Raw genomic sequence first — 115,104 nt, 5'->3', positions numbered from 1 at the left:
TACCAGTCAGCCGTCCATTGCCAGACATTGCCGGCCATATCGTAGATGCCATAGCCGTTCGGCGCGAAATTGCCAACCGGCAATGTGCCGACCTGGATCTTTTCGTTGCGGCTGACGACCGGAAATTGACGCGCCCGGTCGTCCCACGTATTGGCCATCTTCTTGCCGTTGGGAGTGAGTTCGTCTCCCCAGGCGTAGTCCGCTTGTTCGAGGCCGCCGCGCGCGGCGAATTCCCACTGCACTTCGGTCGGCAGGCGCTTTCCAGCCCAACGGGCGTAGTTCAGCGCGTCAACGTACGACACCTGCACCACAGGATGATTCTCCCTATCGGCCAGATTGCTATGGGGGCCGAGCGGATGCTGCCAATTCGCCCCAGGCACATACCTCCACCAGCGCGACCAATCGCCCAGGTCGACGGGTTCGCTCGTGCCGACAAATACCATGCTGCCGGGGACAAGCGTCCCGGGATCGGGCTCTGGCGTGCCGGGCGGCAGTTGCGGGCGTATGTCTTCCCACTTTGGTTTCTGCTCAGCTGTCGTGACGTACCGAGTGGCTTCGGTGAAGCGTCTGAAATCGGCGTTTGTCACATCGAAACTGTCCATCCAGAACCCRCTGACTTGCACGCGGTGGGCCGGTCCTTCGCTGGGAAGGGCCCGCTTGGATGAACTGCCCATCAAGAATGTCCCCCCAGGGACCCAGACCATGCCTTTGGGACCTGTCACCCCATCGCCGATCACGGGCTCCTTGAACTGGCCTGTCTTGGAAGAACCCCTGAGGTATTTCGCGCTCAGCAGTCCAGCCGCGCCGGCAACTCCGGTTGCCAGTAATCCCGAGATAAGCGCTCGGCGTTTCATGGTATTTCCTAATCCTTTTTTGTCGCAGCGTCCCGCGGTCTGTCTGGGCGTGCGATGAATTTACTGGGTTGATTCCTGGCCTGGCTCATCGATGTCGTCCACGTTGGGGCGATAGAGGAGGAGCCGCCGATTATCCGATGATCGCGATGATACAACTGCCTGGCATCGTCTTCCCGGACTACCGAAGCATTTATGTGTGCCATCTCCGGGCCCGCTTTGATCGGCTACGCCCACCGCGTGCGTCTTTCGCTGTCTAGTCTGAAGAGACGATGAGGCACGGCCCTGGGCTATGTACTGTGGAACGTGCTAAATCAAAAGGAGGGGACATGCCTGCAACTGGCTACAAAATTGAATCCCGGCCGCTGGAATCGCGGTATGCGCGCGGCTGGCATTGCCTCGGGCCGGCCGCGGATTACCGCGACGGGAAGCCGCACACACTGAACATCTTCGGCCGCCGCCTTGCCGCCTTTGCCGATTCCGCCGGCACCATTCGCATCATTGATAGCTATTGTCCGCATATGGGCGCGGACCTTAGTACCGGTACCGTGCAAGGCGACCAGTTGGTGTGCCCCTTCCATGGTTGGCAGTGGGGTGGCGATGGCGCTTGCAAGTCGATCCCTTACTGCAAGCGAGTGCCGCCGAAGGCGCGCATCGGCAGCTGGGATACATGCGAGCAGAACAATCTGCTCTTCATCTGGCACGATCCCCAGGGCAACGCACCTCCACCCGAGGTGGCGATCCCGCGCATCGAGGCATGCTACTCGGAGCAATGGTCCGCGTGGGCAATCGACAAGATGGTGATTCAAACGAATTGCCGGGAATTGGTCGACAACATCTCCGATATGGCTCACTTCGATACCGTGCACGGTGCGCCGATCGACTACTTCGCCAATCTGTTCGAGGGCCACAAGGCCACGCAAGTGCTGGTCGGCCGCAGCGCCCGACTCTCCGCCGGAGATTGCCTGACCGCGCTATCCACCTATTTCGGCCCGGCGTACCACATTACGGAAATGCGTGGCCAGATGGACGGTCAGCCGATCCATTCGATTCTGCTCAACTGCCATGTGCCCATCGACATGAACAGTTTCGAACTGCGCTATGGCGTATTGGTAAAGAAGGTTCCCGGCCTTTCCGACGAGCAGAATGAGGCGATTGCGCAAGCCTATGTGGAACAGGCGCGCAATGCCTTTTACGAGGATGTGGTGATCTGGGATTCCAAGATCCGCACCGACAATCCGCTTTTATGCGAGGGAGATGGGCCCATCTACCAGATGCGGGACTGGTATAGCCAGTTCTATGTAGACGCGGAGGAGGTACGGCCAGCCAGTGTCGGGCGCAAGGTGATCGAGATGAACATAGCGGGAATTGATGCGCCAAAGCTGCATCATGTATTTGAGGGGTAGGAAGAAGGGAGTGCTGCCGCCTCCGGTCCGGAGGCGGCAGCAGAGTTCTTGACGCCGGGCGTCGCACAGAGGCATGTTGCGTACGCCGATGACTTAAGATGCCGTTTCTAACCTTTCAGAAGGTACTGTCACGCTGCGGCGCATCGGCCGCAGGCGACATCCGAGCGCAGGCAGGTCAGCACTACAGTCGCTGCGAGCCTATGAAGGCCTCTCTCGGGATTCTCCTTTGCAGCGACTGGTGTGGAGCGGCGCACGACTCTATGCAGAGTCTTTGGCGCCGCGCTCACGTTGCCGCTACTTCCCGTCTCCGACGTTCACCCGCTTCGTGGAGAAGATGCCGCCGATCAGCAGATCCCCATCCTCGAGCAATGCGGTAATGCCGCCCCAGGCGTTCCATTTGCGGCTGTCGTCCGGGAACGGCCAGCGGGCCTTGATGGCGCCGGTATCCCAGTCAAGGCCTACATACTCGTAGTTGCCGTTTTCCTTGTTGGCGAGGTAGATCATGTTGCTCTTGGCGGAAATGACAGGGACCATCACATCCGTATTGTCGATTTCCTTGTTGACCCAGGCCTTCTCGAATGACTTCGTCCGAGTGTTCCAGTTGAACTTGGCTACCCCACGCGGGGCGGGCCGGGTCAGGCCGGGCGTTATCGCGTTGCCCCATATATCTGGCGCGGGCTTCGGGTAGGAGTTATTCAGCAGGGCGACGCCATAGCCCAGCACCTCCGGCGACGGCTCGACCGTGGCCTTGGATATTTCCAGTGGAATCTGATCAGCGATGCGTGCGGACTTGGTGCCCGGCTTCTGCTTGAATCCGGGCGGAATCCGGTCGCGCCAGAAGGCCACGAGGTTGGCTCCCTTTTCATCACCGTCGGCAATCACAACCAGCTTGTCGGGGTCGTTGCCGAAGCCCATCAGCGTCGGCGTGGTGCCGGATCCGCCAGAAGTCGTCAGAGCGCCGGCAGCGACGGCCTGCGCCCTGCTCATGGTGTTGTAGTCGGACTGCCAGCCACCATCGGCTTCATCATAGGACAGCTTGTTGCCAGTCCAGACGATCTTCAGCATGCGCTTGGAGGTGACCACATAGATGCCGCTATTCTCGTCGATGCAGATGCTGTTTTCGATCGCCTCGCCCGGCAGCAGCATCGTGCTCTTGAGATTGAGGTCGCGGTCCAGCAGGAGCACTGCGCCATGCGCCGCGGCAACGACATCGCCAGCATAGGTCATGCCCATGCCGATGATGGCAGATTTGCGCATGTCCTCAGGCAATGCCTCCGAGAAGTCCCGGAATTTGACGACGCGCAGTGGCTTCTTCGGATCATTGTCGTCGGTGGACTTGAGGATCTTCAGGCCACCAAAGGCCGCATAGTGAACGCCATCCTTGTCAATCATGTTGTAGGCGCCGTTGGCCAGCGACTGGCGCTTGAAGCCCAGTTCCTCCATCTTCCCCGACAGTGCCAGCAGCTTGGCGTCATCATTCGCGCGCCGAGCGGCATCGACTTCCTCCAGTGCCGCCCGGATCTTCTCGCGATTGGCATTCGTGGCCAGTTTCTCCATTCCAGGGTAGGGCAGGAGTGAGACCAGGTCATAGGCCTCACCGGTCGCGTCGATCTTGCTGATGCCCTCGACGCCGGCAGCGAAGATGATCGTCTTGTCGCCGATCTTCTTCACTGTGGGATTCGAGGTAAAGACGGTTGGAACGGACTTCACATCATCTGTCGACAGCCTGCGGCCCTTGGTTGGGCCGGCATGCGGGACGGAATCGGTCGCGGCCGGATTGTCGTGCGAAATGGGATAGACGCTGTCGGTCAGCCAGGGGTTGCGGCCCGGGAAGGTGGCGTTCTCTTGCTGGGCGGCTTGCGCGCACGTAAGGCTTGCTGTCGCAAGCGCGACCGCGGTCGACGCGAAGAGCAATGCTCTCATTGGGTAACTCCGTGGATAAGTATGGCTGTGATTGTGAGGTGAGGCTGACGAATTGAGGTTGTTCGGCGGAGCCATTCAATCGGCGGAATGCACGATGCGCTCACGCGGGCGTGCCGCCCGGCGGCTTGCTGTGGCCAACAACGCTAATGTGAAGGTGGCGGGGACATCTGGGCGCAGCATCTTGCCGGCATTGCGGCACGGATCTGACCAGGCCCGTCGGCATGGAACGTACACTATGGGACGCTGCGGCGATTCAGGAGGGCAACCGCGGCAACCCCAATGCTCTGCCGGCAGGTGTCGTCGCAAGACGCCTGCATGATAGCCGCGCCATTGGTTTCTGTGCCGGCCAGGTGTCCGTCGTGTCTGATCGCGCTCTCCGGATCAAAGCCAGGCCGGGCAGACGGCAGGCCCTCAGCAAACGCAAGACCCAGGGCCACGGCCGCACCGGCCCCAAACAGACTACCCGCCCGCAACCATGCTCTCATCGCTGTCTCCTCTTGCTACTGCCCACCACGGGCAGATGCCGATTCCTGTTGTACCGTTAGGGCCGGTCTCTTGATCGAAGCATATTTGTGGAATCTGGCGTCAGCATCGTCCAATCGGACTACACACATATGTGCGTCATAGGTGGCTTTGAGGAGGCTCTGCAAAGCCGTTCAGCCAACCGCGGCTCGGAAGTGTTTTTTTGTGGCAGCAAGAGGAGGGTTAGCCCGGATTGCGTATAGATCCCGCGGGGGTAAACGTTCCAGCTTCCCTCTGGTCGTTAAGCTCTGGGCAACGTCGGACTTCACGGTTTCCAGCCCGTCTCAATCTGCTTATGGGCGGGGATTGCCTCCGCCGATTTTCTCTGCCGCGATCTGATTCGCGGCGATGTAGCCAAAGGTCATCGCCGGCCCGATAGTCGAACCTGGTCCGGGATAGGTTTTTCCCATGACCGCGGCCGAGGTATTCCCGATCGCATAGCATCCCTCGATTACGCTGCCATCGGGACGGAGGACGCGGGCGCAGGCGTCAGTGCTCAATCCGCCCTTGGTGCCGATCTCGCCGGGATCGATCCGCAGCGCGTAGAAAGGGGCGCGGTCGATTGGGCCCAGGCACGGGTTCGGCTTGGAGGAGATGTCGCCATAGTAGCGGTCGAAGATATTGCTTCCCTTGCCGAATTCGAGGTCGGTACCATCTGACGCATAGGCGTTCATTTGCGCGACAGTCGTGGCAAGGCCGCGTGGATCGACGCCGATTTTTGTGGCCAGTTCGGCCAGCGTTCCGGCGCGATAGATGACATGGTCCAGCCAGCCATGCGGAATCCGGGAGTCAGGCTGTATGCTGCCGGGAAGCAGCACGCCGCACGGATAGCGTTTTCTATACTCTGCATCGAACACGAGCCATGCCGGCACATTCGCATTTGTTTGCGCGTGGTCGGCATACATGGCGTGGATGATGTCCGGGTACGGCGCTGCTTCGTTGACGAAGCGTCGACCGAGCCGATTGACCAGCACGCATCGCGGCAATGAGCGCTCCACGAAAAGCCCGCGTTGTTTTTCCTCCCCGGGAACCCGTACCGTCGGCACACCCCATGTGTATCCCATCAGCGAAACGTTCGCGCCGAGCTTGAGACCAGCCCGAATTCCATCTCCGGTATTGATGGGCGGGGCGGCTGTCCATTCGGCTTGCGTGGGCTTCGGCAGGTATTGGTCGCGCATTTCCTGGCTGGATTCGAAGCCTCCGCAGGCGAGCACCACCGCGCATCGCGCGCGTACGTTGTACTCGCGTCCCCGTCGCTCCACCGCCACGCCGGTCACGCGGGCATCGTGCGCGTGGAGCGTGCGCATCGGGGTGTCGAGCCACAGCGGTATGGACCGATGCGCGAGTGCCGCGCGCAGGCTCGCGACCAGGGCGTTGCCAAGCGTGAGCCGGCGGTCCCGGTGCGTTCGACAGCGCCAGCGCAAATCCGTTGCGTACCGGAACGCGAGGCGTGCCAACAGGCCGAGCCAGCCGGACTCCTTCGCTACGATGGTGTGGGCTTCGATCTGCGTCAGCGAAATGCGCCCGCCGACCAGGGTGGCGGGCGATGGGGCGCGGAGTTCGTCAAATGCATCGCCGAGCCGGCGCGCGTCGAATGCCGCTGGCTCCATGGTGCGGTAACCCGGTTTTCCTCCCGTGCGGTCCGGATAGTAGTCGGGATAGCGGGGCACCGCGTGGAAATGCGTCTGCGCCTGCGTGGCGAGATATTGGACCATCTCCGGCCCGTTTTTGAGATAGGCATTGATTCTGTTCAGATCGAAATCTTCCCCTATGACATCCCGGAGATACGCCACCGCTTCCTCATAGGAGTCGTTGCCGCCTAGAGATTGGATCTGACCATTGCAAGGGATCCAGATTCCGCCGCCGGAAATAGCCGTCGTGCCCCCATAGTGCGGGCTTTTCTCGACGAGGAGCACGGTCAAGCCGAGATCGTATGCGCGCAGCGCGGCCGTCATCGCGCCTGCCCCGGAACCGACGACGACCACGTCGTACGATGTATTCCAATTCACGGCCGGATTGCTGTTGTTCATTGGCTTGCCTCCAACGTTAAGTGTTTTCCAGGCGACCTGTACCAGTCAGTGGTTAGGCGGGCCGAAGTACGCCGGTTCAGAGGTCAACAAGTTGCCCGTTTCCGAGCRCGGCAAAGCGCATCGGGTGCGGCCACTATGGCACATAAATACATAAATGAGTCAAAACAATGGCACAAAAAATATTCTTTGTGCAATACTGGGTGAAGGCGCCACGGCAATGCCGGGATCACACTGCGATCAAGAGCGCATCACTCCGCAAGAGGCAAGGTTCCGAATGAATAGACAACTTCGCTGGGGAGACGCCAGCCGAATAGACAGTCCCGAGCAAGGGCGCGTCCTGATTCTGAGGTCCACGCTCGACTGCATGGCCGAGATGGGTATCGAGGGTTTCACCGTGGATGATGTGGCCAAGCGCGCCAACATTTCACGCAGAACCCTTTACCGCTACTACAGCACCCGGAATGATCTGATCCAAGCCGCGATTGACGCGGAAAACGGCGTCTTTTTCGAGGAGATGCAGCGTAGCTTGTCGGGCTACGAGGGGGATTTCGAGGGGTATCTCGAAGAGTGCGTGTGTTTCGCCGTGAAGTACCGGCAACGCCTCGCCGGGCTTCGTCAGGACTACCTGGCCAGAAGCGTTACGGCGGAGGTGTTTCCCTACATCCTCGAGAACATCAAGCCCATGTGGCACAAGGTGCTGGCTGACCGCTACCGCGATTACGTAGAGAAGTCAGGCGCGACGCCCGCTTCGCTGGACGACATCATTGCGCTGGCTAGCCGCATCGGGCTTGCCTATAGCCTGGTTCCTGCGGACGAGGGTGCGATTCGCCGGCAGATGCGGATTCTCCGTGGCGTCCGGCATGGCACGTCTGCGTGATCTTGCGTGGCATTCCGCCGCGCATGACAGATCCGCATATGAACGAATGACACTCCCCAAAATCGGATGATCGATGCGGAGAGACAAATGACACGCCTTGCGCCGCCGTGCCGCCGGCATTTCTATCAAGACGCAATCACAGGAGCCAGTCAATGAGCCGCACATCGTATCGCCACCTGCTTGCACCCGGCCGAATCGGCACGATGACACTACGCAACCGCATCGTCGTCACCGCGATGGGTGCGAGCCTTGCGGAGCCAGATGGCCAATGCGGTGAGCGCATCGTCCGCTATCACGAATCGCAGGCCAAAGGGGGGGCGGGCCTGATCATCACCGGCGTTGCCGGCGTGGCTTGGCCGACCGGTGCCAATCAGGTGAACCAGATCGCCATTTCGGACGATCGCTTTCTTCCCGGCCTGACCGCGCTGACCGAAGCCGTCCACGCGCACGGCGCAAAGATCGCCGCGCAACTTCACCATGGAGGATTGGTCGGCGTGGAGGATATGCTTGCGGGGCGGCCGGTGTGGGCGCCCTCCCTGCCTGAACCTCCCACTGGCGATTTCACCGAGGCGTTCTTGCTCGAAGAGTTGGCCGAGGCGCCGTTCGGCCGCATCACCGGCGTGACGATTCAGGTCATGACGAAGGCCGACATCGACACGCTGATCGCGCAATTTGCCGCGGCTGCGAGCCGGGCGCGGCGGGCCGGCTTTGACGGCGTCGAGATCCATGGCGGGCACGGCTATCTCCTGTCGTCGTTCGTCTCGCCCACGACGAACCGGCGTACCGATGAATATGGAGGCCCGCTGGAAAATCGCGTCCGTCTCCTGGTCGAGGTGATTCGGGCCGTGCGTACGGCGGTTGGTCCCGATTTTCCTGTGTGGTGCAAACTCGACTCGCGCGAGGAAGGCATTCCGGGCGGCATCACGATTGACGAGGCGGTGCGCACCGCGCAGATCGTCGAGGAGGAGGGGGCCAACGCGATCACCGTGAGCGCCTATCATGACGCGGGCAAGCCAAAGTTGCATTCGGCATCGCATACCCCGCATGAGCCCGGGCTCAATCTTCCGTTTGCGGCGCGGATCAAGGCCGCGGTCAGCATTCCGATCATCGCATCGGGCCGGATCGAGCCCGCGCTCGGCGACGAAAGGATTGCCGATGGCTCGATCGATTTCGTCTCAATGGGGAGGAAGTTGCTAGCCGACCCGTATCTGCCGCGAAAGCTCACCGAAGGGCGGCCCAATGACGTGCTGCCCTGCATCTATTGCTACACATGCATTAGCGCAATCTACGTTGGCAAGCCGCTGCGCTGCGCGGTCAACCCCGAAATCGGTTTCGAGTATTTGCATCGTCAATTACCGAAGAGTGGCAAGCGAGTCGTGGTTATCGGCGGAGGCCCCGGTGGCATGGAGTCGGCGCGCCGGCTACGGGCGGACGGGCATCAAGTAACGTTGCTGGAGCAGGCCAACCAACTGGGCGGCACGCTGCGCATTGCCGCGCTCGCCTATGAGGCCAACGAGCCACTGCTCGACTGGCTCAGGCACCAGGTTGAATCGTCACAAATCGACGTGCGCCTGCGCACACGAGCGACGCCCGAGCTGCTGCGCACGCTATCCCCGGACGTCGTTGTCGTTGCAACCGGCGCGGTGCGCGGATTGCCGCCGATACCAGGAAACGACCTGCCGCACGTCATGAGCGGGGACGACATGCGCCGCCTGATGCTCGGTGAAGGCTCACAGGAACTGGCGCGCAAGGTCGGGTGGGCGACACGCATGGCATCAAAAATCGGTGCGGCGAGCGGCCTGACCTCGAATCTCGATTTCGTTCGCCAGGCGACCCGGCAATGGATGCCGTTGGGCAAGCACGTCGTGATCATCGGTGGCGAACTGGTCGGTCTCGAACTGGCCGAGTTCCTGTCCGAGCGCGGACGATTGGTGACAGTCGTCGATGAGGCGCCGCGGTTCGGCGCGGGACTGACGATAGTCCGCCGGATGCGGCTGCTTGCGGAGCTTAAGGAGCACGGCCTTGGTCTCTTTCCGGGGGCCTCGGACATCCGGATCGAACCTGACAGGGTTTGCTTCACCGACCAGGCAGGCAATGCGCAGGCGGTCGATGCGAATAGCGTCATCGTGGCCAAAGGTGCGGCAGGTGACTTGACGCTTGCCAGGCAGTTGGAGACCGAAGGCTTTAAGGTCCATGAAGTTGGCGATTGCACCGGCATCGGCTATATCGAAGGTGCTATGCGCGGTGCGGCGAGAGCGGCGAAGGAAATCTCGCAAATATGACTCCCCGCCTCAGGGAGGTGCCCCGGCCGGGCGCGGTTTCCCGGCGACCAGCCAGTGGATCGGCCGGTCGCCGGCGTTGCCGCCCTTGAATGCTGGATGCTGATTTACCGAGACGGACCCGACGCACCCACCGGTCGGCGACGCTGAGGGGCTTACCACCCTCCCGCACGGAGGTCCATCATGAATATCGCCATTCGCGGGATTCCCCTTAGTCCGCTCAGACGAAGCGGCTTGCCGGACCGGTGACTAACATCCAGTCAGAAGCCAAAAAAACGGTCGGGAGACAGCGATGAAGCGGACTCGGTGGTTGTGGGCGACGGGACTGGTCGCCGCGGGTGTGGTGGCCGGAGTGTTGCTGACCCTGGCAACGGGCGCCGCCACCGCGCTTGCCGGCCACGGTGGCGACGACGATGCCGGCACCGGCATCGTCGTTTCCGCCAACGCGGCGCGAGAGTGGCCTGTCTGCGACGATGATTGCCTGCGTAGCCGCGGCGCGGCGGTGCTGATGGAGCTCAGCCAGCGGCCGTTACGCTGACGCCGTCTGGTTTGTCTCGATTCTCTCCTTTCCGCCTTCGCCTTTTTCTTTGGTTCATCCGACTTTCGTGTGGGTCGATTCATTGCTGGGCTAATTCCAGCACTGCCGTAGCTCCCCCTCACCCGCGCATGGCGGGTGAGGTTGGGGGAGTGGGCAGGCCTGCGCAAGAGTGAGGCGCATCGCGTTGAGCGAGCGCTCGCCATCTCCCCGGGCTTGCTCTCCCATTTCATGGGAGAGGGGAGCAACCCAGCGTTTTACTTCTGGCCACTCGCACCCACATGCAGTACCCACGCGAACGTCCGAAGCCCTTCTTCTTTTTCCTCTTTTCACACACAGAACGAACACCATGACTACTACTATCATCACCGGCTCGGCCTCCGGCATGGGCGCGGCCGTACGCCGGCGCCTGCTGGCCGACGGCGAAAGGGTCATCGGCATCGACCTGCGCGATGCCGAGATCCACGCCGACCTCTCCACCCGGCACGGCCGGGAGGCCGCTATCGATGGCGCGCTGTCGCAGTCCGGCGGCAGGATCGACAAGCTGATCTGTTGCGCTGGTTTGGGCCCGCATGTCGATCCTGCGACGCTGGTTGCTTCGGTCAACTACTTCGGCGTGGTAACCCTGCTGGACGGCTTGTTCGAGGCATTGCGGCAAGGCAAGGCGCCGTGCGCCGTGGTGGTGTCGTCCAATTCGGCCACGCTGCAGTCCTGGGCAGGCAGCCCGCTGCGCGACGCCTACCTGGCGGGCGATGAGGACGGCGTGCACGCCCTGGTGCGCGCGGCGCAGGAGGCGGGTGGTGAGCAGGCCGCCCAGGCGGGCTATCTGGCGTATGCAAGCGCGAAGAACGCCGTCGCGGCAGCGGCACGGCAACGTGCCGCCAGCTGGGGGCGGGCCGGGGTGCGCCTGAATGTGGTGGCGCCCGGCGCGGTGGAAACGCCTATGCTGCAGGCTGGCCTGCGGGATCCGCGCTATGGCGATGCCATCCGCGACTTTCTGCCTCCCCTTGGGCGGCGCGCGCAGCCCGATGAGGTAGCCGCGCTGATCGCGTTCCTGTGCCGCCCCGAGGCAGCATATCTGCACGGCAATGTCGTTTTCATCGACGGTGGCGTCGACGCTGCGCAAAGGCCGCTGGCGTTCTGATCCGCACGGTCGCGCCGGGCCGGCATCCAAATTGTGGGGGGCGGCCCGGCCGGATTTCGGAAAAGTCAGTCGAGTTGGCGGGTGGCACAGCTTATCCGCGGCGTGATGACGGCGCACTCGGCAAGCCGAAGTCAATCATCGCACTGCAGACAACAAAAATTCCACCGCCTTGTCATGGGCCTCCGGCGCGCCGGCACAATTTATCTTGTCATCCCCGCCTTGCTTTTCACTGTAGCGCTGAATGGTAGCGTGCAGGTAGGGCCCGCTGCGCCCGCATTCGCAAGGGGCATCCCAGCCGCTCAAGGTAACTTCGTCGCCGGTGATCAAGCCTCCCCAGTAGGAATCGGGCAGCAGATCCACAAAGGCGAATCGGCCCGTGTGAGTACCTTCTCGCGGAAACGGATGGCCGTTCTCGGGGTCGAGGACAAAAGGTACCAACACCGGTGGCACATGAAAGTGCCCTTGGCTGCAGCGAGGAAGGCTTACCATCAGCTCGCTCATGCCGTAGAACTCGAATACCCGGTCGAAGCCCAGAAATTCGAATATTCTCTCGCGATAGTTGTCCGCCAGCGCGCGCCCTTTGTTGCCGCCGCCACTCATCAGCACGCTGCCGGCGCCAAAGGCGTTGCGCGTACCATTGGCCAGAGCTTCCTCGGCCCATTCGTACAGGATTGGCCATACCGCGAACAGGCAAATATCCTGCTTCCCGAATCGCTGGACTGCCGTTTCCAGGAACCGCTTCATCTGTTCCGGGCGCTGCCGTTCCCGTGCGGCGAACTCCTCACGGCGGGACAGCAGCGCTGGCGATATCTCCAGCGTACCCTGTTCGCCCCGCGCTTCGGCGGCACGCAAGCGACCTGCCAGGGAGGCGATATCAGCACTGAAATAATCATCCGGATAGAGAAACAGCGCATTCTCATCGCCTCCAGCCCACCGCCTGACCATCTCTTCCACGCCCCGGTACGTTGCGCCGGCGCCGAAGCGGTAGCCCGGTTGCACCATTGGCATTCGTGCGCGCAGCAGGTCTGGCCCGCTGCCGGCGCCGTGCCAGTCACGCACGCAGTGCGCGGTGAGCGTATTCGATATTGCCCACTCTCTCGCAGTGCGCGGCATGAACGATAGCTTGCCGCTCGTGCCAAACGTATGCAGTATCCGCAATTCGCTGGCGTCATCAAGCCGTTTCACCCATGCATCAATGGTATTGATGTCTTGGGTATCCAGTTTGCTGAGATCCTGTCTTGTCAATCCGTTCAGCCAACGCGTCAGGCGATCGAACTGACCCCGCTCCAGTAGCGACAGCGGGTAGGATTTGTAGGTTGTGTGGGGAAAGAGCAGGGGCACTACATCATTCAACCGTTCGATCTTCTCTATGCCCTGTTCGTCCGCCAGCCTTCTGAGCACTGGTATCTCATCGCGCATGGTGTCAAACCTCCGCTGCACGCCACGCAGGTGAACCTGTTCGAGTTGTTCTCGCGACAGGCGAAATCCTTCGTCGTAGCGAGCGTTGACATAGCTCGATGCGTCATCGAGTAACTGTTCATGGATACGGGACATCGAACTGCTCCTTGAAGATCACGATCAATGCGACGCGCCTGCGGCCAGCGCTTCCAGGGCGTTGCCATCCGAGGTTTGCTCCACAATCCACTTGCACATCCGCCGTACCGGCTCGATGCCGTCCTGTGGAATTGCCGCATCCTCGAAAAGCGCCGCGGCGCCGAGCGAAACGAGACGTTGTCCACCTTGGTACGCGAGCCGGTCGCGCAGGCTATCCTTAAGCGATTCCGGGTAGAGGCCGATCGTCTGGGTATAGGCGCTGACGGACATCACTGCGGTATCCATGGAATCGATCGGCACGATATTGGCGACCCGGCAGGCGAGCTGCCGGGCGAAATCCACAGGGGTGTCGTTTTGCGAAACAAGGATTGCGCCCTCATTGGATCTACCCCCGTACACCCGGTATTCGTCACCGGCAAGCCGCAGCCCGTCGATTTCATCCTTGAGCTCGCGACTGAAGGATTTGTGAGGTGTACTCAATGTGGTCGGCAGCTTCTGCAAGGCATCGAAGGTCAGCTTGCCCAATTGATTGGCATGTTCAAGACCGGCCTCGTCAGTGCCGCACGCCACATAGACAACCCTCGCGTTTACGCAGCCTTCCTGGTTCATCACGCCGATGTCGAGTGCGAGCCTGCGTGCGACCGAGCGCATGGTATCTGCATCTGCAAAGGCTTCCGGGCCAATGATGGTGGCGCTGTGTTTCGGGTCAAGGGTGATCAGATCCAAGCCTGGCTGCAAGTATTGGGTGATGTGCCGGATGCTGGCGAAGCCACCCCAGGCGACGACCTTTTCCACCAGGCGCGGGTCATAGATATGTCTTTCGATGGACTCGTCGCCACCTTTCCAATACACCACGCTCAGGTGCCTTGTCAGAGGGTGGTCAGGGTCCAGTTCGAGCATGGTGCGGGCGATGGCTGTAGCGGTAAGCGGGTCGTTCGAGGGCGTCTTGATGATGGCATCCGAGCGTGTAAAGGCGTTGCGGATAACCGTACCAACGCCCACCATCGGCACATTTCCTGCAATGACATGGACGCAGCGAGCACCGAAGGCGCGAATGCGGCTGGGTTTTCCCGTATGCACACGGGAGGGCTGCTCGACCCATTTTTCAAGATAGTCAATGCCTACCAGGCGTTCCGCCGTTTCGCGCACAACGGCGGGCGAGAACATCTCCGGTATTGCCTCATAGAGATGCCGCAGAATGGAATCGGAAATTCCCGATGTCTGGCAGGAGAGATCGTAGGCGGCCTGCAGGTGAGGGTTTTCCGAAAGGACCAGTTTCTTTCCCACTTGCGCCAGGAAGTCCACGATATCGTCGAAGGTCAACGCATAGAGGTCCGCCATCTTCGATGGCGCGTTTAGTGTGAGCCTGTCCAGATAATTCTTTAGATTCGGCGTGGAGAATGCGATATTTCCGCCGCGCCCGCCAAATTCCAGTGTGCAGTTGTCAATCAGTTCACCGCGGATAATGAATGGTATCTGTAGTGGGGATCGCATGGGCAACTCTCCTGCCGTCGAGGCATTAGGAAGAAAGGAGAATAACTACTGGTATAGCGGGTGGGGCAATGCGGACGCTCGTGGGGCGCAAGACGCTGCCTCGACAATGGCTTGCGCGTCGTTGCGTGGTTCGCCTCCGCCATTGCCCGTCCAGGAGGGCAGGCGTCTTCGCATGCGTCCACGGAACGGTGGCGGGCCTCGCCTTACCCATGACGGGGTCGGCGAGACCGGGGTGGCGGGGATGCTCAGCGCAGACGGATATCCACTCGCTCGATGACGCCGCTAAACGGATAACCCGCGGTGTAATGTCCGGCCGGTGAGCCGGTATCCATGCCAACGTCAAAGGTCTCGTCAGCGGAGAAGAAGCCTGGCGTGGTGACCGGCAGATGGCCACTGCCTATCGCCTTGCCGTTCACCTGAAGCGTGCCGGTGCCGCCCTTGGCATAACCTGTTCCCTCGTAGGCGAAGTCAAACTGCAACACGTTCCTGCCCGGTTGTAGCGGCTTGCTGCCCGTAATCTCCATGCGCGCCGCATTGAACACTTTCTGCACGTAGACCGGCTTGCCCTCATCGTCAAGGTAAAGGGACCAGCCCGCGGTAGTGCCACCCATGGTGGCAATGACACCATGGGCGCCGCCCTTGGGAATATCCACCGTAGCCACGATGCTGTACGAGCGGTTCTTGATCGCTGGCGCTTCAGCCTCGGGGATGGCCACCGCTCCCGCGAAGTAGCTGAACTCTGTGCGCTTGCCAGTCAGGTTGGGGAGAGGCGTGCGGGAGCAGGCCGTGTCCTGCATTGGCAATACTTGATTCTTTGCCGCCTCCGCCAGGAACAGCGCCTGCATCTCCTTGAGTTTCTCCGGCAATTTGGCTGCCAGATCGGTGGACTGGCTGAAGTCCTCATTCAGGTTGAAGAGGGCCCAGGTGTCGTCGGCGAGCCGTTTTCCCTGGCATATGCTTGCCCAGGGGTCTCGGTCCTTGTGCCGGGCCGAGGCCAACCAGCCTTCGTGATAGATCGAACGGTTGCCGAAAACTTCGAAGTACTGCGTGGTGTGCTTCTCCGGTGCGTCCTTGTCAGCGAAGCTATAGATCAGGCTTGTCCCGTCCATCGGACGTTGCTTTACGCCGTTGACATCTGCGGGGGCTTTCAGTCCCGCCGCCTCTAGGATGGTTGGCGCCAGATCGTTCACATGAGAGAACTGCCTGCGCAGACCACCATGATCCCGGATTCGTGCAGGCCAGGAAACCACCATGCCGTTGCGAATTCCGCCCAGGTGCGAAGCAACCGTCTTGGCCCATGGCAGGGGAGAACTCATGGCCCAGGCCCAGCCGGCTGGATACTGCACATAGCTGTTCGGGCCGCCCAGGCTGTCCAGGCGTTTCACCAGATCGGCAGCCGGTTTCTCAGGCATGCCTTGCAAATTGCCCATGTAGCTATCCGCGCCGTGGATGCCGCCTTCAAGGCTGCCCCCGTTGTCGCCCATCACGTAGATAAACAGTGTGTTGTCAAATTGGCCGCTCTCCTTCAATGATTGCACCAGGCGGCCAATTTGCGCGTCGGTATGCGCGAGGAACCCCGCGTAGATTTCCATTAACCGTGCGGCAACCCGTTTCTGGTCTGTACTAAGGCTGTCCCAGGCGGGGAGTTCATCCGGCCGCGGTGTCAGCTTTGTATCCTGAGGCACGACGCCAAGGGATTTTTGTCGGGCCAGGATTTCTAGCCGCATATCGTCCCAGCCCTTGTCAAACCTGCCACGGTACTTCTCGATCCATGCCTTGGGTGCCTGGAGCGGAGCGTGGGTGCCGCCCGGGGCGAAGTACACGAAGAACGGCTTGTCAGGTGCGATCGAGTGTTGCGCGCGCATCCAGTTGACGGCGCGTGTCGACAGATCTTCGTTCAGGGTGTAGTCCTTCGAGGCCGTCTTTAGCACTGGCGTGGTGCCATCGTATAGCGAAGGATTGAACTGATCGGTTTCGGCGCCGATAAACCCATAGAATTTTTCAAAGCCCTGGCCGGTCGGCCAGCGGTCAAAAGGACCGATCTGCGACGCTTCCCAATCCGGTGTCAGATGCCACTTGCCAAAGGCCGCAGTGCTATAGCCCTGTTGACGCAACAGTTCGGCAATTGTGGCGGAGTCCTTTTGCAGCATCCCCCGGTAACCCGGATAACTGCTTGGCGAGTTCAGCACTGCGCCGACACCTGCTGCGTGTGGATTGCGGCCTGTGAGTAGCGAGGCGCGTGTCGGCGAACACACTGCAGTGGTATGAAACCGGTTATACCGCAAGCCCGCACTGGCCAGGCCATCCATCGCAGGTGTCGTGACCGGTCCGCCGAAGGTGCCGGCCGCACCGAAACCTACATCGTCCAGCAAGACCACTACCACATTTGGCGCACCGACCGGCGCGCGCAGCAGCTGCACTACCGGCGGTGTATCGCCAGGCTGCACCTCGTTGCTGGCGGCCCAGCCGAAGCCGGTCGCGGCGCAACTCAGGGCCAGGCACAACGCCGTGGCCAAACGCTTGCGTAGTCTGTTCATGATGGTCTCTCGCGTCTCCTGTTGTTTTCGTTCTGACCGATGCTTATTGCGCTTTCGCGTGGGCGTGTGCCAGAATGTCTAAGCATTCGATTGAATCAAATGTTCGAATGGAATGTAGCAAGCGCCATGGATCGTCGTCAAGACAATATTTCACCGGCGACCGCTATCGGTTGCACGCTGCCCGGAGCCTGTCGTAGCCTTGCGCACAGGCGTCCTCGTTGCCAGGTTCATTCGATCACTCAAACCATCTTGACAGGAGACCTCAAATGAAATCGTTACTCGCGTCGCCCAATACAGCCGTGATCGTCACTGGTGGGGCTTCAGGGCTCGGGCTTGCCTCGGCGCGCGCACTAGCCGCCGTAGGTCGCGATGTCGCGCTGTGGGACATCCAGGCTGAGAAGGCGCAAAGCCGGGCAGCGGAGATTGCCAAGGAATTTGGCGTTGCGGCACTCGGCGTTGGCGTCGACCTGTGCGATCCCGGCGCGCTGCGGACTGCGCTGAGCGCAACCCGCGCGGCATTGCCCAGAATTGGTGGCTTGCTCCATGCTGCGGGTACGGTCGATACCGAGTCGCTCGAGGGCATCACTCCGGAAAAATGGGATGCTGGCATCAATGTCCACCTCCGCTCATTCGCACTCCTGGTGCAGGCGCTGTTGCCGGATCTCCGCGCCAATCCGGGCTCTGCGGTGGTCGGCATTGCGTCAATCAACGCTACCCTGGGCAATCATATCAACCCCATCTACAGCGCAGCGAAAGGCGGCATGTTGTCACTGATCCGGTCGCTGGCGGACGGCCTTGGGCGCGATAACATCCGTATCAACGCGATTTCCCCGGGCCAGATCCTGACGCCAATGCTCCAGCCCGCCGTGGACAGTTTGCCGGCAGGCACCTTCGAGCGCCGTATTCTCCTCGGCCGACTGGGTCAACCGGAGGAAATTGGCCGTGTTGCGCGCTTCCTTTTGTCGGACGAGGCGAGTTACATTACTGCCGCGGAGATTGTTGTTGATGGCGGCAACATCTCATCGCAGCGTATGTGAGTCGGCAGTAGTGCCGAACGCATAGCCGGGCGCGACAGGGCATTGAGCCGCATTGCTGCCCAATGCCCTGTCGCACTGTCTCAACGACCGCACGGAATATGGGGTTATTGGCGTCATTGGCCAATTGCCTCAGAGGGGGAGGCGGCACCCGTCCTATCTGTATTCGATGACATTACCCACTGTAAAAGGCGAGGCCCGGGAACGCATTCTGCTGGCGGCCGAAGAACTGATGGCCAAGTACGGCGTGGACGGCGTATCTGCGCGCAGCATCAACGCGGCGGCCGGCGTTAGCGCCGGTATTCTCCACTATCACTTCGGCGGCCTGGATAAGGTAGTGGACGCGCTGCTGGAGCGCCATATGATGCCGTTGATGGCGCAACGCCGTGCCATGTACGATTCCCTTCAGGCGCAGCCACAGGTCACGCTCCGCGCCGTCGTGGAAATACTTGTCATCCCGCTTGCCAGGAAGATCATTGAAGAAGGCAGCGCGGGTGCGCGCTATGTTCAATTCCTGGCGCGCCTCCATACGGACCGCAACCCGAAGATCGCCCGGATATTCGAGCAGTCGTTTGGGGAGAATTCCTCCGCCTTGATTGCAATGCTTCAGCGCATCCTGCCCGAAATTCCTATGCGAGTGCTCGGGCTGCGGCTGATCGTCTGTTCCCATGCGATGCTCCAGAGTCTCGCCGACATATCCGCTCGTCCCCAATTGCCGATAGCTCCGGGGAACGCTTCGCGGGAACAGGTACTGTGGGACCACGTGGAGATTCTGATCGAGTTTCTTTGTGGCGGGATGGCGGCTCCAACCAACTTGCACAGTCGATTCGGCGACTGCGAGACATAGAACGGGCGAACTGTTCGATAGCCTGTCGGCGGCGCAAGGATTGTGGGTTCGGCGACTAGGGAAATGGCGTAGCCAACGCAGGGCATCCTGCCTTACGAGTTAAGGCGGCACGCAGGGTTCCGTCCGACATGGCAGGCAACGGCGGCGGCGGCCAAATACGGTAGTACCGTATGCGAGCGTGCCGCCGGCAAGGGCGTGCGTTTCAGACTGGTCAGCCTAATGGCAGGCCGCGCGAGCGTGCCAAGGTCATTGCGGTGTCTTCAATCATGTCTTCCTGACCTCCGACCAGCCGTTGACGCCCCAGCTCGACCAGGATCTCGCGCGCCGGAATGCCGTACTTGGCCTGGGCGCGCTTGGCGAACAGCAGGAAGGACGAGTACACGCCGGCGTAGCCCAGCGTAAGCGCATCGCGGTCGATGCGGATCGGCTGGTCCATGATGGGTACCACCAGGTCTTCGGCGACGTCGGCGATGCGGAACACGTCCACGCCGGTCTCGATGCCCATGCGCTCGCAGACCGCCACGAAGACTTCCATCGGCGTATTGCCGGCGCCGGCGCCCAGCCCGGCGGCTGCCGCGTCGATGCGCGTGGCGCCGCAGGCCACGGCCGCCAGCGAGTTGGCAATCCCCATGGCCAGGTTGTGGTGGCCGTGGAAGCCCAGTTCGGTTTCCGGCTTGAGCGCCTGGCGCACGGCCGTCAGCTTGGCGGTGACGTCGTGCGGCAGCATATGCCCCGCCGAATCGGTAATGTAGAGGCAGTTTGCGCCATAGGACTCCATCAGCAGCGCCTGTTCCACCAGCGTCGCTTCCGGCGCCATGTGCGCCATCATCAGGAAGCCCACAGTGTCCATGCCGAGCTTGCGCGCCATGCCGATATGCTGCTCGGAGACATCGGCCTCGGTGCAGTGAGTGGCTACGCGGATGGTGTGCACGCCCAGTTCATGCGCCATGCGCAGGTGGTCGATGGTGCCGATGCCGGGCAGCAGCAGGGCGGAGACCTTGGCTTGCTTCAGTTCGCCCAGCACGGCTTGCAGGTATTCCTCGTCGCTATGCGCGGGAAAGCCGTAGTTGACCGAGGCGCCCCCCAGGCCGTCGCCATGGGTCACTTCGATCAGCGGCACGCCGGCGTCGTCCAGCCCGCGGGCGATCGTCTTCATCTGGTCGAGCGAGATCTGGTGGCGCTTCGGGTGCATGCCGTCGCGCAGGGTCATGTCGTGCACGGTAATGCGTTGGTTCATATCGGGCTCCTTATGCGGTAGTGGCCACGGCGGGCAGCGCGCCGCGCAGCATGGCGGCGCCGATGCGCTCGGCGGTGCGCGCGGCGGCGGCGGTCATGATGTCGAGATTGCCGGCGTACTTGGGCAGGTAGTCGCCCAGGCCCTCGACTTCCATGAAGATGGAGACGCGCTTGCCGTCGAAGACAGGGCCGTTCTTGAGCGTGTAGCCGGGCACGTATTGCCGCACCTCGGCAATCATGTCGTGGACCGACGCCGTGATGGCTTCCACGTCCGGCTCGTCCTCGGTCAGGCAGTGGATGGTGTCGCGCATGATGAGCGGAGGCTCGGCCGGGTTGATGACGATGATGGCCTTGCCCTGCCGCGCGCCGCCCACCTGTTCGATGGCGCCTGCGGTGGTGCGGGTGAACTCGTCGATGTTCCGACGCGTGCCGGGCCCGACCGAGCGCGAGGAAACGGTGGCGACGATCTCACCATAGGCCACCGCCTGCACGCGCGACACGGCGTACACCATGGGAATGGTGGCCTGCCCGCCGCAGGTGACCATATTGACGTTCATCGCATTGCTGCCGAGATGTTCGTCCAGGTTGACCGGCGGCACGCAGAAGGGCCCGATGGCCGCCGGCGTGAGGTCGATCACGCGCACGCCGCGCGCGGTGAGCTGGTCGGAGTGCTGGCGGTGCACGTAGGCCGAGGTCGCATCGAAAGCGATGCGGATGTCGTCTGCGGCCAGGTGCGGCAGCAGGCCGTCGAGGCCCTGGTCGGTTGTCTTCAGGCCCAGTTCGCGGGCCCGGGCGAGGCCATCCGAATTCGGGTCGACGCCAACCATCCAGACGGGTTCCAGGACGGTGCTGCGGCGCAGCTTGTAAAGCAGGTCAGTGCCAATATTGCCGGGGCCGATCAGGGCGCACTTGATTTTTGCCATGGGGCTTCTTGCCTGGTTTGGAGTTGTGGGTGAGTTCAGACGAATTCGGTGCTGCACGTGCCGATCCCGTCGATGCGCAGTCGCAGGCGGTCTCCGGCAGCGACCGGAATCAGCGCCGCAAGGGAGCCGGAAAGAATGGTCTCGCCGGCAAGCAGTGGAATGCCGAGTTCGCCGAGCGTGTTGGCCAACCAGGCCACCGCCTCGGCGGGATGACCGAGGGCGGCGCTGCCCTGGCCTGTAGCGACAACGGCGCCGTTTTTTTCAAGCGCCATGGTGCAGGCGGCAAGGTCGAGGCCGGCCGGGCTCACGCGCTCCTCGCCAAGCACGTAGACCCCACAAGAGGCGTTGTCGGCCACCGTGTCCTGAATACGGATGCGCCAGTCGGTGATGCGTGAGTCTACGATCTCGAAGCAGGCCGAGACCGCCTCGGTGGCGGCCAGCACATCCGCGCGGGTCACACCGGGGCCGCGCAGGTCTCGTTTGAGGAAGAAGGCAATCTCGCCTTCGGCGCGTGGCTGGATCAGCGTGTTTGCGGCAATGGCCTTGCCGTCCGGGTATTCCATGCTGGCCAGCAGCATGCCGAAGTCGGGCTGGTGCACGTCCAGCATCTGCTGCACGGGCAAACTGGTAACGCCGATTTTCTTGCCGGTGACGCGGTCGCCTTGCGCCAGCCGCCGTGCAACGAAATGCTGCTGGATGTGATAGGCGTCGCGCACCGTGAGCGGGTGGCCACGTCCGCTCAATGGGGCGACTGGTACGCGGGCGGTCAGGGCTCGATGAAGGTCATCGCCGAATGCGGCGATCAGTTCGGGATCCATGGTCAGACTCGATGTCAGGCGGGGCAATGCGATGAAATTCGCCCCCTTGGCCTTTGCGGGAAGGGGGCGATTGAAGGCGTGCGGTCAGTGACCGGCACCTCGCGCCGCGTCGGGCGAGAAGTAGGTCTCGTTGAACTCGGGGCTGTTGTTGAGCACCGGCATCGGCCCCTCGTTGGTCAGGCGGTCGGCGAGATAGGCACCCGAAATCAAGTCATGATATGTGGTTGTGGTCGGGTAGAGGTTTCGTGCGTCATAGGCATAGACGGTTGCCGCCAGGTTGGTTCGCCACAGCTGGCCGCGCGCATCATAGTTGTCGGCGGCGAGAGCGGTCCAGCTGTCCTCGTCCAGGTAAAGCACCCGCTTGGCGTACTGATGCCGGAAGCCCTCCTTGAGGGTGGCTTCCAGGACCCATACGCGATGCATTTCATAGCGCATATAGTCCGGGTTGAGGTGGCCTTTGCCCAGGATGTCCTGGTACTTGGCCGGGCTCATCAGCTTGTAGTTGTTGTACGGCACATAGATTTGCTTCTTGCCGACAATCTTCCAGTTGTAGCGTTCACCCGAGCCGTTGAACAGGCGGTCGTCGTCGAGGGTGCGGATTCCGCCTGSGCCGGAGGGCTGATCGAAGCCAAATTCCGGGGCCTGCCGTACGCGCCGCGTACCGGGGTTGTACTGCCACGCGCGGCGGGTATCGGAGCCTTCCTTGTCATAAAATTCGTGGCCGACAGACAGCATGCCCCGGTCGCGCAGGGGCAGATCGGTCGCGGTGCGGAAAAAGCCCCTGGTGTCGCTCTTGAGGTCGAAGTTGGCGCCATTCCGCGGCGATAGGATCGAATAACGCACACGGCCCCAGGCAATGTTGCCGTCGCCGTATACGGCTGCCTGGTCGTAGGTGGCGGATTCGGTATTCATCGACGGGGAGTAGCGCAGGTTCCACATCAGTTCGAGGCCGCTCTTCGGGATCGGGAAGGGGACGATAGGGGGGGCGTCCTTCAATCCGTTACCGTCGGCCGTCATTCTGGTGCCGGGCGYGTAGGTGCGGATGTTCTTGTAGGTCGCATCGTTGTAGCGGAAGTCGCGATGGGTCGGATATACCGGCATCTTGAAGGTATCCGGATACTTCTTGAACAGTGCCTTCTCGCCGTCGGTCAAGTGATCGGCGTACTTATCCATGTTCTGCGCGGTGATCACCACGACCGGCTTTTCGCTGGCGTAAGGGTCGGGGTAGCGGTCTCCCCGCTTCCACTGCACTCCGGGGGGGGCGCCCAGCCATTTCCCGCCCCAGGCGGGGATCTGCCCGTCCTTGCTGGCGGCGCGCTCGGCGCCCATCGGGGTCAGGTCGCCATCGAGTTGCTTGAGTTCGTCCGGCGTCACCGAGGCGTACGAGGCTGCCGCCAGCAGCATGCTGCTGGCCAGCAACGTGCTACGGATCAAAAGATTTTTATGCTGTCGCATCACAGTCTCACTCCTTTAGATAAATCTGGCAATTGCGCGTGATATCGCTGCCAGGTCAAAACGAATACTTCGCATTGAATGCCACATAGTCGCGGTCGGCCAACGGTCGATTAACAATGTTCGCCTTGCCCAGGAACATCGCGTAAGTCAGGTTCAGTTCGAGGTTGTTCAAATATCTGAAAGTCACGCCGACGCTCGCGCGGCGGTCACCATATCCGGTCAGTGAACCGAAGCCGCCGGCCACTGCCGACTTTCCGCTGAATTCGTGCGCATACGTCAGCGGCACCGTCATGTCCCAGCCGTTAAAGATGTTGAGATAGGAGAGCGACCAGCCAAGCTGCAGGGCCGCCGAGTTCCTGGTGTTGGTGAGTGTGCTGAAGCCATTGACCGGCGTGACGCTGAGCACATGCAGGTAGGCGATTTCGCCCACCAGGCTCTGGGAGCTGGCGAGGAATGTCGGTCCGATGGAGTAAATGGCCGACATCTGGCCCTGGACGGCCTTGCCCGGTGTTGCGGTGGCGGCACCGTTGACATTCACCAGGATTGGCACGCCGTCTTTGTAGCTGACTTCGCCCGCCACGTTGGCGCCGAGAAATTGCGTTGAGAAGCTCGCGCCGGTCAGATTGATGCCGCTGAAGAACTTCTGCTGGTACTGCAGCGTCGGGAACAGGGTTGTCACGACATTCGGATTTTTGTCGTGGTAGCGCAATTGGTACAAGCCAAACTCGGCGTCGAACGCGCGAAAGCGAGTACCTACGCCCCACTGGCCGGAGTTTGGTGGGTTGATATCCGAACCGCGCGGGATGTGTCTGCCACCGGGGCCGATGATGAATTCGGCACCCGGCCCAACGACGTCGGAGGTACTGAAGTAGGCGCCAGCGGGGTTGAGTTGGTTGGACTTGTAGGTGAACTGGTAATAGCCAAGCAGGCTGAAATTGGGATTCGCTTCCCACTGCAACGAAGCCTGTGGCACCGGCAGCAGGATGTCCTTGACTTCGGCCCCCGGCACAAACGACTTGGTGGCGTCCGCCGGCCCCTGCGCTCCGGCGATGTTGGGGAAGAACAGACTCTCGCCCCATGCCACTACCTGATTGCCGAGCTTGACGCTCAAACGCGTGCTGTCGATGTTGAAGGTGCCATAAGCGTAGGCATCCAGCAACTGGGCCCGCTGGCCGTTGTAGTAGCGCGCGGAATCCGTAAACTCATTGAAGGGGCCGGAGTGGTTGACGGTGGCGGGCGCATCGTTGGAATTGGAAGTGCGATAGGCCCGGTCGTAGAACGCACTGCCGCGCAGGAAGGCACCAAACTCGCCGCGCTGGAGGTTGGCCTCGCCCAGCACGGTGGCACGGTTGGCGGTCATGTCGCCGCGCTTGAAGTTGCGGTCGCCGTCGTCGCCGTTGATATTGGCGGGTGCCAGCAGCGCACCGCTTTGTCCCTGCACCCGCACGGCCGCGGCATAGGTGGTGTTGAAGGAATAGCTAAGCGACGTATCGTTGCCGAGATCGATGGTGTTGCCGGCCCAGGCGGACGGCGTGATCGCCGCGGCGATGGCCGAAACGATGGCGGCTGGCCGTAGCCTGCGTGTGCGATGTGGTGAACCCCTTTGTGACACTTGCACTTGTCTCCCCCTATGGTGTTGGTGATGCATTGACCGAGCACGTCTTGTGGCTTCTTCTTTGATGAGAAGCGTAATGAGCGACGGTGGGCGCGGAATCGTCAGAACGGACTAGACGGTTTCCCCTATGCGATGGCGAACGGCCGCACTCGCAGGCACGCCGCTAGTCCGAACGGAGGATGAAGCGCGGCGGCATGCGCGATAGCGTCGGGCATCGCCCCGCGCGGTGAGGTCGCGGCGCGGGAATCACTGAGGAGGAATGCGATGCGCAGTGCAAAGGAATCCATCGTTGCGGTAGTCACGGGCGGCTCGCGTGGCGCGGGCAAGGGCATCGCGCTGGCGCTGGCGCAAGCTGGCGCGACGGTGTACGTCACCGGGCGCACCGAGCGCGACGGCGAGGCGCCGTTGCCCGGCACCATCCACGAGACCGCGCGCGAGATCGATGCGCGCGGCGGCAAGGGCATCGCGGTGGCCTGCGACCATCGCGACGATGCGCAGGTGCGCAGGCTGTTCGAGCAGGTGGGCGACGAATCGGGGCGGCTGGATATCCTGGTGAACAACGCCACCTTCCTGCATGACGAACTGATCGAGCCGGGCGGCTTCTGGGAGAAGCCGCTGGCCCTGGTGGACATCCTCGACGTGGGCCTGCGCTCGGCCTATGTGGCGAGCTGGCATGCGGCGCCCATGATGGTGGCTGGCGGGCGCGGCTTGATGGCGTTCACGTCGTCTTTCGGCGCGAGCTGCTATATGCACGGTCCGGCCTATGGCGCGCAGAAGACCGGCGTGGACAAGTTCGCCAAGGACATGGCGGTTGACCTGCGCCCGTACGGCGTGGCGGCGGTATCGGTCTGGATGGGCCCGCTGCGCACCGAGCGCACCATGCGGGTCTGGGAGCGCGAGCCCGACAAATACGCCGCCTTTGCGCCAAGCGCGGAAAGCCCGGAATTCACCGGCAAGGTCATACTCGCCTTGCATGGCGACGCCGCCGTCATGGAGAAATCCGGCCAGGTGCTGATCAGCGCCGAGATTGCGCAGGAGTACGGCATATGCGATATCGACGGCAAGCAGCCCGTTTCCTATCGCTCGGTGCTGGGCGGGCCGGTGCAGGCGCATCCGGCCAAGGTCGAGTAGGCGCGCACCGGGCGGCTCAGCTGGCCTGGTGGACTGCCGCGTCGAGGAAGGCCGGACGCTCGCCGCCACCGTCGATGACCAGGTTGGCGCCCGATACGTAGGCGGCATGCGGCGAGGCCAGGAAGAGGCAGGCGTCGGCAATGTCGCGCGGAGCGGCAAGGCGTCCGAGCGGCACGGTATCGGCCACCCGCTGGAGCGTGGCCGGATCGCCGTAGTGTTGCTGCTGCGCGGCCTCGGTCAGCACCAGGCCCGGACTGACGGCCGTGACCCGCACGCGTGGGGCCCATTCCACCGCCAGCGAGCGGACTGCGTTCAGGATGCCCGCCTTGGCCGCGCCGTAGGCGGCGGTGCCGGGGGAGGGCCGCAGCGCGCTGACGCTGCCGATGAAGATCTGCGCGCCGCCGCTGGCCTGGGCCTGCATGCGCGCGTTGGCGCGCTGCGCCAGTTGCAGCGGCGCCACCAGGTTCAGGCGGATGATCGATTCCATCAGGCGCGGCGAGGCGTCCGCGGCGAGCGCGAAGGGTGCGCCGCCGGCATTGTGGATCACGACATCGAGCGAGCCGGCGCTGTCGACGATCCGGGTCAGCAGGGCCTCTACCTGCTCGGTGTCGCGGATGTCGGCTGCCATGAATTCCGCCTGGCGGTGCTGCGTCCCGCCATGCGCCGGCGGCGTGCGCCCGCAGGTGAACACGCGGGCACCTGCCGCGAGGAAACCTTCGGCAATGGCGCGGCCAATGCCGCGCGCGCCACCTGTCACCAACACCGTCTTCCCGCTGAAGTCGATTCCCGTCATCTCTGTTTTCCCTTGATCTCGTTGCCTTGCTGGTCAGTGCGATCTTAGGGAAATCCACGGGACGCTTCGTAGTCTGAAAGGACGATGCCTGCCCCGTGGCGCATGCGCATGATTGGCCGGGTTCGTCATGACAACAGCGGAGACACCGACATGTCCAGTACGTCGCCTGCACCATTTCCGGCCGGCCAAACCATCACCACGCCAGACGGCCTGCGCCTGCACTGCCTCGATGCAGGCGCCGGCGAACCCGTGGTGTTCATCCACGGCAGCGGCCCGGGCGCCAGCGGCCACAGCAACTTCAAGCACAACGTGCCAGCTTTTACCGCGGCCGGCTTCCGCGCCGTGGTGGTCGACCTGCCGGGCTACGGGCAGTCGTCGAAGCCGGCGGATGTGGAATACACGCTGGACTTCTTCGTCGCCGCGCTGCGCGCGCAATTGCTGGCGCTGGCACTGCCGCGCTGCGTACTGGTGGGCAACTCGCTGGGCGGCGCCATCGCGCTGAAGTACGCGCTGGACTACCCGGAACATGTCAGCCGCCTGGTGATGATGGCGCCGGGTGGCGTCGAAGACCGCGAGACCTATTTCCGCATGGAAGGCATCGAGAAGATGGTGTCGCTGTTCACCGGCGGGCAAATGAACCATGACACCATGCGCCAGCTGCTGAAGTTGCTGGTGCATGACGCCACGCTGGTCACCGATGCGCTGGTGGACGAGCGCATGGCCGTCTGCAAGGAGCAGCCGCGCGAGGTGCTGGCCACCATGAAGGTGCCCAACCTGACTGAACGCCTGGGTGAGATCGCGTGCCCCGTGCTCGGTTTCTGGGGCACGGAAGACCGCTTCAACCCGGCAGGCGGCGCTCTCAAGTTCCTGCAGGGTTGCCGCGATGCGCGCTTCGTGCTGATCAATCGCTGCGGCCACTGGGTGATGGTCGAGCACAGCGATTACTTCAACCGCGAATGCCTGGGCTTCCTCGCGGACACGGGCGAAGCCGCCGTTTAGCGTGGCTGTCCGGCCGGCGCGCCGGCAGCGCAAGGTAAATAAACGCATGAGACAACATGGAATACCCGTTCAACCTGTTYCAGCGAGGAATGGAATGACCATCGACATGACCATGGCCGYGAACAAGAGCGCCGGCATGAAGGCCACCTTGCTCGATTACGTGGCCGCTTTCAATGCGGCGGACGCCGGGCGCGTGGCGGCGCTGTTTGCCGACGACGCGACCGTCGAGGACCCCGTTGGCGGCCCGGTGATAGCCGGGCGGGACAGCATCCTCGCCTTCTACCGGTACGCGACGTCGCTCGATGCGCGCCTGGAAGTGGTGGCGGCGCCCCGGGGTTCGCACGGCAATGCGGCGGCCTTGTGTTTCGCGGTGTACGTGCAGATGCAGGGGCAGCCGGTACGCATCGACGTGACCGATGTGATGACCTTTGGTGCAGACGGGCGCATTACAGGCATGCGCGCCTTCTGGGGGCCGGATGACGTGCATCCGCAGTAAGGCGTGTGCCGCGCGGCCATGGTGAGACGTCGGGCGTGTGATGCGGCCGTCACGAGAGAGCGCATCCTCGCCAGCGCTGAGCGGCTGTTCGAACGCCAGGGCGTGCAATGCGTCACGCTGGAACAGGTGGCCGGTGCAATCGCCATGACACGCGGTGCGGTCTACGGGCACTTCCGTAGCCGCGCCGACCTGCTGGCAGCCATCATGGGGCGGGCGGAGGCGCATCTGGCCGGCTGGCTCGCAGCCTTCGCCGGTAACGGCGGGGGCCTGGCCCGTCCGGATCTGGAGCGCGTGCTTGCGACGATGTTGCAGGACGAGGCAGTGCCGCGCTATGCGGGCATCGTCCTCGGCTTGCTGCACCACGCTTGCACGCCTGCGTGCGAGCTATGCCACCTGACAGTCCGCATCCGTGCCCGTGCCAAGGTGCTGTGCGACGACCTTGGCAGGCTGCTGGGCGAGCAAGACAAGGCCATGCTGCTGGCGGCGCATCTCTGGGGCCTGCTATGCGCCCGTTCGCTGCGACTGGCGCCGGTAGACCTGGCGGAATGCGTCGGGCCGCTGCTGCGGCTCTATGGGGACTAGCTGGCGCTTCGCCTGCTTCCCGGCGCACGCACGGGCGTACGGGATTGCCCCTAGTCTGCCTGGACGAGGAAGTTATTCGTTCCAGTGGCTACCTTTGGGGCATCAGACCGTGCCAGCCCCGGCGATGCAGGAGCAGGGCAGAAGGGAAAGAAGATACAAGCAGGGAGGAGACTGTCGTGAAAGCTGGAAATCGCATCGGATGTTTGTTGGGCGCCGCCGCAGTGCTGGTGCTTGGCTTCGCTGCCGGCCTGATCACGGCAGCGGCTCCCGCCAGGGAGGACGGCACGAACGAACGCGCATCCGCCGCCGCGACGGATATCCGGGTGGCGGTGGATGCCGTGCCGACTGACTGTGACTATGCCTGCTGGCAGAACCGGGGCGTCTCGGCCGTGACGCTACTGGGTAATTGGCCGCCTCGGTAGCCACCTGGTCCTGTCAGGGAACATGGCGGGATCTTCTCCGGGTGCCGGCATCGGCCGGTCATGCCGGTCCAGCCTCTGTTCCATCATCATCGGCATCAGGCCCATGTTGTCCTCGATGAGGTTCATGCGCTGGTCCTGACTCATGCGGGGACCGCCGGCCCCGCACCCCTTGCCGCCGAACATCCCCCCTGCCGTCCATCCTATCCATCATCATGGACCGTCCATGCCGTGCATGCCCTGCATGCGCTCCGCCATCGGGCGTCGCCGCCCGGGCGCGGTACCTCGACCTGGCACAACGAATCGTTCCTTCTTGATTGGCATCAATCTCTTGGCGCCGGCTACGCACACACTAGATAGAGGCGTAGTGATGCCTGGCGCGGCTGCGAGTGCTTGAATCGGTACGTCGGGGTGGCGGAGTGCCAGGCAATTCGGGTGCCCATCCTGTTGGCGGCCCGGTTCTTGCGGCACGGTCACTCTTTTGCATGGCTGCACAGCACACTGTCGGACGAGGCTGGTCAGAGAATGAGGAAACCGTGAACCGATGCCAACTCACGAGGTGATGAATGCCCATGGAACCGCGACAACAGCAATTCTCCCTGTGGTACGTCCTCCTGGCGATGATGATGATGCTTGTCATCCAGAGTTATGTTGCCTCCGCGCATGTCGACAATCTCTCCTATAGCGATTTCAAGGTCCTGCTCAAGGCTGGCAAGCTCAGCGATGTCGTGATCGCGGATGACGTGGTCACCGGCACCCTCAATACGCAGGGACTGGAAGGCCTGTTGCCCAAAACGGAGGTGGATGCGCTGCTGGGCCAGGGGAAGGGCGATCATCAGTTCGCCACTGTCCGGGTCAATGACCCCAATCTGGTCCAGGACCTCGAAGCCGCCAAGGTGCGCTTCCTGGGGAAGGTCGACAACAAGTGGATTGCCACACTGCTGTCCTGGGTCGTGCCCGCGCTGCTGTTCTTTGCGTTCTGGAGCTTTATGATCAAGCGCATGGGTGGCGCGGCTGGCGGGATGATGGAGATCGGCAAGAGCAAGGCCAAGGTCTATATGCAGAAGGAGACCGGTGTCACCTTTGCCGACGTTGCCGGCATCGACGAGGCCAAGGCGGAACTGATGGAAATCGTGGAGTTCCTCAGGAGTCCCGAGCGCTACCGGCGCCTTGGTGGAAAGATCCCCAAAGGGGTGTTGTTGCTTGGCGCGCCGGGGACTGGCAAGACGCTTCTCGCCAAGGCAGTCGCAGGGGAAGCAGCGGTGCCTTTTTTCAGCATGAGTGGCTCCGGCTTCGTCGAGATGTTTGTCGGCGTGGGCGCTGCACGGGTGCGCGACCTCTTTATGCAGGCTGAGCAGAAGGCGCCCTGCATTATCTTCATCGACGAGCTGGATGCCCTTGGCAAGACGCGCGGCTTCAACGCCGTCGGCGGTCAGGACGAGCGGGAGCAGACCCTGAATCAACTGCTGGTGGAGATGGACGGGTTCGATACCAATAAGGGGGTCATCATCATGGCTGCCACCAATCGTCCCGAGATTCTCGATCCCGCGCTGCTGCGACCCGGGCGATTCGACCGTCATGTTGCGCTGGACCGTCCGGACCTGAAAGGGCGAGAGCAGATTCTCAGGGTGCATGCCAGGAACGTGACCCTGGCCCCCACCGTGGATCTCGCCAGGCTGGCCGGGCGTACGCCGGGATTTGCCGGCGCGGATCTGGCTAACCTGGTCAATGAAGCGGCGCTGCTGGCGGCCCGCAAAGGCAAGGATGCCGTCGAGGTGGGAGATTTTGACGAGGCATTAGACCGGATCGTCGGTGGACTGGAGAAGAAGAACCGCGTCATGAATCCCCGGGAGAAGGAAACCATCGCGTTTCACGAAGCGGGTCACGCGCTGGTTGCGGAACATCGCCCCAATGCCGACCGGGTCTCGAAGATCTCCATTATTCCGCGTGGCGTCGCGGCGCTGGGTTATACGCAGCAGACACCGACCGAGGATAGATATCTTCTCAAGAAAAGCGAGTTGCTCGACCGGCTCGACGTATTGCTGGGCGGGCGCGTTGCCGAACAGATCATTTTTTCCGATGTTTCCACCGGCGCGCAGAATGACTTGCAGCGCGCCACCGACATCGCCCGGCAGATGATTACCCAATACGGCATGAGCGAGCAACTCGGGCTGGCTACCTACGAGGCCATGCCCAATCCCATGTTCGCGGGCGCCGCCATGCTCCCGCACGATCGAAAAGAGTACAGCGAGCGCACGGCGCAAATGATCGACGACGAGGTCAGGCAATTGCTGAAGGAGGCGAGCCTGCGCGTGCAGCAAACCTTGCTGGAGCATCGGGAGACGCTGAAAGGACTGGCGAAACTGCTGCTCAAGAAGGAAGTTGTGGATCGCGCAACGCTGGATCAGTTGCTGTCGGGTAAGGCGCTGGTGCCGGAGAGCGCCCAGCCTGGCGAAATGCCGGGCAGCGGACGGCCGGTAGGAGCGGAATCATGAGTAAGAGGCGGCATGGATATCTGTCGGGAGACGAGAACGGCGTCCCGTCGCACGATGGGCACGATGGCTATGAGGAAGATCTACGCCTGCTGCAGATAGAGTTGGTGAAGCTGCAGAAACACTTCATTGGTTGCCAGGACAAGATCCTGGTGATCCTTGAAGGCCGCGACGCAGCCGGCAAGGATGGCACCATCAAGCGCATCGTCGAGTATCTCAGCCCGCGCGAGACACGGGTGGTGGCGCTGGGAAGACCCTCCGACCGGGACCGTGGTTCGTGGTACTTCCAACGCTATGTGGCGTACCTGCCGGCTGCCGGGGAATTCGCGCTGTTCAATCGTAGCTGGTACAACCGCGCGGGCGTTGAACACGTCATGGGTTTTTGTACCGACGCAGAGCGTGAGGAGTTCATGTCGAGCGTCACGGAGTTTGAAAGCATGCTGGTTCGCTCGGGAATCCGCTTGATCAAGTACTACCTCGATATCAGCAAGGAGGAACAGAGGAAGCGCCTTGCGGAGCGGCGGCGCGATCCGCTGAAGCAATGGAAGGTCAGCCCGATCGACCAGCAGGCGGTGCGCTTGTGGAAGAAATACAGCGAGGCCCGCAACGAGATGTTTGCTCGCACGAGCGCCGCGGTGCCATGGACCGTGGTGCGCGCCGACGATAAGCGCCTGGCGCGCCTTAACCTGATCAAGGACTTGCTGACGCGCCTGCACTATGCCGACAAGGACGACATGCTGATACGCCCCAGTCGGGAGGTCGTATTCACCTATGACGCGCCATGTCTGGAGAACGGTGCTATCGCGGCTTGATTGTCGGGCGCCATGAAGCCGCCATCAAGCCACTTCCGCCACCCGTATCTCCGCCAGCAGCTTCTTCAACTCCGGCACGCAAGACCCGCAATTGCCGCCCGCCTTCACGCAGGCGGTGACTTCGGCCGGCGTCTTCAGGTCGTGCTTGCGCACCGCGTCGCAGATGGTGTTGCGCCCCACGCCGAAGCAGGAGCACACGGTGGGGCCGGCGTCGGCGCCTTTTTCCATCGGCTGGCCCAGCAGCAGCCCGATGCGATCGGCGTCTTCCAGGCGCTCCTTGGCGAACAGCGTGGACAGCCACGCGCGCGAGGGCAGTTCGGGGCGCGTGCACACATAGATGCAGGCCTGGAGGCGGTCGTCGACCACATGGCCGGCATGGTAGACGCCGGCGGTGCGGTCTTCGTACTCGATCCAGTCCGCACTGGGGTCATCGATGCCGAGCAACTGGCGGGCCCACGCGGCGCGGTCGGTGATCGTCTCGCGGCCGGCGAATTCGTAGCGCTGGAAATGGCGGCCCTGGATGCGCGTCCAGTAGGTCAGTGCGTCCGCCCGGAGGTCCTCGCGGCTCAACACGAAGCCATGCCACGACACGCGGAACTCTTCCACGCGCACCGGCGTGTGCTTGAACTCGGGCTCGCCCGAGACCGGGTCCACCACCGGGTTGACCAGCGCGCCAACGCGCGCATCGGAGCTGAACTGGCTGTTCCAGTGGATCGGCACGAATACGCTGCCGCGCGCAATGCCGCCGCTGTGCTGCACCCGCGCCACCATGGCGCCCCAGCGCGTGGTCACGCGAGCCAGCTTGCCTTCGCTGACGCCGCAAAGCAGGGCGTCCTGCGGGTGCATGTCGACGAAGGGCTCGGCGATGTGGTCGGCCAGCTTTGGCGATTTGCCGGTGCGGGTCATGGTGTGCCACTGGTCGCGCACGCGGCCCGTGTTGAGCACCAGGGGGAACTCGTCGTCGGTGGCGTGGAACGGCGCGCGCGGCGCGGTGGCGATAAAGCGGGCGCGGCCATCGGGATGGGCGAAATGGCCGTCGGCGAACAGCCGCGCAGTGCCGCCGGACGCGTTGGCGAGGCTCCCGGATGGCACGGCCATCACCGGCCATTGCACCGGCGCGAGCGCGTCGAATTGCTGCTGGTTCATGCCAGCCAGCCCGGCGAGGTCAAACAGGCGTGGCGCGTGGGCCTGATCGCCGCTGCCCGCGTTCCGGTACGCGCTCAGCCGTGCGTGCTCGTCGAAGATCTCGTGCGGTCCGGCAAAGCGGAATCCCTCAAAGCCCATGCGCGTGGCAACGTCGCACAGGATCCGCCAGTCGGCGCGGGCTTCGCCGGGCGCCCGCAGGAAGGCGCGCTGGCGCGAGATGCGGCGCTCGGAACTGGTGACGGTGCCGTCCTTCTCGCCCCAGCCAAGCGCCGGCAGCAGGACGTGCGCCGCGTCGTTGGTATCCGTGCGCAGCATGATGTCGGAGCTGACCACCAATTGGCATCTGGCCAGCGCGCGGCGGGCCTGGTCGGCATCGGGCAGGCTGACGACCGGGTTGGTGGCGATCACCCACACGGCCTTGACCCGGCCTTGCTCGATGGCCTCGAACAGCTCCACCGCCTTCAGGCCTGGCTTGTCCGCGATAGCGGGCGAGCCCCAGAACGCTTGCACGATCTCGCGGTGCAGCGGGTCGGCCAGTTCCATGTGCGCGGCCAGCATGTTGGCCAGGCCGCCGACTTCCCGGCCGCCCATCGCGTTAGGCTGCCCCGTCAGCGAGAAGGGGCCCATGCCCGGCTTGCCCAGCCGGCCAGTGGCCAGGTGGCAGTTGATGATGCTGTTGACCTTGTCGGTGCCTGCCGACGATTGGTTCACGCCCTGGGAGAAGCCGGTCACCACCTTCGGCGTGGCAGCGAACAGCGCATAGAAACCACGCAGGGCTTCGGGGTCCAGCTTGCAGGCTTTGGCCACCTTGGCGACATCGGTGCAGTCCGGGCCAGCCGCGGCCAGCGCGGCATCCAGGCCGCTGGTATGGGCATCGATGAACGACTGGTCCAGCGCGCCATGCTGCGCCAGGTAGTGCAGCAGGCCATTGAACAGCCACACATCGGTGCCCGGCTTGACCGGCAGGTGCAGGTCGGCCAGCTCGCACGTTGCGGTGCGGCGCGGGTCGATCACCACCAGCTTCATATCGGGCCGGGCTTCCTTGGCTTTCAACAGCCGCTGGAACAGGATCGGGTGGCACCAGGCGGTATTGGAGCCGACCAGCACCACCAGGTCGGCCAGTTCCAGGTCTTCGTAGTTGCCCGGCACCAGGTCCTCGCCAAAGGCGCGCTTGTGCCCGGCCACCGCCGACGACATGCACAGCCGCGAATTGGTGTCGATATTGGCGCTGCCGATAAAGCCCTTCATCAGCTTGTTGGCGACGTAGTAGTCCTCGGTCAGCAACTGGCCGGAGACGTAGAGCGCCACGGCATCGGGGCCGTGCTCGGCGATGATGTCCTTGAAGCCCCGGGCGACCTTGTCCAGCGCGTGCTCCCAGGACACTTGCTGCAAGTCGCCGTCGGCCCCGCGTACTTGCGGGTGCAGCAGGCGGCCTTCCAGGCCAACGGTTTCGGCCAGGGCCGAGCCCTTCACGCACAGGCGGCCCTGGTTGGAGCCGTGGCTGGCGTCGCCGGCCACCTCCACGCTGCCGTCGGCATGGCGGGTGGCGCGCACGCCGCAGCCCACGCCACAATACGGGCAGGTGGTATCGGTGACGGTGACTGCGGCGTCGGCGGACAGCAGGGTGGGCGAACCGGTGGAGAGGATGACGGGGATATCGGACAGGTTCACGTTAGCGCTCGTTGCTGGCGGTCAATCGGGGACTGGATCGTTCAAGCGTTGAATCGTTCAAGCGTTAGATCGGTCAGGCTGCCATGGCCTCGCACTGCGCCTTGCCGAACAGCAGCCGCTGGCGCATGGCGCCCACCGGGGCGCCGCTCTGGATCAGGTCGAAGTACCAGGGGCCGTCCTGCACGTCGCCGTACAGTACCGCCCCGACCAGCCGCCCGCCTTGCAGCACCAGCCGCTTGTACATGCCGCGGCGCGGATCGCGCATGACGAGATCCTCGCTGCCTTCGCCGCCGATGAAGTCGCCGGCGGAGTAAAGATCCACGCCAGTCACTTTGAGCTTGGTGGCCGTGGCCTGCTGCACATAGCGGCGATGCCCGGCGCCGGCCAGGTGCGCGGCGGCCACGCGCGCCTGTTCCCAGATCGGCGCGACCAGCCCGAAGGTGGCCTGCCGGTGCTGCACGCATTCGCCCACGGCGTACACGCGCGGATCGAAGGTCTGCAAGGTGTCGTCCACCACGATGGCGCGCTCGCAGCGCAACCCGGCCTGCTGGGCCAGTTCGATATTGGGGCGTACGCCGGCGGTCATCACCACCAGGTCGGCGGGGATCCGGGTACCGTCTTTAAAGCATACGCCGGTCACGCGGTCTTCCCCAAGGATGCCGCTGGTATTGGCATTGAGCAGGAAGCGCAGGCCCTTGCGCTCCAGCGCCTGCTTGAGCAACGCGGCGGCGGGCTTGTCGAGCTGGCGCTCCATCAGGCTGTCGGCCACGTGCACTACGCTGACCTCCATGCCCTGGCGCATCAGGCCGTTGGCGGCTTCCAGGCCGAGCAGGCCCCCGCCGATCACCACGGCGTGGCGATGGTTGCGGGCCGCTGCCAGCATGGTTTCCACGTCCTGGATGTCGCGAAAGGCGATCACGCCATCAAGCTGGTGGCCCGGCACGGGGATGATGAACGGCTTGGAGCCGGTCGCCAGCAGCAGGCGGTCGTAACCCACTTCCCGCCCGGACTGCGAGCGCACCAGCCGGCGGCGGCGGTCGATCGCCACCACCGGATCGCCGGCCAGCAGTTCGATGCCGTTCTGCTTGTACCAGTCGCGGGTGTTGAGCATGATGTCCGCGACCGTCTTCTCGCCCGCCAGCACCGGCGAGAGCAGGATGCGGTTGTAATTGCCGTGCGGCTCGGCGCCGAACACGGTGATGTCATAGAGGTCGGGCGCGAGCTTGAGCAACTCCTCGACCGTACGCATGCCGGCCATGCCGTTGCCGACCACCACCAGGCGGGGTTTGGGGGGCGTGGTCATGCGGCCACCCAGACTTTGCCGTCATAGACGCGGGCCGGATACGCCGCGATGGAGTGCTCGGGCGCTTCCAGGCATTCGCCGGTCTGCAGGTCGAAGTGATGCTTGTAGATCGGCGACGCCACCACGATGCGCTCGCCCAGGCTGCCCACCAGGCCGCGCGACAGCACGGCGGCGTTGGAATTGGGATCGTAATTGGAGATGGCGAACACCTGGTCGCCGTTGCCGCCCTGATCGTCGCTGTGGCCGGGGCCGACCCGGAACACGGCGATCTGCGCCTTGTCCACCAGTGCGCACACGCCGGTATTGGGCACGATGTCGCGCAGGCTGCAAACGGCGGTCCAGGCTTCGGTATGGTGAGTGTGGCTCATGATGTCTTCCTTGGGCGTTGGCGCGAGATGTTGGGTCGGGACGGTTCAGGCTGCCTTGACGATCACGGGGATCTGCTCAAGCCGGGATTTATGCAAGTTCCGTTCCTCCGGCGTGGCCGGGCGGATCTGGCCGCGCTCTTCCATAAAGACCAGGTTGTCGTCGCGCATGTCGCTGTTGACGAAGTGGCGGAATCGCTTGCGGGTTTCCGGGTTGGTCACGGCGGCCTTCCATTCGTCTTCGTAGGTGTCCACCACATGCTGCATCTGCGCTTCCAGTTCGGCGCCGATGCCCAGGCTGTCTTCCAGCACCACGGCCTTGAGGTAGTCCAGGCCGCCTTCGAGGTTGTCGCGCCACACGCTGGTGCGTTGCAGGCGGTCGGCGGTACGCACGTAGAACATCAGGAAGCGGTCCACGTAGCGCAGCAGGGTTTCGCGGTCCAGGTCGCTGGCCAGCAGTTCGGCGTGGCGGGGCTTCATGCCGCCGTTGCCGCACACGTACAGGTTCCAGCCGCGTTCCGTGGCGATGATGCCCACGTCCTTGCCCTGGGCTTCGGCGCACTCGCGGGTGCAGCCGGAAACACCAAACTTGATCTTGTGCGGCGCGCGCAGGCCCTTGTAGCGGTTTTCGATCTCGACGGCCAGGCCGACCGAGTCGTCCACGCCGTAACGGCACCAGGTGGAGCCCACGCACGATTTCACGGTGCGCAGGGACTTGCCGTAGGCATGGCCGGACTCGAAGCCGGCGGCGATCAGTTCTTCCCAGATCATCGGCAGCTCTTCCACGCGGGCGCCGAACATGTCGACCCGGGCGCCGCCCGTGATCTTGGTGTAGAGGCCGTACTTCTTGGCTACCTGGCCCACCGCGATCAGGCCGTCGGGCGTGACTTCGCCGCCCGGCATGCGCGGCACCACGGAGTAGGTGCCGTCCTTCTGGATATTGCCCAGGAAGTAATCGTTCGAGTCCTGCAGGCTGGCGTGCTCTTCCTTGAGCACGAACTCGTTCCAGCAGGAGGCGAGGATGCTCGCCACGGTCGGCTTGCAGACGTCGCAGCCCAGGCCCTTGCCATGCGCCGCCAGCAGATCGCCGAAGGTCTTGAAGCCGCCCACGCGGACCAGGTGGTAAAGCTCCTGGCGCGAGTAGGCGAAGTGTTCGCACAGGTGGTTGTTGACCGCCAGGCCTTGCTTCTTCATCTCGGCCTTCATCACCTGCGTGACCAGCGGTACGCAGCCGCCGCAGGTGCTGCCGGCCTTGGTGCAGCGCTTCAGCTCGCCGATGGTGGTGGCGCCATCGCTCACGGCGGCGCAGATMTTACCCTTGGAAACGTTGTTGCACGAGCAGATCTGCGCGGACTCCGGCAACGCGTCGGCGCCCAGACCTGGCTTGGCCTGACCATCGGAGGACGGCAGGATCAGGAATTCCGGCGACTCGGGCAACTCGATCTTGTTAAGCATCATCTGCAGCAGGGTGCCGTATTCCTCGGCATCGCCCACCAGCACGCCGCCCAGCAGGTACTTGCCGCATTCGGAAACCACCAGCTTCTTGTAGACCTGCTTGCGCTCGTCGGTGAACTGGTAGGAACGGCTGCCGGGTGCGTTGCCGTGCGGATCGCCCAGGCTGGCCACGTCCACGCCCATCAGCTTGAGCTTGGTGCTCATGTCGGCGCCGGAGAACTCGGCCTGGTGGCCCAGCAGGTGCTTGGCGGCCACGCGGGCCATTTCATAGCCGGGGGCGACCAGACCGTAGATCTTGCCGTCCCACAGCGCGCATTCGCCGATGGCGTAAACGTCGGGGTCCGAGGTCAGGCACTGGTTGTCCACCGTGATGCCGCCGCGCTCGCCAATGGCCAGACCGCTGGCGCGGGCCAGTTCGTCGCGCGGGCGGATGCCGGCGGAGAACACGATCATGTCGGTGTCGAGGTGGCTGCCATCGGCAAAGTTCATGCGGTGGGTGCCGTCTTCGCCGTCGACGATTTCCACGGTGTTCTTGCGGGTGTGCGCGGTGACGCCGAGTTCTTCGATCTTCCGGCGCAGCATGGCGCCGCCGCCGTCGTCCACCTGTACCGCCATCAGGCGCGGGGCGAATTCCACCACATGGGTTTGCAGGCCCATGTCGCGCAGCGCCTTGGCGCATTCCAGGCCCAGCAGGCCGCCGCCGATGACCACCCCGGTCTTCGAGCGCGCACCGCACTCCTGCATGGCTTCCAGGTCTTCGATGGTGCGGTAGACGAAGCAATCCTTGCGGTCCTTGCCCGGCAGCGGCGGCACGAAGGGGTAGGAGCCGGTGGCGATGATCAGCTTGTCGTAGGACAGCGTCTCGCCGGTGGAAACCGTCACCGTCCTGGCGGCGCGGTCAATGCCGGTGGCGCGGGCGTTCAGGCGCAGCAGCATGTTGCTGCGCTCGAAGAAGCCGGCTTCCACCAGCGAGAGTTCCTCGGCGGACTTGCCGGCGAAGAATTCGGATAGATGCACGCGGTCATAGGCCGGGCGCGCTTCCTCGCACAGCACGGTGACTTCGATATCTTGCGAGCCTGCCTCGGCCAGGCATTCCAGGAATTTGTGGCCGACCATGCCGTGGCCGATGATGATCAGTTTCATGATGATTTCCTTGTTCTGTGAGGCCGCTGTGCTTGTACTTTTTAGGAGAATCGTTGCGTCGGTACGGCTCAGGAGCCGGAGCCGGCGAGGGCGTTGTCGAACAGCGCCTGCTCGCTGGCCTTGTGCTCGGCCGAGAAACGCACGGCGATGGCGCACAGGGCCGAGACGATGGCCACCGCGCCCAGCACGGTCAGCGTTTGCTGCAGGTTGCCCAGGCCTTTCATCAGGAAGCCGGCCGCCACCGCGCCCACATTGCCGCCGGCACCGATGATCCCGGCCACGCCGCCGAGCGCCTTGCGATCGATAAAGGGCACCAGCGCGTAGGTGGCGCCGCAGGCCATGTGGGTGAACAGGCCGAAGGCCAGCATGGCAACGATGGCCGCCGCGACGCTATGCGCCTGGGCGAACCACAGCAGGCCCAGGCCTTCGCCCAGGATCAGCGCGAACAGCAGCGTGGAGCGTGCGTCCAGGCCGCGGCGCAGCGCTGCCTTGTCCGACAGCCAGCCGCCAAGGGCGCGGGCGAACAGGGCGAGCAGGCCGAAGCTGGCGGCGGCCAGGCCGGCGCTGCTGAGCGACAGGCCGAAGCGATCCACGTAATAGGTGGCGGCCACGTTGTGGATGAAGATCTCCACGCCGAAGCAGGCGCCGTAGGTGATGAACAGCATCCACACACGGTAGTTGGCGGCAGCGGCGACAAAGCTGGCCCAGCCGCCTTTCTTGCCGCTGTCGATGGCGATGCCGCGAGCGCGCAGGTCCTTGAAGTCGCCTTGCGGGCAGTCTTGCGTGAAGCGCCAGTAGACCACCGCCATGATCAGCATCAGCACGCCCGGCACCAGCAACGCCAGGCGCCAGCCCATGGTGTGGCTCACGCCCAGCATCAGGACGCCGCCCAGCAGCAGCGGCATCAGCGCCTGCGCGGCGCCGCCGCCGGCATTGCCCCAGCCAGCCGCAGCCGCGTTTGCGGTGCCCACCACGTTGGGGGCGAACATGACGGAGGTGTGGTACTGCGTGATGACGAAGCTGGCACCCACCGCGCCGATCAGCAGGCGGAAGAACAGGAAGGCCTCGTAGCTCTGCGCCATCGCCACGCCCAGCACGGGAATCGCGCCCAGCGCGAGCAGGCCGGTATAGGCGCGGCGGGGGCCGAAGCGGTCGCACAGCGGGCCGATGGCCAGGCGCACGAGGATGGTCACCGCGACTGCGGCGATATTGATATTGGCAATCTGGTCGGGGGTCAGGCCGAACTCGCCCTTGAGGACGGGCATCAGCGGCGCGCAAGCGAACCACGCGAAGAAGCATACGAAGAACGCCATCCACGTCAGGTGGAAGGCACGCATCTGCGGGGTGCGCAGGCTTAGCAGTTCGATGCGGGTGGCTTTGCCGGTCATCATGGCTCCATAAAAACAAATGGCGTCCCGCGAGCCGGTCATAAGACCGGGTCAGGGGACGCCGTTGTCCTGGTGGCAGCGGTGAAGACCGCTGCTACCCTGTGTGGGGTGAGCGGGCCGCCGTTGGTCCGCTCGGGTCTTGTTACGCAAGCGGTGTGCCAGGGCGGTTTGTGATGGATGCAGGGGGTTTTGCGCTGCGAGGGCGCGTCAGGCGGGTACCGGATGCGCCGAGGTGGGGCGGGGCGGCACGGTCATGGTGCAGTGCAATGGGCGGGGCGGTGCGTGGGGATGGTGCAGGGGATGGGCGGCTTGAGGCCGTCCAGGCTCATTTCAGCGCTGGAGCAGGGCGATGCGGCCCCTGCGCGGTGCGCCAAATGATGTTCCAGTCGCCCGACGGTGTTTTACATCATGTGATGTTTGGCCCTCACTCCCCGCTTTTGCAGGCACCGCTGTCAATCCGAGGCCGAATGACACACCGCCTCCACGCGATTGCCCGCCGGATCGAAGAGAAATGCTGCGTAGTATTCGCTATGGTAGTCAGGCCGGAGGCCCGGATCGCCATCCGAACGTGCCCCGGCGGCGATGCCTGCCGCGAAGAATTCGTCCACTTGTCGGCGGGACGCGGCCTTGAAGCACCAGTGCCGCTTGTTTGCTTCGATCCTGCCCGGGTCCAGAGAGACCGCAACGCACGTCGATACCGTATCGCCGGACGTGCAGCGCTCGCCGTAGCCAAGCGCATCAGGGCGGTCATAGACCTTCCTTGCCCCCAACGCTCGCATGACCGAGTCGTAGAACGGACGCGCTGCGGCCAGGTCGGGCACGCCTATCGAAGCATGATCGAGAAGTTGCATTGATGTTTGCTCCAGTCAGTCCTCGGGCGGTTATTTTAGCCACCCCCCCGTGAATTGCTGGCAATCGTTTTTTGAGGCGTCGCCAGTCACGAATCCTCCTCGGTTATCCTGGTGCCCGTGAGCAGATCAGGAAGTTTCAATGCCGAGAATGGAGGCGTGCCATGCACCTCAATCCCGACCACTACTTGCAGACCGATGCTGGCCGGGGTTTACAGCCGAGCGCAACGCCGCGGCCTGGGAGCGGTTGTATATAGATTTGTCCACGGCGATCAAAGGCCGCCCGCGACGAATCGTCATGGTCTTTGGCGTGCAGGGGGCGGGAAAGTCTACGTGGACCAAAAAATGCCTCTCCGAGCCCGACGATACCGTCTACGTCGATTCAACATTCGCAACTGCTACCCGCCGCTCAGTGAACTGCCGCTGGATCGGACGGCTGCAACCGGCTGTGGATTCAACCGGCCGCTAACCTTTCATCTAGCGAAGGTGAGATAAACCGAACAATCCGCCGTTGGCTAGCTGGATTCGGTGCAAATGAAGTGCATCCTCATGGCCGGGCGTTGACTGACCATTTCCTGCCATTTGTTTCTCTATTGACAGAAATTACTGGCATAACTAACCTATCAGGCATGGACCTGACATCAATTGCCGAACGATGCATCCTCCATTGGAGGACGAAATGGGCTGACGCCGGGTAAGAGCCAGGAGCGACATCATGCGGGTCGTTGTATTAGGTGGGCTAGGCAACTTTGGCGCGCGAATCTGCAGAAGCCTGTCAKAAGACGAAAGTCATGAGATTATTGCTGCCGGACGGCATGCCACCCAATCCGCAAGCACGATCACAGTGAACTGTGCGTCTGTCCGTACCGCGCAAATCGACATCCAGGCCGACGACTTTCCGGACAAGCTTGCGAAGCTGCAACCAGAGCTCGTGATACATTGCGCCGGACCGTTCCAGGGGCAGGACTACCGCGTTGCCGAATCGGCTTGTGCCGTCGGCGCGCATTATGTGGACCTCTCCGACGGCAGGCGTTTCGTCGCGAACTTCGCACAATGCCTTGATACCAGAGCGCGCGCAGCAGAAGTCTGTGCGATTAGCGGTGCCAGCAGCGTGCCTGCCCTGTCCTCCGCGGTCACAGACATGCTTGCCGCGCGCTACTCCCGCGTCGACAGCATCAGCATGGCAATCGCGCCAGGTCAGCAGGCGCCCAGGGGCACGGCGACGCTCAAGGCCGTCTTCAGCTATGCTGGCTCGCCGATCGGTCGCCTGAAGGAAGGCGTTTGGCAAGCCGCGCACGGCTGGCAAGACCTACGCGTGCTCAGATTTCCCGGACTGGGAACCCGTTGGGCGGCGGCATGCGATGTCCCGGACCTCGAACTGTTCCCGCTACGCTACCCCAGTGTCCGCACTGTGGAGTTTCACGCCGCGCTTGAGCTGCGAATCCAGCATATGGCGTTGTGGCTGGCGGCTGCAATGCGCAGGCGCGGGATGCGGATTCCACTGGAGCGGAGTGCGCCCTGGCTCAATCGGGTTTCCATCAGCCTCCTTGATCGATTCGGCAGCGAAAACGGCGGCATGCTGGTAAGGGTCACCGGAACCCGCCTCGATGGCACCGCGGGCGAGTCTGAGTGGCATTTGTGCGCGCCGGACAGAAGCGGTCCGGAAATACCCTGCATGGCAGCTATCCTTGTCGCGCGAAAAATCCTTGCAGGGAAACTCACTGCGCGCGGTGCCTTCGCTTGCACCGGGTTTCTTCACCTCTCGGAATTTGGACCGCTGTTTCAGCGGTGGGGAATCCGAACGACAATCGAGGAGTCCTGAAAATGGCTCAGCGTCGCATGGTGCTGACGATGCCGGCATCGGCCGCCGCAGCATTCGAGGCTTTTCACAATCACGAGAAGCGGCTGTTATGGGACACCTTGTTGTCGGTGGCATATGTGGAAGGCGGAGGCACCCATCCCTACGTCGGAGCGGTAACGACGAACCTTGGCTGCGGCTGGAAGAGACTCCTTGGAATGCGAACGCGATTTGTCAGCTATGCTCCGCCCAGCATTGCAGCAGCGGTCATCGTTGCTCCCACTGGTCCTTTCGCGTTTTGGGCTGCGTCGATGCGGCACCGCGATCTTGCGGATGGCATGTCGGAGCTCACTTACACATTCAATATCAGGCTACGGCCTCAATTTCTTGGTCGGGTTCTGGATCCTGTCGCCGCGCGGATATTCGAACTGGAAACGCGCCGTCGTTTTGCGGCAATGGCTAGTTACTTGCGGCGACAACGCAAACCAGATGACGGAGCATGTTGAGCGAAGCAAATTCGACTGTGCAGATGGCCGCAGGTTGGACTTTCTTTGTTCGGGCCAGCATTCCGCTGCCTGCAAGAAAATCTAATTCGGTCCGCGAAAACGCTGACTACGGGCGACTTCGTCTTCCGGTACGCTCATGGATGATTGCCAGTTCGCTCCGCCGACAGCGGCGCGAGTCCACTTGGTCGGCATACCTATGGGGTATCCACCGAAGATGGGGCTTCTTCTGTGAGGTCTTGCGGCACGGAGACGGCAGCCAGGAAGCGCTTCAGGACGACAATTGAAGCGGGTCGATTGATGAGGCGTGACCAGGTTCGATAGTGGCGCTGCCGTTAAGTAAATGTACGATCGCGAACAAACGAATGGAATCTTTCATGAGAGCAACACTAACCTCCGCCTGCGCCATATGCGCCACCCTCGCCACGCTTGGCACCGCGCAATCGCAGCCTGCGGCGACGCACCCCGGTGGCGCCCCTGTTCCCGTTACGGTCGACAACTTCATCCGTGCGGAGACCGATATGTATGTCGGGGGACTTGCCAGGCAGGGCGGTGTGGGCAAGCTGCTTCATCGCCGGGAGCCTGCGTCGATCGACCATCAGACGGTGATCCGCCTCAATCGCGACACCCTCTATTCGTCCGGCGTCTTTGACCTTGACGCCGGCCCTGTGACCATCACCCTGCCGGACCCGGGCAAGCGCTTCATGTCCATGCAGGTCATCAATGAGGACCACTACGTGCCGAACGTGTTTTACGGCGCGGGCACCCATACCCTGACTCGCGAGAACGTCGGCACGCGCTACGTGGTCACCGCGATCCGCACACTCGTCGACCCCAGCAGCCCGAACGACATCAAGCAAGTCCACGCCCTGCAGGACGCTATCAAGGTCAGCCAGAAAGCGCCTGGCAAGCTCGAAACGCCCAACTGGGATCCGGTCAGCCAGAAGAAAGTCCGCGATGCCCTCCTGGTACTGTCTTCGACGATGCCGGACTTCAAGAAGGCGTTCGGCACGAAGGAGGAGGTCGATCCGGTACGGCGCCTGATCGGCACAGCGGCAGCCTGGGGCGGCAATCCCGACAAGGACGCCACCTATCTCAACATCACCCCCGCCAGGAATGACGGCGGGACCGTCTATCAGCTCAATGTCAAGGATGTCCCAGTGGATGCGTTCTGGTCAGTGAGCGTCTACAACGCCGAGGGCTACTTCCAGAAGAATCCCGCCAGCGCCTATACGATCAACAACCTCACGGCGAAGAAAGGCAGCGATGGTTCGATCCCGATCCAGTTCGGCGGCTGCGACACGCAGGTGCCCAACTGCGTGCCGATTGTCGCTGGCTGGAACTACACGGTGCGCCTGTACCGGCCTCGCGCGGAGATTCTCTCGGGTGCCTGGACCTTCCCCGAGCCCCGGCCGGTCAACTGAGCTGGCAGCTTGACTATCGGCTCTACCGAAGGCGACAGCGGCTCGTCGACCTGGGCAGCCGCTTGATCCGTGCAGCTAAAGCGGAATGAATCGAATCGGCGATGTCTTTGACCGGTTTTGCGAGCAGACCGGGATTCAGTGGTACTACGCGAACATCTACAGGAATCTCGACAATCCCGAGGACGAAACGCTGTTGGACTGGTGGCTGAAGGATTGACGGCCGGCGCTGCTGACCGGGCCGCTTTCCCCCGCGCCCGGTGCCAAGGCCTATGCCCGCGCTGCTGGCGTTTCCAGGGATTTGACGTCAGCCGCAGACTCTGCCTGCCGGCTGGCGCGCGAAATCTCGATATCGTTGGGCCGCACCAGCTGGTCCGCGTCATCCACCAGCGCGGCACGCACCTGACGCCGCTCCGGGCGGGTGTGCAACTCCACCGGCCCCTTGCCGCTGGCGGCCATGTGACGATCGCCCCACTGCATCAGTCCAATGATCACCGGCAGCAACTCCACCGCAGCGCGCGTGGGCCGGTATTCAAATCGTTCGCGCTCGCCGGGTTCCCGATAGCTCACCTTGCGCAGGATGCCTGCCTCGGTCAGCGTCTTAAGCCTTGCGGACAGCACGGCGGGGGAGCATTGCAGGCGCTCCAGGAATTCGTCGAAGCGCCGGACGCCGTGGAAGACGTCGCGCAAGATCAGGATCGTCCACTTCTCTCCAATCAGCGAAAGGGTCGCGGCAATCGAGCAGTTGCGGAGTTCTTGGGCAGTGAGATCCATGGATTCAGCATAGCAGGCTAACTTCATTTGCAATAGTCAGGGTATTGCCTATACTCCTGGCTATGAAATATGAAGTTAGGAGCCGTACATGCAACCCATCCACCACCTCAGCCTGGCCGGCCAAGCCCGCCCGTCCGTGAGCGGCCCGCACGCAGCGTGCCCGGAATGCGCGGAAACCTGGCTGCTGAGCGGCGGTGAACGGGTGGTGGTTCGCGCGGTGCGCGCAGGCGATGCGGAGCGGGAGCGGGCCTTTGTCCAGGCCTTGTCGCGCGAGAGCAGGTACTACCGCTTCCTGACCGGCGGACGCGTGTCGGACGAGGTGATCGACCTGTTCCTCGACAATGAAGCCGGCCTGGCGCTGGTGGTCACGGCGGAAGCGGACGGGGTGCCGGTGATCGTCGCCAATGGCAACTACGTGGTGACGGGTGACGCGGTTGGCGAGTTCGCCGTGGCGGTGGCCGACGACTGGCAGGGCAAGGGCATCGGCCGCCGGCTGATCCAGCGCCTGCGGGATGCCGCCATTGGCGCCGGRCTGCGCCTGCTGCGCGGCGACGTGCTGAGCGAAAACCGCCGCATGCTGGCGCTGATGCGCGAGTTCGGTTTCTCCGCCCGGCGCAATCCGGAGGACGTCCTGCTCTATGAGGTGCGCCTGGCGCTAAGCGGGCAGGCTGTCGGCGAGCCGCGGGCGGCGGTGGCCTGATCTAGGCCTCGGCGGTGGCGCGCTTGCGCGAGCCCGCCGTCAGTGTGCAGCCGATCGAAGCTGTGATGATGCTGGCAATGGCCAGCCATTGCTGCGCGTTCAAGGTCTCATGCAGGAACGCCAGCCCGGCGAGCGCGCCCATGGCCGGTTCCATGCTGAGCAGGATGCCGAAAGTCCGGCGCGGCAACCGCTTGAGCGCCACCATCTCCAGCGAATAGGGGATGGCGCTGGAGAGCAGGCCCACGGCCAGTCCGGCCAGCAGCAGCGAGGGGCTGAACATGGCGGTGCCGGCATGCGCCAGCCCGAAGGGCAGCACCACCAGCGATGCCATGGTCAGCCCCAGCGAAGTGGCCTGCCCGCCGTGCGCGTTGCCGGCCATCTGCCCGAAGATGATGTACAGCGCCCAGCCCACGCCCGCTGCCAGCGCGTAGCCAATGCCGACGGGGTCCAGGTTGGCCACGTTCTGCCCGAGCGGCAACAGCAGCAGCAGGCCCGCCACGGCGAAGGCGATCCAGAGGAAGTCGATGGCCCGCCGCGACGACGATACCGCGACCGCCAGCGGCCCGGTGAACTCGATGGCGATCGCCAGCCCGAGCGGGACGGTGCGCAGCGACATATAGAACAGCAGGTTGGTGGCGCCCAGCGCGGCGCCGTATAGCGCGATCACGCGCGCATTGGCCAGGCTCAGCGGCATTCGCCAGGGCCGCCACACGCACAGCAGGATCAACGCCGAAAAGCTGACCCGCAGCGCCGTGGTGCCCTGCGCGCCCACGGCGGTGAACAGGCTCTTGGCAAACGACGTGCCGATGCAAAGCGAAGCCATCGACCCGATCAGCGCCAGCACGGCGATCAGGGTGGCACTCTGTTTCAGGCGGTTCAGCGGCAATTGCGACTCTCAGGCGTTCAAGCGTGCCAACGAGCGGGCGGGCGAGGGCGATCCCTGCCGCCGGCCCGCGTCGTTGGGGTTGGGGGGAATGGCCGCCCGTACGCTACGGCGGGCGGCGAGCCCGCATCTTGAACGATCTTGGGCCCGCTGGCTAGGCGGCTCTGCACCGGGACGGGGCATCCGTCCCGCACCCGAAATCCCACTGCTCCAATCGTGCCGCGTAGCGTTCGCCCGCGGCCGCCAGCGCATCGCTGCCCAGCTTGCCGGCCTCGAACAGCAGGAAGGGCTCCGTCCACGGCAGGCCGCAGCGATGCGCGGTTGCCTGCAAGGGACGCAACAGTTCCGCAAGCGGGAAGAGGTTCACGCCGGCAGGCGTATAAGCGTGCGGCACATTGCCGGCGGTAGCCGCCACCAGCAGGGGCTTGCCTTCGAGCGCGCGGCCTTCGGTGTCGTAGGCGAGATAGAACATGCGGGTCAGCACGGCATCCTGCCAGGCCTTGAGCAGCGAGGGCGTGGCGTACCACTGGACCGGGAACTGGAACACGATGCGGTCCGCGTTGCGCAGCCGGCGCACCTCGGCGTCCACGTCGATGGCGCCGTCCGGGTAGCAGGCGTAGAGGTCGGCGATTTCCACGCCGGGGACCGTGGCGGCGGCAGCGCATAAGGCGCGATTGGCCTTGGAATGGGCAAAGCGGGGGTGGAACAGGAGAATCAGGGTCTTGGGCATGGTTGGCTCCGGTTGGTCCTGCCGTGGCGATGCAGTGGCGATGCAGTGGCCATGCCGCAAGAATGGCGCCCGGAGTGAAATTACTCCAATGGATAGTTTGTATGTTTTATTATCCGTTTCATGAATTTACGCGCGATCGATCTCAACCTGCTGACGGTGCTGGATGCGTTGCTCGACGAGGCTCACGTCTCGCGGGCCGCCCAGCGCGTTGGCCTGTCCCAGCCAGCTGCCTCCAGCGCATTGGAGCGTTGCCGCCACCTGTTCAAGGACCGTTTGCTGGAGCGTGCTCCCGGCGGCATGCAACTGACGCCCAGGGCGCAGGCCTTGCGGGCGCCGCTGAAGCAGGCGCTGGCGTCGGTGGCCGCGGTGATCGGCGCGCCGGAGGTGGATCTGGCGAGCTTGTCGCAGACCGTGCGCGTGCGCATGGCGGACCATCCCGCCGTGCTGGTGGCGAGGCAGTTGCATCRTCAGCTGGCCGCGAGCGCGCCGGGCCTGAACCTGGTGCTCCAGCCCTGGCAGGGCGCGGACGCCGCGCTTGAATCCCTGGCGCGGGGCGACAGCGACCTGGCCGTATCGGTGTTTCCCGCGCCGGGCACGGATTTCCGGTGTCGCCCGTTATTGCGCGAGCACTATGTGGTAGCCATGCGCGCCGGCCATCCGGCCGCCGCCGGCTTCAGCCTGGCTCGCTGGCTGGACTTTCCGCACGTGCTGGTATCCGGCCGTGGCGAGAGCCGCACGCCGCTGGACGATGCGCTGGCCGCGCTGGGCCTGTCGCGGCGCGTCGGCATGGTGGTGCCGAGTTTCATGATGGTGCCGCCGCTGCTGGCGGATTCCGACCTGATCGCCATGCTGCCCAGCCGCTGCCTGCCGGCGGGTCCCGCACAAGCGCTGGCAACCTTCGCGCCGCCTGTGGCGGTGGAGGGGTTTGCCCTCCACCTGGCCTGGCATATCCGCCGCGACGACGATGTGGCCGTGCGGCATGTGGCGGTCCTGATCGAAAACCTGCTGGCGGCGTAGCGCTCGCTTAGTAGTTGAGCCCGATGTTGAGCATGACCGTGCGGGGATTGCCCACCGGCAGCACATTGTTGTTGAGACCGCCGGCGTAGTACGCCTTGTCGAATACGTTCTTGACGTTGAGCGCGGCCTTCCAGTGCGATGCCGCGTAGCCCACGGCAAGGTCCGCCACCGCATAGCCGGGCACCGTGTAGTTGAAGCTGTAGCCGCGCTTGGCGCTCTCGGCGCGCATGCCGGCGCCGGCATACCAGCCCGCCAGCGCCCCGCGGAAATGCTTGGTGCCCCACAGGGAAACGCTATGCCGCGGCACATTGTTGAGCGGTTGGCCCACATTGGCCGCGACCGTGTCTTCCGTCACCTCGCTGGCGATATAGGCATAGGCGCCGGCCAGGCTCCAGCCGCCGCCGAGATCGGCGGTCAGCTCGGCCTCCAGCCCGCGCGTGCGCTGCCCGCCCGTGGCAATGCTGAAGCCGGTGTTGACCGGGTCGGAGCTCAGTACGTTGCGCCGTGTCAGGTCGAATGCCGCCAGCGTCAGCAGTCCGCTCTTGTTGGGCAGGTCGAACTTGATGCCAAGCTCGGCCTGCCGGCCGGTCTCGGGCTTGAAGGTGCCGCCGTTGACGTCGGTGCCGCTGTTCGGCAGGAAGGAGGTGGCGTAGCTGATATAGGGGCGCGCCCAGGTGGTCAGGTCGAACATCAGGCCAGCGTTGCCGGTGACAGCGCGCGCGGTGTCTTCCGTGCGTGCGCCGAGCAGGCGGTCGGTACTGCCGGTGCGGGCCGTGTCGTGGCGCAGGCCGGCCGTCAGCAGCCAGCGCCCGGCAAACCGCATCTGGTCGCGCACGTAGAATCCGAGCGCGCTGACGTTGTCTTCAGCGCTCAGGCTATAGGCGCTGGGGCAATTGACGGCCGCGCCATAGACCGGCCGGTAGACGTTCAGCGCCGCGACCTTGCAGGTGCGCTGCAGTCGGCTCTCGGTGCTGCGGTTGTAGTCCACGCCCAGCGTGATCTCGTGTTGCGTGCCGGTCAGGTCGAAGCGCCGCTGCAGGTTGGTATCCACGCCGATGGTGGTGCCGGAGAAGTCCTGCTGCGTGCCGCTGCGGTTCAGCAACTGGCTGTTGACAGCCATGGTCCCGGCCGAGACCAGCGTGCCGGTCAGCGACAGCGTCTGCCAGCGGAAATTCTGGTTCAGCGTCCAGCCGGAATCGAAGCGGTGGGTCAGCGCATAGCCCAGCCGGTTCTGTTCACCGTCGTACGGGGCCAGTCCGGGCTCGCCGATAAAGCGGCTGTTGGGCAGGGTGCCGTTGCGGTTGGCGGTCAGCGTGCCGTTCACGGGCAAGCCTTGCTGGCGCACGTATTGCCGCTCGTTATGGCTCGCCAGCAGGGTCAGGTCGGTGCGCGCGCCAAGGTCCAGCGACAGCGACGGCGCGATATAGCGGTTGCGGTAGTACACGTAGTCGGTCGGGTCGTCGCTGTTCATCGCCAGGGCGTTTACGCGCAGCGCGGCCTTGCCGTTTTCCGACAAGGGCGTGCCGACGTCCGCCGTGACCTGGCGCAGGCCGTAGTTGCCGACCGTGAGCCCCAGTTCGCCGAACAGTTCGGGCCTGGGGCGCTTGCTGACGATGTTGACCATGCCGCCCGGCTGCACCTTGCCGAACAGCACCGAGGCAGGGCCTTTCAGCACTTCCACGCGCTCGGCGCCAAACAGTTCCTGCGCCACGCGGTTGTTGCTCTCGACCAGCAGGCCATCGACGAACACGGATTCCGACGCGCGCTGGCCACGGATGATGAAGTCGTCCCAGCCGCGCCGGCCGTAGACGTTGGTGACCACGCCGGCGGAATTGCCCAGTGCGTCGCCCAGGGTTTGCGCCTGCTGGCTGTCCATCAGGTCGCGCGTGATGATGGTGATCGATTGCGCGCTGTCTGCCGCCGAGGTGCCGGACTTCGTCACGCTCGCCGCCCTGCGCGTGGCAAAACCGGTATCGGTGCGCGGATCTTCGGCGGCGCTGACGGTGACGGATGGCAAGGTGGGCACGGCGTCCGTGGCGGTCTGCGCCATGGCGGGGGAGAGCAGGCAACCCAGGGTAACGGGGGCAATCAGTTGGCGAGAGAGCATCGTACTGCGGGAGTGGCTAAAGCGGCGAATTGTAAATGATAATGATTATCGTTTGTAAGATTCTGCAACGTTTCCGGACAGGGTTGTCCAGTGGCGTCCGGCCCGCCTGCCAGGGGGTGGGCATCCCGAATGTGCAGGGCCGGGTTTCCAGGCGAAGGCCGGCGGTCTATGGTGACTAGGAGGCTGGAGAGGGCGCGCGGAGCCGGTGCCGGTCCGGCCAGGGCCTGCCCTTGGCATCTCGCTCTCTGTCTGTCTCTATCCGTTACCCGACGACACAGGAGAACACCATGGATTCGTCAGCATCCCCGCGCCGCATCGTGATCACGGGCGCAGCCGGTGCGCTAGGCCGGGCCGTCACCCAGGCGTTCGCGGACGAGGGGGCCCGGTTAGCCCTGATCGACCGGGGCGTGGACGCCCTGCGGGCACAACCACCGGTGCCCGAGGCCGCCGACTGGCATTTGCTGCTGGCGGCCGACGTGACCTCGCCGGACAGCATGGCGGTGGCGGCACGCACCATCCTCGATGCGTTTGGGGGTATCGACGTACTGGTGCACGTGGCTGGCGGCTTCGAGATGGGAGAGTCCGTCCATGCGCTCAGCCGGGAGTCCTGGATGCGGATGATGGATCTCAACGCCTGGTCGCTGGTTGCCGTCACGCAGCACCTGGTGCCCGCCATGCTTGCCCAGGGCGCAGGCAAGGTGGTGGCGGTCACGGCGCGCGGCGCGGCCAGCGGGGCCGCCGCGATGGGGGCCTATTGCGCGTCCAAGAGCGCGCTGCAGCGTCTGGTGGAAAGCCTGTCGCACGAGGTGCGCAGGGGCGGCGTCAACGTCAACAGCATCGCGCCGAGCATCCTCGACACCCATGCCAACCGCGCGGCCATGCCGGCCGCCGACCCGAGCGACTGGGTCTCGACCGCGGCGGCGGCGCGCGCCATTGCCTTCCTCGCCTCGGACGCCGCGCAGGCTATCCATGGACAGCACCTGGTGCTGGACGGGTTGAGTTGATCCGCGGCCGGCACGTGGGCCGGCGCGGTGCGAGGCTTGCCACAGGGGTTCCCTTGACCCGGCAGGCGCAAGGCCTGCCCGGGACATTGCGTCCATGTCGCGCAGGTAGTCGTTCTTCGCCGCGATTGGCGCTTGACGTGTACATGGCATGGGAAGTGGATCCGGGAGAACCCCGGTGAGGACGCAAGCGGAGAACCATTTCGATGCTAGGGTAAATCCTAGGCACGTTTTCCCAAGAGCTGGGAATCGCAGTTTTGATATTCGGGAAAACGCGCGCATGCTCTCGTCCCATGCAGATCGAAACCGACGCCCCCGAAACCAACTACCCCGCCGCTGGCGCGGATCGCGTGCTGTTCGTGCTCGCCGCCTTGGCCCAGCAGGGCAAGCCGATGACCGTGCGCGAACTGGGCGCTGCCACCGGCTTGCCCAAGAGCACGCTGTATCGCCAACTGGTGCTGCTCAAGAAATGGGGCTTCGTGCTGGAGTCGGACGGACGATATGCGCCCGGTCCGATCAGCCTGCAGCTGGCGCTTGGCTTTGACATGGCCTCGCACCTCGCGCGCGAAGCGCAGCCGGAAATGCAATGGCTGGCACAGCAAACCGGCGAGAGCGTAGGGCTGGTGGTGGCGGCCAAGGATCAGGCGGTTTGCCTGGAAATGATTGAGAGCCGGCAGTCGCTGCGTTGCTCATTTGAAAAGGGGCGCGGCGTGCCATTGCGAGCGGGGGCGTCGGCAAAGTCCCTGCTTGCGTTCATGCACGAGGACGCACGCCGGCGCATCGTGCTTGGCCTGCCCGATATGGACGCCATGCAGGCAGAGCAATTGCTGGACGAACTTGCTGGCATCGAGCGGGCCGGCTATGCAGTCAGCCAGGGCGAGGTGGATGCCGGCGTATGGGGCGTCAGCGTGCCGGTGTTCCGCCGGCGCGAGAAGACAGCGGCGGTCGGCTCCATCACGCTGATGGCGCCGGCCACCCGCACGCAGGGGCGCGAGCCGCTCCTGATCGAGATGACGAGGTCGGCCGCAGGAAGAGTCTCGGCCGGACTCCAGGCCTTCTAGTACCCGGCACCCTGGCGCCCGGTACCGAATACGCAATAACCAGTACGAAATCCAATACCTACGAGAGGAGCGACTGATGAATCTTCGACGCAAATGCCTGCTTATTGGCCTGATGGGCCTCAGCCTGGCCACCGGCCTGGCGCGAGCCCAGGACAATGCAGTCCTGCGGGTGGCCACTGATGCCACCTTCCCGCCAATGGAATTCGTCGAGAACGGCAAGCGCACGGGCTTCGATGTCGAGTTGGTCGAAGCGCTCGCCAAGACGATGGGCAAGCGCGTCGAATGGACCGACATCGATTTCAAGGGGCTGATCCCCGGCCTGATCTCGCGCCGCTTCGATATGGCGGTGTCCGGCATCTACATCACCGAGGAACGCCGCAAGGTGGTGGATTTCACCGATCCCTACTACACCGGAGGCCTGGTCGCGCTGGTTAAAACTGGCAATACCGCCATCAATACCCCGGCGGATCTCAATGGCAAGAAGGTAAGCGTGCAGGTCGGTACCAAGTCAGTCAATTTCCTGCGCGAGAACTATCCGCAGGTCCAGCGCGTGGAAGTCGAAAAGAACCAGGAAATGTTCAACCTGGTCGAGATTGGCCGCGCGGATGCGGCAGTGACCGGCAAGCCCGCCGCAATGCAATATGTCAAGGCGCGCGGCGGTATGCGCGTGGTCGAGAAAGCCCTGACCACCGAGGAGTACGGCATGGCGGTGCGCAAGGATACGCCGGAGCTGACGCGCGCGGTGAATGCCGCCCTGGCCAAGCTCAAGGCCGATGGCACCTATGCGCAGTTGATCCAGAAATGGTTCGGCGCCGCGCATAAGTAAGGCGGGAAGACATCATGGAACTGGACTTCTCGCCGGTCTGGGCCGGCTGGCCCGACCTGGTGCGCGGCGCCGTGGTCACGGTCGAGGTGACAGCCTGCGCGCTGGTGCTCGGGTGCGTGATGGGCTTGCTGGTTGGCATCGGCCGGCTCGATCCGCGGCGCCGCGTCGTGTATGGCATCTGTACCGCCTACGTGACCGCGATTCGTGGCACGCCCTTGCTGGTGCAACTGTTCTTGCTGTTCTTCGGGCTGCCGCAATTTGACATCCTGCTACCGGCATTCGTTTGCGGCGTGATCGGCCTGGGCATCTATTCCGGCGCCTATGTCTCCGAGATTGTGCGGGGCGCGATCCAGTCTGTCGACAAGGGTCAGATGGAAGCCGCGCGTTCCATCGGCATGTCGTCAGGCCAGGCGATGCGCGCGGTGATCCTGCCGCAAGCGATCGTGCGCATGATTCCGCCGCTAGGCAATGAGTTCATCGCATTGATCAAGAACTCCGCACTGGTATCGCTGCTGACCATTCACGACGTGATGCACGAAGGGCAGAAGATCATCAGTGTGTCCTACCGCTCGCTGGAGGTGTACCTGGCGATCGCGTTGGTCTATCTGCTGCTGACTAGCGCCGCGGGATTGTTCCTGCGGCACATGGAGCAACGGCTGCGTATGGGAGGCATGGTGCAATGAGCGATTCCGCAATCATCCGGATCCGCAATCTGGGCAAATCCTTCGGCGACCATACGGTACTGAGGGGCATCGATTTCGATGTGGAGCCGTCGCAAGTGGTGGTTGTGATCGGGCCCAGCGGCTCGGGCAAAAGCACGTTCCTGCGCTGCTGCAACGGCCTGGAGCAGGCTGAGAGCGGCACCATCGAGATCTGTGGCACCAGGCTGCTCGATCAGGGGCAGCTGATCGCCGACCCTGAACTGAACCGCTTGCGCACGGAAGTCGGGATGGTGTTCCAGTCCTTCAATCTGTTTCCCCACCTGTCCGTGCTGCACAATGTCACGCTCGGTCCTCGCATGCTGCGCGGCGCCTCGCGCGACGACGCCGAGCGCAAGGCGATGGCGCTGCTGGAGAAAGTGGGCCTGGCACATAAAGCGCACGCCATGCCGGCCAGCCTCTCGGGCGGGCAGAAACAGCGCGTGGCCATTGCGCGCGCGCTCGCCATGGCGCCGCGTGTGATGCTGTTCGACGAGCCCACCTCCGCGCTCGATCCCGAACTGGTGGGCGAGGTCCTGCAAGTGATGAAGGTGTTGGCCGCCGAAGGCATGACGATGGTGGTGGTCACGCACGAGATGGGCTTTGCCCGCGAGGTCGCCGATGTCGTGGTGGTGATGGACGGCGGCGGCATCATCGAAGCCGGTCCGCCGTCCGTCATCTTCTCCGCGCCCACGCAGGAGCGCACGCGCGGTTTCCTGCAAGCCGTGCTGACGCGGCAATGAGCATGGCAATGACAGAGTCTCTTTGGCAGGGCCGTACCGACGCCGGCGAGCGTGGCGATACCAGGCGCTTGTTCCATGTTGTGCGCGCCGCGGGCGCGCCGCTGCCGGCCGGATCGCCGGTGCTGGTTGGGTTCGCCTGCGATGCCGGCGTGCTGCGCAACCAAGGCCGCGCCGGCGCGGCGCAGGGGCCGGATGCAATCCGCCGCGCCCTGGCCAATGTGCCGGCGCACGGACTGCCGGCCTTGTACGATGCCGGCAACGTGATCTGCGAAGACGATGCACTGGAAGCCGCCCAGGAACGCCTGGCGGGGGCGGTCCGTGCCGTGCTGGATGGCGGCGGCTTGCCGCTGGTGCTGGGCGGCGGCCACGAAGTCGCCTGGGGCAGCTGGCAGGGGTTGCGGGCGCATCTGGATGCCGCCGGCGACGACGGCCGCCTGCTGATCGTGAATATCGACGCACACTTCGACTTGCGTACCAGCCGGCCAGCAAGTTCCGGAACGCCGTTCGACCAGATCGCGTGCGAGAGTGCGCGCCGCGGGCAGCCGTTCGACTATGTCTGCCTGGGCGTGAGCCGTCTCGCCAATACCCCGGCCCTGTTTGCCCGGGCCGACGAACTGGGCGTGTCTTACGTCGAGGATGTCGACTTGCAGGAACGGCATCTCGATGCTCGCCTGGCCGCGTTGAGGGAGCGCATGGCCCTGGCCGGGCATGTCTATCTCACCATCGATCTGGATGCGCTGCCGGCCGCCGTCATGCCAGGCGTCTCGGCGCCTGCTGCCTTTGGCGTGCCGCTGGCGGTAGTCGAGGCGCTGGTGGGCGAGGTGCGGCGCAGCGGCAAGTTGCGCGTGGCCGACCTGGCCGAGTACAACCCCAACTACGACCGCGATCATCAGGGCGCGCGGGTGGCGGCACGGCTGGCGTACCGGCTGCTGGCCTGAGGCGGGGTCCGCTTTTCGAGTGCCGTCTATTTGCGCCGTGCCAGCGGTAGCGTCGCCAGCCGCTCCAGCACCACCGCGCGCATGCCCGCCGGAGCCGGTAGTTGTTCCAGCAAGGCGGGCCATCGCTCGTGGGCCATGGCCACCGCATCTTTGACGGCGGCGGTGGCGATGCGCCCGGCGATTTTCGCCTCGCGCGCGAACTCGCGGTAGGTTTGCAGGGTTTGCACGCGCTGCTGGCGGTCGATGACGACGTTCTGGCCGAAGCCGGCAAAGCCCGGCAGGGCCGCCACGCTGACGATGTCGTAGGCAGGCGACAGCTCTGGCGCGATGCCGTTGCGGTACAGGAAGGAGAAGTTCTTCAGGTGGGCGTCGCTGTTGCCCAGCAGGGTGTTGACGGCCTGCCGGATAAAGAACTGCCGCACATCCTCGATCCCGCGCACGCTCAGCCGCTCCAGCAATTGCACCAGCACGGCGTAGGCGTCGCGGCCGGCGTACTTGCGATTGGGCATGCGGGTCAGCAACTGGCAACCGTCCTCGGCATGCACGCGTCCGCCCGGCTCGCGGTCGAAGCGGTCCACGGCGAGGAAGTGCAGATCCGCGCCAAGGGCTTCGGCCATGCCTTCCACCTCGATGGCGGCCAGCGGCGCGGGCCGGCACGGCGCGACCGCCACGCCGGCGGCCTGTGCCAGTTGCATCGACACGTATTCGTTGAAGACCTGGCTGTCGTCGTTGCGCGTGGGCAGCTTGGCGATCAGGTCCGACAGGTGCCCGTGGGTGGGCATGGTGTAGCGCTTGCCGGCATGCGCGGTGGATAGCGCAATCTTGTTCTGCACGCCCGAGACCGAGGCCGCGCCTTCGGTGGCGCCTTCGATGACGGCAATTTCCAGGTTGTCCGCGCCACCCGTCACGCCAACCGTGCGTACGTGCGCGGGCAGGGCGTCGATGGGCGCGGGGCGCACCACCACCGCGCCGGGCAGGTCCTCGCCGGCGGCGGCCAGGATGCCGAAATCGTCGCGGTCCTCGGGATGATGGCGTGTGGCTTCCAGCCGCTTGCGCAATTCGCTTTCGGGCAGCAGCCCGGCGAAATAGGGCGGCAGCGCGCCGTTGGTGTTGTAGAGCGCGGGGTGGAAGGGGTTGGCCAGTACCGCCGCGGTCAGCGTGTCATTGCCGGGAAAGGTCAGCGAGAGGCTGAGCGTGGGCCGCAACGGGTCGCCACGAAAGGCTTCCGCGGGTACAAAGCGGCAGGTGCGCTCGACTTCGCACAGGTAGCCGCACAGTACGCCGTGCAGGTGTACCTCCAGGTAGCGGGGGCGCAGTCCGGGGCTCACGGTTCCTGCTCCAGGAACATCTCGACCGATGTCCTGGCTTCGCGGTCCGGGCCGCTGTCCTTGCCTTCGATCAGGCGCCGCACGGCGAGCAGGTGCTCGCGGGGCACCAGCACCCATTCCGCATCAAGCGCCGCGCCCACGGCTTCGAGTGTGGAGGCGCGCACATCATGCCGGCCGCTCAGTGCCGTGGTGAGATTCGACGGCGCCATGCCAATCAGCCGCGCCACGTCCCCAAGCGAGGACTTCCGTGCGGCGCGGCGGGCCTGAAGCTGGTCGTAGAAGGATGGCATAGCATAGTTTCACATCAAAAAGATATGAAATATCATAGCACAAGCTGTCTACGTATTATGGTATTACATAATTTATTGGTAATTATTATTAAATAACAATCAACGGCAGGCGAATTGCCCGCGAGTCGATACCAACGCCCGAGCGCAACGCTTCCGGGGTGGCCAAAGCCAATGGCGAATGATTTCACGCGGTCTTGTGACGGGCCGACGCCAGCGCGGCGGGTGCCGGGATCCGGAAGCGGCCGATCTCGTCCGGCGCGCACTGGGCGATCAGTCCCGTTTCCCAGGCCAGGTAGGCGCGGGCGGCGTCCTTGTTGCCTTCGTGGCGGTCGTGCACGAAGAAAAGGTAGTCGATACGCGTCTCGGGGGGCAGCGGCGTGGGTTCGGTTGCTTCGGGCAGGCCCGCGGCTTGCCAGGTTTGGTAGCCCTCGGCCAGGCGATACACGTGCCGGTAGCCTTCGGCCAGCAGGTCCAGGCCGGCCAGGTTGGCAATATGCGGCTCGCTGGCGATCAGGATGACCGGATGGTCGTGCGTGGCGCCGAGGCGGTCGAGCGTGGCCGGCAGGCGCGGGCGGATCGACCAGGCTGCGCCTTTGGCATGGCCGCGTGCGTATTCGGCGCTGTCGCGCAGGTCGAAGCGCAGCGCATCGGGCGCTTCGGCATACAGAGCGCGCAGCAGGTTGGCGTCGAGCACCGGCAGGGCATGGGCGGGCAGGGTGCGCGGCGGCGCGGGTGCCTTGACGGCGGCATTGACGCCATGGGCCAGCACGGCGCTCTCGTAGCCGATCTGGTGCAGCCAGCTCGCCACCACGGGCGCCCGCACGCCGTCGTCGTCGAACACGATCACGCGGCCGCCGCGTACGCCGATGTACTGGTCGGTGGCCTGCACCAGCTGGCCACCGGGCGCATGCTGTGCGCCGTCGATCGATCCCTGGGCGAATTCCTCCGCGGTGCGGATGTCGAGCAGGTAGGTGGTGCGGCGGTCGTCGTCCAGCCACTGCTGCGCCTGCGTGGCCGACAGCGCGGGCAGCCCGTCGCGCTGCAGCAGCCGGGCCGAGCGCGCACGCGCCTCGGCCAGCTCGCCGGCTGCCGGGGCTGGCGGGTAGCGGCGCTGGCTGCCGTGTTCCAGCGCGTAGTCGGCCAGGTACCAGCCCTGCGTGCCGTTTTCCAGCGCCAGCACCGGATTGGGCAGGCCGAGGTTGCGCAGCGTCTGGGCCCCGATGATGCTGCGCGTGCGCCCGGCGCAGTGCACCACCACGRTGGTCCGTGCATCCGGCAGCAGGGCGGACAGGCGCAAGGCCAGCTCGCCGTTGGGCAGGCTGTGCGCGCCGGGGATGGTCATCTTCTGGTGTTCATCGAAGGTGCGGCCGTCCACCAGTACCAGGGGCTCGCCGGCGGCGCGGCGCGCTACCAGTTCCGCGGCGCTCAGGCGCGGCGTTTCCTGCAGGTGTTCCACCAGTTCGCCAAACGTCTTGGACGGCACGTTGACGCCTTTGAACAAAGTGAAGCCGGCCAGAGCCCAGGCCGGCGCGCCGCCGGCCAGCAGCGTGACGTCCCGGTAGCCCAGCGCCGCCAGCCGTTGCGCCGCGCGCCCGGCCACGCCGTCGCCGTCGTCGAGCAGCACGATGCGCTCGCCCAGGCGCGGCGCCAGGCGCGCCACGTCCAGTTCCAGCCGGCTGTAGGGCAGCGGCACGGCGAAGAAGGGATGGCCCTCGCCATGCTGCCCGTGCTCGCGCACGTCGAACAGCGCCAGCGGCTGGCCGTCGTTAAGCCAGCCGCGCAGGGCGGCGGCATCGATGGATCGGGTCATGGATTGCTCTGCGTGAAGAAGGGGGTTAGGGCGCTGTCCATTGCAGCCTCAGGCGGCGATCTTTTCGCTGCGGTTCAACTGGGTGGCGTTGTAGTTGACGATACGCCCGGTTTCCGGCTCGATACCGATGCGGCCCGTCAGGGTTTCGAGCGGACGGCCGTAGAGGTGGAAATGCAGTGTCGGCGCGTCGCCGACCACGTGAATGCTGTGGATGTCTTGCGGCAGGAAGCTGATCGGCGTGCCCGGGCGCACCACCAGTTCGCGCTCCAGTTCGATGCTGGCCCGCTCGGGGTTGCTGCCGTCGTCGGTGCGGCGGTAGACGCGGTTGAGTTCATCGCCCTGCACGGCCACGATCACGGCCCAGGTGTCGTGGTTGTGCGGGATGGTTTTCTTGCCCGGCACGATCGAGTTGAGGTAGAGCGCCGGCAACTGGCCTTCCTCGCTCAGGCGGTAGCGGGTGGAGGTGGTGGCGCCATCGCCGGGCGGCGGAAAGTCGGCAAAGCCGAACAGGTCCTTGCGGCTGGCCAGGTTCTGCAGGACCGCGGCGACCTGTGCCAGCGTGGCGCGGTCGATGTCGCGCTGCGCGGTCAGTGCGCGGACCTCGGCAAGGGTGGTGGCAATGGCGGCAGTGCGCTGGTTCCGGGTCGTCATGGGGAGTCCTTGGTCGGTGCGAAGCCGCGGCGGGTGGCGGCAGGCCTTTACTCTAAGGAATACGAGGCTGCGCAAGAACGAACAATATCGACGATGCATATGCGAAGCCGTGCCGGCGGGCGAAGCGCACCCATGCGCGGCGGCCACGGCATAACGATCTGCGATCTGATTCGTTAGCCGGCGGCGCAACTTCTCTTAGGCTCTAGTGTCCGGTGCGCGGGCAAGCCATTGGCCGCGCAAGCCGCGCACTGTCCCCGCACTCTCCCAGCATTCACGAAAATCCCTCGCCATGACCATTACCGACCTGACCCAGACCCTTGTCGATGACGCGGCCGCCGGCGACGTAAGCGATGCCCGCGCCGCCGCCGTCGCGGCCTTTATCGCCCGCGCCCGCAAGATCGCCGCCCGCCAGGCCGCCGACAGGGCGCCGCTGGCCGCGCTGGCCGACGAACTGGTGGCGCTGGCCGGCCAGGCGCACCTGTTCCCGCCCGAGCACTTCCCCGTGGACACGGCACGGCCCGCCGCGATCTACCGGCTGGCGGAAGATCCGGACGGCGGCTTCGCGCTGTTCGCTTCCGCCGGCCTGCCCGGCAAGGCGCAGCCGCCGCACGACCACACCACCTGGGCGGTGATCGCCGGGGTGCGCGGCGTCGAGCGCAATGTCATCTTCCACCGCAGCCAGGGCAGCAGGCCCGGCCAGGACACGCTGGAGCCGCTGCGCCAGCTCGACGTGCGCGCGGGCAATGCCATCACCTTGTCGCCAGCCGATGTGCATACCATCGAGCTGACCGGCGACACGCCCGGGCTGCACCTGCACTTCTACGGCCTCACGCTGACCCGCCTCGCCGCTCGCGTGAAGTTCGAGCCCGTGCCCGAGGACGGCACCCAGTACACCTGCCGCACCTTTGCCGCGCCGGCGCTGATCCGCCATCCGCTGGTGAGCCCGGCCGCGCTCAAGCGCGCCATTGCAGCGGGCGAGGAACTGGCCGTGCTGGACGCGCGCGAAGAAGGTGCATTCTCGCGCGAGCACCTGCTGTTCGCGGTGCCCGCGCCGCTGGGCCGGCTCGAGACCACGATCGACCGCCTGGTGCCGCGCCGGACTACGCGCATCGTCGTGACGGACCTGGCGGAAGATATCGCCCACGCGGCCGCGGCCAAGCTGCTGCGTTTCGGCTATACGAACGTCTCCGTGCTGGAAGGCGGCACGCGCGCCTGGCAGGCGGCGGGCTATGAGGTATTCAGCGGCACCAACGTGCCAAGCAAGGCCTTCGGCGAGGTGATCGAGCATGAGCTGCGCACGCCGTGGATCACCGCCGAGACGCTCAGGCTCTACCAGGAGCGCGGCGACAACGTGGTGGTGGTGGACAGCCGCCCCTTCACGGAATTCCAGAATATGAGCATTCCCGGCGCGGTCGACTGCCCCGGCGCGGAACTGGTCTACCGCATCGGCGAGATCGCGCCCGATCCCGCCACGCTGGTGGTCGTCAATTGCGCCGGCCGCACGCGCAGCATCGTGGGCGCGCAGACGCTGATCAACGCGGGCATTCCCAATCGCGTGGTGTCGCTCAAGGACGGCACCATGGCCTGGCTGCTGGCGGGCTACAAGCTGGACCACGGCCAGACCCGCTTCGCGCCGCAGCCGTGCGATGCGGCCCAGGCGGCCGCGCGCGAGCGTGCGGCGCGGGTGGCCGAACGCGCCGGCGTGCGGCATATCGATGCGGCGCAGCTGGCCGCCTTCGAGCAGCAAGCCGGCGCACGCACGCTGTACCGCTTCGACGTGCGCTCGCCCGAGGAATACGCGGCAGGGCACCTGCCCGGCTGGCGCAGCGCGCCCGGCGGGCAACTGGTGCAGGCCACCGACGCCTACGCCGGCACCCGCCGCGCCCGCATCGTGCTGGCCGACTGGGATGGCGTGCGCGCGCAGATCACGGCCGCGTGGCTGGCGCAGTTCAGCGGGCATGAGGTCTACCTGTTCCGTCCCGCGCCGCTGGCGCCGCGCGAGTCCGGGCCGGAGCCCGTGCGCGTACTGCGTGCCTCCGAGGTGGAGGCGCCCTGGATCGAGGTGGCATCGCTCGCCGAGTTGCAAGCGCGGGGCGGGGTAAGCGTGGCCGACGTGGACAGCAGCCTTGCATTCCGCCGCGGCCATGTGCCTGGCGCCTGGTTTGCCACACCGGAGAAGGTGGCGCTGGTGCTGGAGCACGGGGAGGCCGAAGACATCATCGTCGTGACGTCATCGGACGGCGTGCTGGCGCAGGCGGTTGCGGCAGAGTTGCGCCGCACCAGCGGGCGCGACGTGCGGGCACTGCTCGGCGGCAATGCGCGCTGGCAGGCGTTGGGCCTGCCTGTTGAACCGGCGGGGGCGGGTAGCGCTGCCGCGGCGCGCGTGCTGACCGGTGACGAAGACGCGTGGTACAGCGCTTATGCCTATGAGGACGAGAACCGCCGCAAGGCGGAGATGCATGCCTACCTGAACTGGGAGATCGGCCTGGTCGATCAGCTGGAACGCGATGGCGATCTGCCGGTGCGGCTGGTGGACTATCGGCAGGGCTGAGCGCGGGGAGAGGGCGCGCGCGCCATATACCGCCATACCGATAGCGCTCACATCACGTGAGCGCTTTCCCTCCCGCCTCAACGCAACGAAATCCCCGAAGCCGCGATCACGGAAGCGTACTTCGGCAAATCGCGCGACAGCGTAGCGTCCAGCTCCTGCGCCGACGAACCCACCACCACATATCCCGCATCCTCCAACTGCCCACGCGTGGCCGGCACATTGAGCACCGCCGCCACATCGCGGCTGATGCGCTCCACCACCTGCGTCGGCGTGGCCGAGGGCGCGATCAGCCCCTGCCAGCTCTCCACCGCAAAGCCGGCGGCCCCGGCTTCCGCCATGGTCGGCACTTGCGGCAGTGCCTTCGAACGATAAGGCGTCGTGACCGCCAGCGCCGTCAGGCGCCCTGAGCGCACGTAGTCCGTGACCGCCGCCAGCGTGATCAGCGTGGCATCGATATGCCCGCCCAGCAAGTCCACCGTGGCGGGTGCGCCACCGGCATACGGAATGTAGTTGACCTTGATGCCGACCTGCCGCGACAGCATTTCGTGCGCGACGTGGGCTATGCCGCCGTTGCCCGGCAGGCCAAGCGTCAGTTCGCCTGGCTTCTTGCGCGCGAGCGCGATGTAATCCTGGAGACTGCGCACGCCCAGGTCCGGCCGCGCCACCAGGATCTGCGGATTGACCACCGCCTTGCTCACGCCGCGAAACGCATGGCCCGTGTCATAGGGCAGCGTCTTGAACAGCGAGGCATTCAGCGTCACGCCTTCCCCGCCCAGCAGCAGCGTATGGCCGTCAGGCCTGGCCCTTGCCACCTGTGCCGCGCCCAGGGTGCCGCTGGCGCCAACCACGTTTTCCACCACTACCGGCTGCCCCCATTTCTCGCTGAGCTTGAGGGCCAGCGTGCGCGCGAGCTTGTCGGCGCTGCCGCCGGGAGCCACCGGCACCACGATGCGCACGGGACGCGAGGGAAAGGCCTCCGCGGCTTGCGTGGCGTGGCTGTGGAACGGAACGCCTGCGATGGCTGCCACGCCGGCAGCGACAGGAAGGCAGGAGAGGGTGCGGAGCACAGTGCGGCGTTGCATGGGATGTGGCCGGAGGCGAATCGAGCGCAAAGCTTAGAAAGCGCGGCGGGCAAGGCCAACGAATCTTTCCGCGCATGGATATGCGGTGTGGCCCGGCCTGGCGGCACTGCGACCGGCAACGCGCAGCGCATAACGATGGGCTCAATGATTCGTTCCGTGTTCATCGGCGCATGGGTACAGTTTGCTGACCGCATGGCGCACCGGACGCTCCAGCCAGCCCCTCCGGCGGCATGCCATTCGCGCAAGACACGACTTCGCCTACAAGAACTCGAACACACCATGACCCGTATCTTTCCCCTGCGTTCCCCGCGTCCCATCGTCCTCGCCGCTGCCATGCTGGCAGGTACCTTCCTCGCCGGCGCCGCCCATGCCGACGCCACGCTCGACAAGATCCGCCAGCGCGGCAGGATCGTGGTCGGCGTCATGCTGTCCGGCAGCGCTTTCGGCTCGATCGATCCCGCCACGCAGAAACCCGTGGGCTTTAACGCGGAGCTTGCGCAGGATCTCGCCAGGCAACTCAACGTGGAGCTGGAAACGGTGCAGGTGCAGCCCTCCAACCGCGTGCAGTTCCTGCAGCAAGGCAAGGTCGATGTGCTGATCGCATCGATGGAATACAACGCCGATCGCGGCGAGCAGCTCGGCCACGTGCCCACGCCTTACTACCGCGTGGGCGGCGCCGTGATCGTGCCCAGGCAGAGCGATATCCGCCGCTGGGAAGACCTCAAGGGCAAGACGGTCTGCATCTCGCAAGGCAGCAGCTATACGCGGCCGGTACAGGTGGAATACGGCGCCATCCCGAAGGGCTTCAAGGGCTCGGCGGAATCGCTGCTGGCCCTGCGCGGCGACAACTGCGCCGGCGCCGTGCACGACAACACGCTGCTGCAACCGCTGGTGCGCGGCAATCCCGAGTGGCAGAACTACCGCATCGTGCTGCCGGAACTGAACCCCGCGCCCACCGTGATCTGGACCCGCAAGGGCGAGCAGGACACCATCCAGGCCGTCGACCGCATCGTGCAGAACTGGCATCGCAGCGGCTGGCTGGTGGCTACCGAGAAGAAGGCCGGCATCCAGCCGCCTTCGCCTGCGCTGACCGAACTGCACGACAAGTTCAAGGGCGGCCGTTCCTGATGGATGCAGCGATTGCCTGGGGGATCGAGGTGGCGCGCCGCTTCGGCCTGAACTATGCATTTCTTGCCGATGCCTATGACCGCGCTTCCTTCGTGCATGGCGCATGGGTCACCGTGCAACTGGTGGTCTGCGCGCTGGCCGGCAGCCTGGTGGCGGGGGTGGCCATGGCGGCGTTGCTGACTTCGCGCCGGCCATTGCTGGCCGGTGCCACGCGCGCCTTTGTGGAGGTCACGCGCAATACGCCCACGCTGGTGCAGCTCTATTGCGCCTTCCTCGTGCTCAATATGCTGATCACCCATGCCTTGCAGGATGCGCAGCGGAGCAATCCGCTCACCCCGTTCCTGTGGGTGGTGGTGGTGCTGTCGCTGCACAAGGGTGTGTTCCATGCCGAAGCCTTGCGCGCGGGCATCGAAGCGGTGCCCAGGGTCACGCTGGAGGCGGCGGCCTCGCTCGGCTTCGACCGCCGCACCTTGCTGTGGCGGGTGCAGTTGCCGCTGGCGGTGCGCTTCGCGCTGCCTGCCCTGGTCAACAACTCCGTGGATCTGGTCAAGGCCACGGCGGTGGCGTCGGCCATTGCCGTGGGCGATATCACCTATGCCTCCATCATGATCTGGACCCAGCGCGATAACGTGCTGGAACTGATGGTGCTGTTGCTGCTGTTTTTTGGCCTGCTGACCTGGGTGGTCAGCCAGGCCGGCAACTGGCTGGAACTTCGGCTGAGGATGCCCGGCTATGGCGACCGCTGATTCCATTTTCCGCGGCGCGCCGGCATGGCCGCGCGTGGGCCGCTTCGCCAGCCTGCTGTGGCTCCTGCCGCTCGTGGCGGTGGCGCTGGCCGCCACCCGCCATCCGGACCTGGCGCGGGCGCTGGCCAGCGCGTGGCAATGGTCGCCGGCGCTGGCGCGCGGCTTCCTGGTCAATATCGGCGTGAGCCTGCTGGCGATCGCGCTGGGCACCGCTGGCGGGCTGCTGGTCGGCGCGCTGCGGCTGTCGCCGCTGGCGCTGCTGTGGCGCCCGGCGCAGCTTTATGTGCAGGTGTTCCGCAATGCGCCGTGGCTGGTGCTGATCTACTTCTCCACCTATGTCTTTCCGTTCGAGCTGAACATCGGCAGCCATATCGTGCCGTTCCCGGACTGGCTCAAGGTGGTGGTGGGACTGGCGCTGCCGGCCAGCGCCAATGTGGCCGAGGTGCTGCGTGGCGCGGTGCAGTCGATCCCGCTCACGCAGTGGGAGGCGGCCAGCTCGATGGCGTTCTCGCGCTGGCAGATCCTGCGGCTGATCGTCGGGCCGCAGTGCGTGCGGCGCATGCTGCCGCCATGGATGAACCTGTACGCCACACTCACCATGAGCACCGCGCTGGCTTCGCTGGTGGGCGTGCACGATTTGCTCGATACCGCGCAGATCGCCAGCAATACCGTCAACCAGACCGCTTTTACCGTGCTGATCTACTTCATCGTGCTGGCGATGTTCTTTGCCTGGTGCTACCCGATCTCGCGCTTCACCCGTTTCCTGGAACAAAAACATGCTGTTGCCTGAACATAGCGGCGGACCCGTGTTGTCCGCGGTCCCCACGCCAGCGCCGCTGGTTGCGCTGCGCGACGTGCACCTCGCGTTCGGCGGCAACGCGGTGCTCAAGGGCATCGACCTGGAAGTGCGGCGCGGGCAGGCGGTGTCCATCATCGGCCCGTCGGGCTCGGGCAAGTCCACCATCCTGCGTTGCATGACGGGCCTGCTGGCCCCGCAGCAGGGCACGGTGACGGTGGGCGGCGTGGCGGTGCGCGAGCTGCGCAGCGAGGCCGAGCGCATCGCGCTGCGCAAGCGGGTGGGCTTTGTCTTCCAGCAGTACAACCTGTTTCCGCACCTGACCGTGTTGCAGAATCTCACCATCGCGCCACTGCGCGTGCTGGGGCGTGGCCGGGCCGAGGCCGAGGCTACCGCCATCGAGCTGCTGCGCAAGGTGCGCCTGGCCGACAAGGCGGGCGCCTATCCGGGCGAGCTTTCCGGTGGCCAGCAGCAGCGCGTGGCGATTGCCCGCGCGCTGGCGATGGAGCCCGAGCTGATCCTGTTCGATGAGGTGACTTCAGCGCTGGACCCGGAAACGGTGGGCGAGGTGCTGAACGTGATCAGCGACCTGGTGGCGGAGGGCCTGACCTGCCTGCTGGTCACGCATGAAATGCGCTTTGCCGAGGAGATCAGCGACGAAGTGTATTTCACCGAGAGCGGGCGGATCGTCGAGCATGGCCCGGCGCGCCGCATCTTCAGCGAACCGCGCAGCGAGCGCACGCGCGCCTTTCTCAACCGCGCGCTGGGCGCAGCGCCGCGCGTGGCGGCCGATCCCTTCGTCTTCTCTTTCGACAAGCTGCGCTTTGCTGTTTGAGCGCCGCCCGGTCCAATCCCCATCGAAGAACCATGAGCCATCATCGCGATACCCAACTGATCCACGCCGGCACGCCGCCCTTCAGCCAGGGCCACGGTCCGGTCAATGTGCCGGTGGTGCGGACCAGCACCGTGCGTTTCGAGAATACCGACGCCTACGACGATATCCGTGCCCGCCATGCGCGCGGCGAGCGCGTCAGTTCCTACGGCCGGCAGGGCATGGACACGCATCGCGCGCTGGAAGACGCAATTGCCGCGCTGGAAGGCGGCAACCGTACCTTCCTTGCGCCTTCCGGGCTGGCGGCGATCTCGCTGACGTTCCTGGCGCTGCTCTCGCCCGGCGATCATGCGCTGGTGGCGGACAGCGTCTACGCGCCGGTGCGCCGTCTGGAGCAGACGCTGCTGCGCCGCCTGGGCATCGAGGTCAGCTATTTCTCGCCCAGCCAGCACGATGTGGACGCGCTGATCCGTCCGAATACGCGCCTGCTTTACCTGGAGTCGCCCAGTTCGCTGTTGTACGAGGTGCTGGACCTGCCGCGCCTGTCGCAGATCGCGCACCGGCATGGGGTGGTGGTTGCCGCCGACAATACCTGGGCGTCCGGTCACGTGCTGCAGCCGCTGGCGCTGGGCGTGGATATATCGATCCTGGCCTCGACCAAATATATCAGCGGCCATTCCGACCTGATGCAGGGCGCGGTGGTGGTCAGGGATGAAGCGCTGGCGCACCGGATTGCCGATACCCACGATAGCTTCGGGCTGGCCATCGGCGCGGACGATGCCTACCTGGCGCTGCGCGGCATCCGCACGCTGGCGGTACGGCTGGCGCAGCATCATCGCAACGCGCTGGCGGTGGCGCGGTTCCTGGAAGCGCATGAGGCGGTGGGGCGGGTTTTCTACCCGGCCTTGCCCTCGGACCCCGGTCATGCGCTGTGGCGGCGGGATTTCTCGGGCGCCAACGGGCTGGTGTCGTTCGCGTTGCCCGGCGCCGATGCGGCGGCGGCGCGCAAGCTGGTGGATTCGCTGCGCTTGTTCGGGCTGGGGGCTTCCTGGGGCGGGTATGAAAGCCTGGTGCAGGTGGCCGCGCCGGAACGGCTGGCGACGCATTCGTACTGGCGAGGCACCGAGCCGGTGATCCGCCTGCATATCGGCCTGGAAGCGTCCGAGGATTTGATCGCTGACCTGGAGCAGGGGCTGGAATTGGCATTGCGGGCGGCATTGCCGCAACGGCGCGCGGGCCATCAGCCCGCGCGGTGCCGCCTGCATCAACGGCCGCGGCGCGCGCCGCGGCCGTCAAGCCTCAGATGGCCCATCCGCCGCCGTAGAACACGGCCAGTGCCAGCGCGATGCTGACGGTTCCCACATTGAGCTTGCGGAACTCGCCGGCCACGACGCGGCCGATCACCAGGGTGCAGAAGCCSAGCATRATRCCGGTRACGATATTGCAGGTCAGCACGATAAAGACCGCGCATACCAGCCCGGCCATGGCGTCGACCATGTCGTCCATATGCAGCTTGCTGACGCTGCTGAGCATCAGCAGTCCCACGTACATCAGCGCGGGAGCGGTGGCGTACGAAGGCACCAGTCCGGCCAGCGGCGAGAAGAAGATCACCGCCAGGAAGAGCAGGCCCACTACCACCGCGGCCAGGCCGGTCTTGGCGCCGGCGGCTACGCCTACGCTTGATTCGATGTAGGCCGCGGCGGGCGCGCCACCGAAAAAGGCCGAGAAGATCGAGCTCAGCGAATCCGTGGTCAGGGCACGGCCGCCGTTGGGGATCTGGCCTTTCGCATCGAGCTGGCCGGCCTGGCCGGCAACCGCGCGGATCGTGCCGGTGGCATCGAACACGGCGGTCATCACCAGTGCCAGCACGCTGGGCAGCACCGCCAGCGACAGCGCGCCCTTGATGTCCATGGAGCCGATCAGCGTGGCATGGCCCGGCGCGCTCAGCGCGGGCAGGGCGAACACGCCGGAGAACTTGACGGCAGGGTCGAAGGCCAGGCCCAGCGCGGAGATCGCGACGATCACCAGCAGGATGCCGCCGGGCACCTTGCGGCGTTCGAGCCCGAAGATCGCGGCCAGGCCAAGGATCGACATCACCACCGGGAACGCCGTGATCTTGCCCAGCGCAACGGGCAGGCCGGCGCCCGGATTCTTGATCACGAGCCCCACGTCGTTGGACGCGATCAGCAGCAGGAACAGACCGATGCCGATCCCCGTGCCGTGCGCCACGCCGGATGGCAGGTTGCGCAGGATCCAGGAGCGCACCCCGGTCACGGAAATGGCGGTGAACACCACGCCCATCAGGAAGATCGCACCCAGCGCGACGGCCGGGGAGAGACCCTGCCCGAGCACCAGCCCGAAGGCAGTGAACGCGGTCAGCGAGATGGCGCAGCCGATGGCGATCGGCAGCCTGGCCCACACACCCATCAGCAAGGAGCCGAAGGCCGCGGTCAGGCAGGTGGCGACGAATACGGCACTGGAGTCAAAGCCCGCCTTGCCGAGCATGCCCGGCACCACGAACACGGAATACACCATGGCCATGAACGTGGTGACGCCGGCAAGCGCCTCGCGCCGGCCAGTGCTGCCGCGCGCACTGATCTGGAAGTAGCGGTCAAGGAAGCCATTGACTTCGATGGCCTCGATGGTGTCGATGGCCTTGGCCTCGATCGCTTCGGTACCGGGGGCGGCGGCACGGCCGGGGAACGGCTGCTCAAGCATGGCGGAGTGTCTCCTTTGTGGTGCACTGGGGCGGCGGCTACGCCGCTCGTATTCCAGGCTGTCTCGCTTTTTCGTTGTCGTTACCGGGGCAGGTCTGCGGGCCGCCGCGCACTGGGTTGTGTCGCGTCCGGCACTGCATTTGCCGCGGTACGTCGCTGTCGGCCGGATCTTCGCCACTCCGTGCTGGTGGTGCCGGTCCGACATGGCGCAAGACTAAGGGAGGCGCAGGATTCGTTCATAACGGCGCAGACATGCCTGTTATTGGGATTTGGATATATGTGAGGTGTCCCGCGGATCCCCGGTGGTGGGGGCGCAAGTCCGTGAGTTGTGGCTGCTGGCGGGTGGGCGGGCGACGATGAATGCGGTGGGGGTGGGGATGTGGCTCGGTTAGTCAGGAGTGCACTTACGTGCGGTATCGGATCTGCTGGCTTTTGTTTGAGGGGGGCCGATTCTACCAGTGGATACTGAGGTGGGCGTTGGGGTGGAGTTGGCTTTTGTGCGCAAAAGCCATATGGTATTCCGCTGCGTGGGATATCGATCACTTCTTACATTGGCGCGTCGGCAAAAGAATGGCGAAAAGCAAGACGACCCTACCGGGGCACGGGCTCTACAGTTCGGCTTTCTCTGCCTCGGCGTCGGAAGTCGGCACCAGACCGGCATCCTGTCGCCAACGCCCACGGATGCGCCCGACGTGGCATTCGAACCATGACCGCGAATGCGGGCCTGTCGGCCGCCGCGCCGGAGAACCGGGGTCATCATCCGCCCGGAAATGCGCAGAAAAAGTTCCGCGCAGGCTCTCCGCCAGTGGAGAGCGCCGGGACCGGACAACTCGGCGGATGCGGACGTCGCTTCCCATATTGGCCGCCGGATCGTTCAGCGCGAATTATGGCGTCACGATATTGAAGTCAGGTCTGAACGTGTCGAGCATGCCTGCGAGTTCGTCGAATTTTTCGCCTGCGCCTTCAACCTTCGCCTTTCCCGCCTGCGACAGCTTGCTCAGTGTGGTCGCCCCGCCCAGCACGCCTGCCAGGCCGAGCTTGTTGGTCGTGATCGTGACATCCGCCTTGGGAAGCTGTTTCCCGAGCGTATAAATCAGGACCGAATTGCGCAGTTCGATCGCGTATTGCTCGTGGGTTTCAGGATTGAGCCAGTTGACATTGAGCGTCTTCCCGGCGGCCTTCCTCCCATTCAGGCGAATGCCGGCATAGTCCAGGATCATGTCGGCGGTCATCGCATTTACCGTATCGGCCGAGGCCACGCCGGAGCCCGGTAGCTTGACGGCGCCGTGCCGCAATTCCAGGGCGCCCATCAGGAATTCGTTACGCCACGTGGGACTCTCGGTCTGGTAGGCGAGTTGCTCCAGCGCGTCGGCCCCCAGCTCGCGCGCCTCCTTGTTATCCGGATCGGCAAAGACGACGTGGTTCATCACTTCCGCCACCCAGCGATAATCGCCTTCCTGGAACGATTGCCGGGCCTTCCCGATAGCGCTTTTCGCACCGCCCATGAACTCCACGTAACGCTTGGCGGCCTCGGTGGGCGGCAGCTTGTACAGGTTTGCGGGATTAGAGTCGTACCAGCCGAGGTAACGCTGGTAGACCGCCTTGGCATTGTGATTGACTGTGCCATAGTAGTCCCGGTTGTACCATTGCTTGCCAATGCTGTCGGGGAGCTTCAGCATTTCCGCGATTTCTACCGACGTGTAGCCCTGGTTGGCAAGATGCAGCGTCTGGTCGTGAAGGTACTTGAACATGTCACGCTGGTTCTCCAGGAACGGAACGATGGCGTCGCCCCAGGTCGGCCAATGGTGTTGGGCGATCACGGCCCTGGCGCGCACGCCATAGCGATTGATCGCTTCGTTGACGGTCTTCCACCATTCCCTGGCATCGCGCACCTGAGCGCCACGCAGCGTATAGAGGTTGTGGAGGGTGTGCGTGGCATCTTCGGCCATGTTGAGCATCTGGAACTGCGGGAACCAGATCAGCATTTCCGCAGGCGCTTCGGTATTGGGCGCCATCTGGAATTCCATCTGCACGCCGTCAATCGTGCGTGTCTCGCCAGTCTTTTTTACCGAATCGGTGGGGGCGATCAAGGTGACCTCGCCAAGCGAGGTGCTCTTGCCGAGCCCGCCATCGACCTGGCCTTGCGCCCCGCGCGGCAGTAGCGATCCATACATATACGTGGCCCGGCGGCTCATGGCGGTACCGGCATAGATGTTTTCGCTGACCGCTTCTTCCAGGAAGCCCTCGGGCGCCAGTATCTTTACCTTGCCAGCCTTTACATCCGCCTCGTTCACGACGCCTTTGACGCCGCCATAGTGATCCACGTGGCTGTGGGTGTAGATCACGGCCACGACCGGCTTGCGCGGCCGGTGTTGGTAATACAAGTCAAGCGCGGCTTTCGCGGTTTCCTTGCTGATCAGCGGATCGATCAGGATAAGTCCGGTGTCACCTTCGATAATCGTCATGTTGGACAGGTCGAAGCCGCGTACCTGATAGACGCGGTCGACAACGGCGAACAGCCCGTTGAACATATTGAGCTGAGCCATGCGGTACAGACTGGGGTTGATGGTGTCGGGCGCCCCCTCGGCCTTGAGAAAATCGTATGCCGGCAAGTTCCAGGCGGCGTGCTTGCCATTCTCTGCCCGAATGACCAGGTTGGGTGTGGTGCCGATGAAACCGCGCTGCGCCGATTCGAAGTCGGTCCGGTCGTTAAACGGAAGTTCCTTGAGAATGGCGGCATTGGCTTGGCGGGTCCGGTCCGTGGCGGGTTTGCCAGGCGCCGGGGCGGATTGCGCAAAAAGGAGTGCGGGGGTGCTCGCAAGGGCAAGCGCCATTGCCAGAAGGCGTCGCCGGGAACCTGGTTTTCTCTTCATGTTTATAGTTCTTTGTCGTTATCGGTATTCACGGAAAGGGTGTCGGCCCACTACCAGGCGTGGTTGTAGTTGATGGAAAACACTTTCACATCCGCAGCGCCTGCAGGCGTGCTGACGGTCTTGAGGTAGGACATCGAGACGGCATCCGTGGGGGTGAAATTGAAGCTTCCGCTGACACCAAGCTTCAGTGTGTCCTGTGCGTTGTGTTGCTTGACGCCGTTGATCCTGGTCTGCCCACCGTTGCTATAGACCATGTCCACCGCCGCCCACAGCGCGCGGTTGAAGCTGTAGCTGTAGTGCGCCTCCAGCGTCCCCAACGGTTCTTGCTGAAGCTTTCCGTGGCCATCCGGCTTGTAGTATTCACTGTTCTCCGTGTAAAGCGAAACATTGCCATTGACGGACAGCATCGAGTTGCCAAAGGGATAGTTGAATGCAAGCTGTGGCTTGACTACCCAACGATTTCCACCGAAGTTGACCGGCTTGTTCCGGTCATACTGCCCGACGGGCACGGTGAGGAAGACTGCCGCGGTAAGAAGCGTCTGTGGTGTGGCCTTGGCAAATGCCTCGCGCGTCATTGCCGGCGCGCCAAACAGGTTGGCTGCCAGCACAACGGTCAGGTCTCCCACGCCGTTCTTGCTGAACTCGCGCGAAGCCAGCGGAGCAATGGAACTATCGATGGTGGCTGTCGCCCAGCTGTAGGGCAGCAGGAACTGGATACCGCCGGTCTTGCCTGCAACCGGAAAGGAATACGCATAGCGGACCAACGCCATGTTCATGGTGGTGTCAACACCTTGCACTGGAAGGGTCGTGTCGAGCTGCGTGTTGGACTGAACATGGTTGTAGTAGAGATAGACCAGATTCGTGTCGATCGGGAGATTGATCCAGTCCCGGGCACCATCGGCGGCCGCAATGCCAGGCAGCAGGAAAAATAACAACGCGGCGGCCGAAGGCTTCAATCGCACGGCATCGAGATGGCATTGCCATGCAGGCCTGTGTAAAGTGCGTGTCTTTGTTATATTTTTGCTACATTTCATTGCTCGTTTTCCCAGTACACAGCGTACGGGATGAACGGCTGGGGTAACGCTTTTTCGCATGAATACTCCCAATCGGATGCGAAGTGAAACTCAATACGTGATCATCAGTGGGTGACCGGTTGATTCAGGACCGAGTGAAGGGCCGTCATTGTACTTTGTGCTGCCGGCCTGATTCCCGCTGCATTGTGTGATCGCGAGTTTTGGGGAATAACCGCGAGTTTGATGCCCGGCAAAAGCGTTACGCCAGAAGTGTGTTATGTAGGCCTATTGCATCGACGTGGACGCTGCGGAATCCTGAAACGGAAGGTGCAGGCTCGACGCGTGGCATATAGTCAGCAGTTGTCCGGAAAACTACATAGTCGTGATTGCGTGAAGGCTTCACGAGTCAACCCAATGAACCCGAGAACGGAGAAAACCATGTCGAAGAACCCCGTACGCCAAACTCTTGCAGCGATCGTTGCCGCCCTGGCGTTGCCTGCGCTGGCCGGCACCGTGACGGGCACGGCGGCTTATCGCGAGCGTATCGCGTTGCCTCCCGATGCCGTGTTTGAAGTCACGCTGCAAGACGTATCGCGCGCCGGAGCGCCAGCCAAGGTTATCGGCCGCTCCACGCTGGATCCGGCGGGCCAGCCACCCTTTCATTTCGGGGTTGCCTACCAAGACCAGGCGATTGAACCTGGCCATCGCTACGCCGTGCGGGCGGTGATCCGGCAGCACGGCCGGTTGCTGTTCACCACCGACACGCATGTCCCGGCGCTCGACGGCAGCAATGCGCCACTCCAGTTGCAGCTGGTATCGGCTTCGAGGGGCGAGGGGAAACCATCCGCCCAGGTGCCTGACAGTCCGTTGCGCGGGACTTACTGGAAGCTCACGCGGATAGGCGATGCGCCGGTCAGCGTGGCGGAGCACCAGCGGGAACCGCACCTGATCCTTGCCACCGACGAAGCGCGACTGTCAGGCAATGGCGGCTGCAACAGCCTGATGGGCGGCTTTGAAGTCGATGGGGACCAGCTTCGCATCAAAGGCCTGGCAGGCACCATGATGGCCTGCGCACAGGGCATGGCCCAGGAAACGCAGATCCTGCGCGCCCTGGAAACCGTACGGCGCTATCGCATCGCGGGCCACCAGCTCGATCTGCTCGGGGCCGACAATGTCGTGGCGGCGCGCTTCGAGGCCGTGGCGCAGCGCTAGAAGAGGCTGTTCATCGGAAGAGTGTGACGAGCGTGACTTCATCTTTGCGGGTCGCAGTGCGCATCTGTTGATGCTGTGCCCATGGCGGGCGGAGCACGCAGTTTGTCACCAGGATGGTAGCCACGGCCAGGCCGAGCCCATCGAGAGCGAGAAGTGCTCCGAGGCCGGGGACGATGCGCACAAGGGCCTTGGTGCGCGTAGTCATCTAAGGCCCTCCGCCGCAACACGCTCGGCGAGCGCAGCCCATCGTTTCGGGCTGTCTCTCACAACATGGGCATAGTAGAAGTGCCCCTCGCACTTGCCGGCGAGCATCTGGCTCTCAAGCATCGGCACCGATTCAACCAGCTCGCGCCAAGGCATTCCGGCGTAGATCGGGTCTCCGAACGGCTCCAGATCGATAACGATGGTCTTGCGGATGTTCTCGTGGTTGCGCAGGTGTGAAAGGAACCCCGCCTCAATCGGTGAGCCCACCAGTACCAAATGGTCGATCACGTGGCCGGCACGGGCATATGACCATGCGGTTTGCGCGGCCAGGAGAGAGCCGTAGCTGTAGCCGATCAGGTTGAACTGCGGAGCCTCCATCGCTATACCGCCCGCAATCGTCCACTCGCTGTCGTCGCGCGAGCGGATCGGCATTCCCGAATGGATAGCGTCAAGCAATGTGCCAGCGAATTCGTTTCCATTTGGCATGGCTGCGCCAGCGGCATGGGTCAGCCCAGCGAAGCAGTGCGCAATCCCCGCCTTCCGGAACGCATCGAGCAGCGGCTGAACATATCCGCCGTCCAGCTCGGCACTGCCCCAATACAGCGTGCCGCGGGGCTGTAACAGATAGACCTTGACCGGCGCCCGGTCCTCGATAGACGTATGTTGCACCTTAACCGTCTTGATCGGCCGCATCAGGCGCCCGGCCCCCAAGATTTCGATCTTCATGGTCGATGCGGTGTCGCTGGCGACGCGCTCACTCATCCCCTGTTCGTCAGTGCGGCCGTCAAACGTACCCAGCTCACCGATGAGGCGATATCTCACGCGCGCCAACGGTTGCCCCGTCTGCTCGTTGATGAGCTGGATCTGTTGGTCGTACTGCGGGTTGGATGCCGCAAATATGCTCTGTGCGGGGGAGATGGCCGCGGGTGCGCCATTGCGTGCGCCCATATCGTCGAACCATTTTTCGCCGGCAAGCAGAGCAACAATGCGCGGCGGCGTCGGGCACCGGCACAGGACAATATCGCCGTCCAGGGCAATCTCGCCCATGAACTGCATCCGGCGTGGCCCGCCGGCCTTGGCAATCGTGCCAGTGCTCTTGCAGGCTTCGCAGTATGCCTGGCCTCCGATCATCGCTGTCTGGCGAGCGGGATCGCCAAAAGTGCAACCTCGGCCTGGAGAGGGCAGGATCCTGCCACCATCCTCCAGTTCGTCGTTAACGCAGGCAATTCTTCGCTTCATGGCTGGGCCTCCCAAATGCCGATGGGCCGCTTGTTCTTCTGCATACGCTCTCTCTCCGGATGGGCTATGTGCGCAAATGTAGCCCCGATTTGAGCGTAATGCCTCATTGGAATCAATGGGACAAGTACTAATTTTTTTTAGCGCCTTATAAAGAATAGCGATAGTGGAAAAAATCGTTATGAAAGATATGATTCATCCGATTCCTTTAATCATTTACTCGTCCTATCTGTGTCGTAGATTTGCTACATCCATGGAAAACAAGATTGATTGAATAGGTTATGCGAACCTTGCAATGACTGAAACACTGAAACCGAGTAAAGTATGGGCGTCTCAGCCAGATTGAGATTTTCCATCTTGACGAGTTTTGTTCTTGAAGGGAACCCATCCATATCGGATGAGATTTCCGGAGCAAATGCCAGATAGATTGGACCGGCGCGAGATCGACCGCCACGAGTCACAGGCCGTCAACGTTTTTCGTCAATCGATTTTGTCAGATCAAGGAGTGCAGGCATGGCCCTGGAAGGTTTCAAGCGAATTCAAGAATTGAGGGAAGAGGAAGCTAAACTGGGTGATAAGCTCATTGCCCTCCGGATCAAAGACAGGCAGCGGATCCTCGACGAGCTAAAAAAGGAGTTTCACGTCTTCCTCGGCGGGGAGGGTTTTTCCGTGTCGACACACGGGAAACAGATTCGCGCAAGTTACGGTGACGCCGTACTGACGCTGGATGTCCCATCCGCATCGGCTGCCTTCCTCGGGGCTATTTCCGTGCTGAAGTTGTCGGACTCACGGCTGCCGCGTCAGAAGTGGGTTCTGTCGGTCGACCCGGGCAATGTGCGGGCACCGCGCCCCACCGCGGTGGTCCAGATGCTAAGCAGCGACGAAGTCGAACGCCTGCAGGGCAGGGTAGATGAACTGAAACAAGGGCTATTGAATTTCCAGCCATGGGAATATTCCATCCAGTATTTCCGTGAAACCAATGGCGCTGGCAACGCTGCAGCGAGCAAAGGCGCGCAGGTCGTGACCACGCTGACGGAAGCACTGACAGGTATTTTGGAGGGCAAGGACTAACGGACGCGCGACCCTGGTCAACATCGGTTGCTGCCGGGGCTACCAATTGGCGCAGCAGCTCCGGGTCACCTTCATATGGGCACAGTGCGCATGCCTGGTGCTGCAAGTCGGATTTCACCCGAAGTGGGGCACTCAGCTTGATGTACACGGGTTGATGTCGATGCCGGTGAGTGGCACAAGCCGTCATTGGTTCATCTATCGGTGCCGTCGGCACAGGCTTGCCGAAATGGTCGGGCGCCAGCGCGATCGGAACCGGCGGCAACCAGTCCGCACAGACCGGCGGCGACCGGGCGGGGCCAGGTGCCAGCCCAGTGCATACGCCGCCCCCAGCAGCGCATGCCAGTGCGCATCGTGCCATGAGGGGTTCCGGCGCGGGCCACGCAAGTCAAATCGGTGTAGCCGTACCATTTCGTCTTCTGATGTGTATCGGGCTCCAGCACGTCACACATCCCCGCGATGAGGGAGTGGACGCGAAAGCGCACTGTTGTCGATGCCAGGAAAGCTAGGCTGGACTACAACGCTACAACGCCCACACGAACCCCGCTTTTGCCGGCAACCGTCCCCCATTCGGCTAGGTCAGTCCTGTAGTCTGGGCGATACGGGGCCCCGGGTGCAGCCGCAGCGATCGAAGAAGAATATATGAAATTGATTGTCAATCGTTAGAGTTGAAAACAGAATAAAACAAAGGTAAATAGGATTATTCCTATTCTATTAGGAAAAGTACGATTTTATTCAAGTGGACTTGACTTGTTGTTTGATAGAAGAATAGTATGGCCAAATATTTTAGTGATTTTTATTTAATGAAATCTGTTGCCTCCTCCGGAATCCCTGCTGAATTCGATGATGCTTTGCTCGTCGGCACCTCACCGCTCTGGTCGAGAATCGCTGGTTCGCTGAAGGCGCGTATCTTGGCTGGTGAGTGGGCGCCAGGTACAGCGATTGCAACGGAGAGCGCTTTGGCACAGCACTATCGCGTCGCGGTCGGAACTGTGCGCGCGGCGATTCACGTGTTGGTGGACCAAGGCATGCTCGAGCGGGCGCAGGGCCGCGGGACCTATGTGAGAGGTGCCCTATACGGGGCCTTTATGACGCGATTTCTTCGCTGTGATGATGACAGCGCAGAGCTTCCGCAGTCTCGCATCATGTCTAGGCAGGTCTTGCCCGCACCGGTCGACGTGGCCGCGAAGCTAGGGTTGGAAGAAGGCGCGCAGGTAGTGCACTTGTCACGGCAGCGCAGTTGGAAGGGAATGGTCCGATTGCTCGAGACCATTTGGCTGCCGGAGGTGAGATTTCGCGGGTTGTCCGTACTTGAACCCCGCGAATTCCCCGCTCTGTTGTATCCGTTTTACGCGGTACGTTGCGGGGTGACGGTCTGTCGAGCCGTCGATGATCTGAGCTTTACCAGGCTAGGCGGACGCGAAGCGGAACTGCTTCGTGTGGCTGAGCACCACCCGGCATTGTCGGTAACTCGTGTTGCGTTCGATATGGCGGATAAGCCTGTGGAATATCGCCTGGCCTTGGGTAACGGAGACGAGTTTCAGTACCGCACCGAGACTCGTTGAAGGCCTGTCAACCCCGATGGTGTTAAGCGGGACCTTCGCGTTATAGCGGCCCGCTCGGGAAGTAGCCGCAAATTGATTGGAGACCTATGCGATTCGCAGTCTGTGCATCTATAGCCGTGCTTTGCTGTGGCCTGATCGGTAGCCACGCGCAAGCGACGGCATGGCCGACGGAAAAACCTATCCGGTTAGTCGTGGGCTATCCACCGGGCGGAGGTGCTGATGCAATGGCACGCCTGCTGTCGCCTCTTCTCAGCCAGGAACTGGGGCAAAGGGTCACGGTCGACAATCGCCCTGGCGCTGGGGGTAGGATTGCCGCGGATCTGGTCGCAAAAACGGATCCGGATGGCTATACGCTGCTGCTGGATGCATCATCGTTTGCGATCAACCCGGCCCTGTACAAACGACTGCCTTATGACCCCATCGGATCGTTCGTGCCGGTATCGTTGATTGCCTTGTTCCCGAACATCCTGGTCGCGAATCCTGGTTTTCCTGCATCCTCGGTGGGTGATGTGGTGTCATTGGCTCGCAAGGAGCCAGGTCGAATTGCCTATGCATCAGGTGGGAATGGGACCGCACAGCACTTGGCTGGTGCGATGTTTGCGCAGTCCATGGGAATCGAGTTGCTACATGTCCCCTACAAGGGCGGCGGCCCGGCCTTGGCTGACGTCATTGCCGGTCAGGTCCCGGTCTTCTTCGCCAACACGGCCTCCGCCTTGCCTCATATCCGCGCCGGAAAGCTCCGCGCGCTTGCCGTGACCGGCGACAAACGTGTCGCAGCCCTGCCCGGCACGCCGACCATGGCAGAAGAGGGAGTGATGCGCTATGAGGTGTACGAGTGGAACAGCGTGTTTGCTCCTGCCGGCACACCACCCCACATCGTACAGCGTCTTTCGGAAGCGATTCGCAAGGCAATGAGCGAGTCCGAGAGCCGGGAACGTGTGAGTAACCTCGGCGGTGCGGTCGTGGCAGGAACGCCATCGGAAGCATCTCGGTTTATCAAGGTGCAGATGACCGAGTGGGAGAAGGTCATCAGCCGCGATCGAATTCAGGCCGATTGAATTGTGTTGCAGTCGCGAGGTGGCGCCGTGAGGAGAATCAGGAAACTGGCCGCAAGGATTGCTATGGTGTGCGCAGATAGCGCAATACCAGCCCCCGGTTGTTGCGCTTCATCTGGCGATAATGCAGCCGGCCCGGCGCCGAGGCGATCCATGCGCAGCGCGCGTGCGCGTTCGCGGCGGGAAAGAATTCCAGCGTCTCGGTGCCCTCGAGTATGGCGCGCGCCTGCTATGGTGCGGATTCCTGTTTCGTACAAGTCGATGATCATCCGGCGATGATCAACCATCCCCGCTAGCCGGCCTCCCATCGGCTGTCAATACCAAACGGGCCTTGTTTAACCGAGGCTCATCAACCGATGGAAATGCGTTGGCTATCTGGCTCTCCAGGCTCCCCCGCCATTGGAAAACGCTTCGTCAGTGGATGGCGCCAGATTCGGACTTGTCCGATAGACAGCCCTTGATGTGGTGAGCTAGCCTGTTCCGCTAGATGGCACTGGCACACGCAGCGCGTCCATGCCGATCAACGAGAAACCGGATTTCACTGCCGCCATGCGAACCCTCATTGACGTTTTGCAGCATCCGAGTGCCAGGCTGACCCAGCACCTCGGTCTCTCGGTAGCCACGCTCACCTCGCCGCTGGATGTTCTGGAGTTCCGTCTTGAGGAAGGGTTCAACGAAACCTACGTGGCTGACATCACCGTCACGTCGATCGACAAGGCGATCGACGGCGCGGCCTGCGTGGGGCGTCGCTCGACCTTTACGATCGACGAACGCGCCGCGATCCCATCGTTGCCGGGTCTGGTCGACCCGGTAGTCAGTCCTGCACGCACGGTCAATGGCGTGGTGACGCAATGGGAGCGTCTCAGCACAAGCCGTGACGAGTCCACCTACAGGCTGCGCATCGAGCCACGTGTTGCCCTGTACAGGCAGGTGTACGACTCGGGAATCTTCCTGGACAAGACGCTAAAGGAACTGATCGCCGAGTCGATCATCGACCGCCACCTGATCGAGTCATTCGACGTCGAGTTCAAGCTGGAAGGCGTCGAGGAGCGCTTTGAGCAGACGGTCATGTACGAGGAGACCGTCTGGAACTTTGTGTCGCGCTATTGCCGGCGCGCCGGCATCTTCATCTACTTCAAGCAGGGCCGCAAGGGAGACGGACCACAGCGCGACACGATCGTATTCGGCAACTCGCCCCGCGGCTACGTGCGCGCGCTCGAGGTGCCGCTGATGCCGGTTTCCGGCCTCTCGGGCAACTGGCACGAGGCGGTGCTGTCGATCAGTCCGGTCCGCAAACTGGTGCCGGCCGTGGTCGAGTTACGGGAGCAAAACTACCGTACGCCTGGTGATCCGCTGAAGGCCGAGTCGTACGTCGCGCGCGACGACCACTCCGTGTACGGCAGCGTGAACCGCGGCACCGAGCACCACCACACGGCAGAGGTCGGGCAGATGCTGGCCGACGCCAGACGCGATGAACTGATCGCCCGGCAGACCACGTTCAGGGGCACGAGCAACGTGATCGGCATGATGCCCGGCATGGTGGTGCGCCTGACCAACCACAAGATGCCCGAGGCCGAATACGGTGTCGTGATCACGAAGCTGGTCACGACAGGCAGTCGCAGCCAGCCGGTCATCAACACGTTCGAGGCAACGCCCTCGCATCTGACGTATCGCCCTGAGTACGTCCCTGAGCGGGACTGGCGCAGGATCGGCGGCACGCTGGTCGCCACCATCGAGTCGGGCGACGACGGCCCTTACGCGTGGCTGGACGAATACGGCCGCTACCGGGCACTGCCGCATTTCCAGCGCCGCACGGGCAAGCGGGGCGTGAACACCATGCCGCTGCGCCTCATGCGCCCAAGCGCGTCATACCAGGGCGGCTTCCATTCGCCGCCGCTGCCGGGCACGGAGGTCCGGCTCGAATGCACCAACGGGGACGTGGACCGCATGTATATCGCCGGGGCGCTGCATGACTATGCGCACCCGGACATCGTACATGGCAAGGCGGGCTGGCACAGCCGCGCGATATGGCGCTCGCCGCTCCATGGCGCGAAGATCCGCTTCGAGGATCTGAAGGGCCACGAAGGCGCGAAGGTCGCGACGGTCTACATGAAGTCGTCGGTCAGCCTTGGCTATCTGGTCGACAGCCAGAAACAGAAGCGCGGCGAGGGCTTCGAGATCAGCACGCAGGGCTGGGGCACCGTGCACGGGGCGAAGGGCCTGATGCTGTCAGCCGACGGCTTGTCGAGCCCGAATGCCCCGCAGCTTGAGATGCAGGCGGCGCTCCAGGAGCTTCAGTTGGCCCTGAGCCGCGTGACCGCGCTGGTCGACACCACCACGCAGGCGAAGGCCGTGCCCGCCGACAAGGCGACCCAGGCGAGCCTGAAAGACGCGCTGGACCAGCTCAAGAGCGCAGGGCTGATCGCCAGCGCACCAGGCGGCATCGCGCTGGTGACCCCACAATCGATCCAGCAGGCCGCCAGCGCAAACGTGATGGTAAGCGCCGGCAGGCACGTTGACGTGAGCGCGGTAAAGCGCTTCACGCTGGCCGCCGGCGACCTGATCTCGCTGTGCGCGCACAAGCTCGGGCTGAAGATCTTCGCGGCGAAGGGCAAGGTCGAGATTCAGGCACAGAGCGACGCGATGGACCTGTTTGCCGACAAGCAACTGCGGGTGGCAAGCGCCAGCGCCGACGTGTTGGTTACAGGGCGCACGAAGACTGTCATGGCGAGCGGCGGCGCCGCGCTTACGATCGAGAACGGCAATGTCGTGTTCCACTGCCCGGGCGATTTCAAGATCAAGGCAGCATCGTTCACGTTCGAAGGCCCTGCTAGTGTCAATGCCCCGTTGCCAGCGCTTCCAAAAAGCAATTTCAATGCAACGAATTCCTACAACATATCGCGCTAAACATGCTCATCAGCCCTCCATTCCTTCCCGCTTCGGGCCTGACGTCTGACGGCATGTCCGCCAGTTCCGGCGATGTGCCGAAACGATATCCAGTTGATCCCATGATGGACGAAGTGGACGGATACGAACTGGCACACGGCATCTATCCGGTTGCCTTTGATCGCCGCTGGCATACCGGCGTACATCTGTATCCCAGTAACCAGAATCTTGAGGTGCGGGCAATTGCCGACGGTGAAGTTGTGGCATATGGCGTGAGCCAGAAGCCGATCAGCGATGGTGTGCAAAAAGCGGATGGAACGCCTGAACTGAACAGCAATACGGGCTTTGTGCTGCTGAAGCACACGACAGAGACCGGCAACGGTCGCAAGCTGACATTCTATTCGCTCTACATACATTTGATGGATCTGGACGAGCAGAACAGCCGAGGTCTTCCGCCGATCCCGGCGCCAGCACACTACGCGTTTCCATCCTGGCTGAAGCACTCTACAAAGGGAGCCGTTTCCGGCGAGGGACAGAAAGTTTGCAGAAAAGATGTCCTTGGTTACGTGGGCAAGTGCCATGGCATTCCGTACCTGCACTTCGAGATTTTCATGATGCCGGATGACTTCACCGGACCCCACGGGTATTTCGATGCAACCCAGCTAGGACAGCAGCAACTAGTCACATCTACGACCTCAGATTGTTGGGGAAGTACGTACTATGTGATTCGTGGTCCGAGCACCTTCCTGCCGTCGCCGGTCAATCCTTCGCCCGATGGTAACTCCAAGATTCACGGCATAACGTTCGCTGGGCAGCAGGCCGGAACACTTGCCGATGGCCAAACCTTGTATGTCGAGGCGTTTTTCGACCGCGGCCAGCGCTACACCCGCTCATGGCTCGATATAGGAGACGGAACACCGCTCCGACCGCTGACACTTGATCCCATGCCGGATGCGTACGCGGATTATGAGTACGATCTCTTCAAGCGGGCAACGGCGTTGTATCCCGCTTGCCCTGCGGACGGCTATGAAATGCAGCGCTTCGGGCGGGTTCTTAATCCGTCGATTACGTTACAGGCTGCCGGCGATCGCCGCACTTGGATTTCCGTGGTATTCGACACTGATGGCAAAGCGGGCTATATCGATATTAGCGACCATAAGGTTATAAAAACCTCTGACGCTGATTTTCCGTTCTTCATGAACTGGAGAAAGGTCAGTGACACTAACAGCCCATTTGACAGTGATGCGCTGTGCGATGTCGATGCCTTGAAGCAATTGCTGAACGATGTTAATGCGTCTTCCGCCTCCACCACCGCTCCGGCAGCGACTGTTACAAGCGCGTCGTCTGTGGTGCCCAACCCGAAGGAATGGAGCAAGGACGATGAACTGCGCGGCTATGTGATGGCACATGATGTTCGCGCCAAGCTGCGTGGTTTTGTATGTGAGGCTCCAAGCGAGTGGGATAGTAAAAACAATGAAACACGATACGCAAAGATCACGGATCAAGGTGGATTTTACGAAAATAATCCTGATGGGTATAAGAAATTTATCGATTTTCAGGTGAGATTACAATTCTGGGATGCAACAGGACTCCCTCCAGCACAGAAACTCTGGTTTTTTCACCCACTTGAATTCATCCGCCATTTCAGGAAGTGCGGGTGGCTGAACATCCGAGAACTGGCTCAGGCTATTCCAGCTGGATCGAATCGCACGATTCAATCGTTATCGAAAATTTTTAAAGATGGACGAAACGATAACAGCGGTCGTGTGGTGCGACCAACCAATCTTTATCCTGCGATAAGTGTCTGTATGAATAGATATGGAATTACATCGAAGCCAAGAATGGCAAACTGGTTTGGGCAAACGCTGCATGAAACAGGTCTCTATTCTTCTATGCGGGAGAATGGCTCGGTGGCTTACCTCACGAATTATTATGAGGGACGATGTCATACGCCAGTTCAAAGATTGATTGGCGGTCAGATGAAAACACTGTCCCCTCTCGGGAATTGCGATCCCGGGGACGGCGTACGTTTTTCCGGAAAAGGGATGATTCAGCTGACGGGTGGGGATAATTATCGAAATTATAGCAAATATCGTGGTGGTGCGAATTTCGCAACTGACCCAGGCCCGGAAAGCGTGATTGCAGAGGCTTATAATGCTTGCGATGTGAGCGGATATTATTGGGCCAGCAAGCAGAGATACCGTTATAACGAGAATCACGTCCTTGTTCCGTTGGGGAAATTAGGCATTAATTATTGGGTCGAAAGAGTATCGTTTGATGAGGATATTGACTCGACAGCGTTAGCCAGTGCGATCAGAAATGTCACGCTTTGCGTGAATGCGCAGGCGGTTGGGTTTGACGAACGACTAAGGCTCACAAGACACGCGTATTCGTATCTTTCCGATATGGTCGATGGATTTTCAGTTGACTTCAAGCTGATAATGGATTGATTGATGAAATTATTCTATTTTGCCGTGCTTGCGCTGATGTGTGCGGTTTCATCCTCCACCGCATTTTCGGAGTCGAGGTGTAATTTTGAGTTGCCTGAGAGCAGGGAATTTAAATTTAAGATGATTTCTGATTGCTATTATGAAATAGAAAACCACACTAATTATGGTGGGGATAATTATCTCTCCCTTGATGATAGGCATGGCATTGATTCCGTGATATCAGATGCTGACAGATTATACTTGGATGATGGGAGGTACTATTTTTCATACGAAGAAATCGATGGCCAGAATTTTACTCGACACCAGATAGAAAATTATCCGGCTCGGCACGTATTTGTCAGTGGAATGGAGGGGTATATAGGTGAGTGGGTCGGATTTATGCAGATGCTGCCTAAATACAAGAGGAATGACGGCTATTCACTGACCGCAAAATGCGTATCAATTGCGCTGGGCGATAAAAAAAATGTCCTGACAACAAAATTTTGCGCTCCAAATACATCTTCGGGGAATATTTTTATTAAAAAATATGAGGCTCTAATTTTGAAAGCTAGGCTTGCCAAACAAGTAGGTCAGTAGAGAGTGATGACGTACAACCCATTGTGTTATGCACATCTTTTGCCCAATTTCCGAGCACATCGTTAGGAGGCTCATTGACAGAAGGGTTTCCGGGCTGCGGTGGCCGCACAGAGTGGTGCCCGGGCGGCGTCGCTAACCGCGCGCGCGGTCCTTGGTTCTGGTTTGGCGCGGCGGGCCCGCCCAACGGCTTGCTCCTTCTCGCACTTGGTATTGCACGTGCCGGATACGAGCAATCACAGCTACCGCTGTGTTCACGTCATGGTTGGCAACGAAAAAATGATGGCCCAATTAGGAGGTGTGTGTCTGCTACGCAAGCGCGAGCTTAGCCTGGAAAGTGGCTTCAGTTACGACCTTTTTATGGAAATGCTTGGGACGCTCCGTTTTATGGAGTAACCGAATTCAGAAATATTCGGAATTCATGATGAAAAATACTTCCGGAGATTTCTGGAAGTATATGTGGGCAGACAATGCCTGCTCCACTGAGATAGGAAAGGATCCATGATTCGGCGCATTATCGCAGCATGCGGGCTGCTTTTATATTCGATCGCCTATGCGCAATCGGCAACTGACGCGGCTCGTCTTCGCAGCATCGGAACTAATCGTACTTCTTCCAAAGTGGAGGAGCAATGTGGCATGTCATTGAGAACTCCGGCTTTGAAAAGCGTCTCTGATCAAGTGATTGGGTTCGGGTGCACCAGTTCATATAAAAACAAGGACTATGCCGTCATGGAAATGGATTTTCAATACGATCCGAACTTCGACCCCCGTGGGGGCGATAGCGTTGCCTTCATCGTCGAAGAGATCGGAATCGAAAGAAAGTTGACTGCTAAAGGTCACAGCGTATTCCGATTGAAACCCGGAGATAGCCTGCCGACGCTGGTGATGAGTTCAGCATACCAAACATCAAACTGCGGTGACCCGGCAATAAAAACCGAGGTAAGGCCGATCCAGGGCAGTAACTGGCATGGCTGGATCGCTGAGGAAACCTTTGCCAAAGCACGTGGACGTTGCAAGCCAGAGAAGGAGTACACATCACGCTATCGCTGCGTTCATGTCATGGTTGGCAACGACAAGATGACGGCCCAATTAGATGCCGTGTGCCTGCTACGCAAGCGCGAGCTTAGCCTGGAAAATGGCTTCAGTTACGACCTGTTTATGGAAATGATTGGGACGCTCCGTTTCATGGAGGAGTAACTGTGAAAGTCGGGTGTGTACGGAGTTTATGCAGACGGCGTTTGGAAATACCTATGGGAAGGCAATTTTTACTCTTGGTCGCCCCAGTATTCGGCTCAGCATAAAAAAAGAATTGATGACCATGCGCATGATCGATAGATTGCTCCTCGTTCCGTTGGTTTTGGCTTCCTGTGGCGTTTTTGCGGAAGATTCGACAATCGCATTCGCGCCGACTCCAGCTACGAGGGCCATCTTGAGAGTCGACGGTCATTCAGTAACCTTCGCTATTGTGAACCCCGAGAAGAGAGTTCATCGTGGAGAAATTGGCGTCGACACGGAAAAACCCATTCATGTCGCAGTCGATGACTATAGCTTTGATGGCCGGAAAGGGTTTTCCATTTGGTCTGTCGATGATGGGATGGGTGTTTATACAATCCATAGGGTTTTTCTTTATTCAATTAACAACTCTACGTTTGTGGAAGCGTACCCGGCGTGTGGATATCGGTTTATCAACCTGAAGGTTGATAAAAAGAGGAGGCGGCTTATTAGTACGTACTACGAAGAAAATATCCCAAGACTGTGCATGACCCGTCTGCCGAAAGTCGGAAAAGGAATGTTTTAATAAAAGCAGGTAAATGATCTGGGGCGAGCAATGCGAAGCCGTATTCGAATGGGCGAAAAACTGGGAAGTGGCGATGAGAAATCGATAGCCGCCTCAGGCGTGTTTGGGCGACGGGGCTCACGTGGCAGGGCGACGATCGCCAAGGGCAACGCGTCGCTTCCGGGCAAGGACGGCAAGCCGATTGCGATACGTTTTCGATGCGTCGCTATTTTGTTTTTGATGTGGATGTGCGGGCTTTTTTGTGCTGAATCGATCACAGATAGAGATTTCAGTATCGAGGTAAATTCTGAGCCGGAGATTGTTATAAAAGGGCCCGGCTATCGGAATCGATGCTTGGTCGAAAAAAAGCCGCTTGGTATAAGGTTGAGTTCTGACCGGGAATTGGTGATTGTGTCGGGGACTTCATATATTACAGTGGATAAATTGATGCACTGTAAGCCTGAGGTGGTCGTTCGCGCAAAGATGGCGGCTCCCCATGTCGGATTTTTATCAGACGTAAATCTGCGGGCTGGTATTTATGCATCTCTTGTTCCCGTTTCCTTGAATCCGATGAGTTTCCTGGCGGTTGTTGCGAAAATCGGTAGCGATAAAAATATCGTTAATTTGCCTGGGTTTTATATGGCAGGCATGCGTTCGTCAAAAATGCGGAGGGAGGCATCTCCAAGTGTATCGCCAGTGATTTCGCTCGATGGACGTTATGTTTCTCTTGGTTTGCATAGTTGTGGATCTAATGAATACGTCGACGTTGTTGACATTAAATCGAGTAAATGGACTCGGATTGAACGCGCATCGTGCGAGAAATCATTCAACTTTCAGTGATTATTATGAGATCCCCTATTCGCGTCGGTGACGCATTGGAAAACGGCGGTTCCGTAACGACCGCCTCGTCGGAAATGATGTTCATGGGCCGGCTTCTGGCGTGCCTCGGTGACGAGGCACTCTGTGCGCGGCATGGGAGGACGACGATTGCCGAGGGCAACGCCTCGTTTCCCGGCAAGGGCGGGAGGCCGGTCGCGATGCACCATCACCGCTGCGCGTGCGGCTGCCGGTTGCTTTCGTCGCTGCAAAACGTGAATATCGCCTGACGATGGCGGTCGATCTGGCAGCGGTGGGCTTGCCGAGTGCGTACCCCGCGAACAAGCCGCGCCTTGTGCCGTGGCTTATCGGCTGGGTGCTGTGCTGCGGGATTGGTGGCGCGGCAGCGCTGTTGCTGTGGCCGGCGGGCACGCCCGCGCGCGGCCCGTGGTTCTGGTTCAGCGTGGTGGGCCTGCCCAACGGCTTGTTTCTTTTCACGCTTGGCATTGCGCGTGCCGGATATGAGGCGATCTGGTTCCGGGCGCACTACCGGAATATGCACCGGCGCCAATGGCTGAGTCACCGCGTGCGTTATGCGCAGCAGCCGTTGCAGGTACTTGGTGTTGGGTATTGCCTGCCGCTCAAGAGCGAGCCGCTTTCGGCTGCCCTTGCCGGGACGATGATCTTGATGGAGGCACAGTCGCCGCGCACTGGTGCCGGAACGATCGTGCATAGCCGGTTTACAGATGACGATCCGCTGTTTGCGGAGCCGGACGAAGAGGAACCGGCGCCGTTGACGGATGAAGACTTGGGGGACGCCGCCGGACAGCAGCCGAGCGTTGCGCCCGCGCCCACGCGTGAGCAAATTCCGCCCGTCGTGCGGATGCTTGCCCAGACCCTCGACACGCTCGGCCCAAGCCTGCATGCATTGTCGCAGTACGGCGCGACTTATGCGCCCGCCGTGCGGGTGCTCGCGTCCGCGGAGTGCGCCGATACTCGTGTGCAACAGGTCCGCCACGCCCTGCGGATTGCCGGATTGCCTGCGCTTGAGTGCATGGCGGTGCCGGCCGGCAATGGCCTGCTCGTAGCCGATGCGTGGCTCGACGCTGGCGAGAAGCGGCCGCTGCTGGTGATTGCCGCGCAGTGGCACGATGCGCCGCCTGCTGGCAGTACCGAAGGCGGCGTCGCCGTACTGCTCGGTCCTGGTGTGTTTCTGCTACCTGAGCCGGTCAAGGTCATGGCGACCCTGCACCGGCCGGTTGCAGGCGAGCTGGATGCGCTCGCTGATGTGCTGGCGAACGCCGTGATGTGGGGCAACGCCGAAGCCCCGGCCGTCCATCCCGCCTGGATCAGCGGGCTGGACGCCTCGCACGATACGGCTCTGCTGTCTGCACTCGGCAGCGCTTCGCTGAGCGGCATCACAAAGCTGGAAACGCAGCGCCGGCCCGATAGCGTCATCGGTCACGCGGGCGCGGCAGGCGGCTGGCTGTCGATTGCCGCCGCCGTTGAGTCGGCGAGTGCCGGCCCGCACCTGATCGTTCACACGCCCGAGCACACACAAGCCGCGCAGGCCGCCATCCTTTATGTGAGCCCCGCAGCGGACCCCACAACGGACCCCACTTCGCCGTATGACGAATCCAACGAATAACCTCAAGGCATTGGCACCGCGCGACGACTCTTCCGGCACTTCCGGCTCCCTCGTCACCTGGGGGCTGGTGGTGGCCGCCGTCGCGTTGGCCGCACTTGCCCTCGGTCTGGTCTGGCTCAAGGGCGATCAGTTCAATGTGCCGACGCTGGACGCCAAAAAGACAGCCTCGATCTGGATTCTCGCCGTACTGGCTGGGGTCTTGATCCTGCATCCCGTCGCACTGGGACTTGGCGCGTACAGCGTGGCAGGCCGGCTTTTTCGCCGGGAGACCGGTAGCCAGCAGGAGGCCATCAAGGCCACCTCCGCGCTCAAACGCGATGCGCGCCTGCAGTACCTGTGCGAAGACCTGCGTGCCTCGCACGGCTGGTTCTGGCGCTATCGGCTGCCGTGGCTGCTGGTGAGCGGCAGCGATACGCTGGTCGATACCGTAGCCCCCGGTCTCAAGCAGGCGGGCGTGATGCATATCGCCGATGCCATCCTCGTGCATGCTGCGCCTGACGGCATGGATGCGGGGCTGTGGCGCAAACAGGTCAGGCAGTTGAGACGCAGGCGTCCGGTCGACGCCGTGGTGCAGGTGGTGCGCACGGGTGAGGCCATCCGGCCCGACGCCGAGCTTGCACGCACGCTCTCGACTATCGCAACCGAGCTCGGCTGGGCCGCGCCCGTGACGTTCCTGCATCCGGTGCCGACGACCGGCCGCCAACCCGAGACGTTCCAGGCCATCGGCGCCTTCCTGACGGGTTCATGCCACCGTCGTGCTCCGGGGCCTGCCAATGCACTGAACGACCAGCTTACGATGCTTGAACAGCGCACGGGGACGATTGGCGTGCCACTGTGCCACGAGTCGACGCGCATGCCGTACCTCGCGCAGGTATCGCAGTACATTGGCGGGCAACGCGAGCGGATCGTGGCCAGTTGGGATACGTTGATGGCCTCGAAGTGGCTTCGCGCACCGCTGCAAGGCGTGATGTTCGCGCCGGTGTTTGCCGCGAGCCAGCCGGTTGCAGTACCGGTTCTGACGCCGGCCATGGCCGCGTCGGCTGAAGTAGCCCGGCCCGACGTCTCCAGCATGGCGCTGCGTGAGCAGCCGGCCTCGCTACTGCCCACGTGGCAGGAGATTGGCCGCAGCCTGCGCCGGCATCGAGGCAGGCGCATCGGCTTTTACTGGCCGAACGCGCTCGCCGCGCTTGTCACCGTGGCAGCGATCGGCTGGTGCGTGGCGATGACAATCTCGTTTGCCGGCAACCTGCAAGGCATCCGGCAGGCGCGGGCGAGCGCCGATGCAGCCGACGCAGCCGTTGCGGCCGCGCCCGGCAGCCCGGCTGCCCTGYGCGCGCAACTCGCGCTGCAGCAGCGCATTGAGATGCTGGAGTATCGGCAGCAGCATGGCGCGCCGTGGCATCTGCGTGCGGGCCTGAACCGCAATGACGCGATGCTCGACGAGCTGTGGCAGTCGTACAGGACGGTCGCCGAGCGCAACCTGCAGCGCCCGGTCTTGCAGACCCTGCGGGCCACGCTCACCGATCTCGCGCAGACGCGCGCCGATGCGTTGCAGAGTCACGACGCGCAGCGGCGCGGCTATGACGCGCTCAAGGGGTACCTGATGCTGGCGGAACCGCGCCGCACCGATCCCGCGTTCCTGACCGGGTTGATCGTCTCCGCATGGCCCGCACCGGCTGTGATGCCGGCCGGCGAGTGGCTGGACACGTCGCAGCGGCTCGCCAGCTTCTACGCAGCCCACCTGAAGGCGCACCCGGAATGGCGCATCAACGCGTCCGATACCCTCGTGGCCGAGGCGCGCAACACACTCGTCAACCAGATCGGCCTCGCGAACGCCGACGACACGGTCTACCAGAACGTGCTGGATGACGTGCGGGGCAAGTACGCGGATGCATCGCTCGCGACGCTGCTCGGTGGCGCAGACGCGCGTGGGCTCTTCACCACGACGCGCACGGTGCCGGGCGTCTTTACGCGCGCGGCGTGGGACGGCATGATCGCCGAGTCGATCGACAAGGCCGCTCGCGAACGGCGCGTGCATGGCGACTGGGTGCTGGCGAACGGGGGCGCGGCACAGTCGGTGGCGGCGACCGTCGCGCAAGGGGCCGTAATGACGAGCGCACGGCAGGAGCAACGCGCCACCGACGATCTCAAGGCGCGGCTGACCGAGCGCTATTTTGCGGAGTACACGGCCGCATGGCAGGGCATGCTCAACAGCATCCAGTGGCAGCAGGCGGCGAACCTGAACGATGCGATCGACCAGCTCACTCGGCTGACGGACGCGCAGACGTCACCGCTGATCGCGCTGATGCGGTCCGTGCAGTATCAGGCACAGGCGGGTCGTCCGCAGCAGGCGCTGGCCGACACACTGGTGCGCAAGGCGCAAAGCCTGATCGGCAGCGACGACAAGGCCCAGGCCGCCGCAGTCCATCCTCTGGACAAGCCATTCGGGCCGCTGCTCGCGCTGATGGGCGACGGTGGCGGCAGCGCTAGCGCTGGCAGCGGAGATGGTCACGGCGGGAATGCCGCCAGTGCCGCCACGACGCTGAACGGGGTGAGCCTCGCGCGCTACCTGACGGTCGCCACCACGATGCGCCTGAAGCTCCAGCAGGTGGCGGCGAGTCCCGATGCGCAGGTGATGGCCCGCTCGCTCGCGCAGGCCGTGTTCCAGGGGAAGCTCTCGGAACTCGCACAGGCACAGGATGACGCAGCGCTCACCGCCGCGAGCCTGGGCACGCAGTGGTCGGGCTTTGGCGACGCGCTGTTTGCGCGACCGCTCGACACGGCCTGGCAGACGATCCTGCAGCCGGCCGCCGCGAGCCTGAACGAGGCGTGGCGCGTGAGCGTCGCTGCACCGTTTGCGACCACCTTCAGCGGCCGCTATCCGTTCTTCGATACGAATGCCGATGCGTCGTTCGCCGAGCTGGGGCGCTACGTGCGGTTCGACACGGGACTGATCGCGCGCTTCGTCACGACGCAACTGGCCGGCGTGCTCAAGCCGCAAGGCGACCAGTGGGTGCCCAATGAACTGGCGCCGCAGGCGTTGCAGTTCGATCCCGCGTTCCTCGCCGCGATCCGGCAGTTGTCCACGCTTGGTGCCCAGATGTACGTGCAGGGCGATGCGGGATACCGCTTCGAGATCATGGCATTGCCGACCCCGAACGTCACGCGTTCGGCGCTGTCCGTCGACGGCAAGCAGATCGTCTACTTCAATCAGCGCGAAGCGTATACGCCGCTCGCGTGGCCCGGCAATGGCCTGAACGGCCACGCGGGCTTGACGTGGCAGTCGGTCAATGCCGGCACGCGCCAGGCGTTCGAGTCGACCGGCGACTGGGCCTTCCTGCGCCTGCTGGCGAAGGCCGAGGTCCAGCCGCTCGACAGCACGCGCTATGCACTCACGTGGAAGGCGTTGGACAAAGATACGGACGGTGAGCCGCTGCGCTACGTGCTGCGCACGCAGGTTGGCGCGGGTCCGCTGGATCTGCTCAAGCTGCGCGACTTCAGGATGCCCGAGCGCGTCTTTATCGTCGCCAAGGCCGGGACGGCGCCGGTTCTGCCTCCATTGCGACCGGAGATGACACCATGAGTGACGAAGACAATCCGCTGCTGAAATATTACGACGCCGAGATGCGCTATCTGCGCGAGGCGAGCAGGGAGTTCGCCGCGGCGCAGCCCAATGCGGCGCGCCGGCTGGGCCTGACGAGCCTGGGTGAGCGCGAAGACAGCGTGGAACAGCTCTACCAGGGCTTTGCGTTCCTGATGGCGCGGATGCGCGCGAAGCTCGATGACGCGCTGCCGGAAATCACCGACCCGCTGATCGACAACCTGTGGCCGCACGCCGGGCGCACGATTCCGTCGCTGGCGATCCTCGAATGCGTGCCGCGCGCGGGCGAGGCACGCGTGCTCGGCACGCTGCCCGCGGGCTCTCAGGTGCGCTCCAGCCCGGTCGGCCCCGAGGGCACTGTGTGCGCGTACCGCACCACCCAGCCCGTGCGCCTGCTGCCGCTCGAGCTGGTGGAGGCGGCCCCTGCGGTGCGCGCCGACGGCCGCACGGTGATCCGCATCGCGTTCGAATTGCTGCATTTCGACCAGCGCCCGCTCGATGACCTGGCGCGCATCCGCTTGTACCTGCATGGCGACCGGCCAACCGCCTCGGCGTTATATGCGGCGTTGACGCGCCAGGTCGACGCGATTGCAGTGCGCATGGCGCGGGTCCATGATGGGCGCCCGCAGCCACTGCCGCGCATGACGATCGAGGTGGCGGGCTTCGGTCCTGAGACGCGGCTCTGGCCGTCTGACCACGAGCGGCGCAACCGGGAGCTGGATCGGGAGCAGACGATGCTCGAGTACTTCACGTTCCCCGAGAAATTCCATTTCGTGGACCTGTGCGGCTTCGATGCGGCGAGCGTGCCTCCGGGCGAAACGCGTGTCGAATTCGAGGTCCTGCTCAACGGGCCGCTCGCCGGCGACGTAGCGTTTGGCACCAGCAACCTCCGGCTCTTCTGCACACCGGTGATCAACCTGTTCGAGATCGATGCGCAGCCGCTGCAGCCCAACGCGCATGATCGCGACTACCTGGTGCGCGCGCCGGACGCCGACGGCGCGCACATCGAACCCTACGATGCGCTGTCGGTTGCCGCTACCGACCTGAACGGTGCGGAGCAGCACGCCTACCGGCCCTTCAAGACATTCCAGCACCGCGGTGGCATGCTGCGGCACGAGGCGCCCGAACGGTACTTCCATGCGTCGCTGGGCTTTGGTGTGACCGGTGGCCGCCAGATGTGGATCACGCTGGGCGGCCACGTATGGGACAAACTCGGGGACGCCCCCGGCAGCCCGCCCGATACGCACGTGAAAGTGCGCGTGCTGGCGAACAACGGCACGTTGCCGCGCATGGCGCTGCGCGAGTCGACGATCACCGCGCTCGCATCGAGCGCGGGGGACGTCGGCAGCGTTCGCAACCTGACGCAGCCCACGTTGCCGCTCTATCCGCCGAGAGGCAGGCAATACCCGTGGCAGGTCATGTCGCACTTCTCCGGTCACGAGTTCAACACACTGGACACGGATGTGCTGCGCGGCGTGCTTGCCCTGTACGACTGGACCGGGCTGGACGACAACGCGAAGCGCATCGCGGCGATCCGGCGCGTCAGGCTTGAGCAACAGGGCGTCCTGCGGAAACAGGGCATGCTGCGGGAGTTCGCCATTCATGTGGAGATTGATCCGGCGGCCTTCGCTGGCCCAGGCGACGTGGTGCTGTTTGGGGACGTGCTGAGTCACTTCGTCGGGCGCTACGCCAGTCTTCACTATTCGGTGCGGCTCGTGCTGGTCGCGAACGGCAAGCAGACGGGCTATCCCGCCACCGAATTCACCGGATCGGGGTTCTGATGGCAGTGAAACACGCGACGTACGTGATGTATGCGACATTTCGCTGGGTGTGGCGATCAGCGGCCTCCCTGGGGCTGGCAGGGATGGTCACGCTGCTAGCCGGCTGCGGTGCCTGGCAGTCGGTCAAGGACACGACAGCGGCGGCTACGAGCGCGGTTTTCGTCGCGAAGGTCAAGCAGATGAACCTCGTGATCGTGAGCCGCAGCGCGCTGAATCAGGATGAGCGCGGCGTGTCGTTGCCGGTCGTGCTGCGTATCTATCAGTTGAAGGACTCCAAGGCGTTTGAAACGGCCACCTACGCGCAACTGCTAGAAGGTGCCGGCGACCCGCTGAAAACGGATAGCCTCGGCCGCACGGAAGTGACGCTTGGCCCCGCCGCAACGGTCAGCCTGTCCGAGCCGATGGCTGACGATGCGCAATACGTCGGCGTCGTCGCGTTTTTCCGTGAGCAGTCGAGCGCCGAATGGCAACTGGTGATTCCGAAGGCGCGATGGAAGAAGGGCGATCCGGTGAAGCTCGCCGTCACGGACAACCGGCTCGAACTTGAGCCAAGGCATTGAACGCTTTGAAGCAGATCGCGTTTCAGCCTACCTCGACATGCTGGCCWAACTCCTCCAGCAGGCTTGCACGATGCTCGTCCAGCCTGGGCGAGTGCCGGAAGCGGCTCGCGCCTGCCTGGCTGCCGATCTTGATCGGGTTGCCGGCCAGGGTGATCGGGCGGTCCTCGCCGATGCTGGCTTGCAGCAGCATGCCGCGCGCTTGCACGTGTGGGTCCTGCACGATGTCGGCCACGCTTTGCAGCGGGCCGTGCGGCACGCCGGCGCCTTCCAGCGTGGCCGACCAGGTGGCGCTGTCCGCATTGGCCAGGCGCGCTTCCATGCAAGTCTTGAGTTCGGCGTGGTGCTGGTTGCGCGCCACCACGGTGGCAAAGCGCGGGTCGGCAGCCAGTTCCGGCAGGCCGAGCGCGGCGCAGAGTTTCTGGAACAGGGCGTCGTTGCCCGCCGCAATCACGATGAAGCCATCGGCGGTCTTGAACATGTCGAACGGCGTGATGGAGGGGTGGCGCGTGCCCAGCGGCGCGGGCACGACGCCGGTGGCGGAGTGGCGCGCGATGGCGTTTTCCAGCAGCGCGACCTGGCAGTCGAGCATGCCGATATCGACACGCTCGCCAAGCCCTGTGCGGCTGCGCTTGAGCAGCGCGGACTGAATGCCGATGGCGGCATACAGCCCGGCACCCAGGTCGCCGATGGATACGCCGACCCGCACCGGGTCGCCGCCGGTCTGGCCGGTCACGCTCATCAGGCCGCCCATCGCCTGCACCACCATGTCGTAGGCGGGGCGGTCGCGGTATGGGCCGGTCTGGCCGAAGCCCGAGATCGAGGCATAGACCAGCCGCGGGTTAGCCGCATGCAGGGCCTCCCAGGTAAAGCCGAGTTTTTCCATCACGCCGGCGCGGAAATTTTCCACCAGCACGTCGGCGCTGGCGATCATGGCCGCCAGCACTTCGCGATCGCGCGGGGATTTCAGGTCGAGCGCGATGGATTCCTTGTTGCGGTTGACCGAGGCGAAGTACGCCGACTCGCCATCCACGAACGGGCCTACATGCCGGGAGTCGTCACCGCCTGCCGGGTTCTCGATCTTGATCACGCGCGCGCCGAGGTCGGCCAGCATCATGGTGCAGTAGGGACCGGCCAGCACGCGGGTCAGGTCCACCACGGTGTAGCCCGCGAGCGGGAGGTCTGCGGCATTGCGATTCATGGAAATCCTTTTTGGGCCGGGAGGCCCCGGGTACATCGAACGAGTGGGGGGAGGGCGTGCGGCTCAGTCGATCCTGGCGCCGCTGCTCAGCGTCAGGTCTGCCACGGTCTTGCCTTCGCGCTGCGCGAACTGGCGGAACTCCGCGGGCGATGCGGACGGCGAGACTTCCTCGCCGCGGCCGGCCAGCCTCGCCCGCAATTCCGGCTTGGCCAGGGCCTTGGCCGAAGCGGCGAAGAGTTTCTCGATCACGGCGGGCGGTGTTTGCGCCGGGGCAAATAGGCCATACCAGTTGGTCACGTCGTAGCCCTTGATGCCGGCTTCGGCGATGGTCGGGTAGTTCGGCAGCACCGTCGAACGCCTGGCTGAAGTCACGGCGATGCCGATCACCTTGCCGGTGTCGATCATGGCTTGCACGGAGGCCGGCGTGGCGAAGGTGAGTTGCGCGTCGCCGCCGGCTACCGCCTGCGCGGAGGGCGCGCCGCCCTTGTACGGCACGTGGGTGAGTTGTACATCCGCCAGCCTGGTGAATTGCACGCCGGCCAGATGCGTGATCACGCCGTTGCCTGAAGAGGAGTAGTTGAGCGTGCCGGGATGCTGGCGGGCTTTCGCCACCAGGTCGGCAACGCTGCTGATCCCGGATGCCTTATTGGCCGCGAGCAGCAGTGGCGAGACCGTCAGGCGCGTGATGGGCGCGAAATCCGTGGGCTCATAGCGAATGTTCTTGTACAGCACCTTGTCGCCGCCCATCAAGCTGGCGCCGGCGATGTACAACGTGTAGCCATCGGCGGGCGCTTTGGCCACGGTCTCGGCGGCAATGGTGGTGCCGGCGCCGGGCTTGTTGTCGACGATGACCGGCTGCCCCAGTTCCTTCGACAGGGCGTCTCCATACAGCCGCGCCACATTGTCGGCTCCGCCGCCGGCAGGGAAGCCGATCACCAGGCGGATGGGCTTGGATGGGAAGGCGTCCGCCGCCAGCGCGGGGCCGGCCAGTGCGGATGCAAGCAGGAACAGCAGGGTTGGGTGTCGCTTGGTCATCGTTGTCTCCTGATTCTGTGTTTTGTGTTGATCGTGCCGGACTCTGCGCGCCTACCTGCCGCTGAACACCGCGGCGCGCTTCTCGCGCCAGGCGGCTGCGCCCTCGCGTAGATCTGCCGACTCTCCGGCCCGCGCGATCTCGCGTTCCAGCGCGGCCGTGTCCAGCGTGCCGCGCGCGATCTGGTTCAGGGCCTGCTTCATCCCCAGCAGGGCGATGGGTGCCATGCCGGCGAGCGTGGCGCTGAGCGCATCCACGCGCTGCGCGAGGGCGTCGGCGTCGGCCGCGACGATCTCGGTCAGGAAGCCCACCTTGAGCATTTCAGCCGCATCGAGCCGGTCGGCCGTCAGGAAGAGGCGCTTGGCGGTGTCCACGCCCAGGCGGCTGACATAGCGCTCCAGTCCGCCCCGGTAGAAATGCAGGCCGAGCCTGGCCGCCGGCATGAACATGTCGCAGTGGGGTGCCCCCACGCGGAAGTCGCAGGCCAGGCAGAGATCCGTGGCGCCGCCATAGACGCCGCCGTTGACCGCCGCGATGGTGACCGGGCGAGCGGCTTCGATCAGGTCGATCATCTCGCCGAAGGCCGGCGCCCCCGCCTCGTCGGCATTGGCCAGCGCGCCGATGTCGTAGCCGCTGCAGAAATACTTGCCGGTGCCGGTGAAGCGCAGTACCAAAACAGTCTCCATCGCATTGACGGAGTTGATATGCTCGCGAAGTACCTGCAAATCACGCGGGCTTAGCCGGTTCGCTACTTCGGGACGCTCGAAGGTGATGGTTGCAACGCTTCCATCGATGCTGAGGCGGGGTTCGCCGTGTTTTTGCATATGAGATTGATGTTTAGATATATTGAAGATAATTTTAGATATGCCCAAAGAGCCTTCAAATCGAGGTTTACCCGTGCAATCGCTCCAGGATCGGATCCGGGAGGCCATTGAGGAAGAAATTCACGCCGGCAAACTGAAGCCCGGATCGCAACTGGACGAGCGCGCGCTGGCCGAGCAATTCGACAGTTCGCGTACGCCGGTGCGGGAGGCATTGCTGATGCTTGCGGCGCAAGGCCTGGTGACGATCGTGCCGCGCGCGGGGATCTTCGTGCACAAGCCGACCGTGGCTGAACTGGTGGCGATGTTCGAGACGCTGGCCGAGATGGAGGGCGTGGCGGCGCGGCTGGCAACGCAGCGCATCACCGAGGCGGGCAGGGCGGCGCTGTCGTCGGCGTTCGAGCATTGCCGGGCCTTCGTGGAGGCGGCCGATACGCCGGGCTATGTGGATGCCAACCGCGATTTCCACGATGTGCTCTATCAGGCAACAGCCAACCCGTACCTCGCAGAGCAGATTCGCATGCTGCGGCGGCGGCTGGCGATCTACTGGCGCCATCGCGGACTCATCAACCCCGCTCGCGTGCCGAGTTCCTTCCAGGAGCATGGCGTGATCGTGGCGGCGGTGCTGGCGGGCGACGCGGACGCGGCGGCTGACGCGATGCGCGCGCATCTTTCGGCGGGCGGCAAGGCCGTCGCCGATCTGGTGCTGCTGGCGCAGGACGCTTATGACGAGCCAGCCGCCGGCGCGGGAGGGCGCTGAGGCAATCGCGCCGCGCCGAACGCGCGTGCACGGCAACTGGTAGCATCGCAGTCAGCTTGTCCGGCGCCCACGGGTGCCCGATAACCCCTGGATGAAGGAGGCTGCGCCGCTGCCTCCGTTTTTCAACGCTGTTTCCCTGAGTCTCCCGCCTCGTGTCCGCCGATACCTATTTCTACGAGCCTGCCAACGGGCATGGCCTGCCGCACGATCCCTTCAATGCCATCGTCGGGCCGCGACCGATCGGCTGGATCTCCTCGCGCGGTGCCGATGGCATTGTCAACCTGGCGCCCTATAGCTTTTTCAACGCCTTCAACTACACGCCGCCCATCGTGGGTTTTTCCAGCATTGGCTACAAGGACAGCGTGCGCAATATCGAGCAGACCGGCGAGTTTTGCTGGAACCTCGCCACGCGGCCGCTGGCGGAGGCAATGAACGCGAGTTGCGCCGCCGTGCCGCCGGAGGTCGACGAGTTCGTGCTGTCCGGCCTCACGCCCGTGGCATCGCGCGCGATTGCCGTGCCGCGCGTGGCGGAAAGCCCGGTCTCGTTCGAATGCAGGCTCACGCAACTGATCCAGCTCGAAGGCGTCAACGGCGAGAAGGTGCCGACCTGGCTGGTGCTGGGCGAGGTGGTGGGCGTGCATGTCGACAAGGCACTGCTGAAGGACGGCATTTATGACACCGCCGCTGCCCGGCCGATCCTGCGCGGTGGCGGCCCCGCCGATTACTTCGAGATCGGGCCCGAGGCACTGTTCCACATGCGGCGCCCGCGCTGAGCGCTGAAGGCGCTGCCGCCCGAGGTCCCTGCCGGCTGATCGCCGGCTTTTTTACGCCTGTGAAATCCACCTTGACAGACAGACCTGTCTACACAAATAATGTAGACAGGTCTGTATCATTCTATCCGTTCCCGATGGGTCGCGCGAACCCGCCGGGCCGTGAAGGATGTGCTGCGGACCCGCTTTCCGATTCCTAAAATCCGTCGCTGCCATTCCGGCAGCCGGGTTCTTTCACAGCCAGGAGCAACCGATGTCGTCCAACCCCGAAGTCCGTCCCCCCTTGCCCCCGTTCACCCGTGAAACCGCCATCCAGAAAGTGCGCGGCGCCGAAGACGGCTGGAACAGCCGCGACCCCGAGCGCGTGGCGCTCGCCTATACCGTCGACAGCGCCTGGCGCAACCGTGCCGAGTTCGTCAACGGCCGGGAGGCCATCGTCGCCATGCTCACGCGCAAATGGCAGAAGGAGCTGGACTATCGCCTGATCAAGGAGTTGTGGGCCTTCGACGGCAACCGCATCGCAGTGCGCTTTGCCTACGAATGGCACGATGATTCCGGCAACTGGTATCGCTCCTATGGCAACGAGAACTGGGAGTTCAACGAGGCCGGCCTGATGCAGCGGCGTTTTGCCTGCATCAACGACGCGCCGATCAAGGAGGCCGACCGCAAGTTCTTCTGGCCCCTGGGCCGGCGCCCCGACGATCACCCGAGCCTGAGCGATCTCGGCTTGTAAGGCGCACGGCCTGCCGCGGCGGCGCTTGCCGTACGCGACAGGCCGAAGCTTGATCAGGGATAATCCGCCCAACTTTGCACATCCAAGGAAACTTTCAGCCATGGCCACGCCTTCCGCCCGCGAGCGCATCCTGGATACCGCGGCCCGCCTGTTCTACCAGGATGGCCTGCGCGCCACCGGCATCGACAAGATCATTGCAGAATCCGGCGTGGCCAAGATGTCGCTATACCGGCATTTCGCCTCGAAAAACGAACTGATCTCCGCCTTCCTGGATCGTCGCCACGACAGCTGGATGGCATGGTTCGAGCAGGACGTGGAAGCGCGCTTCGCCGCCACGCCGGGGCTGGAAGTCATTGCCGATGCGCTGGCCGACTGGTTCACCGACGGAGAATTTCGCGGCTGCGCCTTTATCAATGCGGTGGCCGAAGCGGGGGCCTCAGGCGAGGGCACGCAGATCGAGCAATCGGTGGCGCACAAGGCGGCGCTCGCCGCGTTTATCGGCATGCTGGTCAGGCGGCTCGGCCTGCCGGAGCCCGAAGCGATTACCGAAGAGGCGATGCTTTGCGTGGAGGGCATGATCGTGCGCTACCAGATGACGGCCGATCCTGGTGTCGTCGATGCCGGGCGCCGCCTGCTGCGCCGCCTCCAGCAAGTGCACTGAAAGCCAGCGCCGGCCAGTTGACGACCGGACTATTGCCGCAGCGAGGTGATCAGCCGGATGCCGAGCAGCGCCATCACGCCGCCGGCGGCGCGGTCGAGCCAGAGCTTGAAGCGCAGGTAGAAGGCGCGCGGCGCCGCCGACGACAACGCCACCGCCACGATGGCGTACCAGCCGGCCTCGATCGCAAAGACCATCACCGGCAGCGCGAGCAGCAGGGACGCCGGCACCTCGGCCGGCAGCAACGCGGCAAAGACGCTGGCGTAGACGACTGCCGTCTTGGGGTTGCTCAGTTGCGTGGCGAATCCGCTCAGCAGGGCGCGGCCGCGTCCCGGCGCTTGTGCGCCGTTGGCGGCCTGCGAACCGGCAGCCATCGCAAGGGGCTCGCTGGCGCCGCGCCAGATGCGCGCGCCCAGGTAGACAAGATAAAGGCCGCCGCCCACCTTCATCGCCATGTAGAGCCACGGCACCGCCGCCAGCAGGAGCTTGAGCCCGAGCAGCGCGGCCGCGGCAAACACCACGCCGCCCAGCCCCATGCCAAGCGCCATGTGGAGCGCATCCGCGCGCGAACGGGCAATGGCGGCACGGGCCACCATGACGAAGCTCGGGCCGGGGCTGACAGCGCCAAGCGCCAGTGCGCCGCCAATGGCCAGTGTCGATGTGAATGCGTCCATGCGTCTGTCTTGTCGGGAAGGGATGGGAGCTGCGCCGCGGGCCGGCACGATGCCGATGCGCCATGTTAGCAGCAAGACGCCCGCCCTCAGCGTTCCTCCCGTTCAGTCGCCGCCGGACGCCATCCGGCTCAGCCCTCCAATGGCCTCCGCCAGTTCCGCGCGCAGTACCGCCATCAGTTCGGTTGCCGGCAAGGCGCGCGACAGTTGCGCGGCCTGGCCGGCCCATTGCGCCGCAAACTCGGCATTGCCGCATGCCTTGGCAGCCGCGTGCAGCGCCTTGCCGGCATCGTAGGTGATGGGGTAATCGGGAATCGGCGGGCAGTCCGGCGCCTCGCCCAGTTTGGTGAGGCGGTTCACGAAGCCGCGCGCTCGGCGGCCGGAGATGGAGCGGGTCAGCGTCGTGGGGGACGGCTCGCTTGCCAGCAGCGCGGCCCGGTAAGGCGCGTCGGCCGCGGTTTCCGGGGCGACGACGAATGCCGTGCCCAGTTGCGCTGCCTGCGCACCCAGAGCCAGCGCGGCGGCAATGCCGGCGCCGTCCATGATGCCGCCGGCGGCGACCACCGGCAGGGCAGTGTTGCGGACCAGAAGGCGCACCAGGGCCATGGTGCCAAGCCCTTCGTCATGCCCCTCGGTCTTGAACGTGCCACGGTGGCCGCCAGCTTCCACGCCCTGCGCCACGATAGCGTCGATGCGCGCATCGGCGATCTGCCGCGCTTCGGCGAGATGGGTGGCCGTGGCCATCAGGAAGATGCCGGCCTCATGCAGTGCGTCGATCCAGGCCTGAGCCGGCAAGCCGAAATGGAAACTCACCACCGCCGGCCGCTCCTCCAGCAGCATCGCGTACATGGCGTCGTCGGCAACAAAGCTCTTGTAGATCTCGCGCAGCGATGCCGGCGGCGTGGCGCCGAACTCGGCGAAGCTCGGCGCCAGGTAGGCCAGCCATTGCGCTTCGCGTGCAGGATTGGCGACGGCGGGAGCGTGGCAGAACAGGTTGACGTTGAACGGCTTGTCCGTCAGTGCGCGGGTCTCGCGGATGGCCTTGCGGGCGCCGTCGGCATCCGTGGCGCCGACGCCAAGCGAGCCGAGGCCACCGGCATTCGATACCGCCGCGGCCAGCGCCGGCGTGCCAACGCCGGCCATCGGTGCCTGGATGATGGGGGTAGCGATGCCGAGCCGGGCTAGCAGCGTGCGTGGCTGCGTGGCTTGGGTGGGGGTGTTCATTTGCAGGCTCCTTCTAGAGAGGTTGGATCTGTGCGGTGTGCGCTCAGGCTACGCGTGGAGGTAGCCAGCGGAGCGGGTATGCAATGGCATGGCCTTCAGAGAAAGCACGCGGCGGTCGAGGCCAGCAATGCGACCGCGGCAGCGGCAAGGGGGCCGCTGAAGCTATGGCTGTGCGCCATCAGCGCATCGGACACCAGCGGGCCGGCGATCTGGCCCACGCCATAGGCAGCGGTCATGATGGCCAGCAGGTTGAACTTCACGCGATGGGCCACGCGTTTTGCCGCCGGCATGGCGATGGTCACCGTGCCCACGAAGGTGCCGCCCACCAGCAGGGCGCTGGCCAGGTAGGCCACCGGCGAATGGCTGAGCGCGGGCAGGATCACGCCCGCTGCCTGCACCAGCAGGTTGAGCGCGAGCGCGCGCCGCGTGCCAAGGCGGCCGTGCAGCGCATGCCAGAGAAAACAGGAAGGTGCCGCGCCAAGGCCGAAGGCGGCCCAGATATGGATCGGGTCGATGTGACCGAGCGCATCGCGCACGAACAGCGGCAGGTAGGTGGCGGTGACGATATAGCCGAATCCCGCGAGACCGTAGCTGACGACGAGCGGCCATGGCCCGGGGCCGTTGGCATGGGCCAGGGCAGCGCCGGCCCCGGCGGCATCGGGCACCGCCGGGCGGTGGCTGCCAAGCTGTGGCCAGGCCAGCAAGGCCAGTACGGCGGCACCGCCGCCAATCGCAATCCACAGCAACGGGCTATGCCAGCCGGCGAGGTTGCCGGCGGCGATCAGTTCGGCGGAGAGCAGGATGCCGGCGCCGACGCCCGAGAACAACAGCGGTGCGCCATGCGGATGGCCGACCACATGGAACAGCCAGACGGAGGCGCTGATCAGTGCGATCGCGCTGAGAACGCCGGCCAGGAAGCGCACCGCGATAAAGAACCACGGCGCGGCGGGCAGTGCCAGCACCAGCAGGCATACGGCCGTACCGAGCAGGGCGATGCGGCAGAGTTGCGGTGCCGCGCGTTCCGGCATGCGGGTGACGGCAAGGGCGCCGGCCAGGTAGCCCGCATAGTTCGCGGATGCCGCCAGCGAGCCGGCGCTGACGCTCAGCAAGCCGTCGCGCACCATCAGCGGATACATGCCGGTGAAGGCGAAACGCCCGAAGCCCATGCCGACCGCAAGCACCAGCGCGGCGGCAAGCGATGGCATCCACGGCGCCATCCTCTGGCGCAGGGCGGCGTCCCCGCTCGCGGGGACCGGCTGGATCCTAGCCATGCTGCAACTCCTGCAAGAAGGCCGCGTAAGCCGAGGTCATGAAGCCCGTACGGCGCACCAGGAAGGTGTGCGCCGTACGTACCGGCACGGTCTGCAGGTTCGCCGCGCCGGGGTGGAGCGCCAGCAGCGATCTTGGCAGGATGGCCACTGCCGATCCCGCCGTCACGCAGGCAAGGATGGCGTGGTACGAAGCCAGTTCCAGCACATTCAGCGCCAGCTGCGGGCCTTTGCCGCTGGCAAGCCAGGCTTCGGCGCACATGCGATAGGTGCAGCCACGCGCGAACGTGGCCAGGCTGCGCAGGGTGATGTCTTGTGGCGTGCGCACCGGCGGATGGCTGGGCGGCAGCACCAGCAGGAGTTCTTCGGAAAACAGGAAGGTGCCTTCCAGGCCGGGGCCGAGTACGTCCATGTCGAGTGCATCCGGCGCGCCTTCCGACGGATGGGCCACCAAGGCGCAATCGATGCGATGCGCCAGCAGGGAATCGACCAGGGCCTGCGTGGTGCCGGTCTGGATCTCGATTCGCACATCCGGCCACTTGCCGTGGTAGCGCGCCAGTGGCCGGGGCAGGCGGCTGGCGGCCGAGCTTTCCATGGAGCCCACGCGCAGCGTGCCGGAGGGCACATCGCCGCGCATCGATTGCCGGGCTTCCTCGGCGAGCGCCAGCAGCCGCTCGGTATAGCCCAGGAAACGCTGGCCCTCGGGCGTCAGCGTCATGCGCTTGCTGTCGCGCAGGAACAAGGCGACGCCCAGTTCCTCCTCAAGCTGCTTGACGCGGGTGGTCACGTTCGATTGCACGCGGTCCAGGGCCTTGGCGGCCCGGGTCACGCTTTCCTCCAGCGCAACGGCCCGGAAGATCTCAAGTTCGGCCAGATCCACGGCAATCCTTTCACTAAGTTTGTTCTCAAAAAGAGAATGTATTCAGGATAACTATCATTGATGGGGATGAATAAGTCAAGAAATCCATGATGCTGGCAGGGTGGACGCGTCGGGAAGGTCCCGAGGGCTGGCGGCCAGCCTTGGCGCTCAGCGGCGCGTGGCCGGGCGCTTGCGGCCTGGGGAGGCAGCCGGCGCAGGACGGTAGCGGGCGCGCAGGGTTTCCAGGAGCAGCGGCAGCGCGGGGGCCGGATTGCTGGCGGCATAGACCACGGCCACGCCGATCCGCAGGTCTGCCTGCTCCTTGAGTTCCTTGTAGACCACACCGGCGCGCGCCATCGCCTGCAGCGAGGAAGGCACCAGCGCCACGCCCTGCCCATCGGCGATCAGGCCCAGCAGCACATGGTGGTCCGCCGGTTCCTGCACTCGCTGCGGTGCATAGTCCAGCGCGCGGAAGACGGCCTCGTAGTGGTCGAAGTAGGCGGGATTCAGCCGCCGCTGGCCCCAGAACAACGGATCGGCTTGCAGTTCCGGCAGTGAGATGCGCTTGCGCCTGGCGAGCCGGTGCGCGGCCGGCAACGCCACCACCAGCGGGTCGTCGAACAAGTGTTCCACCGCCAGTTCGCCGGTGGCGGACGGCAGGCCGATCAGCGCCGCGTCGAGCGCGCCACGGCGCAGGTCGGCAATCGATTGCTGCGATATCTGGCGTTTCTGCAGCAGCCTGATCTCCGGCGCCTGTGCCTGCAATGCCGGCGCGAGCCAGGTGAACAGGGCGGCATCGAACACGGTGGTGATGCCCAGCCGCAGGCCGTGGTTGCGCGTGGCGCGCTGCCGGGCTCGGGCGAGCAGGGCATCGGCGCTGGCGAGCAGCTCGCGCGCCTCGGGCAGCAGGCGGCTGCCCGCGGGCGTCAGTGCTACGCCATTGCGATCCCGCTCGAACAGGCGCGCACCGATGGTTTCCTCCAGCGCCTGGATCTGCCGCGTCAGCGGAGGCTGCGTGATCGACAGCCGTTCCGCCGCGCGGCGAAAGCTCAGTTCGTCCGCGACGGCCACGAAATAGTTCAACTGCCAGAGTTCCAGGCGGCTTTGCATCGGATGTCCTTGTGATACGCCAAAGGTATCACGCCGAAGGCATTGGCGGCGCGCGAACGCGCTCGCTAAGCTTGCCTCACTGTCCTGCCGACGGCACCGCGCCGCCAGGACCTCCCGATGCGAATCAAAAAAAGGAAACCGCATGAATACGCAGACCATGACACTTGGCCGCGCCCAACTTTCCGCCATCGAACAGACGGACGAGCCGTCCCTGGTCGAAGCCTTGCGTGACATCGCCCCTGACCTGGCCAGCCTGGCGATCGGTTTCGTCTACGGCGAGATCTACCCGCGCCCAGGACTCGACCGGAGGCACCGGCAACTCGTCACCGTCGCGGCGCTTGCGGCCATGGGCGGGCTTGAGCCACAGCTCAGGTTCCATCTGGCCGGGGCGCTGCATGCCGGTTGCACGCCGGTCGAACTGGTCGAACTGATGAATCATCTCGTGGTGTATGCCGGGTTTCCCGCGGCGCTCAACGGCATCGCCGCCGCAAGGGAAGTCTTCGCGAAGCAGGGCGTTGCCGTGAATACCGGCACTCCCGCGCCGGACCAGGGCGGATCGCGCTTCGAGGCGGGGCTTGCCCGCTTGCGCGAGATCGACGGCGAAGTGGGGGAGCGCGTGCTTGCCTCGCTCGAGGACATTGCGCCCGACCTCGGTCGTTTCATCATCGAGTTTGCCTTCGGCGATATCTATACCCGGCCCGGCCTCGACCTGGTCTCGCGGGAACTGGTGACCGTGGCCGCGCTGGCAGCCATTGGCTCGGCCACGCCACAGCTCAAGGTGCATATGCACGGCTTGCTGAACGTGGGTGGCTCGCGTGAGCAAATGGTGGAGGCCATCATTCATCTCGCGGCATATGCGGGTTTTCCACGCGCGATCAATGCCGCGCTGGCGGCCAGGGCGGTGCTGGCGGAGCGCCCGCCGGAGCGGCATTGACGGGTGAGCCGCGCTAACGCCGTGCGGGCCTCGGCACGGCCTGCTTGAACGGCTTCAACAAGCTCGGACGGACTGCGGCTGCGGGGACCGCGCCGGTGCCGGCCGCGCCAGCAGTTGCCGGATCGAGGCAAGGTAGCGGTCCCCGACCTCCCGGCTGGCGCGGCTGGACTGGGCGCGCAGCGTGCGCCGGGACGGCGGCGCGATATTCAGGCTGCGGCAGATCGTGGAGAGATACGGCTTGCGTTCTCCCGCCAGCCGCTGCGCGGCCGCTTGCACCACCGCATCGCCGACGCGGGCGCGCAGCCACGCCAGGACCTGCCTGTCGTATTCGTTCTGTACCCGGACAAGGTGTTCCATGATGGGCTCCCGTGAATACTGTTCATCCATACAGTTACTGTAAATATATACAGTAATCTGCGTTTTTCAAGGATGAGATATGGGCAGCCCGCTTCGGGCGGAGCAGATTCGCCTGGCAGAGCGCGGGGCGCGCTACAGCACCATGCAGGCAGCCGCGCTTGCGCCAGGACGTTGGGGCACCCGTGCCTGCCCGGCGGGCCGCTTCTCGTGACGGCGGCGCTGGCTAGCTTGCTGGTTCCTTTCCGGGGCCTCGCGAGGTGCGTCCGCACCCGGTTTGGGCACATGGGTGTCTCGCAGCGCCGGATGGTGTTTGTCCACCCAGCGGGCCGCCCGCCATAGCGCGAAGATGCAGGCAATCGCGTAGCTGCAGTAAATGAAGGTGAGCACAGGCACCTCGCTCCGCGCCCGTCTAGGGGCGAGTGGTTTGGGAAGGTGCGAGTATGCGCAAGATCACTATCGCAGGGATATCACTCGATTGGGGGGAGCTGGACGCAGCACTTGCCGCAAAGCCAGCCTGCTGGCCGTACCAGCGCAAATGCGGATGCCAGGCGCGACAATTGTTTGCAGTTAGCCCGGCGCGGCTGGCGGGTTTTCCATGCCTGGTCCTCCTCCGGCGGATCGGCGCGGTACTCCAGCAGGTCCCCCGGCTGGCACTGCAGCGCCTCGCAGATTTTCTCCAGCGTATCGAAACGGATACCTTTGACCTTGCCGGATTTCAGCAGGGAGAGATTGGGCATCGGTGATGCCGATGTACTGGGCGAGCTCGCGCGATTTCATGAACACTGCCACCACTACCGCCACCAACAACACCGCAGCCACCACAGTCGTCGCATGGATTGCGGCGGGCATTCTGCTTGCCGGCTGTGCGCCGACGCAGCTTGCCAGCCCGGACGCAACGGTGGTCAGGATCTCCCACAACGAGCCGGGCGGCGGATGTGACGCAGCGCGCCGGCCGGACCGGCAGCGGCATCACGCCAGTGCGACGCTCAGTGCGCTCTGGGCAGAGACCAGGTGGCGGCCACGGCGGCGGCGGTAGTTGCCATCCGAGTCCATCTCCCAGGTGTCGCGGTTGTCCTTCAGGTAGATCTTCAGGCCTTCCTCGATCACGCGCTTCTTGAGCGATTTGTCCAGCACGGGGAAGCACACTTCGATGCGCCGGAAGAAGTCCCGTTCCATCCAGTCGGCGCTGGACAACCGCACGTCCTCGGCCTTGTCGTTATAGAAGTAGAAAATCCGCGCATGTTCGAGGAACTGGCCAAGTACCGAACGCACCCGGATATTCTCCGACAGGCCGGGTATGCCGGGCCGCAAGGCGCAGCCGCCGCGCACGATGAGTTCGATCCGCACGCCGTCGCAGGATGCCTGGTAGAGCGCCTGGATGATAGTCGGGTCCATCAGGGCGTTCATCTTGGCAATGATCAGTCCCTTGCGGCCAGCCTTGGCGTGCTTGCCCTCACGGCGGATGGCGTCGAGCAATGCCGAATGCAGGGTGAACGGCGCCTGCCAGAAGTGGGTAAGCGTGCCGGGATGGCCCAGGCCGGTCAGCTGGGAGAACACGTTCGCCACATCCTCGACCATGGCTTCCTTGCACGTGAACAAGCCGAAGTCCGTGAAATTCCTGGCGGTCTGCGAGTGGTAGTTGCCTGTGGAGAGATGCGCGTAACGCCTGAGTTTTTTTCCTTCGCGCCGCACCACCATGGCCATCTTGGCATGCGACTTGTAGCCGACCACGCCGTACACCACATGGGCACCGGCTTCTTCCAGTTGCGCCGCCCAGTTGATGTTGGCCTCCTCGTCGAAGCGGGCCAGCAGTTCCACCACCACGCTGACTTCCTTGCCCCTGCGCGCGGCGCCGATCAGTGCCTGCAGCAGCGCCGAGTCGTTGCCGGCGCGGTACACAGTCTGCTTGATGGCCATCACATCGGGGTCTTCAGCGGCCTGGCGGATGAAATCCACCACCGGGGCAAACGACTGGTACGGATGGTGCAGCAGGATATCGCCGTCGCGGATGGCGCGGAACATGTCCGGCTGGCCCTGCAGCGCCTTCGGCAAGCCTGGCCGGCATGGCGGATATTTCAGGTCCTCGCGGTCCACGCTGTCGGGCACCGGCAGCAGCCGCACGAGGTTGACCGGGCCATTCACGGAAAACACCTCGGTGTCCTCCAGCCCGAACTGGTTCTGCAGGAACCTGGTCATCTCGTCGGAGCAGTTGTCCGCGACCTCAAGCCGTACCGCATCGCCGAAATGCCGCTGTGGCAGTTCGCCCTGCAGCGCATCGCGCAGGTTCTTGATTTCTTCCTCGTCGACGAACAGTTCGCTGTTGCGGGTGACCCGGAACTGGTAGCAGCCGCGCACATGCATGCCGGGAAACAGTTCGCAGACGTGGGCATGCAGGATGGAAGACAGGAACACAAAGCCGTGTTTGCAGCCGGAGATCTCTTCCGGCAGGAGGATCACGCGGGGCAGGGAGCGGGGCGCTTGTACGATGGCCGCGCCAGCCTCCCGGCCGAAGGCGTCCTTGCCTTCGAGTTCCACCGCGAAGTTCAGGCTCTTGTTGAGCACTCGCGGGAAGGGATGCGCGGGATCGAGGCCGATGGGGGTCAGCACGGGCATCAACTCGCGGAAGAAAAAGGCGCGAATCCATTCGGCCTGTTCCGGCGTCCAGTGCGGCCGGCGCAGGAAGCGGATTTCCTGCCGGTCCAGCTCGGGAATCAGCACATCATTGAACAGGTGGTATTGCTCCGCGACCAGCTTATGCGTGCGTGCGCTGACCAGCGCATAGACCTGCCGCGTGTCCAGCCCGTCCGGCCCGCTGGCGATCGCCTGCAGCTTGATCTGTTCCTTGAGGCCGGCAACGCGGATCTCGAAGAACTCGTCGAGGTTGCTGCTGAAGATGCATAGGAAGCGCAAGCGCTCCAGCAACGGGATGTCGCAATTCTCCGCCTGGGCGAGCACGCGCCGGTTGAACTCCAGCTGGCTCGCTTCTCGATTCAGGAAGAGCTGCAGCGCGTTGGCGCCGATGTTGGCGCTCGCGCTGGCAAGGAAGTCCGACGGAACGCCGCGAACATCACTTGGTGCGAGAGGGAGGGAAGGGGCGATCTCTAGTGGAGCAGCCGAGCCTTCTTCCATGATGCGCTTGAATCCTTCTTTGGAATGGGCCATCGCGCGCCGATGGCCTGTTGGATAGATATTACCGCGCCGCGCGGCGATTGAGGAGTGGAACTGTGGGCGAAACACCGCACATTTCTTCCAGTCGCCGGCGGGAATGGCAAAAGCGCATACGCAAGATTTGTTCCATGTTCTCTTCCCGTGCAGCGGAAGTGGATTGCGGCCAAGCGCGCTCACATGCATGATGGAGCCCTGCATGGCAACGCTGCAGCGCGCATTGTCCGCTTCACGCGATTCGCTACCTGGAAAGTCAAATCCTGGAATCCAAATGGAACTGATCTACGTTGCGGACCCGATGTGCTCGTGGTGTTACGGCTTCGGCAAGGAATTGTCCGCGCTGGTGGCGCGTTTCCCGGATCTGCCGCTGGGCGTGGTGGTCGGGGGCCTGCGCGCGGGGGCCACGGACATCATGGACGACGCGGCAAGGAATGTGCGCCTGCAACACTGGGCTCGGGTCGAGCAAGCCAGCGGCATGCCATTCAACCGCGAAGGCCTGCTGGCGCGCGAAGATTTCGTCTACGACACGGAGCCGGTGTGCCGGGCGGTCGTCACCGCGCGCATCCTCGCCGGGCAGGGCAACCTGCTCKCCGTATTCGATGCGCTGCAGCATGCGTTCTACATGGATGCCCTGAATACGACCGATGCCGGCGTGCTGGCCGGCATAGCATCGCAAGCGCTGACACGGCTCGGGTACGGCATCGATGCCGCTACGTTCGAGGCGGCGTGGCGCGCACCTGCGACCATCACCGAGACGCACGCGGACTTTGCCCTGGCACGTTCGTGGGGCGTCACCAGTTTCCCCACGCTGCTGTTGCGCGTTGGTAGCGAACTCCACGGCATCACGACCGGGTACGCTAGTGCCGGCATGATCGAGCACCGCCTGGCGTCCGTGCTGGAGCAATTGGCGGCGCGCGCCTGACGCAGGCCTGCCTGTCACCACCACGGTGACGCTTGGCTACGATGATCTATTGCCTGGGCGGCTGCTAATTCCCTTCTGCGCCATTCTCCACTGCCGGCGCCTGTTGCCTTGTCTATCCGGCCGCCAAGCGGAACGACCCCAAGAGCGGGCCAGTCTGGCTTGTCAGCGGGCAGGGCCCAGCAGGTTGGCCTGCGGTTCGCCGAAGTTGCCCAGCCCGGGCTCATTTCCTTCATCCGTTACAAAATACGGGTGGCAATGTCGTTTTGTGCTTTTTGAGTATCATTTTCGAGTGATGCTGGTGAAGCAGCGCCTCTGTTGGCATCTTGCATACGTACTATCACCTAATGCTGCGATGCGTCATTCCTTTTGCTATACTAGGGAAAACCCGATGAGGGTTATCCCTGAAAGGAAGAAAGCCATGAACTCGCAATCCGATATCAAGATGACCGACCAACTCGAACGCGAACTGATTGAACGCGAACTCGGTCCCCGCAGCCCGGCCTTTATCGATGACGTGAAGAGCGCCATCGCCGCCGTGCAAGACGTGTTTGGCCGCCTGCAAAGCCAGGCTCGCAAGGCAAAGATCGTTTTCGCGAACGGCTGATTGCCGAATTGCCAGAGCACCGACATCAAGAAGCGCGAATCAAGAGTAATTGCTGCTGTAGTGCACTGTAGTTAGCTATTGTTTGTTGTTGATGTGTGTAGTCTTGGTTTGACGGCTGTATCACTGCCGCTCGCGCCGCGCCCCGGCGCGCGTTGAAAAGCGAGGGCAGGCACTACGTGAAACCGGCGTGGATGTTTCCACGCGGCAAGACCGGCCAACGCGTCGCTCCATGGAGCGCAACGCTTCTTGGCCGGTTTTTTTATTTGAGGTTCATCCGACTTTCGTGTGGGTCAGCGCAGCTGGATGTAGGTTGAGACCACCGCAGTGGAAGTAGACGGCGATCTTAAAGTGGTCCGGATTGCGATAGCCGCAGGCTCGCTTCTGCACAGTGGCGATCTTGGAATTCAACCCCTCGACAGTGGCGATCTTGGAATTCAACCCCTCG

General features: G+C 63.6%; 98 protein-coding genes and 1 pseudogene (1 of these 99 only partly in view). 55 read left to right on the top strand and 44 right to left on the bottom strand.

Annotated elements, in window-relative coordinates; translation table 11 throughout:
• Positions 1–854, bottom strand: the 5' portion of a protein-coding gene (locus tag AC1DT6_RS24545) for a formylglycine-generating enzyme family protein (RefSeq protein ID WP_441629509.1). Its footprint begins 277 nt before the window's first position; 854 of the gene's 1,131 nt are visible here — the first part of the coding sequence; the start codon lies at positions 852–854; its stop codon lies off the left edge, out of view.
• Positions 855–1,180: 326 nt separating this feature from the next.
• Between AC1DT6_RS24545 and AC1DT6_RS24540 the strand changes: the two genes are divergently transcribed.
• On the top strand, positions 1,181–2,257 hold the full coding sequence (locus AC1DT6_RS24540) for a 3-ketosteroid-9-alpha-monooxygenase, oxygenase component (RefSeq protein WP_441629508.1): 1,077 nt from the start codon (positions 1,181–1,183) through the stop codon (positions 2,255–2,257).
• Positions 2,258–2,551: 294 nt separating this feature from the next.
• On the opposite strand, the gene AC1DT6_RS24535 is transcribed toward AC1DT6_RS24540, so the two are convergent.
• Entirely contained in the window at positions 2,552–4,180 is a 1,629-nt protein-coding gene (locus AC1DT6_RS24535; protein ID WP_441629507.1) for a hypothetical protein, read from the bottom strand.
• An 815-nt stretch (positions 4,181–4,995) separates the two neighbouring features.
• Entirely contained in the window at positions 4,996–6,732 is a 1,737-nt protein-coding gene (locus tag AC1DT6_RS24530; RefSeq protein WP_477111400.1) for an FAD-binding protein, read from the bottom strand.
• 274 nt (positions 6,733–7,006) lie between these two features.
• Between AC1DT6_RS24530 and AC1DT6_RS24525 the strand changes: the two genes are divergently transcribed.
• The 4 genes from AC1DT6_RS24525 to AC1DT6_RS24510 all read left to right on the top strand — a co-directional run bounded on the left by AC1DT6_RS24525 (position 7,007) and on the right by AC1DT6_RS24510 (position 11,567).
• The gene (locus AC1DT6_RS24525; protein WP_441629505.1) at positions 7,007–7,609 is read left to right on the top strand and encodes a TetR/AcrR family transcriptional regulator; all 603 of its coding nucleotides are present in this window, start codon (positions 7,007–7,009) and stop codon (positions 7,607–7,609) included.
• A gap of 152 nt (positions 7,610–7,761) precedes the next feature.
• Complete coding sequence (locus AC1DT6_RS24520) at positions 7,762–9,891, top strand: oxidoreductase (protein ID WP_441629504.1); 2,130 nt, start codon at positions 7,762–7,764, stop codon at positions 9,889–9,891.
• Positions 9,892–10,180: 289 nt separating this feature from the next.
• Positions 10,181–10,426 (top strand): hypothetical protein, encoded by a 246-nt coding sequence (locus AC1DT6_RS24515; protein ID WP_441629503.1) that lies wholly within the window; start codon positions 10,181–10,183, stop codon positions 10,424–10,426.
• Between the two features lie 346 nt (positions 10,427–10,772).
• Positions 10,773–11,567, top strand: a complete 795-nt coding sequence (locus tag AC1DT6_RS24510; RefSeq protein WP_441629502.1) for an SDR family oxidoreductase — start codon at positions 10,773–10,775, stop codon at positions 11,565–11,567.
• Positions 11,568–11,702: 135 nt separating this feature from the next.
• Here the strand turns inward: AC1DT6_RS24510 and AC1DT6_RS24505 are convergent, their stop codons facing one another.
• The 3 genes from AC1DT6_RS24505 to AC1DT6_RS24495 all read right to left on the bottom strand — a co-directional run bounded on the left by AC1DT6_RS24505 (position 11,703) and on the right by AC1DT6_RS24495 (position 17,152).
• The gene (locus tag AC1DT6_RS24505; RefSeq protein WP_441629501.1) at positions 11,703–13,121 is read right to left on the bottom strand and encodes a long-chain-fatty-acid--protein ligase; all 1,419 of its coding nucleotides are present in this window, start codon (positions 13,119–13,121) and stop codon (positions 11,703–11,705) included.
• A gap of 24 nt (positions 13,122–13,145) precedes the next feature.
• Positions 13,146–14,615 carry an acyl-CoA reductase gene (locus tag AC1DT6_RS24500; protein ID WP_441629500.1) on the bottom strand — a complete coding sequence of 490 codons (1,470 nt, stop codon included), beginning with the start codon at positions 14,613–14,615 and terminating at the stop codon, positions 13,146–13,148.
• A gap of 245 nt (positions 14,616–14,860) precedes the next feature.
• Positions 14,861–17,152 (bottom strand): arylsulfatase, encoded by a 2,292-nt coding sequence (locus AC1DT6_RS24495; protein WP_441629499.1) that lies wholly within the window; start codon positions 17,150–17,152, stop codon positions 14,861–14,863.
• Positions 17,153–17,418: 266 nt separating this feature from the next.
• On the opposite strand from AC1DT6_RS24495, the gene AC1DT6_RS24490 reads away from it, so the two are divergent.
• Both AC1DT6_RS24490 and AC1DT6_RS24485 read left to right on the top strand, forming a co-directional pair.
• The gene (locus AC1DT6_RS24490) at positions 17,419–18,189 is read left to right on the top strand and encodes an SDR family NAD(P)-dependent oxidoreductase (RefSeq protein ID WP_441629498.1); all 771 of its coding nucleotides are present in this window, start codon (positions 17,419–17,421) and stop codon (positions 18,187–18,189) included.
• A 52-nt stretch (positions 18,190–18,241) separates the two neighbouring features.
• Positions 18,242–19,033, top strand: coding sequence for a TetR/AcrR family transcriptional regulator (locus AC1DT6_RS24485; RefSeq protein WP_441629497.1), 792 nt, complete (start codon positions 18,242–18,244; stop codon positions 19,031–19,033).
• A gap of 211 nt (positions 19,034–19,244) precedes the next feature.
• Here AC1DT6_RS24485 and dmpG read toward each other — a convergent pair whose 3' ends face one another.
• The 5 genes from dmpG to AC1DT6_RS24460 form a co-directional block, all read right to left on the bottom strand.
• The gene (gene dmpG, locus AC1DT6_RS24480; RefSeq protein ID WP_441629496.1) at positions 19,245–20,270 is read right to left on the bottom strand and encodes a 4-hydroxy-2-oxovalerate aldolase; all 1,026 of its coding nucleotides are present in this window, start codon (positions 20,268–20,270) and stop codon (positions 19,245–19,247) included.
• Positions 20,271–20,280: 10 nt separating this feature from the next.
• Positions 20,281–21,192, bottom strand: a complete 912-nt coding sequence (locus tag AC1DT6_RS24475) for an acetaldehyde dehydrogenase (acetylating) (RefSeq protein WP_150992279.1) — start codon at positions 21,190–21,192, stop codon at positions 20,281–20,283.
• A gap of 35 nt (positions 21,193–21,227) precedes the next feature.
• Positions 21,228–22,010 (bottom strand): 2-oxopent-4-enoate hydratase, encoded by a 783-nt coding sequence (gene dmpE, locus AC1DT6_RS24470; protein WP_441629495.1) that lies wholly within the window; start codon positions 22,008–22,010, stop codon positions 21,228–21,230.
• 84 nt (positions 22,011–22,094) lie between these two features.
• A complete protein-coding gene (locus AC1DT6_RS24465; RefSeq protein WP_477114968.1) occupies positions 22,095–23,465 on the bottom strand; it encodes a DUF1329 domain-containing protein in 1,371 nt (456 codons plus the stop codon).
• Positions 23,466–23,520: 55 nt separating this feature from the next.
• Positions 23,521–25,077: a DUF1302 domain-containing protein gene (locus tag AC1DT6_RS24460; protein WP_477114971.1), complete on the bottom strand. Its 1,557-nt coding sequence runs from the start codon at positions 25,075–25,077 to the stop codon at positions 23,521–23,523.
• Between the two features lie 267 nt (positions 25,078–25,344).
• Here AC1DT6_RS24460 and AC1DT6_RS24455 point away from each other — a divergent pair, with 267 nt between their 5' ends.
• Positions 25,345–26,211, top strand: coding sequence for an SDR family NAD(P)-dependent oxidoreductase (locus tag AC1DT6_RS24455; protein ID WP_441629492.1), 867 nt, complete (start codon positions 25,345–25,347; stop codon positions 26,209–26,211).
• Between the two features lie 16 nt (positions 26,212–26,227).
• Here the strand turns inward: AC1DT6_RS24455 and AC1DT6_RS24450 are convergent, their stop codons facing one another.
• The gene (locus tag AC1DT6_RS24450) at positions 26,228–27,004 is read right to left on the bottom strand and encodes an SDR family oxidoreductase (RefSeq protein ID WP_441629491.1); all 777 of its coding nucleotides are present in this window, start codon (positions 27,002–27,004) and stop codon (positions 26,228–26,230) included.
• A gap of 150 nt (positions 27,005–27,154) precedes the next feature.
• Between AC1DT6_RS24450 and AC1DT6_RS24445 the strand changes: the two genes are divergently transcribed.
• The 6 genes from AC1DT6_RS24445 to ppk2 all read left to right on the top strand — a co-directional run bounded on the left by AC1DT6_RS24445 (position 27,155) and on the right by ppk2 (position 32,804).
• Complete coding sequence (locus tag AC1DT6_RS24445) at positions 27,155–28,003, top strand: alpha/beta fold hydrolase (protein WP_441629490.1); 849 nt, start codon at positions 27,155–27,157, stop codon at positions 28,001–28,003.
• A gap of 94 nt (positions 28,004–28,097) precedes the next feature.
• Positions 28,098–28,499, top strand: a complete 402-nt coding sequence (locus tag AC1DT6_RS24440) for a nuclear transport factor 2 family protein (RefSeq protein WP_477114967.1) — start codon at positions 28,098–28,100, stop codon at positions 28,497–28,499.
• A gap of 18 nt (positions 28,500–28,517) precedes the next feature.
• Positions 28,518–29,081 carry a TetR/AcrR family transcriptional regulator gene (locus AC1DT6_RS24435; RefSeq protein ID WP_441629488.1) on the top strand — a complete coding sequence of 188 codons (564 nt, stop codon included), beginning with the start codon at positions 28,518–28,520 and terminating at the stop codon, positions 29,079–29,081.
• 176 nt (positions 29,082–29,257) lie between these two features.
• On the top strand, positions 29,258–29,503 hold the full coding sequence (locus AC1DT6_RS24430) for a hypothetical protein (protein ID WP_441629487.1): 246 nt from the start codon (positions 29,258–29,260) through the stop codon (positions 29,501–29,503).
• Between the two features lie 569 nt (positions 29,504–30,072).
• Positions 30,073–31,995: an ATP-dependent zinc metalloprotease FtsH gene (ftsH, locus tag AC1DT6_RS24425; RefSeq protein WP_441629486.1), complete on the top strand. Its 1,923-nt coding sequence runs from the start codon at positions 30,073–30,075 to the stop codon at positions 31,993–31,995.
• Entirely contained in the window at positions 31,992–32,804 is an 813-nt protein-coding gene (gene ppk2, locus AC1DT6_RS24420; RefSeq protein WP_441629485.1) for a polyphosphate kinase 2, read from the top strand. The genes ftsH and ppk2 overlap by 4 nt, the downstream gene beginning before the upstream one ends.
• Positions 32,805–32,828: 24 nt before the next feature.
• Here ppk2 and AC1DT6_RS24415 read toward each other — a convergent pair whose 3' ends face one another.
• The 6 genes from AC1DT6_RS24415 to AC1DT6_RS24390 all read right to left on the bottom strand — a co-directional run bounded on the left by AC1DT6_RS24415 (position 32,829) and on the right by AC1DT6_RS24390 (position 42,126).
• Positions 32,829–35,621 (bottom strand): molybdopterin-dependent oxidoreductase, encoded by a 2,793-nt coding sequence (locus AC1DT6_RS24415; RefSeq protein ID WP_441629484.1) that lies wholly within the window; start codon positions 35,619–35,621, stop codon positions 32,829–32,831.
• A 73-nt stretch (positions 35,622–35,694) separates the two neighbouring features.
• The gene (locus AC1DT6_RS24410; RefSeq protein ID WP_428178847.1) at positions 35,695–36,924 is read right to left on the bottom strand and encodes an NAD(P)/FAD-dependent oxidoreductase; all 1,230 of its coding nucleotides are present in this window, start codon (positions 36,922–36,924) and stop codon (positions 35,695–35,697) included.
• A complete protein-coding gene (nirD, locus tag AC1DT6_RS24405) occupies positions 36,921–37,292 on the bottom strand; it encodes a nitrite reductase small subunit NirD (RefSeq protein ID WP_045236818.1) in 372 nt (123 codons plus the stop codon). Before nirD ends, AC1DT6_RS24410 begins: the two co-directional genes overlap by 4 nt.
• Positions 37,293–37,337: 45 nt before the next feature.
• On the bottom strand, positions 37,338–39,887 hold the full coding sequence (gene nirB, locus AC1DT6_RS24400) for a nitrite reductase large subunit NirB (RefSeq protein WP_477114966.1): 2,550 nt from the start codon (positions 39,885–39,887) through the stop codon (positions 37,338–37,340).
• A 68-nt stretch (positions 39,888–39,955) separates the two neighbouring features.
• The gene (locus tag AC1DT6_RS24395) at positions 39,956–41,275 is read right to left on the bottom strand and encodes an MFS transporter (RefSeq protein WP_276287139.1); all 1,320 of its coding nucleotides are present in this window, start codon (positions 41,273–41,275) and stop codon (positions 39,956–39,958) included.
• 452 nt (positions 41,276–41,727) lie between these two features.
• Positions 41,728–42,126, bottom strand: coding sequence for a VOC family protein (locus AC1DT6_RS24390; RefSeq protein ID WP_441629482.1), 399 nt, complete (start codon positions 42,124–42,126; stop codon positions 41,728–41,730).
• Between the two features lie 712 nt (positions 42,127–42,838).
• On the opposite strand from AC1DT6_RS24390, the gene AC1DT6_RS24385 reads away from it, so the two are divergent.
• From AC1DT6_RS24385 to AC1DT6_RS24370, 4 genes are all read left to right on the top strand, one after another.
• Positions 42,839–43,945, top strand: coding sequence for a saccharopine dehydrogenase family protein (locus AC1DT6_RS24385; RefSeq protein ID WP_477114965.1), 1,107 nt, complete (start codon positions 42,839–42,841; stop codon positions 43,943–43,945).
• Positions 43,946–43,947: 2 nt separating this feature from the next.
• Positions 43,948–44,427, top strand: coding sequence for an SRPBCC family protein (locus AC1DT6_RS24380; protein WP_441629480.1), 480 nt, complete (start codon positions 43,948–43,950; stop codon positions 44,425–44,427).
• Between the two features lie 374 nt (positions 44,428–44,801).
• A complete protein-coding gene (locus AC1DT6_RS24375) occupies positions 44,802–45,848 on the top strand; it encodes a DUF1254 domain-containing protein (protein WP_441629479.1) in 1,047 nt (348 codons plus the stop codon).
• A gap of 85 nt (positions 45,849–45,933) precedes the next feature.
• Positions 45,934–46,065 carry a hypothetical protein gene (locus tag AC1DT6_RS24370; protein ID WP_441629478.1) on the top strand — a complete coding sequence of 44 codons (132 nt, stop codon included), beginning with the start codon at positions 45,934–45,936 and terminating at the stop codon, positions 46,063–46,065.
• A 50-nt stretch (positions 46,066–46,115) separates the two neighbouring features.
• On the opposite strand, the gene AC1DT6_RS24365 is transcribed toward AC1DT6_RS24370, so the two are convergent.
• Positions 46,116–46,619, bottom strand: coding sequence for a winged helix-turn-helix transcriptional regulator (locus AC1DT6_RS24365; protein ID WP_441629477.1), 504 nt, complete (start codon positions 46,617–46,619; stop codon positions 46,116–46,118).
• A gap of 88 nt (positions 46,620–46,707) precedes the next feature.
• Here AC1DT6_RS24365 and AC1DT6_RS24360 point away from each other — a divergent pair, with 88 nt between their 5' ends.
• Positions 46,708–47,319, top strand: coding sequence for a GNAT family N-acetyltransferase (locus AC1DT6_RS24360; protein ID WP_441629476.1), 612 nt, complete (start codon positions 46,708–46,710; stop codon positions 47,317–47,319).
• A gap of 1 nt (position 47,320) precedes the next feature.
• On the opposite strand, the gene AC1DT6_RS24355 is transcribed toward AC1DT6_RS24360, so the two are convergent.
• Both AC1DT6_RS24355 and AC1DT6_RS24350 read right to left on the bottom strand, forming a co-directional pair.
• The gene (locus AC1DT6_RS24355) at positions 47,321–48,205 is read right to left on the bottom strand and encodes an EamA family transporter (protein ID WP_477102734.1); all 885 of its coding nucleotides are present in this window, start codon (positions 48,203–48,205) and stop codon (positions 47,321–47,323) included.
• A gap of 151 nt (positions 48,206–48,356) precedes the next feature.
• On the bottom strand, positions 48,357–48,932 hold the full coding sequence (locus tag AC1DT6_RS24350) for an NAD(P)H-dependent oxidoreductase (protein ID WP_441629474.1): 576 nt from the start codon (positions 48,930–48,932) through the stop codon (positions 48,357–48,359).
• Positions 48,933–49,052: 120 nt separating this feature from the next.
• Here AC1DT6_RS24350 and AC1DT6_RS24345 point away from each other — a divergent pair, with 120 nt between their 5' ends.
• The gene (locus AC1DT6_RS24345) at positions 49,053–49,949 is read left to right on the top strand and encodes a LysR substrate-binding domain-containing protein (RefSeq protein ID WP_477114964.1); all 897 of its coding nucleotides are present in this window, start codon (positions 49,053–49,055) and stop codon (positions 49,947–49,949) included.
• A 7-nt stretch (positions 49,950–49,956) separates the two neighbouring features.
• On the opposite strand, the gene AC1DT6_RS24340 is transcribed toward AC1DT6_RS24345, so the two are convergent.
• Positions 49,957–52,056, bottom strand: a complete 2,100-nt coding sequence (locus AC1DT6_RS24340; RefSeq protein WP_441629472.1) for a TonB-dependent siderophore receptor — start codon at positions 52,054–52,056, stop codon at positions 49,957–49,959.
• A 287-nt stretch (positions 52,057–52,343) separates the two neighbouring features.
• Here AC1DT6_RS24340 and AC1DT6_RS24335 point away from each other — a divergent pair, with 287 nt between their 5' ends.
• The 6 genes from AC1DT6_RS24335 (at position 52,344) to hutG (ending at position 57,323) form a co-directional block, all read left to right on the top strand.
• The gene (locus AC1DT6_RS24335) at positions 52,344–53,060 is read left to right on the top strand and encodes an SDR family NAD(P)-dependent oxidoreductase (RefSeq protein ID WP_441629471.1); all 717 of its coding nucleotides are present in this window, start codon (positions 52,344–52,346) and stop codon (positions 53,058–53,060) included.
• Between the two features lie 290 nt (positions 53,061–53,350).
• A complete protein-coding gene (locus tag AC1DT6_RS24330; protein ID WP_441629470.1) occupies positions 53,351–54,118 on the top strand; it encodes an IclR family transcriptional regulator in 768 nt (255 codons plus the stop codon).
• A 76-nt stretch (positions 54,119–54,194) separates the two neighbouring features.
• Complete coding sequence (locus AC1DT6_RS24325; RefSeq protein ID WP_441629469.1) at positions 54,195–54,944, top strand: glutamine ABC transporter substrate-binding protein; 750 nt, start codon at positions 54,195–54,197, stop codon at positions 54,942–54,944.
• 14 nt (positions 54,945–54,958) lie between these two features.
• Complete coding sequence (locus AC1DT6_RS24320; protein ID WP_441629468.1) at positions 54,959–55,627, top strand: amino acid ABC transporter permease; 669 nt, start codon at positions 54,959–54,961, stop codon at positions 55,625–55,627.
• Positions 55,624–56,385: an amino acid ABC transporter ATP-binding protein gene (locus tag AC1DT6_RS24315; RefSeq protein ID WP_441629467.1), complete on the top strand. Its 762-nt coding sequence runs from the start codon at positions 55,624–55,626 to the stop codon at positions 56,383–56,385. The genes AC1DT6_RS24320 and AC1DT6_RS24315 overlap by 4 nt, the downstream gene beginning before the upstream one ends.
• Positions 56,382–57,323, top strand: a complete 942-nt coding sequence (gene hutG / locus AC1DT6_RS24310) for a formimidoylglutamase (protein ID WP_477102729.1) — start codon at positions 56,382–56,384, stop codon at positions 57,321–57,323. The genes AC1DT6_RS24315 and hutG overlap by 4 nt, the downstream gene beginning before the upstream one ends.
• Before the next feature lie 26 nt (positions 57,324–57,349).
• Here hutG and AC1DT6_RS24305 read toward each other — a convergent pair whose 3' ends face one another.
• The 4 genes from AC1DT6_RS24305 to AC1DT6_RS24290 all read right to left on the bottom strand — a co-directional run bounded on the left by AC1DT6_RS24305 (position 57,350) and on the right by AC1DT6_RS24290 (position 61,402).
• Positions 57,350–58,651 (bottom strand): type II toxin-antitoxin system HipA family toxin, encoded by a 1,302-nt coding sequence (locus tag AC1DT6_RS24305; protein ID WP_441629465.1) that lies wholly within the window; start codon positions 58,649–58,651, stop codon positions 57,350–57,352.
• Positions 58,648–58,941 (bottom strand): helix-turn-helix domain-containing protein, encoded by a 294-nt coding sequence (locus AC1DT6_RS24300; RefSeq protein WP_045236754.1) that lies wholly within the window; start codon positions 58,939–58,941, stop codon positions 58,648–58,650. The genes AC1DT6_RS24305 and AC1DT6_RS24300 overlap by 4 nt, the downstream gene beginning before the upstream one ends.
• Positions 58,942–59,125: 184 nt before the next feature.
• Positions 59,126–60,751: a rhodanese-like domain-containing protein gene (locus tag AC1DT6_RS24295; RefSeq protein WP_477114963.1), complete on the bottom strand. Its 1,626-nt coding sequence runs from the start codon at positions 60,749–60,751 to the stop codon at positions 59,126–59,128.
• 48 nt (positions 60,752–60,799) lie between these two features.
• Complete coding sequence (locus tag AC1DT6_RS24290) at positions 60,800–61,402, bottom strand: cysteine dioxygenase family protein (RefSeq protein WP_441632842.1); 603 nt, start codon at positions 61,400–61,402, stop codon at positions 60,800–60,802.
• 289 nt (positions 61,403–61,691) lie between these two features.
• Between AC1DT6_RS24290 and AC1DT6_RS24285 the strand changes: the two genes are divergently transcribed.
• The gene (locus AC1DT6_RS24285; RefSeq protein ID WP_477111399.1) at positions 61,692–63,953 is read left to right on the top strand and encodes a rhodanese-like domain-containing protein; all 2,262 of its coding nucleotides are present in this window, start codon (positions 61,692–61,694) and stop codon (positions 63,951–63,953) included.
• A gap of 77 nt (positions 63,954–64,030) precedes the next feature.
• Here AC1DT6_RS24285 and AC1DT6_RS24280 read toward each other — a convergent pair whose 3' ends face one another.
• Entirely contained in the window at positions 64,031–65,035 is a 1,005-nt protein-coding gene (locus AC1DT6_RS24280) for a tripartite tricarboxylate transporter substrate binding protein (RefSeq protein WP_441632838.1), read from the bottom strand.
• Between the two features lie 279 nt (positions 65,036–65,314).
• On the opposite strand from AC1DT6_RS24280, the gene AC1DT6_RS24275 reads away from it, so the two are divergent.
• The 5 genes from AC1DT6_RS24275 to metC are packed head-to-tail and all read left to right on the top strand — an operon-like array spanning position 65,315 to position 69,889.
• Positions 65,315–66,163 (top strand): transporter substrate-binding domain-containing protein, encoded by an 849-nt coding sequence (locus AC1DT6_RS24275; protein ID WP_441632836.1) that lies wholly within the window; start codon positions 65,315–65,317, stop codon positions 66,161–66,163.
• Positions 66,163–66,909: an amino acid ABC transporter permease gene (locus AC1DT6_RS24270; protein ID WP_441632834.1), complete on the top strand. Its 747-nt coding sequence runs from the start codon at positions 66,163–66,165 to the stop codon at positions 66,907–66,909. The genes AC1DT6_RS24275 and AC1DT6_RS24270 overlap by 1 nt, the downstream gene beginning before the upstream one ends.
• Positions 66,896–67,699, top strand: coding sequence for an amino acid ABC transporter permease (locus tag AC1DT6_RS24265; protein WP_441632832.1), 804 nt, complete (start codon positions 66,896–66,898; stop codon positions 67,697–67,699). The genes AC1DT6_RS24270 and AC1DT6_RS24265 overlap by 14 nt, the downstream gene beginning before the upstream one ends.
• Entirely contained in the window at positions 67,686–68,540 is an 855-nt protein-coding gene (locus AC1DT6_RS24260) for an amino acid ABC transporter ATP-binding protein (RefSeq protein WP_477102723.1), read from the top strand. The genes AC1DT6_RS24265 and AC1DT6_RS24260 overlap by 14 nt, the downstream gene beginning before the upstream one ends.
• A gap of 32 nt (positions 68,541–68,572) precedes the next feature.
• Positions 68,573–69,889, top strand: coding sequence for a cystathionine beta-lyase (metC, locus tag AC1DT6_RS24255; RefSeq protein ID WP_477114962.1), 1,317 nt, complete (start codon positions 68,573–68,575; stop codon positions 69,887–69,889).
• Here metC and AC1DT6_RS24250 read toward each other — a convergent pair.
• The 3 genes from AC1DT6_RS24250 to AC1DT6_RS24240 form a co-directional block, all read right to left on the bottom strand.
• Complete coding sequence (locus tag AC1DT6_RS24250; RefSeq protein WP_441632826.1) at positions 69,837–71,255, bottom strand: NCS2 family permease; 1,419 nt, start codon at positions 71,253–71,255, stop codon at positions 69,837–69,839. The two genes, metC and AC1DT6_RS24250, sit on opposite strands and share 53 nt — an antisense overlap.
• An 883-nt stretch (positions 71,256–72,138) precedes the next feature.
• Positions 72,139–74,088, bottom strand: coding sequence for an alkyl/aryl-sulfatase (locus AC1DT6_RS24245; protein WP_441632824.1), 1,950 nt, complete (start codon positions 74,086–74,088; stop codon positions 72,139–72,141).
• An 89-nt stretch (positions 74,089–74,177) separates the two neighbouring features.
• Positions 74,178–75,083 carry a transporter gene (locus AC1DT6_RS24240; RefSeq protein ID WP_441632822.1) on the bottom strand — a complete coding sequence of 302 codons (906 nt, stop codon included), beginning with the start codon at positions 75,081–75,083 and terminating at the stop codon, positions 74,178–74,180.
• Positions 75,084–75,578: 495 nt separating this feature from the next.
• Between AC1DT6_RS24240 and AC1DT6_RS24235 the strand changes: the two genes are divergently transcribed.
• A complete protein-coding gene (locus tag AC1DT6_RS24235; RefSeq protein ID WP_441632820.1) occupies positions 75,579–76,352 on the top strand; it encodes a YbaY family lipoprotein in 774 nt (257 codons plus the stop codon).
• Positions 76,353–76,362: 10 nt separating this feature from the next.
• Here AC1DT6_RS24235 and AC1DT6_RS24230 read toward each other — a convergent pair whose 3' ends face one another.
• Both AC1DT6_RS24230 and AC1DT6_RS24225 read right to left on the bottom strand, forming a co-directional pair.
• Positions 76,363–76,557: a hypothetical protein gene (locus AC1DT6_RS24230; protein WP_441632818.1), complete on the bottom strand. Its 195-nt coding sequence runs from the start codon at positions 76,555–76,557 to the stop codon at positions 76,363–76,365.
• Complete coding sequence (locus tag AC1DT6_RS24225) at positions 76,554–77,795, bottom strand: hypothetical protein (protein ID WP_477114961.1); 1,242 nt, start codon at positions 77,793–77,795, stop codon at positions 76,554–76,556. Before AC1DT6_RS24225 ends, AC1DT6_RS24230 begins: the two co-directional genes overlap by 4 nt.
• 510 nt (positions 77,796–78,305) lie before the next feature.
• On the opposite strand from AC1DT6_RS24225, the gene AC1DT6_RS24220 reads away from it, so the two are divergent.
• The 14 genes from AC1DT6_RS24220 (at position 78,306) to tssJ (ending at position 97,572) form a co-directional block, all read left to right on the top strand.
• Positions 78,306–78,863, top strand: coding sequence for a hypothetical protein (locus tag AC1DT6_RS24220; RefSeq protein ID WP_441632815.1), 558 nt, complete (start codon positions 78,306–78,308; stop codon positions 78,861–78,863).
• Positions 78,864–79,633: 770 nt separating this feature from the next.
• The gene (locus tag AC1DT6_RS24215; protein WP_441632813.1) at positions 79,634–80,425 is read left to right on the top strand and encodes a GntR family transcriptional regulator; all 792 of its coding nucleotides are present in this window, start codon (positions 79,634–79,636) and stop codon (positions 80,423–80,425) included.
• A 224-nt stretch (positions 80,426–80,649) separates the two neighbouring features.
• Positions 80,650–81,483 (top strand): tripartite tricarboxylate transporter substrate binding protein, encoded by an 834-nt coding sequence (locus tag AC1DT6_RS24210; RefSeq protein ID WP_441632811.1) that lies wholly within the window; start codon positions 80,650–80,652, stop codon positions 81,481–81,483.
• A 546-nt stretch (positions 81,484–82,029) separates the two neighbouring features.
• Positions 82,030–84,387, top strand: a complete 2,358-nt coding sequence (locus AC1DT6_RS24205; protein WP_477114960.1) for a type VI secretion system Vgr family protein — start codon at positions 82,030–82,032, stop codon at positions 84,385–84,387.
• A gap of 2 nt (positions 84,388–84,389) precedes the next feature.
• Positions 84,390–86,816, top strand: coding sequence for a glycoside hydrolase family 19 protein (locus AC1DT6_RS24200; RefSeq protein WP_477111397.1), 2,427 nt, complete (start codon positions 84,390–84,392; stop codon positions 86,814–86,816).
• A gap of 3 nt (positions 86,817–86,819) precedes the next feature.
• On the top strand, positions 86,820–87,392 hold the full coding sequence (locus AC1DT6_RS24195; protein WP_441632805.1) for a hypothetical protein: 573 nt from the start codon (positions 86,820–86,822) through the stop codon (positions 87,390–87,392).
• A 498-nt stretch (positions 87,393–87,890) separates the two neighbouring features.
• The gene (locus tag AC1DT6_RS24190) at positions 87,891–88,586 is read left to right on the top strand and encodes a hypothetical protein (RefSeq protein ID WP_441632803.1); all 696 of its coding nucleotides are present in this window, start codon (positions 87,891–87,893) and stop codon (positions 88,584–88,586) included.
• Positions 88,587–88,614: 28 nt separating this feature from the next.
• The gene (locus AC1DT6_RS24185; RefSeq protein ID WP_441632801.1) at positions 88,615–89,187 is read left to right on the top strand and encodes a hypothetical protein; all 573 of its coding nucleotides are present in this window, start codon (positions 88,615–88,617) and stop codon (positions 89,185–89,187) included.
• Positions 89,188–89,235: 48 nt separating this feature from the next.
• Positions 89,236–90,006 carry a hypothetical protein gene (locus AC1DT6_RS24180; RefSeq protein WP_441632799.1) on the top strand — a complete coding sequence of 257 codons (771 nt, stop codon included), beginning with the start codon at positions 89,236–89,238 and terminating at the stop codon, positions 90,004–90,006.
• A gap of 5 nt (positions 90,007–90,011) precedes the next feature.
• A complete protein-coding gene (locus AC1DT6_RS24175; RefSeq protein ID WP_477102576.1) occupies positions 90,012–90,272 on the top strand; it encodes a PAAR domain-containing protein in 261 nt (86 codons plus the stop codon).
• A gap of 176 nt (positions 90,273–90,448) precedes the next feature.
• Positions 90,449–91,630 carry a hypothetical protein gene (locus AC1DT6_RS24170; protein WP_441632795.1) on the top strand — a complete coding sequence of 394 codons (1,182 nt, stop codon included), beginning with the start codon at positions 90,449–90,451 and terminating at the stop codon, positions 91,628–91,630.
• Positions 91,631–91,640: 10 nt separating this feature from the next.
• Positions 91,641–95,213: an ImcF-related family protein gene (locus AC1DT6_RS24165; protein ID WP_477114959.1), complete on the top strand. Its 3,573-nt coding sequence runs from the start codon at positions 91,641–91,643 to the stop codon at positions 95,211–95,213.
• Positions 95,210–97,012 carry a type VI secretion system baseplate subunit TssF gene (gene tssF, locus AC1DT6_RS24160; protein WP_477114958.1) on the top strand — a complete coding sequence of 601 codons (1,803 nt, stop codon included), beginning with the start codon at positions 95,210–95,212 and terminating at the stop codon, positions 97,010–97,012. Before AC1DT6_RS24165 ends, tssF begins: the two co-directional genes overlap by 4 nt.
• Positions 97,012–97,572 (top strand): type VI secretion system lipoprotein TssJ, encoded by a 561-nt coding sequence (gene tssJ, locus AC1DT6_RS24155; RefSeq protein WP_441632789.1) that lies wholly within the window; start codon positions 97,012–97,014, stop codon positions 97,570–97,572. The genes tssF and tssJ overlap by 1 nt, the downstream gene beginning before the upstream one ends.
• Positions 97,573–97,594: 22 nt before the next feature.
• Here the strand turns inward: tssJ and AC1DT6_RS24150 are convergent, their stop codons facing one another.
• From AC1DT6_RS24150 to AC1DT6_RS24140, 3 genes are all read right to left on the bottom strand, one after another.
• Positions 97,595–98,770 carry a CaiB/BaiF CoA transferase family protein gene (locus AC1DT6_RS24150; protein WP_477114957.1) on the bottom strand — a complete coding sequence of 392 codons (1,176 nt, stop codon included), beginning with the start codon at positions 98,768–98,770 and terminating at the stop codon, positions 97,595–97,597.
• Positions 98,771–98,833: 63 nt separating this feature from the next.
• Entirely contained in the window at positions 98,834–99,805 is a 972-nt protein-coding gene (locus tag AC1DT6_RS24145) for a tripartite tricarboxylate transporter substrate binding protein (RefSeq protein WP_441632785.1), read from the bottom strand.
• 51 nt (positions 99,806–99,856) lie between these two features.
• Positions 99,857–100,627 carry an enoyl-CoA hydratase/isomerase family protein gene (locus AC1DT6_RS24140; RefSeq protein ID WP_441632783.1) on the bottom strand — a complete coding sequence of 257 codons (771 nt, stop codon included), beginning with the start codon at positions 100,625–100,627 and terminating at the stop codon, positions 99,857–99,859.
• A gap of 73 nt (positions 100,628–100,700) precedes the next feature.
• Here AC1DT6_RS24140 and AC1DT6_RS24135 point away from each other — a divergent pair, with 73 nt between their 5' ends.
• From AC1DT6_RS24135 to AC1DT6_RS24120, 4 genes are all read left to right on the top strand, one after another.
• A complete protein-coding gene (locus AC1DT6_RS24135; protein WP_441632781.1) occupies positions 100,701–101,384 on the top strand; it encodes a GntR family transcriptional regulator in 684 nt (227 codons plus the stop codon).
• Positions 101,385–101,536: 152 nt separating this feature from the next.
• Complete coding sequence (locus AC1DT6_RS24130; protein WP_441632779.1) at positions 101,537–102,157, top strand: flavin reductase family protein; 621 nt, start codon at positions 101,537–101,539, stop codon at positions 102,155–102,157.
• 250 nt (positions 102,158–102,407) lie between these two features.
• On the top strand, positions 102,408–102,887 hold the full coding sequence (locus AC1DT6_RS24125) for a nuclear transport factor 2 family protein (RefSeq protein WP_045236768.1): 480 nt from the start codon (positions 102,408–102,410) through the stop codon (positions 102,885–102,887).
• A 100-nt stretch (positions 102,888–102,987) separates the two neighbouring features.
• Positions 102,988–103,548, top strand: a complete 561-nt coding sequence (locus AC1DT6_RS24120; RefSeq protein ID WP_441632777.1) for a TetR/AcrR family transcriptional regulator — start codon at positions 102,988–102,990, stop codon at positions 103,546–103,548.
• 29 nt (positions 103,549–103,577) lie between these two features.
• Here the strand turns inward: AC1DT6_RS24120 and AC1DT6_RS24115 are convergent, their stop codons facing one another.
• The 5 genes from AC1DT6_RS24115 to AC1DT6_RS24095 all read right to left on the bottom strand — a co-directional run bounded on the left by AC1DT6_RS24115 (position 103,578) and on the right by AC1DT6_RS24095 (position 108,677).
• Positions 103,578–104,219 (bottom strand): LysE family translocator, encoded by a 642-nt coding sequence (locus AC1DT6_RS24115; protein WP_441632775.1) that lies wholly within the window; start codon positions 104,217–104,219, stop codon positions 103,578–103,580.
• Between the two features lie 102 nt (positions 104,220–104,321).
• The gene (locus tag AC1DT6_RS24110; protein ID WP_441632773.1) at positions 104,322–105,440 is read right to left on the bottom strand and encodes an NAD(P)H-dependent flavin oxidoreductase; all 1,119 of its coding nucleotides are present in this window, start codon (positions 105,438–105,440) and stop codon (positions 104,322–104,324) included.
• 95 nt (positions 105,441–105,535) lie between these two features.
• Positions 105,536–106,711 carry a YbfB/YjiJ family MFS transporter gene (locus AC1DT6_RS24105; RefSeq protein WP_477102571.1) on the bottom strand — a complete coding sequence of 392 codons (1,176 nt, stop codon included), beginning with the start codon at positions 106,709–106,711 and terminating at the stop codon, positions 105,536–105,538.
• On the bottom strand, positions 106,704–107,588 hold the full coding sequence (locus tag AC1DT6_RS24100) for a LysR family transcriptional regulator (protein WP_441632769.1): 885 nt from the start codon (positions 107,586–107,588) through the stop codon (positions 106,704–106,706). The genes AC1DT6_RS24105 and AC1DT6_RS24100 overlap by 8 nt, the downstream gene beginning before the upstream one ends.
• A 147-nt stretch (positions 107,589–107,735) precedes the next feature.
• A complete protein-coding gene (locus AC1DT6_RS24095) occupies positions 107,736–108,677 on the bottom strand; it encodes a LysR family transcriptional regulator (RefSeq protein ID WP_441632767.1) in 942 nt (313 codons plus the stop codon).
• Positions 108,678–108,819: 142 nt separating this feature from the next.
• On the opposite strand from AC1DT6_RS24095, the gene AC1DT6_RS24090 reads away from it, so the two are divergent.
• Positions 108,820–109,611, top strand: a complete 792-nt coding sequence (locus AC1DT6_RS24090; protein ID WP_441632765.1) for a carboxymuconolactone decarboxylase family protein — start codon at positions 108,820–108,822, stop codon at positions 109,609–109,611.
• A gap of 54 nt (positions 109,612–109,665) precedes the next feature.
• Here the strand turns inward: AC1DT6_RS24090 and AC1DT6_RS24085 are convergent, their stop codons facing one another.
• Positions 109,666–109,968 (bottom strand): CppA family protein, encoded by a 303-nt coding sequence (locus AC1DT6_RS24085; RefSeq protein WP_045236827.1) that lies wholly within the window; start codon positions 109,966–109,968, stop codon positions 109,666–109,668.
• 79 nt (positions 109,969–110,047) lie between these two features.
• On the opposite strand from AC1DT6_RS24085, the gene AC1DT6_RS24080 reads away from it, so the two are divergent.
• Positions 110,048–110,179 (top strand): hypothetical protein, encoded by a 132-nt coding sequence (locus tag AC1DT6_RS24080; RefSeq protein ID WP_441632763.1) that lies wholly within the window; start codon positions 110,048–110,050, stop codon positions 110,177–110,179.
• A gap of 400 nt (positions 110,180–110,579) precedes the next feature.
• Here the strand turns inward: AC1DT6_RS24080 and AC1DT6_RS24075 are convergent.
• Both AC1DT6_RS24075 and ppk1 read right to left on the bottom strand, forming a co-directional pair.
• Positions 110,580–110,745, bottom strand: a pseudogene (locus AC1DT6_RS24075) (helix-turn-helix domain-containing protein); the annotation flags it as partial.
• 192 nt (positions 110,746–110,937) lie between these two features.
• The gene (ppk1, locus tag AC1DT6_RS24070; RefSeq protein WP_441632761.1) at positions 110,938–113,130 is read right to left on the bottom strand and encodes a polyphosphate kinase 1; all 2,193 of its coding nucleotides are present in this window, start codon (positions 113,128–113,130) and stop codon (positions 110,938–110,940) included.
• A gap of 274 nt (positions 113,131–113,404) precedes the next feature.
• On the opposite strand from ppk1, the gene AC1DT6_RS24065 reads away from it, so the two are divergent.
• Complete coding sequence (locus AC1DT6_RS24065; protein WP_477114956.1) at positions 113,405–114,055, top strand: DsbA family protein; 651 nt, start codon at positions 113,405–113,407, stop codon at positions 114,053–114,055.
• A 418-nt stretch (positions 114,056–114,473) separates the two neighbouring features.
• Positions 114,474–114,659 carry a hypothetical protein gene (locus AC1DT6_RS24060; protein ID WP_045236777.1) on the top strand — a complete coding sequence of 62 codons (186 nt, stop codon included), beginning with the start codon at positions 114,474–114,476 and terminating at the stop codon, positions 114,657–114,659.
• A gap of 270 nt (positions 114,660–114,929) precedes the next feature.
• Here AC1DT6_RS24060 and AC1DT6_RS24055 read toward each other — a convergent pair whose 3' ends face one another.
• The gene (locus AC1DT6_RS24055; RefSeq protein WP_477114970.1) at positions 114,930–115,097 is read right to left on the bottom strand and encodes a transposase; all 168 of its coding nucleotides are present in this window, start codon (positions 115,095–115,097) and stop codon (positions 114,930–114,932) included.
• Between the last annotated feature and the right edge of the window lie 7 nt (positions 115,098–115,104).

Source organism: Cupriavidus sp. 01L45 (genome assembly GCF_056399885.1).
Note: the sequence above shows the minus strand (reverse complement) of the source record. Positions and strands in the feature narration are given on the sequence as shown.

What these genes read in the sequence shown, in the direction of transcription:
- AC1DT6_RS24540 (WP_441629508.1), top strand. Translation starts at nt 1,181, where the DNA reads ATGCCTGCAACTGGCTACAAAATTGAATCCCGGCCGCTGGAATCGCGG.
- AC1DT6_RS24535 (WP_441629507.1), bottom strand. Translation starts at nt 4,180, where the DNA reads ATGAGAGCATTGCTCTTCGCGTCGACCGCGGTCGCGCTTGCGACAGCA.
- AC1DT6_RS24530 (WP_477111400.1), bottom strand. Translation starts at nt 6,732, where the DNA reads ATGAACAACAGCAATCCGGCCGTGAATTGGAATACATCGTACGACGTG.
- AC1DT6_RS24525 (WP_441629505.1), top strand. Translation starts at nt 7,007, where the DNA reads ATGAATAGACAACTTCGCTGGGGAGACGCCAGCCGAATAGACAGTCCC.
- AC1DT6_RS24520 (WP_441629504.1), top strand. Translation starts at nt 7,762, where the DNA reads ATGAGCCGCACATCGTATCGCCACCTGCTTGCACCCGGCCGAATCGGC.
- AC1DT6_RS24515 (WP_441629503.1), top strand. Translation starts at nt 10,181, where the DNA reads ATGAAGCGGACTCGGTGGTTGTGGGCGACGGGACTGGTCGCCGCGGGT.
- AC1DT6_RS24510 (WP_441629502.1), top strand. Translation starts at nt 10,773, where the DNA reads ATGACTACTACTATCATCACCGGCTCGGCCTCCGGCATGGGCGCGGCC.
- AC1DT6_RS24505 (WP_441629501.1), bottom strand. Translation starts at nt 13,121, where the DNA reads ATGTCCCGTATCCATGAACAGTTACTCGATGACGCATCGAGCTATGTC.
- AC1DT6_RS24500 (WP_441629500.1), bottom strand. Translation starts at nt 14,615, where the DNA reads ATGCGATCCCCACTACAGATACCATTCATTATCCGCGGTGAACTGATT.
- AC1DT6_RS24495 (WP_441629499.1), bottom strand. Translation starts at nt 17,152, where the DNA reads ATGAACAGACTACGCAAGCGTTTGGCCACGGCGTTGTGCCTGGCCCTG.
- AC1DT6_RS24490 (WP_441629498.1), top strand. Translation starts at nt 17,419, where the DNA reads ATGAAATCGTTACTCGCGTCGCCCAATACAGCCGTGATCGTCACTGGT.
- dmpG (WP_441629496.1), bottom strand. Translation starts at nt 20,270, where the DNA reads ATGAACCAACGCATTACCGTGCACGACATGACCCTGCGCGACGGCATG.
- AC1DT6_RS24475 (WP_150992279.1), bottom strand. Translation starts at nt 21,192, where the DNA reads ATGGCAAAAATCAAGTGCGCCCTGATCGGCCCCGGCAATATTGGCACT.
- dmpE (WP_441629495.1), bottom strand. Translation starts at nt 22,010, where the DNA reads ATGGATCCCGAACTGATCGCCGCATTCGGCGATGACCTTCATCGAGCC.
- AC1DT6_RS24455 (WP_441629492.1), top strand. Translation starts at nt 25,345, where the DNA reads ATGCGCAGTGCAAAGGAATCCATCGTTGCGGTAGTCACGGGCGGCTCG.
- AC1DT6_RS24450 (WP_441629491.1), bottom strand. Translation starts at nt 27,004, where the DNA reads ATGACGGGAATCGACTTCAGCGGGAAGACGGTGTTGGTGACAGGTGGC.
- AC1DT6_RS24445 (WP_441629490.1), top strand. Translation starts at nt 27,155, where the DNA reads ATGTCCAGTACGTCGCCTGCACCATTTCCGGCCGGCCAAACCATCACC.
- AC1DT6_RS24435 (WP_441629488.1), top strand. Translation starts at nt 28,518, where the DNA reads ATGGTGAGACGTCGGGCGTGTGATGCGGCCGTCACGAGAGAGCGCATC.
- ftsH (WP_441629486.1), top strand. Translation starts at nt 30,073, where the DNA reads ATGGAACCGCGACAACAGCAATTCTCCCTGTGGTACGTCCTCCTGGCG.
- ppk2 (WP_441629485.1), top strand. Translation starts at nt 31,992, where the DNA reads ATGAGTAAGAGGCGGCATGGATATCTGTCGGGAGACGAGAACGGCGTC.
- AC1DT6_RS24410 (WP_428178847.1), bottom strand. Translation starts at nt 36,924, where the DNA reads ATGACCACGCCCCCCAAACCCCGCCTGGTGGTGGTCGGCAACGGCATG.
- nirD (WP_045236818.1), bottom strand. Translation starts at nt 37,292, where the DNA reads ATGAGCCACACTCACCATACCGAAGCCTGGACCGCCGTTTGCAGCCTG.
- AC1DT6_RS24395 (WP_276287139.1), bottom strand. Translation starts at nt 41,275, where the DNA reads ATGACCGGCAAAGCCACCCGCATCGAACTGCTAAGCCTGCGCACCCCG.
- AC1DT6_RS24390 (WP_441629482.1), bottom strand. Translation starts at nt 42,126, where the DNA reads ATGCAACTTCTCGATCATGCTTCGATAGGCGTGCCCGACCTGGCCGCA.
- AC1DT6_RS24380 (WP_441629480.1), top strand. Translation starts at nt 43,948, where the DNA reads ATGGCTCAGCGTCGCATGGTGCTGACGATGCCGGCATCGGCCGCCGCA.
- AC1DT6_RS24375 (WP_441629479.1), top strand. Translation starts at nt 44,802, where the DNA reads ATGAGAGCAACACTAACCTCCGCCTGCGCCATATGCGCCACCCTCGCC.
- AC1DT6_RS24370 (WP_441629478.1), top strand. Translation starts at nt 45,934, where the DNA reads ATGAATCGAATCGGCGATGTCTTTGACCGGTTTTGCGAGCAGACCGGG.
- AC1DT6_RS24365 (WP_441629477.1), bottom strand. Translation starts at nt 46,619, where the DNA reads ATGGATCTCACTGCCCAAGAACTCCGCAACTGCTCGATTGCCGCGACC.
- AC1DT6_RS24350 (WP_441629474.1), bottom strand. Translation starts at nt 48,932, where the DNA reads ATGCCCAAGACCCTGATTCTCCTGTTCCACCCCCGCTTTGCCCATTCC.
- AC1DT6_RS24340 (WP_441629472.1), bottom strand. Translation starts at nt 52,056, where the DNA reads ATGCTCTCTCGCCAACTGATTGCCCCCGTTACCCTGGGTTGCCTGCTC.
- AC1DT6_RS24335 (WP_441629471.1), top strand. Translation starts at nt 52,344, where the DNA reads ATGGATTCGTCAGCATCCCCGCGCCGCATCGTGATCACGGGCGCAGCC.
- AC1DT6_RS24330 (WP_441629470.1), top strand. Translation starts at nt 53,351, where the DNA reads ATGCAGATCGAAACCGACGCCCCCGAAACCAACTACCCCGCCGCTGGC.
- AC1DT6_RS24325 (WP_441629469.1), top strand. Translation starts at nt 54,195, where the DNA reads ATGAATCTTCGACGCAAATGCCTGCTTATTGGCCTGATGGGCCTCAGC.
- AC1DT6_RS24320 (WP_441629468.1), top strand. Translation starts at nt 54,959, where the DNA reads ATGGAACTGGACTTCTCGCCGGTCTGGGCCGGCTGGCCCGACCTGGTG.
- AC1DT6_RS24315 (WP_441629467.1), top strand. Translation starts at nt 55,624, where the DNA reads ATGAGCGATTCCGCAATCATCCGGATCCGCAATCTGGGCAAATCCTTC.
- hutG (WP_477102729.1), top strand. Translation starts at nt 56,382, where the DNA reads ATGAGCATGGCAATGACAGAGTCTCTTTGGCAGGGCCGTACCGACGCC.
- AC1DT6_RS24300 (WP_045236754.1), bottom strand. Translation starts at nt 58,941, where the DNA reads ATGCCATCCTTCTACGACCAGCTTCAGGCCCGCCGCGCCGCACGGAAG.
- AC1DT6_RS24290 (WP_441632842.1), bottom strand. Translation starts at nt 61,402, where the DNA reads ATGACGACCCGGAACCAGCGCACTGCCGCCATTGCCACCACCCTTGCC.
- AC1DT6_RS24285 (WP_477111399.1), top strand. Translation starts at nt 61,692, where the DNA reads ATGACCATTACCGACCTGACCCAGACCCTTGTCGATGACGCGGCCGCC.
- AC1DT6_RS24280 (WP_441632838.1), bottom strand. Translation starts at nt 65,035, where the DNA reads ATGCAACGCCGCACTGTGCTCCGCACCCTCTCCTGCCTTCCTGTCGCT.
- AC1DT6_RS24275 (WP_441632836.1), top strand. Translation starts at nt 65,315, where the DNA reads ATGACCCGTATCTTTCCCCTGCGTTCCCCGCGTCCCATCGTCCTCGCC.
- AC1DT6_RS24270 (WP_441632834.1), top strand. Translation starts at nt 66,163, where the DNA reads ATGGATGCAGCGATTGCCTGGGGGATCGAGGTGGCGCGCCGCTTCGGC.
- AC1DT6_RS24265 (WP_441632832.1), top strand. Translation starts at nt 66,896, where the DNA reads ATGGCGACCGCTGATTCCATTTTCCGCGGCGCGCCGGCATGGCCGCGC.
- AC1DT6_RS24260 (WP_477102723.1), top strand. Translation starts at nt 67,686, where the DNA reads ATGCTGTTGCCTGAACATAGCGGCGGACCCGTGTTGTCCGCGGTCCCC.
- metC (WP_477114962.1), top strand. Translation starts at nt 68,573, where the DNA reads ATGAGCCATCATCGCGATACCCAACTGATCCACGCCGGCACGCCGCCC.
- AC1DT6_RS24245 (WP_441632824.1), bottom strand. Translation starts at nt 74,088, where the DNA reads ATGGCGCTTGCCCTTGCGAGCACCCCCGCACTCCTTTTTGCGCAATCC.
- AC1DT6_RS24235 (WP_441632820.1), top strand. Translation starts at nt 75,579, where the DNA reads ATGTCGAAGAACCCCGTACGCCAAACTCTTGCAGCGATCGTTGCCGCC.
- AC1DT6_RS24230 (WP_441632818.1), bottom strand. Translation starts at nt 76,557, where the DNA reads ATGACTACGCGCACCAAGGCCCTTGTGCGCATCGTCCCCGGCCTCGGA.
- AC1DT6_RS24225 (WP_477114961.1), bottom strand. Translation starts at nt 77,795, where the DNA reads ATGAAGCGAAGAATTGCCTGCGTTAACGACGAACTGGAGGATGGTGGC.
- AC1DT6_RS24220 (WP_441632815.1), top strand. Translation starts at nt 78,306, where the DNA reads ATGGCCCTGGAAGGTTTCAAGCGAATTCAAGAATTGAGGGAAGAGGAA.
- AC1DT6_RS24215 (WP_441632813.1), top strand. Translation starts at nt 79,634, where the DNA reads ATGGCCAAATATTTTAGTGATTTTTATTTAATGAAATCTGTTGCCTCC.
- AC1DT6_RS24210 (WP_441632811.1), top strand. Translation starts at nt 80,650, where the DNA reads ATGGCACGCCTGCTGTCGCCTCTTCTCAGCCAGGAACTGGGGCAAAGG.
- AC1DT6_RS24205 (WP_477114960.1), top strand. Translation starts at nt 82,030, where the DNA reads ATGCGAACCCTCATTGACGTTTTGCAGCATCCGAGTGCCAGGCTGACC.
- AC1DT6_RS24200 (WP_477111397.1), top strand. Translation starts at nt 84,390, where the DNA reads ATGCTCATCAGCCCTCCATTCCTTCCCGCTTCGGGCCTGACGTCTGAC.
- AC1DT6_RS24195 (WP_441632805.1), top strand. Translation starts at nt 86,820, where the DNA reads ATGAAATTATTCTATTTTGCCGTGCTTGCGCTGATGTGTGCGGTTTCA.
- AC1DT6_RS24190 (WP_441632803.1), top strand. Translation starts at nt 87,891, where the DNA reads ATGATTCGGCGCATTATCGCAGCATGCGGGCTGCTTTTATATTCGATC.
- AC1DT6_RS24185 (WP_441632801.1), top strand. Translation starts at nt 88,615, where the DNA reads ATGCAGACGGCGTTTGGAAATACCTATGGGAAGGCAATTTTTACTCTT.
- AC1DT6_RS24180 (WP_441632799.1), top strand. Translation starts at nt 89,236, where the DNA reads ATGGGCGAAAAACTGGGAAGTGGCGATGAGAAATCGATAGCCGCCTCA.
- AC1DT6_RS24175 (WP_477102576.1), top strand. Translation starts at nt 90,012, where the DNA reads ATGAGATCCCCTATTCGCGTCGGTGACGCATTGGAAAACGGCGGTTCC.
- tssF (WP_477114958.1), top strand. Translation starts at nt 95,210, where the DNA reads ATGAGTGACGAAGACAATCCGCTGCTGAAATATTACGACGCCGAGATG.
- tssJ (WP_441632789.1), top strand. Translation starts at nt 97,012, where the DNA reads ATGGCAGTGAAACACGCGACGTACGTGATGTATGCGACATTTCGCTGG.
- AC1DT6_RS24145 (WP_441632785.1), bottom strand. Translation starts at nt 99,805, where the DNA reads ATGACCAAGCGACACCCAACCCTGCTGTTCCTGCTTGCATCCGCACTG.
- AC1DT6_RS24140 (WP_441632783.1), bottom strand. Translation starts at nt 100,627, where the DNA reads ATGCAAAAACACGGCGAACCCCGCCTCAGCATCGATGGAAGCGTTGCA.
- AC1DT6_RS24125 (WP_045236768.1), top strand. Translation starts at nt 102,408, where the DNA reads ATGTCGTCCAACCCCGAAGTCCGTCCCCCCTTGCCCCCGTTCACCCGT.
- AC1DT6_RS24120 (WP_441632777.1), top strand. Translation starts at nt 102,988, where the DNA reads ATGGCCACGCCTTCCGCCCGCGAGCGCATCCTGGATACCGCGGCCCGC.
- AC1DT6_RS24115 (WP_441632775.1), bottom strand. Translation starts at nt 104,219, where the DNA reads ATGGACGCATTCACATCGACACTGGCCATTGGCGGCGCACTGGCGCTT.
- AC1DT6_RS24110 (WP_441632773.1), bottom strand. Translation starts at nt 105,440, where the DNA reads ATGAACACCCCCACCCAAGCCACGCAGCCACGCACGCTGCTAGCCCGG.
- AC1DT6_RS24105 (WP_477102571.1), bottom strand. Translation starts at nt 106,711, where the DNA reads ATGGCTAGGATCCAGCCGGTCCCCGCGAGCGGGGACGCCGCCCTGCGC.
- AC1DT6_RS24095 (WP_441632767.1), bottom strand. Translation starts at nt 108,677, where the DNA reads ATGCAAAGCCGCCTGGAACTCTGGCAGTTGAACTATTTCGTGGCCGTC.
- AC1DT6_RS24090 (WP_441632765.1), top strand. Translation starts at nt 108,820, where the DNA reads ATGAATACGCAGACCATGACACTTGGCCGCGCCCAACTTTCCGCCATC.
- AC1DT6_RS24085 (WP_045236827.1), bottom strand. Translation starts at nt 109,968, where the DNA reads ATGGAACACCTTGTCCGGGTACAGAACGAATACGACAGGCAGGTCCTG.
- AC1DT6_RS24080 (WP_441632763.1), top strand. Translation starts at nt 110,048, where the DNA reads ATGGGCAGCCCGCTTCGGGCGGAGCAGATTCGCCTGGCAGAGCGCGGG.
- ppk1 (WP_441632761.1), bottom strand. Translation starts at nt 113,130, where the DNA reads ATGGCCCATTCCAAAGAAGGATTCAAGCGCATCATGGAAGAAGGCTCG.
- AC1DT6_RS24060 (WP_045236777.1), top strand. Translation starts at nt 114,474, where the DNA reads ATGAACTCGCAATCCGATATCAAGATGACCGACCAACTCGAACGCGAA.